This window comes from Ornithinimicrobium sp. INDO-MA30-4, from assembly GCF_021535045.1.
Taxonomy (GTDB): Bacteria; Actinomycetota; Actinomycetes; order Actinomycetales; family Dermatophilaceae; genus Ornithinicoccus.
The window spans coordinates 1847887-1954090 of the sequence record NZ_CP091056.1 but is presented as its reverse complement, the minus strand read 5'-3'; the positions used below and the strand labels follow the sequence as shown (position 1 = coordinate 1954090).

134 protein-coding genes and 26 pseudogenes (2 of these 160 running past the window's edge) are annotated in these 106204 nt (G+C 62.1%); 96 read left to right on the top strand and 64 right to left on the bottom strand.

What is annotated here, in order from left to right; genetic code table 11:
* Window positions 1-291, bottom strand: partial view of a hypothetical protein gene (locus L0A91_RS11730; protein ID WP_235244595.1) — the 5' portion only. It extends 120 nt beyond the left edge of the window; the window shows 291 of its 411 coding nt (coding positions 1-291); its start codon is at window positions 289-291; its stop codon lies beyond the left edge, outside the window.
* Window positions 288-1256 (bottom strand): annotated as a pseudogene (locus L0A91_RS11725) (ABC transporter ATP-binding protein). The gene L0A91_RS11730 and the pseudogene L0A91_RS11725 overlap by 4 nt, the downstream one beginning before the upstream one ends.
* A 277-nt stretch (window positions 1257-1533) precedes the next feature.
* On the opposite strand from L0A91_RS11725, the gene L0A91_RS11720 reads away from it, so the two are divergent.
* The 23 genes and pseudogenes from L0A91_RS11720 to L0A91_RS11615 all read left to right on the top strand — a co-directional run bounded on the left by L0A91_RS11720 (window position 1534) and on the right by L0A91_RS11615 (window position 14881).
* The gene (locus L0A91_RS11720; protein WP_235244594.1) at window positions 1534-1947 is read left to right on the top strand and encodes a glycosyltransferase family 2 protein; all 414 of its coding nucleotides are present in this window, start codon (window positions 1534-1536) and stop codon (window positions 1945-1947) included.
* Between the two features lie 43 nt (window positions 1948-1990).
* Entirely contained in the window at window positions 1991-2230 is a 240-nt protein-coding gene (locus tag L0A91_RS11715) for a glycosyltransferase family 2 protein (protein ID WP_235244593.1), read from the top strand.
* A gap of 129 nt (window positions 2231-2359) precedes the next feature.
* Complete coding sequence (locus L0A91_RS11710) at window positions 2360-3169, top strand: NAD(P)-dependent oxidoreductase (protein WP_235244592.1); 810 nt, start codon at window positions 2360-2362, stop codon at window positions 3167-3169.
* Entirely contained in the window at window positions 3156-3419 is a 264-nt protein-coding gene (locus tag L0A91_RS11705; RefSeq protein ID WP_235244591.1) for a hypothetical protein, read from the top strand. Before L0A91_RS11710 ends, L0A91_RS11705 begins: the two co-directional genes overlap by 14 nt.
* A 53-nt stretch (window positions 3420-3472) precedes the next feature.
* Window positions 3473-3976, top strand: a complete 504-nt coding sequence (locus L0A91_RS11700; protein WP_235244590.1) for a hypothetical protein — start codon at window positions 3473-3475, stop codon at window positions 3974-3976.
* On the top strand, window positions 3973-4425 hold the full coding sequence (locus tag L0A91_RS11695) for a glycosyltransferase (protein WP_235244589.1): 453 nt from the start codon (window positions 3973-3975) through the stop codon (window positions 4423-4425). The genes L0A91_RS11700 and L0A91_RS11695 overlap by 4 nt, the downstream gene beginning before the upstream one ends.
* A 125-nt stretch (window positions 4426-4550) precedes the next feature.
* A complete protein-coding gene (locus L0A91_RS11690; RefSeq protein WP_235244587.1) occupies window positions 4551-5021 on the top strand; it encodes a hypothetical protein in 471 nt (156 codons plus the stop codon).
* Window positions 5021-5665 carry a hypothetical protein gene (locus L0A91_RS11685; protein WP_235244586.1) on the top strand — a complete coding sequence of 215 codons (645 nt, stop codon included), beginning with the start codon at window positions 5021-5023 and terminating at the stop codon, window positions 5663-5665. The genes L0A91_RS11690 and L0A91_RS11685 overlap by 1 nt, the downstream gene beginning before the upstream one ends.
* The gene (locus L0A91_RS11680; protein ID WP_311197800.1) at window positions 5658-6281 is read left to right on the top strand and encodes an acylneuraminate cytidylyltransferase family protein; all 624 of its coding nucleotides are present in this window, start codon (window positions 5658-5660) and stop codon (window positions 6279-6281) included. The genes L0A91_RS11685 and L0A91_RS11680 overlap by 8 nt, the downstream gene beginning before the upstream one ends.
* Window positions 6278-7840: an N-acetylneuraminate synthase family protein gene (locus tag L0A91_RS11675; RefSeq protein WP_235244585.1), complete on the top strand. Its 1563-nt coding sequence runs from the start codon at window positions 6278-6280 to the stop codon at window positions 7838-7840. Before L0A91_RS11680 ends, L0A91_RS11675 begins: the two co-directional genes overlap by 4 nt.
* On the top strand, window positions 7798-8361 hold the full coding sequence (locus tag L0A91_RS11670; RefSeq protein WP_235244584.1) for a TIM barrel protein: 564 nt from the start codon (window positions 7798-7800) through the stop codon (window positions 8359-8361). Before L0A91_RS11675 ends, L0A91_RS11670 begins: the two co-directional genes overlap by 43 nt.
* A complete protein-coding gene (locus L0A91_RS11665) occupies window positions 8336-8524 on the top strand; it encodes a hypothetical protein (protein ID WP_235244583.1) in 189 nt (62 codons plus the stop codon). Before L0A91_RS11670 ends, L0A91_RS11665 begins: the two co-directional genes overlap by 26 nt.
* Complete coding sequence (locus L0A91_RS11660; protein WP_235244582.1) at window positions 8515-8982, top strand: glycosyltransferase family 4 protein; 468 nt, start codon at window positions 8515-8517, stop codon at window positions 8980-8982. Before L0A91_RS11665 ends, L0A91_RS11660 begins: the two co-directional genes overlap by 10 nt.
* 222 nt (window positions 8983-9204) lie before the next feature.
* Window positions 9205-9570: a glycosyltransferase gene (locus tag L0A91_RS11655; RefSeq protein WP_235244581.1), complete on the top strand. Its 366-nt coding sequence runs from the start codon at window positions 9205-9207 to the stop codon at window positions 9568-9570.
* Complete coding sequence (locus L0A91_RS11650) at window positions 9567-10211, top strand: hypothetical protein (protein WP_235244580.1); 645 nt, start codon at window positions 9567-9569, stop codon at window positions 10209-10211. The genes L0A91_RS11655 and L0A91_RS11650 overlap by 4 nt, the downstream gene beginning before the upstream one ends.
* 358 nt (window positions 10212-10569) lie before the next feature.
* Window positions 10570-10773, top strand: coding sequence for a hypothetical protein (locus L0A91_RS11645; RefSeq protein WP_235244579.1), 204 nt, complete (start codon window positions 10570-10572; stop codon window positions 10771-10773).
* Window positions 10751-11131, top strand: coding sequence for a hypothetical protein (locus L0A91_RS11640; RefSeq protein WP_235244578.1), 381 nt, complete (start codon window positions 10751-10753; stop codon window positions 11129-11131). Before L0A91_RS11645 ends, L0A91_RS11640 begins: the two co-directional genes overlap by 23 nt.
* A gap of 43 nt (window positions 11132-11174) precedes the next feature.
* Window positions 11175-11621, top strand: coding sequence for a glycosyltransferase (locus L0A91_RS11635; RefSeq protein ID WP_235244577.1), 447 nt, complete (start codon window positions 11175-11177; stop codon window positions 11619-11621).
* 261 nt (window positions 11622-11882) lie between these two features.
* Window positions 11883-12869: a GDP-mannose 4,6-dehydratase gene (gene gmd / locus L0A91_RS11630; protein WP_235244576.1), complete on the top strand. Its 987-nt coding sequence runs from the start codon at window positions 11883-11885 to the stop codon at window positions 12867-12869.
* Window positions 12866-13156: pseudogene (locus tag L0A91_RS17585) on the top strand (GDP-mannose 4,6-dehydratase); the annotation flags it as partial. The gene gmd and the pseudogene L0A91_RS17585, both read left to right, overlap by 4 nt.
* 50 nt (window positions 13157-13206) lie before the next feature.
* Complete coding sequence (locus L0A91_RS11620; RefSeq protein ID WP_260115205.1) at window positions 13207-13767, top strand: GDP-mannose 4,6-dehydratase; 561 nt, start codon at window positions 13207-13209, stop codon at window positions 13765-13767.
* On the top strand, window positions 13716-13835 hold the full coding sequence (locus tag L0A91_RS17580; RefSeq protein ID WP_260115204.1) for a hypothetical protein: 120 nt from the start codon (window positions 13716-13718) through the stop codon (window positions 13833-13835). Before L0A91_RS11620 ends, L0A91_RS17580 begins: the two co-directional genes overlap by 52 nt.
* 32 nt (window positions 13836-13867) lie before the next feature.
* On the top strand, window positions 13868-14881 hold the full coding sequence (locus L0A91_RS11615) for a glycosyltransferase (RefSeq protein WP_235244575.1): 1014 nt from the start codon (window positions 13868-13870) through the stop codon (window positions 14879-14881).
* 48 nt (window positions 14882-14929) lie between these two features.
* Here L0A91_RS11615 and L0A91_RS11610 read toward each other — a convergent pair whose 3' ends face one another.
* Genes L0A91_RS11610 through L0A91_RS11595 form a run of 4 tightly spaced genes read right to left on the bottom strand, consistent with a single transcriptional unit; the run spans window position 14930 to window position 17233 of the window.
* Window positions 14930-15544 carry a hypothetical protein gene (locus L0A91_RS11610; protein ID WP_235244574.1) on the bottom strand — a complete coding sequence of 205 codons (615 nt, stop codon included), beginning with the start codon at window positions 15542-15544 and terminating at the stop codon, window positions 14930-14932.
* The gene (locus tag L0A91_RS11605) at window positions 15511-15768 is read right to left on the bottom strand and encodes a hypothetical protein (RefSeq protein ID WP_235244573.1); all 258 of its coding nucleotides are present in this window, start codon (window positions 15766-15768) and stop codon (window positions 15511-15513) included. The genes L0A91_RS11610 and L0A91_RS11605 overlap by 34 nt, the downstream gene beginning before the upstream one ends.
* The gene (locus L0A91_RS11600; protein ID WP_235244572.1) at window positions 15765-15980 is read right to left on the bottom strand and encodes a hypothetical protein; all 216 of its coding nucleotides are present in this window, start codon (window positions 15978-15980) and stop codon (window positions 15765-15767) included. Before L0A91_RS11600 ends, L0A91_RS11605 begins: the two co-directional genes overlap by 4 nt.
* Entirely contained in the window at window positions 15977-17233 is a 1257-nt protein-coding gene (locus tag L0A91_RS11595; protein ID WP_235244571.1) for a polysaccharide biosynthesis tyrosine autokinase, read from the bottom strand. The genes L0A91_RS11600 and L0A91_RS11595 overlap by 4 nt, the downstream gene beginning before the upstream one ends.
* A 150-nt stretch (window positions 17234-17383) precedes the next feature.
* Between L0A91_RS11595 and L0A91_RS11590 the strand changes: the two genes are divergently transcribed.
* The gene (locus L0A91_RS11590; RefSeq protein ID WP_235244570.1) at window positions 17384-18136 is read left to right on the top strand and encodes a nucleotidyltransferase family protein; all 753 of its coding nucleotides are present in this window, start codon (window positions 17384-17386) and stop codon (window positions 18134-18136) included.
* A gap of 139 nt (window positions 18137-18275) precedes the next feature.
* Complete coding sequence (locus L0A91_RS11585) at window positions 18276-18554, top strand: PqqD family protein (protein ID WP_235244569.1); 279 nt, start codon at window positions 18276-18278, stop codon at window positions 18552-18554.
* A 17-nt stretch (window positions 18555-18571) separates the two neighbouring features.
* Here the strand turns inward: L0A91_RS11585 and rfbA are convergent.
* Window positions 18572-19431 (bottom strand): annotated as a pseudogene (rfbA, locus tag L0A91_RS11580) (glucose-1-phosphate thymidylyltransferase RfbA).
* 37 nt (window positions 19432-19468) lie between these two features.
* Here rfbA and L0A91_RS11575 point away from each other — a divergent pair.
* The 10 genes and pseudogenes from L0A91_RS11575 (at window position 19469) to L0A91_RS11535 (ending at window position 27026) form a co-directional block, all read left to right on the top strand.
* Window positions 19469-20240 (top strand): annotated as a pseudogene (locus L0A91_RS11575) (dTDP-glucose 4,6-dehydratase).
* A complete protein-coding gene (locus L0A91_RS19960; RefSeq protein ID WP_397333715.1) occupies window positions 20231-20479 on the top strand; it encodes a hypothetical protein in 249 nt (82 codons plus the stop codon). The pseudogene L0A91_RS11575 and the gene L0A91_RS19960 overlap by 10 nt, the downstream one beginning before the upstream one ends.
* Window positions 20479-21882 carry a sugar nucleotide-binding protein gene (locus L0A91_RS11570; protein WP_235244568.1) on the top strand — a complete coding sequence of 468 codons (1404 nt, stop codon included), beginning with the start codon at window positions 20479-20481 and terminating at the stop codon, window positions 21880-21882. The genes L0A91_RS19960 and L0A91_RS11570 overlap by 1 nt, the downstream gene beginning before the upstream one ends.
* A 9-nt stretch (window positions 21883-21891) precedes the next feature.
* Window positions 21892-22398, top strand: coding sequence for a hypothetical protein (locus L0A91_RS11565; RefSeq protein ID WP_235244567.1), 507 nt, complete (start codon window positions 21892-21894; stop codon window positions 22396-22398).
* A gap of 162 nt (window positions 22399-22560) precedes the next feature.
* Window positions 22561-23229, top strand: a complete 669-nt coding sequence (locus L0A91_RS11560) for a hypothetical protein (protein ID WP_235244566.1) — start codon at window positions 22561-22563, stop codon at window positions 23227-23229.
* Between the two features lie 200 nt (window positions 23230-23429).
* Window positions 23430-23984, top strand: a complete 555-nt coding sequence (locus L0A91_RS11555) for a hypothetical protein (protein WP_235244565.1) — start codon at window positions 23430-23432, stop codon at window positions 23982-23984.
* 39 nt (window positions 23985-24023) lie between these two features.
* On the top strand, window positions 24024-24512 hold the full coding sequence (locus L0A91_RS11550; RefSeq protein WP_235244564.1) for a peptidoglycan-binding protein: 489 nt from the start codon (window positions 24024-24026) through the stop codon (window positions 24510-24512).
* Window positions 24513-24656: 144 nt separating this feature from the next.
* Window positions 24657-25760 (top strand): App1 family protein, encoded by a 1104-nt coding sequence (locus tag L0A91_RS11545; protein WP_235244563.1) that lies wholly within the window; start codon window positions 24657-24659, stop codon window positions 25758-25760.
* A 22-nt stretch (window positions 25761-25782) separates the two neighbouring features.
* A pseudogene (locus tag L0A91_RS11540) lies at window positions 25783-26642 on the top strand (Fpg/Nei family DNA glycosylase).
* A gap of 57 nt (window positions 26643-26699) precedes the next feature.
* A complete protein-coding gene (locus L0A91_RS11535; protein WP_220122068.1) occupies window positions 26700-27026 on the top strand; it encodes a rhodanese-like domain-containing protein in 327 nt (108 codons plus the stop codon).
* Between the two features lie 79 nt (window positions 27027-27105).
* On the opposite strand, the gene L0A91_RS11530 is transcribed toward L0A91_RS11535, so the two are convergent.
* Together L0A91_RS11530 and L0A91_RS11525 are read right to left on the bottom strand one after the other, a co-directional pair.
* Window positions 27106-27873, bottom strand: coding sequence for a hypothetical protein (locus tag L0A91_RS11530; protein WP_235244562.1), 768 nt, complete (start codon window positions 27871-27873; stop codon window positions 27106-27108).
* A gap of 108 nt (window positions 27874-27981) precedes the next feature.
* Window positions 27982-28575, bottom strand: coding sequence for a DUF6318 family protein (locus tag L0A91_RS11525; protein WP_235244561.1), 594 nt, complete (start codon window positions 28573-28575; stop codon window positions 27982-27984).
* 491 nt (window positions 28576-29066) lie between these two features.
* Between L0A91_RS11525 and L0A91_RS11520 the strand changes: the two genes are divergently transcribed.
* Together L0A91_RS11520 and L0A91_RS11515 are read left to right on the top strand one after the other, a co-directional pair.
* A complete protein-coding gene (locus L0A91_RS11520) occupies window positions 29067-29645 on the top strand; it encodes a hypothetical protein (protein WP_235244560.1) in 579 nt (192 codons plus the stop codon).
* On the top strand, window positions 29627-30715 hold the full coding sequence (locus L0A91_RS11515) for an HNH endonuclease signature motif containing protein (protein ID WP_235244559.1): 1089 nt from the start codon (window positions 29627-29629) through the stop codon (window positions 30713-30715). Before L0A91_RS11520 ends, L0A91_RS11515 begins: the two co-directional genes overlap by 19 nt.
* 109 nt (window positions 30716-30824) lie before the next feature.
* Here the strand turns inward: L0A91_RS11515 and gndA are convergent.
* From gndA to L0A91_RS11495, 4 genes and pseudogenes are all read right to left on the bottom strand, one after another.
* Window positions 30825-32283, bottom strand: a pseudogene (gene gndA, locus L0A91_RS11510) (NADP-dependent phosphogluconate dehydrogenase).
* Between the two features lie 150 nt (window positions 32284-32433).
* Window positions 32434-32670 carry a hypothetical protein gene (locus L0A91_RS11505; protein WP_235244558.1) on the bottom strand — a complete coding sequence of 79 codons (237 nt, stop codon included), beginning with the start codon at window positions 32668-32670 and terminating at the stop codon, window positions 32434-32436.
* A 171-nt stretch (window positions 32671-32841) separates the two neighbouring features.
* On the bottom strand, window positions 32842-33405 hold the full coding sequence (locus L0A91_RS11500) for a DMT family transporter (RefSeq protein WP_235244557.1): 564 nt from the start codon (window positions 33403-33405) through the stop codon (window positions 32842-32844).
* Window positions 33330-33752, bottom strand: a complete 423-nt coding sequence (locus tag L0A91_RS11495) for an EamA family transporter (protein ID WP_235244556.1) — start codon at window positions 33750-33752, stop codon at window positions 33330-33332. Before L0A91_RS11495 ends, L0A91_RS11500 begins: the two co-directional genes overlap by 76 nt.
* A 146-nt stretch (window positions 33753-33898) precedes the next feature.
* Here L0A91_RS11495 and L0A91_RS11490 point away from each other — a divergent pair.
* Window positions 33899-35101 (top strand): annotated as a pseudogene (locus L0A91_RS11490) (AAA family ATPase).
* Between the two features lie 197 nt (window positions 35102-35298).
* A pseudogene (locus L0A91_RS11485) lies at window positions 35299-35475 on the top strand (YciI family protein); the annotation flags it as partial.
* A gap of 177 nt (window positions 35476-35652) precedes the next feature.
* Here L0A91_RS11485 and L0A91_RS11480 read toward each other — a convergent pair.
* The 3 genes from L0A91_RS11480 to L0A91_RS19075 all read right to left on the bottom strand — a co-directional run bounded on the left by L0A91_RS11480 (window position 35653) and on the right by L0A91_RS19075 (window position 36601).
* Window positions 35653-36117 carry a potassium channel family protein gene (locus L0A91_RS11480; RefSeq protein ID WP_235244555.1) on the bottom strand — a complete coding sequence of 155 codons (465 nt, stop codon included), beginning with the start codon at window positions 36115-36117 and terminating at the stop codon, window positions 35653-35655.
* 125 nt (window positions 36118-36242) lie between these two features.
* Window positions 36243-36500 (bottom strand): YchJ family protein, encoded by a 258-nt coding sequence (locus tag L0A91_RS11475; protein ID WP_235244554.1) that lies wholly within the window; start codon window positions 36498-36500, stop codon window positions 36243-36245.
* Window positions 36500-36601, bottom strand: coding sequence for an SEC-C metal-binding domain-containing protein (locus tag L0A91_RS19075; RefSeq protein WP_235244553.1), 102 nt, complete (start codon window positions 36599-36601; stop codon window positions 36500-36502). The genes L0A91_RS11475 and L0A91_RS19075 overlap by 1 nt, the downstream gene beginning before the upstream one ends.
* A 35-nt stretch (window positions 36602-36636) precedes the next feature.
* Here L0A91_RS19075 and L0A91_RS11465 point away from each other — a divergent pair.
* The 3 genes and pseudogenes from L0A91_RS11465 to L0A91_RS11455 form a co-directional block, all read left to right on the top strand.
* Window positions 36637-37575, top strand: a pseudogene (locus tag L0A91_RS11465) (FAD-dependent oxidoreductase); the annotation flags it as partial.
* A gap of 30 nt (window positions 37576-37605) precedes the next feature.
* On the top strand, window positions 37606-38088 hold the full coding sequence (locus L0A91_RS11460) for a hypothetical protein (protein ID WP_235246610.1): 483 nt from the start codon (window positions 37606-37608) through the stop codon (window positions 38086-38088).
* Between the two features lie 39 nt (window positions 38089-38127).
* Entirely contained in the window at window positions 38128-39108 is a 981-nt protein-coding gene (locus L0A91_RS11455; protein ID WP_235244552.1) for an SDR family oxidoreductase, read from the top strand.
* Here the strand turns inward: L0A91_RS11455 and L0A91_RS11450 are convergent.
* The 3 genes from L0A91_RS11450 to L0A91_RS11445 form a co-directional block, all read right to left on the bottom strand.
* Window positions 39064-39561, bottom strand: a complete 498-nt coding sequence (locus L0A91_RS11450; RefSeq protein ID WP_235244551.1) for a DinB family protein — start codon at window positions 39559-39561, stop codon at window positions 39064-39066. The genes L0A91_RS11455 and L0A91_RS11450 overlap by 45 nt on opposite strands.
* 94 nt (window positions 39562-39655) lie before the next feature.
* Window positions 39656-39817: a hypothetical protein gene (locus L0A91_RS19955; RefSeq protein ID WP_397333714.1), complete on the bottom strand. Its 162-nt coding sequence runs from the start codon at window positions 39815-39817 to the stop codon at window positions 39656-39658.
* Window positions 39796-40203, bottom strand: coding sequence for a dihydrofolate reductase family protein (locus L0A91_RS11445; protein WP_397333713.1), 408 nt, complete (start codon window positions 40201-40203; stop codon window positions 39796-39798). The genes L0A91_RS19955 and L0A91_RS11445 overlap by 22 nt, the downstream gene beginning before the upstream one ends.
* Window positions 40204-40221: 18 nt before the next feature.
* On the opposite strand from L0A91_RS11445, the gene L0A91_RS11440 reads away from it, so the two are divergent.
* Together L0A91_RS11440 and L0A91_RS11435 are read left to right on the top strand one after the other, a co-directional pair.
* Window positions 40222-40518 (top strand): GNAT family N-acetyltransferase, encoded by a 297-nt coding sequence (locus tag L0A91_RS11440; protein ID WP_235244550.1) that lies wholly within the window; start codon window positions 40222-40224, stop codon window positions 40516-40518.
* Complete coding sequence (locus tag L0A91_RS11435; RefSeq protein WP_235246609.1) at window positions 40440-40748, top strand: GNAT family N-acetyltransferase; 309 nt, start codon at window positions 40440-40442, stop codon at window positions 40746-40748. Before L0A91_RS11440 ends, L0A91_RS11435 begins: the two co-directional genes overlap by 79 nt.
* A 40-nt stretch (window positions 40749-40788) precedes the next feature.
* Here the strand turns inward: L0A91_RS11435 and pgi are convergent.
* The 4 genes and pseudogenes from pgi to L0A91_RS11415 all read right to left on the bottom strand — a co-directional run bounded on the left by pgi (window position 40789) and on the right by L0A91_RS11415 (window position 43797).
* Window positions 40789-42470, bottom strand: a pseudogene (gene pgi, locus L0A91_RS11430) (glucose-6-phosphate isomerase).
* 64 nt (window positions 42471-42534) lie between these two features.
* Complete coding sequence (locus L0A91_RS11425) at window positions 42535-43095, bottom strand: siderophore-interacting protein (RefSeq protein ID WP_397333712.1); 561 nt, start codon at window positions 43093-43095, stop codon at window positions 42535-42537.
* Complete coding sequence (locus tag L0A91_RS19950) at window positions 43068-43337, bottom strand: siderophore-interacting protein (protein WP_397333711.1); 270 nt, start codon at window positions 43335-43337, stop codon at window positions 43068-43070. The genes L0A91_RS11425 and L0A91_RS19950 overlap by 28 nt, the downstream gene beginning before the upstream one ends.
* 31 nt (window positions 43338-43368) lie before the next feature.
* The gene (locus L0A91_RS11415) at window positions 43369-43797 is read right to left on the bottom strand and encodes an EVE domain-containing protein (RefSeq protein ID WP_235244549.1); all 429 of its coding nucleotides are present in this window, start codon (window positions 43795-43797) and stop codon (window positions 43369-43371) included.
* A 125-nt stretch (window positions 43798-43922) separates the two neighbouring features.
* Here L0A91_RS11415 and L0A91_RS11410 point away from each other — a divergent pair.
* The 5 genes and pseudogenes from L0A91_RS11410 to L0A91_RS11390 all read left to right on the top strand — a co-directional run bounded on the left by L0A91_RS11410 (window position 43923) and on the right by L0A91_RS11390 (window position 47984).
* Window positions 43923-44884: pseudogene (locus L0A91_RS11410) on the top strand (DUF808 domain-containing protein).
* A gap of 713 nt (window positions 44885-45597) precedes the next feature.
* Window positions 45598-45864, top strand: coding sequence for a hypothetical protein (locus L0A91_RS11405; RefSeq protein WP_235244548.1), 267 nt, complete (start codon window positions 45598-45600; stop codon window positions 45862-45864).
* Window positions 45865-45890: 26 nt separating this feature from the next.
* Window positions 45891-47071 (top strand): annotated as a pseudogene (locus L0A91_RS11400) (alpha-amylase family glycosyl hydrolase).
* Complete coding sequence (locus L0A91_RS11395) at window positions 47050-47562, top strand: hypothetical protein (protein ID WP_235244547.1); 513 nt, start codon at window positions 47050-47052, stop codon at window positions 47560-47562. The pseudogene L0A91_RS11400 and the gene L0A91_RS11395 overlap by 22 nt, the downstream one beginning before the upstream one ends.
* A gap of 26 nt (window positions 47563-47588) precedes the next feature.
* Window positions 47589-47984, top strand: a complete 396-nt coding sequence (locus L0A91_RS11390; RefSeq protein WP_235244546.1) for an SdpI family protein — start codon at window positions 47589-47591, stop codon at window positions 47982-47984.
* Here the strand turns inward: L0A91_RS11390 and L0A91_RS11385 are convergent.
* From L0A91_RS11385 to L0A91_RS11365, 5 genes are all read right to left on the bottom strand, one after another.
* Window positions 47961-48344, bottom strand: coding sequence for a nucleoside deaminase (locus tag L0A91_RS11385; RefSeq protein ID WP_311197799.1), 384 nt, complete (start codon window positions 48342-48344; stop codon window positions 47961-47963). The genes L0A91_RS11390 and L0A91_RS11385 overlap by 24 nt on opposite strands.
* Before the next feature lie 116 nt (window positions 48345-48460).
* Window positions 48461-49369 carry a threonine/serine dehydratase gene (locus L0A91_RS11380; RefSeq protein WP_235244545.1) on the bottom strand — a complete coding sequence of 303 codons (909 nt, stop codon included), beginning with the start codon at window positions 49367-49369 and terminating at the stop codon, window positions 48461-48463.
* Window positions 49344-49613 carry a TVP38/TMEM64 family protein gene (locus L0A91_RS11375; protein ID WP_397333710.1) on the bottom strand — a complete coding sequence of 90 codons (270 nt, stop codon included), beginning with the start codon at window positions 49611-49613 and terminating at the stop codon, window positions 49344-49346. Before L0A91_RS11375 ends, L0A91_RS11380 begins: the two co-directional genes overlap by 26 nt.
* Window positions 49610-49960 carry a TVP38/TMEM64 family protein gene (locus L0A91_RS11370; protein ID WP_235244543.1) on the bottom strand — a complete coding sequence of 117 codons (351 nt, stop codon included), beginning with the start codon at window positions 49958-49960 and terminating at the stop codon, window positions 49610-49612. Before L0A91_RS11370 ends, L0A91_RS11375 begins: the two co-directional genes overlap by 4 nt.
* A gap of 6 nt (window positions 49961-49966) precedes the next feature.
* Window positions 49967-51064: an NAD(P)/FAD-dependent oxidoreductase gene (locus L0A91_RS11365; RefSeq protein WP_260115203.1), complete on the bottom strand. Its 1098-nt coding sequence runs from the start codon at window positions 51062-51064 to the stop codon at window positions 49967-49969.
* 36 nt (window positions 51065-51100) lie between these two features.
* Here L0A91_RS11365 and L0A91_RS11360 point away from each other — a divergent pair, with 36 nt between their 5' ends.
* From L0A91_RS11360 to L0A91_RS11350, 3 genes are all read left to right on the top strand, one after another.
* Window positions 51101-51316 carry an FAD-dependent oxidoreductase gene (locus L0A91_RS11360; RefSeq protein WP_235244541.1) on the top strand — a complete coding sequence of 72 codons (216 nt, stop codon included), beginning with the start codon at window positions 51101-51103 and terminating at the stop codon, window positions 51314-51316.
* 130 nt (window positions 51317-51446) lie between these two features.
* Window positions 51447-52379 carry an FAD-dependent oxidoreductase gene (locus L0A91_RS11355; protein ID WP_311198164.1) on the top strand — a complete coding sequence of 311 codons (933 nt, stop codon included), beginning with the start codon at window positions 51447-51449 and terminating at the stop codon, window positions 52377-52379.
* Window positions 52376-52519: a hypothetical protein gene (locus L0A91_RS11350; protein WP_235244540.1), complete on the top strand. Its 144-nt coding sequence runs from the start codon at window positions 52376-52378 to the stop codon at window positions 52517-52519. Before L0A91_RS11355 ends, L0A91_RS11350 begins: the two co-directional genes overlap by 4 nt.
* A 35-nt stretch (window positions 52520-52554) precedes the next feature.
* On the opposite strand, the gene L0A91_RS11345 is transcribed toward L0A91_RS11350, so the two are convergent.
* Together L0A91_RS11345 and L0A91_RS11340 are read right to left on the bottom strand one after the other, a co-directional pair.
* Window positions 52555-52737 carry a hypothetical protein gene (locus tag L0A91_RS11345; protein ID WP_235244539.1) on the bottom strand — a complete coding sequence of 61 codons (183 nt, stop codon included), beginning with the start codon at window positions 52735-52737 and terminating at the stop codon, window positions 52555-52557.
* A 150-nt stretch (window positions 52738-52887) separates the two neighbouring features.
* Window positions 52888-53193 carry a CDP-alcohol phosphatidyltransferase family protein gene (locus tag L0A91_RS11340; protein ID WP_235244538.1) on the bottom strand — a complete coding sequence of 102 codons (306 nt, stop codon included), beginning with the start codon at window positions 53191-53193 and terminating at the stop codon, window positions 52888-52890.
* 29 nt (window positions 53194-53222) lie between these two features.
* On the opposite strand from L0A91_RS11340, the gene L0A91_RS11335 reads away from it, so the two are divergent.
* The 8 genes from L0A91_RS11335 to L0A91_RS11300 all read left to right on the top strand — a co-directional run bounded on the left by L0A91_RS11335 (window position 53223) and on the right by L0A91_RS11300 (window position 58966).
* On the top strand, window positions 53223-54071 hold the full coding sequence (locus tag L0A91_RS11335; protein ID WP_235244537.1) for an ABC transporter substrate-binding protein: 849 nt from the start codon (window positions 53223-53225) through the stop codon (window positions 54069-54071).
* The gene (locus L0A91_RS11330; RefSeq protein WP_311197798.1) at window positions 54068-54466 is read left to right on the top strand and encodes a hypothetical protein; all 399 of its coding nucleotides are present in this window, start codon (window positions 54068-54070) and stop codon (window positions 54464-54466) included. Before L0A91_RS11335 ends, L0A91_RS11330 begins: the two co-directional genes overlap by 4 nt.
* A 47-nt stretch (window positions 54467-54513) precedes the next feature.
* Window positions 54514-55293, top strand: coding sequence for an ABC transporter permease (locus tag L0A91_RS11325; RefSeq protein WP_235244534.1), 780 nt, complete (start codon window positions 54514-54516; stop codon window positions 55291-55293).
* A 19-nt stretch (window positions 55294-55312) separates the two neighbouring features.
* Window positions 55313-56056, top strand: a complete 744-nt coding sequence (locus L0A91_RS11320) for an ABC transporter permease (RefSeq protein ID WP_235244533.1) — start codon at window positions 55313-55315, stop codon at window positions 56054-56056.
* Between the two features lie 19 nt (window positions 56057-56075).
* The gene (locus L0A91_RS17575) at window positions 56076-56306 is read left to right on the top strand and encodes an ATP-binding cassette domain-containing protein (RefSeq protein WP_260115202.1); all 231 of its coding nucleotides are present in this window, start codon (window positions 56076-56078) and stop codon (window positions 56304-56306) included.
* A 70-nt stretch (window positions 56307-56376) separates the two neighbouring features.
* On the top strand, window positions 56377-57108 hold the full coding sequence (locus L0A91_RS19070) for an ATP-binding cassette domain-containing protein (protein WP_311197797.1): 732 nt from the start codon (window positions 56377-56379) through the stop codon (window positions 57106-57108).
* A gap of 75 nt (window positions 57109-57183) precedes the next feature.
* On the top strand, window positions 57184-58227 hold the full coding sequence (gene mgrA, locus L0A91_RS11305) for an L-glyceraldehyde 3-phosphate reductase (protein WP_235244532.1): 1044 nt from the start codon (window positions 57184-57186) through the stop codon (window positions 58225-58227).
* 118 nt (window positions 58228-58345) lie between these two features.
* Entirely contained in the window at window positions 58346-58966 is a 621-nt protein-coding gene (locus tag L0A91_RS11300) for a TetR/AcrR family transcriptional regulator (RefSeq protein ID WP_235244531.1), read from the top strand.
* Here the strand turns inward: L0A91_RS11300 and L0A91_RS11295 are convergent.
* From L0A91_RS11295 to L0A91_RS11275, 6 genes are all read right to left on the bottom strand, one after another.
* Window positions 58941-59510 (bottom strand): isochorismatase family protein, encoded by a 570-nt coding sequence (locus L0A91_RS11295; protein WP_235244530.1) that lies wholly within the window; start codon window positions 59508-59510, stop codon window positions 58941-58943. The two genes, L0A91_RS11300 and L0A91_RS11295, sit on opposite strands and share 26 nt — an antisense overlap.
* Window positions 59511-59578: 68 nt before the next feature.
* On the bottom strand, window positions 59579-60253 hold the full coding sequence (locus L0A91_RS11290; protein ID WP_397333709.1) for a class I SAM-dependent methyltransferase: 675 nt from the start codon (window positions 60251-60253) through the stop codon (window positions 59579-59581).
* On the bottom strand, window positions 60184-60450 hold the full coding sequence (locus L0A91_RS19945) for a class I SAM-dependent methyltransferase (protein WP_397333875.1): 267 nt from the start codon (window positions 60448-60450) through the stop codon (window positions 60184-60186). Before L0A91_RS19945 ends, L0A91_RS11290 begins: the two co-directional genes overlap by 70 nt.
* Before the next feature lie 47 nt (window positions 60451-60497).
* Window positions 60498-61595 (bottom strand): DUF1365 domain-containing protein, encoded by a 1098-nt coding sequence (locus L0A91_RS11285; protein ID WP_235244529.1) that lies wholly within the window; start codon window positions 61593-61595, stop codon window positions 60498-60500.
* Entirely contained in the window at window positions 61592-62704 is a 1113-nt protein-coding gene (locus tag L0A91_RS11280) for an NAD(P)/FAD-dependent oxidoreductase (protein ID WP_235244528.1), read from the bottom strand. The genes L0A91_RS11285 and L0A91_RS11280 overlap by 4 nt, the downstream gene beginning before the upstream one ends.
* 49 nt (window positions 62705-62753) lie before the next feature.
* Complete coding sequence (locus L0A91_RS11275) at window positions 62754-62888, bottom strand: FAD-dependent oxidoreductase (protein WP_235244527.1); 135 nt, start codon at window positions 62886-62888, stop codon at window positions 62754-62756.
* 199 nt (window positions 62889-63087) lie between these two features.
* Between L0A91_RS11275 and L0A91_RS11270 the strand changes: the two are divergent.
* Together L0A91_RS11270 and L0A91_RS19940 are read left to right on the top strand one after the other, a co-directional pair.
* Window positions 63088-64358: pseudogene (locus L0A91_RS11270) on the top strand (Mur ligase family protein); the annotation flags it as partial.
* Window positions 64359-64606: 248 nt separating this feature from the next.
* Window positions 64607-64936 (top strand): glutamate ligase domain-containing protein, encoded by a 330-nt coding sequence (locus L0A91_RS19940; RefSeq protein ID WP_397333874.1) that lies wholly within the window; start codon window positions 64607-64609, stop codon window positions 64934-64936.
* Window positions 64937-64941: 5 nt separating this feature from the next.
* Here L0A91_RS19940 and L0A91_RS11260 read toward each other — a convergent pair whose 3' ends face one another.
* Window positions 64942-65784, bottom strand: a complete 843-nt coding sequence (locus L0A91_RS11260) for a 3-hydroxyisobutyryl-CoA hydrolase (protein WP_260115201.1) — start codon at window positions 65782-65784, stop codon at window positions 64942-64944.
* Window positions 65691-65987 carry an enoyl-CoA hydratase/isomerase family protein gene (locus L0A91_RS17565; RefSeq protein WP_260115200.1) on the bottom strand — a complete coding sequence of 99 codons (297 nt, stop codon included), beginning with the start codon at window positions 65985-65987 and terminating at the stop codon, window positions 65691-65693. The genes L0A91_RS11260 and L0A91_RS17565 overlap by 94 nt, the downstream gene beginning before the upstream one ends.
* Before the next feature lie 123 nt (window positions 65988-66110).
* Between L0A91_RS17565 and L0A91_RS11255 the strand changes: the two genes are divergently transcribed.
* Both L0A91_RS11255 and L0A91_RS11250 read left to right on the top strand, forming a co-directional pair.
* Window positions 66111-66914 carry a DUF5926 family protein gene (locus tag L0A91_RS11255; protein WP_235244524.1) on the top strand — a complete coding sequence of 268 codons (804 nt, stop codon included), beginning with the start codon at window positions 66111-66113 and terminating at the stop codon, window positions 66912-66914.
* Between the two features lie 20 nt (window positions 66915-66934).
* Entirely contained in the window at window positions 66935-67537 is a 603-nt protein-coding gene (locus L0A91_RS11250; RefSeq protein ID WP_235244523.1) for a glycosyltransferase family 2 protein, read from the top strand.
* Between the two features lie 45 nt (window positions 67538-67582).
* Here the strand turns inward: L0A91_RS11250 and L0A91_RS11245 are convergent, their stop codons facing one another.
* From L0A91_RS11245 to L0A91_RS11220, 6 genes are read right to left on the bottom strand one after another with little or no spacing between them, the layout of a single operon-like run.
* A complete protein-coding gene (locus L0A91_RS11245; RefSeq protein WP_235244522.1) occupies window positions 67583-68008 on the bottom strand; it encodes a hypothetical protein in 426 nt (141 codons plus the stop codon).
* Window positions 68009-68037: 29 nt separating this feature from the next.
* The gene (locus L0A91_RS11240; RefSeq protein ID WP_235244521.1) at window positions 68038-68592 is read right to left on the bottom strand and encodes a hypothetical protein; all 555 of its coding nucleotides are present in this window, start codon (window positions 68590-68592) and stop codon (window positions 68038-68040) included.
* A complete protein-coding gene (locus tag L0A91_RS11235; RefSeq protein WP_235244519.1) occupies window positions 68574-69248 on the bottom strand; it encodes a hypothetical protein in 675 nt (224 codons plus the stop codon). The genes L0A91_RS11240 and L0A91_RS11235 overlap by 19 nt, the downstream gene beginning before the upstream one ends.
* Window positions 69227-69664, bottom strand: a complete 438-nt coding sequence (locus tag L0A91_RS11230; protein WP_235244517.1) for a hypothetical protein — start codon at window positions 69662-69664, stop codon at window positions 69227-69229. The genes L0A91_RS11235 and L0A91_RS11230 overlap by 22 nt, the downstream gene beginning before the upstream one ends.
* Window positions 69661-69981, bottom strand: coding sequence for a diacylglycerol kinase family protein (locus L0A91_RS11225; RefSeq protein ID WP_235244516.1), 321 nt, complete (start codon window positions 69979-69981; stop codon window positions 69661-69663). Before L0A91_RS11225 ends, L0A91_RS11230 begins: the two co-directional genes overlap by 4 nt.
* Before the next feature lie 32 nt (window positions 69982-70013).
* The gene (locus L0A91_RS11220) at window positions 70014-70829 is read right to left on the bottom strand and encodes a diacylglycerol kinase family protein (protein ID WP_235244514.1); all 816 of its coding nucleotides are present in this window, start codon (window positions 70827-70829) and stop codon (window positions 70014-70016) included.
* A gap of 40 nt (window positions 70830-70869) precedes the next feature.
* Here L0A91_RS11220 and serS point away from each other — a divergent pair.
* From serS to L0A91_RS11165, 12 genes and pseudogenes are all read left to right on the top strand, one after another.
* Window positions 70870-72133: pseudogene (gene serS / locus L0A91_RS11215) on the top strand (serine--tRNA ligase).
* 34 nt (window positions 72134-72167) lie between these two features.
* Window positions 72168-72695, top strand: coding sequence for a hypothetical protein (locus tag L0A91_RS11210; RefSeq protein ID WP_235244512.1), 528 nt, complete (start codon window positions 72168-72170; stop codon window positions 72693-72695).
* Window positions 72689-74146, top strand: a complete 1458-nt coding sequence (locus L0A91_RS19065) for a response regulator (RefSeq protein ID WP_311197795.1) — start codon at window positions 72689-72691, stop codon at window positions 74144-74146. The genes L0A91_RS11210 and L0A91_RS19065 overlap by 7 nt, the downstream gene beginning before the upstream one ends.
* Window positions 74147-74249: 103 nt before the next feature.
* Window positions 74250-75016, top strand: a pseudogene (locus L0A91_RS11195) (ABC transporter ATP-binding protein).
* On the top strand, window positions 74958-75131 hold the full coding sequence (locus L0A91_RS19935; RefSeq protein WP_397333708.1) for a DUF4162 domain-containing protein: 174 nt from the start codon (window positions 74958-74960) through the stop codon (window positions 75129-75131). The pseudogene L0A91_RS11195 and the gene L0A91_RS19935 overlap by 59 nt, the downstream one beginning before the upstream one ends.
* Window positions 75128-75598, top strand: a complete 471-nt coding sequence (locus L0A91_RS11190; RefSeq protein WP_235244511.1) for an ABC transporter permease — start codon at window positions 75128-75130, stop codon at window positions 75596-75598. The genes L0A91_RS19935 and L0A91_RS11190 overlap by 4 nt, the downstream gene beginning before the upstream one ends.
* The gene (locus tag L0A91_RS11185; RefSeq protein ID WP_235244509.1) at window positions 75550-76317 is read left to right on the top strand and encodes an ABC transporter permease; all 768 of its coding nucleotides are present in this window, start codon (window positions 75550-75552) and stop codon (window positions 76315-76317) included. The genes L0A91_RS11190 and L0A91_RS11185 overlap by 49 nt, the downstream gene beginning before the upstream one ends.
* A gap of 105 nt (window positions 76318-76422) precedes the next feature.
* The gene (locus L0A91_RS11180; protein ID WP_235244508.1) at window positions 76423-76692 is read left to right on the top strand and encodes an HAD hydrolase family protein; all 270 of its coding nucleotides are present in this window, start codon (window positions 76423-76425) and stop codon (window positions 76690-76692) included.
* The gene (locus L0A91_RS11175; RefSeq protein ID WP_235244507.1) at window positions 76665-77195 is read left to right on the top strand and encodes an HAD family hydrolase; all 531 of its coding nucleotides are present in this window, start codon (window positions 76665-76667) and stop codon (window positions 77193-77195) included. Before L0A91_RS11180 ends, L0A91_RS11175 begins: the two co-directional genes overlap by 28 nt.
* The gene (locus L0A91_RS11170) at window positions 77195-77758 is read left to right on the top strand and encodes a hypothetical protein (RefSeq protein ID WP_311197794.1); all 564 of its coding nucleotides are present in this window, start codon (window positions 77195-77197) and stop codon (window positions 77756-77758) included. The genes L0A91_RS11175 and L0A91_RS11170 overlap by 1 nt, the downstream gene beginning before the upstream one ends.
* A gap of 76 nt (window positions 77759-77834) precedes the next feature.
* Window positions 77835-77999, top strand: a complete 165-nt coding sequence (locus L0A91_RS19060) for a TrmH family RNA methyltransferase (RefSeq protein ID WP_311197793.1) — start codon at window positions 77835-77837, stop codon at window positions 77997-77999.
* A 45-nt stretch (window positions 78000-78044) separates the two neighbouring features.
* A pseudogene (locus L0A91_RS11165) lies at window positions 78045-78502 on the top strand (VOC family protein); the annotation flags it as partial.
* Window positions 78503-78692: 190 nt separating this feature from the next.
* Here L0A91_RS11165 and L0A91_RS19055 read toward each other — a convergent pair.
* The 6 genes and pseudogenes from L0A91_RS19055 to L0A91_RS11140 form a co-directional block, all read right to left on the bottom strand.
* Window positions 78693-80111, bottom strand: a complete 1419-nt coding sequence (locus L0A91_RS19055) for a heavy metal translocating P-type ATPase (RefSeq protein ID WP_311197792.1) — start codon at window positions 80109-80111, stop codon at window positions 78693-78695.
* Between the two features lie 105 nt (window positions 80112-80216).
* On the bottom strand, window positions 80217-80702 hold the full coding sequence (locus L0A91_RS19050; RefSeq protein WP_311197791.1) for a hypothetical protein: 486 nt from the start codon (window positions 80700-80702) through the stop codon (window positions 80217-80219).
* Between the two features lie 50 nt (window positions 80703-80752).
* Window positions 80753-80884: a hypothetical protein gene (locus tag L0A91_RS19045; protein ID WP_311197790.1), complete on the bottom strand. Its 132-nt coding sequence runs from the start codon at window positions 80882-80884 to the stop codon at window positions 80753-80755.
* Window positions 80885-80955: 71 nt separating this feature from the next.
* Window positions 80956-81216, bottom strand: coding sequence for a heavy-metal-associated domain-containing protein (locus L0A91_RS11150; protein ID WP_235244504.1), 261 nt, complete (start codon window positions 81214-81216; stop codon window positions 80956-80958).
* Window positions 81217-81230: 14 nt separating this feature from the next.
* Window positions 81231-81512, bottom strand: a complete 282-nt coding sequence (locus L0A91_RS11145) for a metal-sensitive transcriptional regulator (protein WP_311198163.1) — start codon at window positions 81510-81512, stop codon at window positions 81231-81233.
* A gap of 66 nt (window positions 81513-81578) precedes the next feature.
* Window positions 81579-81754 (bottom strand): annotated as a pseudogene (locus tag L0A91_RS11140) (ribonuclease domain-containing protein).
* 63 nt (window positions 81755-81817) lie between these two features.
* Here L0A91_RS11140 and L0A91_RS11135 point away from each other — a divergent pair.
* On the top strand, window positions 81818-82087 hold the full coding sequence (locus tag L0A91_RS11135; protein ID WP_235244502.1) for a hypothetical protein: 270 nt from the start codon (window positions 81818-81820) through the stop codon (window positions 82085-82087).
* On the opposite strand, the gene L0A91_RS11130 is transcribed toward L0A91_RS11135, so the two are convergent.
* From L0A91_RS11130 to purB, 5 genes and pseudogenes are all read right to left on the bottom strand, one after another.
* On the bottom strand, window positions 82065-82304 hold the full coding sequence (locus tag L0A91_RS11130; protein WP_235244500.1) for a hypothetical protein: 240 nt from the start codon (window positions 82302-82304) through the stop codon (window positions 82065-82067). The genes L0A91_RS11135 and L0A91_RS11130 overlap by 23 nt on opposite strands.
* Before the next feature lie 274 nt (window positions 82305-82578).
* The gene (locus L0A91_RS11125) at window positions 82579-82887 is read right to left on the bottom strand and encodes a hypothetical protein (protein ID WP_235244499.1); all 309 of its coding nucleotides are present in this window, start codon (window positions 82885-82887) and stop codon (window positions 82579-82581) included.
* A gap of 406 nt (window positions 82888-83293) precedes the next feature.
* A complete protein-coding gene (locus L0A91_RS11120) occupies window positions 83294-83854 on the bottom strand; it encodes a hypothetical protein (protein ID WP_235244498.1) in 561 nt (186 codons plus the stop codon).
* Window positions 83854-84465, bottom strand: coding sequence for a hypothetical protein (locus L0A91_RS11115; protein WP_235244497.1), 612 nt, complete (start codon window positions 84463-84465; stop codon window positions 83854-83856). The genes L0A91_RS11120 and L0A91_RS11115 overlap by 1 nt, the downstream gene beginning before the upstream one ends.
* 176 nt (window positions 84466-84641) lie before the next feature.
* Window positions 84642-86049 (bottom strand): annotated as a pseudogene (gene purB / locus L0A91_RS11110) (adenylosuccinate lyase).
* 143 nt (window positions 86050-86192) lie between these two features.
* Between purB and L0A91_RS11105 the strand changes: the two are divergent.
* The gene (locus L0A91_RS11105) at window positions 86193-86465 is read left to right on the top strand and encodes an aromatic acid exporter family protein (protein ID WP_235244496.1); all 273 of its coding nucleotides are present in this window, start codon (window positions 86193-86195) and stop codon (window positions 86463-86465) included.
* Here L0A91_RS11105 and L0A91_RS11100 read toward each other — a convergent pair.
* The gene (locus L0A91_RS11100) at window positions 86425-86775 is read right to left on the bottom strand and encodes a hypothetical protein (protein ID WP_235244495.1); all 351 of its coding nucleotides are present in this window, start codon (window positions 86773-86775) and stop codon (window positions 86425-86427) included. The two genes, L0A91_RS11105 and L0A91_RS11100, sit on opposite strands and share 41 nt — an antisense overlap.
* Window positions 86776-86789: 14 nt before the next feature.
* Here L0A91_RS11100 and L0A91_RS11095 point away from each other — a divergent pair, with 14 nt between their 5' ends.
* Entirely contained in the window at window positions 86790-87269 is a 480-nt protein-coding gene (locus L0A91_RS11095) for a hypothetical protein (protein ID WP_235244494.1), read from the top strand.
* Here the strand turns inward: L0A91_RS11095 and galE are convergent.
* Window positions 87266-88278, bottom strand: a pseudogene (gene galE, locus L0A91_RS11090) (UDP-glucose 4-epimerase GalE). The gene L0A91_RS11095 and the pseudogene galE sit on opposite strands and share 4 nt — an antisense overlap.
* 92 nt (window positions 88279-88370) lie before the next feature.
* Here galE and L0A91_RS11085 point away from each other — a divergent pair.
* A complete protein-coding gene (locus tag L0A91_RS11085; protein ID WP_235244493.1) occupies window positions 88371-88775 on the top strand; it encodes a hypothetical protein in 405 nt (134 codons plus the stop codon).
* Complete coding sequence (locus tag L0A91_RS11080; RefSeq protein WP_235244492.1) at window positions 88775-89161, top strand: NUDIX domain-containing protein; 387 nt, start codon at window positions 88775-88777, stop codon at window positions 89159-89161. Before L0A91_RS11085 ends, L0A91_RS11080 begins: the two co-directional genes overlap by 1 nt.
* A gap of 120 nt (window positions 89162-89281) precedes the next feature.
* On the opposite strand, the gene L0A91_RS11075 is transcribed toward L0A91_RS11080, so the two are convergent.
* Window positions 89282-89596, bottom strand: coding sequence for a hypothetical protein (locus L0A91_RS11075; protein WP_235244491.1), 315 nt, complete (start codon window positions 89594-89596; stop codon window positions 89282-89284).
* 104 nt (window positions 89597-89700) lie between these two features.
* Complete coding sequence (locus L0A91_RS11070) at window positions 89701-89979, bottom strand: hypothetical protein (RefSeq protein WP_235244490.1); 279 nt, start codon at window positions 89977-89979, stop codon at window positions 89701-89703.
* Between the two features lie 367 nt (window positions 89980-90346).
* On the opposite strand from L0A91_RS11070, the gene L0A91_RS11065 reads away from it, so the two are divergent.
* The 3 genes from L0A91_RS11065 to L0A91_RS11055 all read left to right on the top strand — a co-directional run bounded on the left by L0A91_RS11065 (window position 90347) and on the right by L0A91_RS11055 (window position 92074).
* Complete coding sequence (locus tag L0A91_RS11065; protein WP_235244489.1) at window positions 90347-90514, top strand: hypothetical protein; 168 nt, start codon at window positions 90347-90349, stop codon at window positions 90512-90514.
* Window positions 90475-90870, top strand: coding sequence for a cation:proton antiporter regulatory subunit (locus L0A91_RS11060; RefSeq protein ID WP_235244487.1), 396 nt, complete (start codon window positions 90475-90477; stop codon window positions 90868-90870). The genes L0A91_RS11065 and L0A91_RS11060 overlap by 40 nt, the downstream gene beginning before the upstream one ends.
* A gap of 88 nt (window positions 90871-90958) precedes the next feature.
* Window positions 90959-92074 carry a cation:proton antiporter gene (locus L0A91_RS11055; RefSeq protein ID WP_311197789.1) on the top strand — a complete coding sequence of 372 codons (1116 nt, stop codon included), beginning with the start codon at window positions 90959-90961 and terminating at the stop codon, window positions 92072-92074.
* Here the strand turns inward: L0A91_RS11055 and L0A91_RS11050 are convergent.
* Window positions 92025-92401, bottom strand: a pseudogene (locus L0A91_RS11050) (phage holin family protein). The gene L0A91_RS11055 and the pseudogene L0A91_RS11050 sit on opposite strands and share 50 nt — an antisense overlap.
* Window positions 92402-92462: 61 nt before the next feature.
* Between L0A91_RS11050 and hisC the strand changes: the two are divergent.
* The 5 genes and pseudogenes from hisC (at window position 92463) to L0A91_RS11025 (ending at window position 97527) form a co-directional block, all read left to right on the top strand.
* Window positions 92463-93592 (top strand): annotated as a pseudogene (hisC, locus tag L0A91_RS11045) (histidinol-phosphate transaminase).
* Window positions 93589-94751: pseudogene (locus L0A91_RS11040) on the top strand (thiamine pyrophosphate-dependent dehydrogenase E1 component subunit alpha). Before hisC ends, L0A91_RS11040 begins: the two co-directional pseudogenes overlap by 4 nt.
* Window positions 94744-95727: pseudogene (locus L0A91_RS11035) on the top strand (alpha-ketoacid dehydrogenase subunit beta). The pseudogenes L0A91_RS11040 and L0A91_RS11035 overlap by 8 nt, the downstream one beginning before the upstream one ends.
* Window positions 95728-95740: 13 nt before the next feature.
* Window positions 95741-97083: pseudogene (locus L0A91_RS11030) on the top strand (dihydrolipoamide acetyltransferase family protein).
* 156 nt (window positions 97084-97239) lie between these two features.
* Complete coding sequence (locus L0A91_RS11025; protein ID WP_235244486.1) at window positions 97240-97527, top strand: hypothetical protein; 288 nt, start codon at window positions 97240-97242, stop codon at window positions 97525-97527.
* Window positions 97528-97617: 90 nt separating this feature from the next.
* Here the strand turns inward: L0A91_RS11025 and L0A91_RS11020 are convergent, their stop codons facing one another.
* Window positions 97618-98454 (bottom strand): nucleoside hydrolase, encoded by an 837-nt coding sequence (locus L0A91_RS11020; RefSeq protein WP_235246605.1) that lies wholly within the window; start codon window positions 98452-98454, stop codon window positions 97618-97620.
* Between the two features lie 226 nt (window positions 98455-98680).
* Here L0A91_RS11020 and L0A91_RS11015 point away from each other — a divergent pair, with 226 nt between their 5' ends.
* A complete protein-coding gene (locus tag L0A91_RS11015; protein WP_260115198.1) occupies window positions 98681-99391 on the top strand; it encodes a PfkB family carbohydrate kinase in 711 nt (236 codons plus the stop codon).
* Window positions 99295-99516: a PfkB family carbohydrate kinase gene (locus L0A91_RS17560; RefSeq protein ID WP_260115197.1), complete on the top strand. Its 222-nt coding sequence runs from the start codon at window positions 99295-99297 to the stop codon at window positions 99514-99516. The genes L0A91_RS11015 and L0A91_RS17560 overlap by 97 nt, the downstream gene beginning before the upstream one ends.
* Before the next feature lie 22 nt (window positions 99517-99538).
* Here L0A91_RS17560 and L0A91_RS11010 read toward each other — a convergent pair whose 3' ends face one another.
* On the bottom strand, window positions 99539-100429 hold the full coding sequence (locus L0A91_RS11010) for a maleylpyruvate isomerase family mycothiol-dependent enzyme (protein WP_235244485.1): 891 nt from the start codon (window positions 100427-100429) through the stop codon (window positions 99539-99541).
* Between the two features lie 113 nt (window positions 100430-100542).
* Here L0A91_RS11010 and L0A91_RS11005 point away from each other — a divergent pair, with 113 nt between their 5' ends.
* From L0A91_RS11005 to L0A91_RS10980, 5 genes and pseudogenes are all read left to right on the top strand, one after another.
* The gene (locus L0A91_RS11005) at window positions 100543-101751 is read left to right on the top strand and encodes a copper resistance D family protein (protein WP_235244484.1); all 1209 of its coding nucleotides are present in this window, start codon (window positions 100543-100545) and stop codon (window positions 101749-101751) included.
* Window positions 101691-102526 (top strand): annotated as a pseudogene (locus tag L0A91_RS19930) (cytochrome c oxidase assembly protein). The gene L0A91_RS11005 and the pseudogene L0A91_RS19930 overlap by 61 nt, the downstream one beginning before the upstream one ends.
* On the top strand, window positions 102523-103326 hold the full coding sequence (locus L0A91_RS10990) for a carbon-nitrogen family hydrolase (protein WP_235244481.1): 804 nt from the start codon (window positions 102523-102525) through the stop codon (window positions 103324-103326). Before L0A91_RS19930 ends, L0A91_RS10990 begins: the two are co-directional and overlap by 4 nt.
* A gap of 11 nt (window positions 103327-103337) precedes the next feature.
* Entirely contained in the window at window positions 103338-103589 is a 252-nt protein-coding gene (locus L0A91_RS10985; protein ID WP_235244479.1) for a DUF6458 family protein, read from the top strand.
* Window positions 103590-103714: 125 nt separating this feature from the next.
* Window positions 103715-103972 carry a hypothetical protein gene (locus L0A91_RS10980; RefSeq protein WP_235244478.1) on the top strand — a complete coding sequence of 86 codons (258 nt, stop codon included), beginning with the start codon at window positions 103715-103717 and terminating at the stop codon, window positions 103970-103972.
* A gap of 9 nt (window positions 103973-103981) precedes the next feature.
* Here the strand turns inward: L0A91_RS10980 and L0A91_RS10975 are convergent.
* Both L0A91_RS10975 and L0A91_RS10970 read right to left on the bottom strand, forming a co-directional pair.
* Window positions 103982-105836: pseudogene (locus L0A91_RS10975) on the bottom strand (acyl-CoA dehydrogenase).
* A gap of 49 nt (window positions 105837-105885) precedes the next feature.
* A protein-coding gene (locus L0A91_RS10970; RefSeq protein WP_311198162.1) for a response regulator transcription factor crosses the window boundary here: on the bottom strand, window positions 105886-106204 show its 3' portion. Its footprint extends 218 nt past the window's final position; the window shows 319 of its 537 coding nt (coding positions 219-537); the start codon falls outside the window, past its right edge; its stop codon occupies window positions 105886-105888.

The window sequence follows — 106204 nt, the reverse complement described above, 5'->3', positions numbered from 1 at the left end:
CACAAAGCCGCCGTCCCCTAAGGGGGTCAAACCGAGTTGGCGGCCCCAGCCCTGCATCCGCTCAACGGCCGCCATGCCCCCGATGCCTGCTGTAGCCGTGACTGCCCCATAGCCAGCCATCGAAATCATGATGTACATCGCGACATTTCCGTTGCCTGCTGTGAGGTCGGAGTAGTCCTGCGAAGCACCGAAGATGATGTAGAAGAACACCGGTAGTAGAGCCGTGAAGAACATCGTCACCGGGTCGCGCAAGATGCGTAGTAGTTCAATCTTCAGGAATGTGGTGTTCATGCCACTGCCTCACTGTCGTTAGTCGTGCTGTCGTTGGCGGTGTTGTCATCAGAGTCGGCTTGATCCCCGGTGATCGACACAAAGGCCGACTCCAACGATCCGGTGGTGATCTCAAGGTCATGGCCACCGAGGTCGGTCAGCAGTCGACGAGCGACGGCATCGGAATCGGTTGAAGCGACGCTCACTCGCTGACCTTCGGTGCTGACGTTGCTTACTTCGGTCATCGACTCCAGCGTTGCGACGACATCAGGCAACGTCTCAGCGTCAACCGCAGCGGTCACGGTGCGCCCACTCGCGCGAGCTCGGATCTCTTCGGTGCTCCCGTCGGCCACGATTTTCCCGCGCGCCATCAACACAATGCGTTGGGCAAAGGCGTCGGCCTCTTCGAGGTAGTGGGTCGCGAAGATGATGGTGCGCCCAGCGGCGGCCTCGACATGCATAGTCTTCAAAAGTCACGCCGGGCACCGACATCCATGCCTGCTGTTGGCTCATCCAAAATCAGCAGATCGGGGTCGGGAAGCAGGGCTAGCGCAAACCGCAAGCGTTGCTGCTCACCGCCTGAGCACTTCGACACCTTGCGCCTTGCCAGGTCCGTCAGGCCGGCGCGCTCCATGACGTGATCCACCCCGGGTGGTTAACAAATGTCGAGGCGACCATCTGGATCGTTTCGCGCACGGTGAGGTCGCGCAGCAAACCCCGGTCTGCAGCACTGCCGAGACCCTGCCAGCGTGCACGGCTGCGCGAGGGTCTGCCCCATACACGGAAGCCTTGCCGGTGCTTGGGGCGGTCAGCCCCAGGATCATGTCGATCGTCGTCGTTTTGCCAGCGCCGTTAGGCCCCAGCAGAGCAACGATCTGACCGGCTGCAATTTCGAGGTTGAGGTCACGGACTGCGGAGAAATTGCCGTCCTTGGTTTTAAAGGACTTTGTCACTTCGGCGAGGCTGACCGCTGTTGGTTGATTCATAACCGCCACGCTATGGCGATCTCTGCGCAGGCGGTAGGGGCGTAGTTGCATCATCCAGACATGACGAATGTCATGGTGAATCGCTCGGTTTGGCCGGGACTTGCAGACCCGACGGATCGGTGCGATGGCCGGCGAGAATGATTTTGCGAAAGATCGAGTCGCTTTAGCGACGTATCATTCACTCACTATGATTGCCCCTGCGTCCTTGCCAGGCCTTTCGGTCGTGATTCCCCACTACGGGGACCCAAAACCGACCCTCGGCTTGATCGACGCCCTCATGGGACAGGCATACTCGGGCGATTTGCAGATTATTGTTGCGGACGATGCCTCGCCAGTGCCGTTTTGCTACGACGGTGAAAGCTCTTTGGTGCAGGTCGTGACGCGCCCCAGCAATGGTGGATTTGGCTCGGCAGTGAACTCCGGCGCTGCCGTCGCAAATCTTGAGTTGCTGCTAATCCTCAACAGCGATGTTGAGTTTGCTGCTGGGTTCCTTGCCGACTTTGTGACCCAGTCGTCCCCATGGATGCCCGCAGTGGCCAGCCCCGGTGGTGGGTCGTGGCGGCGAGTATCAATGGGTTGGCCGACACTTCCCGACCATTGCGCACCAAAGCGCCGAGTGGCTCACTCCACTGGCCAGGCTGCGATCGACCAAAGCTATGCACAAAGCCGTCGGCCACGACACCGCCACTGACGCCTCGACTGTTACCCCGACAGACTGGGTGGTGGGAGCCTGCATGCTGCTTCCCCGCGATTCCTTTGAGCAGGCCAGCGGCTTTGACGAGGGCTACTTCATGAACTCCGAAGAGATCGATCTACAGCGCCGGCTGCGCGCGGTCGGCATCCCTTCGATCGTGGTCGGTTCGATCACCCTGACCCATCAGGGCGGCGGCTCCTCCGATCCGCTGCGGCGGCGCCAATGGCTCGTGAAGTCGCGCGAACGCTACGCGCAAAATGGGGACACCCGCTGGCCTTGAAGGCAGCCCTGAGCGCTGCAACCGGTGTCAACTTGGCGTGGAACACGACTCGACGATTGCGGGGGTCGATGTTGATCCGTTGGCTGTCGCGCGGACTGAAAAACGACTCATCTGGAGGAAGGATCAATCGTGAAGATCCTGATTACTGGCGGTGTCGGATTCATCGGCCAGCATCTGGCTCGCCTGCTTATCGCCCAAGGTGACGAAGTCATTGCCCTCGACTCCCTGCACAACCAAGTCCACCTCGACCCCGAGGGTGCCAGTGCGGCGTTCCCGGGTGAAGTGTTTGTTGGCGACGTTTCGGAGGCTTCTGCCTGGGTAAACCTGCCAGATGTTGACGCGGTGGTGCACCTGGCTGCGGAGACCGGCACTGGCCAGTCCATGTATGAGCAGGATCGCTATCACCGCGTCAATGTCGAGGGCACCCGGCTAGCAGCCCAATGGGCCGTCGCTCACCAGGCGCCGCTGATGTCAATGAGTTCTCGTGCCGTCTATGGGCACGGAGGGTTTCTGTGCGAGAAGCACGGCATGGGGCACGGGGAGCCGTGCTGCGACCTGGCCCGTCCCGTGGCTTCCACCGAAGGCGACCCGCACCTGCCGGTGTCGGTCTATGGCGAGACCAAGTCATTGGGCGAAACAGTCGCCTTTGACATCGCTCAGGGCCACATCCCGTTGACGGTGATCCGCCCACAAAACGTGATTGGCCCAGGTCAAGCCCTGCACAACCCCTACACGGGCGTGCTCGCTGCTTTCTTGGCGCGGTTGCGCGAAGGGCGACCGATCTCGGTGTACGGCGACGGGTCGCAGACGCGCGACTTCGTCCATGTTCAGGATTTGGCGGCCCTGATTTCCTGGGCTATCCACCAACACGACGATGTTGGGGAGCCGCTAGTGCTGAACAGTGGTACCGGCGAGCGCACCACTTTTGCAATTGGCTGAGTATGCGATGGCTGGCTCCCCTGGAGTGCAGGTGCCGGTTGAGCATGTTGCCGTGACCCGGGCCGGGGACATCGACCATGCGGCCGCTGACCTCGGTAATTCCCGGTCAGCGGGAGCGCCAGCGCCGCAGTGGTCAACCGCAGCAGCGGTGGCTGACTTCATTGGCTGGTCGTGGGATAAGCCAGGGGCACAGTCGACCGTCTGGGATGACGCGTTGACTGAGCTTTCCCAGCGTGGGCTTACCCAGTGACCCAACCCCGTCTCCTCCTGCTCAGCCCGGGCTTCCACGGTTACTGGCGCGGGATGTCCGCGGCTCTGACGCAGCGCGGCTATTCGGTGACGACAGGTATTTATGACCACCTGCCCACCCGGAAGGCCAAAGCGCACCACAAATTGCGTTACGAGTTGGCTGATCGATTTGGCAGCAACGGCACGGCCGCGCGGATCGAACACATCAGCGCCCGAATGCGCGCGTTGGTTTACGAGGTTAAGCCTGACGTTGCGCTCGTGGTGAAGGGCGACCTGCTTGACGCCAGCGTTTGGCAAGCCCTTGACGAGGTTGGCGCCTCGACCACCCTCTGGATGTATGACGAGATCCGACGCACCGAGTGGACACCGGAAAAGCTCAAGGTATGTGGTGCTGTCGCCTCCTACAGCAAGGCCGACACCGCTGCGCTGAATGCTGCGGGTGTTGCTTGCGCGTACGTGCCGCTGGCTTTCGACGCGTCGACGCAGATCACCCAGGCACCCGCCGTGCCGGAGGTTTCCTTTATCGGGGCCCGCTACCCCCAGCGAGAAGCCCTTTGAGTGAGGTTCACCAGTCCGGCGTGCCGGTCCGCGCCTATGGGCGTGACTGGTCCCACGACTGGCGAGACAAGGCCAGGACGTGGAACCGTCAGCGCCCCGATCTGCCCGCGGATCGGGACCTGGACCGCAGCCACGCGTACGGCGTGATGGCGGCCTCGACAGCCACGCTCAACATCCATGGCGACCAGGACGGCTTCACCATGCGCACATTTGAAGCACCTGGCGTTGGGTCCTTGCCGCTGGTTGACCGGGCTGAAGTTAGCGAGTTCTACGACGTGGGGACGGAAGCCCTGGTCTTTTCTGGTGCTGACGAGATCATTGATTACTACCAGCGCGCCTACGTAGAGCCATTGTGGGCTAGCAGTATCCGCCAGGCAGGGCAGCATCGCACTTTGGCTGAACACACGTTCGCGCATCGGATGAACGCACTGGAGGAATTGTGGACCTGACCAGCACGTTGCACAGGGCTGCGGTCTTCGCGACAGAGGCCACTGCATCTCCACTGGGCATCGGGCAAGCCGTGTATCTGCCTGAAATTGATCCCTTCACATGCAAAGCCGATCGGTATCCGACCATGACAGGACTGGTCTATCCGGCTGACCTTCGGGCCTGGCAGGCATGGGCAAAGCCGAGCGGACCCGCCGCAGCAATGCGTCGTTTGAAGCATCGCGTGAAGCCAGACGTGAAACCGAGCACGATGTGGTCGATGGGGCCTCTCGAAGCGCCCGTGGTTATTGTGCTTGACTCGCTGTCCCCAACAGCTCTCCTTGCCCTCGAGCGCCCGCTTCGACACCTTAAGCAAGATTCTGTGCGCCTGGTGATGCCGACTGGGGCGTTACCGCCCCAGTTTGTGGCCGCGGCAGTCCGTGAAATTGCGATCGACCGAGGTTTCGTGGGCAGCAAGGTCGTGGTGTCGACAGGGCACTATGCAGGTTTGGGCTCGGCAGGGTATGCACACGCCAATTCGGCAAGTGTTCCTTATGTCGTCGTGCAACACGGCCTCATCACCCCTACAACCCGCCGCTCGCTTCCGGGGCTCACCTGATGGCCTGGTCACAGGCCGACGCTGACTTCTGGGCGTCGGGCCGCACGGATGTGACTGCCGAGGTCATCGGTTCACAGTTGCTGTGGGAGGCTGCCCGTAACCCTGCTCCTGAGACAGCACTGGCGCATGACGACTTGCCATTGACCTACCTCGGGCAACTGCACGGCGCGGAGCTGCCTCGTCGCGATATGGCCCGCTCGACAGGTGCTTTTTGCCGCGCAACTGGGGCGACGTATCGCCCCCACCCCGCCGAGAGGGACAAGCTTTCCCGAGCCCAGCACGCGATCTGGCGACGCCAAGGCATAACTATCGACGACGGCGCTGTTCCGCTCGCCTCGCTCAACACCCCGGTGGTGAGTGCCTTCTCGACGGGTGTCCTCGAGGCGTCAGCGAAGGGCATACCGGCGTGGGTGCATTACGACAATCCACCTGCCTGGTTGACGGAGTTTTGGCAGCGGTACGGGATGGCGCAGTTCGGTGCCGAGCCCACCCCGCGCCGGTTGTGCCAGCACCTGAGCCAGCGGCGCTGCTGGCCGAGCGCATCACTGCGATGCTGGAAGAGTGAGTATGCGAATTTTGTGTTTAATCCCAGCTCGAGGTGGCTCGAAAGGTATCCCGGGCAAGAATCTGCGTTTAGTGGCTGAGAAGCCGCTCATTGCGTGGACCATTGAGCAGGCACTTGAAGCTGACGTCGAAATGGATGTCGTTGTTTCGACCGACGATGAGGCTATTGCGCAGGTGGCGCTGGCCGCTGGTGCCCAGGTGCCGTTTATTCGACCTCTTGAATTGGCCCAGGATGCAACCGCGACTGAGCCAGTCGTGGAGCATGCCATTGCCTTTCAAACTGAGCGCGGCCAACGGCCAGATGCCGTGCTCCTATTGCAGGCCACGTCACCTGTGCGACTCCGAGGCACGTTAGAGCGGGCGGTTGCGGAGTTTGAGGCTAGTGATTTCAATTCGATGGTGGGAGTTGTCCCACAGGCTCCCTTTATCTGGGAGGCCGGGGATACTCCGTGCGCGCACTATGATGTGACGAGACGCCCGCGCCGCCAGGACCTCACCTCCGTGACGATGAGATACCGCGAGACTGGCTCTCTTTATGTCACGTCCGTTGACATTTATGCGGAGCATCACAATCGCCTCGGTGGCCGGATAGGACTATTCATCATGGATGAAGCCGAAGGTATCGATATCGACACCTTCCATGACCTCGCGGTCGCCGAAGACCGATTGCAGCAACTAAGAAAGAGCGGCGCATGATTATCGAGCGAAACCTGGCGCCATACATCGTGTATGGGGAGGACCCAGTGCTGTCCGCGCTTGAAAAAATCACTGCCAACCAGGCGCACATTGTTTTTGTTGTGTCTGAGCACGGTCATCACTTGGGGGCCCTGTCCGATGGGGACTTCCGCCGCTGGTTGAGCGGCCAGGACAATGTGGATCTCACAGCCCCTTGTCGTGAAGTAGCCAACACCGACTCCCTGACCGTTGCGTCCACTGAGTCGGCGCATGAGATTGAGCGCCTGTTTCGTCCTGGCATCGTGCACATTCCGATGGTGGACGAGCAGCAGCACATCACTGCCATTGCGATTAACCGCAGTGACCAGTTCCGCATCGGTCGCTACACGGTTTCGCCGGATCACCCGGCCGTGCTGATTGCCGAGATTGGCATCAACCACCAGGGGTCGGTGGAGATGGCAAAGCACCTCGTCGACCTGGCTGCCGAAGCCGGCGCCGACGTCGTGAAGTTCCAGCTGCGAGACATGTCTGCGCTTTATCGGCAGTCCGGCACTGCCACCAATTCCGGCGAGGACCTTGGCCCGCAGTACACCCTGGATTTGCTAGCGAAATACAACCTGTCCGCCGAGCAGTTGTTCGAGGTCTTTGACCACCGCAAAGAGCGCGACATCGATGTGATCTGCACGCCGTGGGACGAGCCCAGTGTCACTGCGTTGATGGACTACGGCATCCCTGCCCTCAAGGTTGCCTCCGCAGACATGACGAACCACGCCCTGCTGACCAAGATGGGTTCCTACGGGGTGCCTTTGGTCCTCTCCACCGGTATGTCAACGGAGACGGAGATTAAGCAAACCGTTGACGTGGTGCGTGACACGGGTGCCCCCTTCGCGATGCTGCACTGCCAGTCGACCTACCCGGCGCCCTATAAGGACGTCAACCTCGCCTACATGCAGCGACTTGGCGAGTTGTCCCAGTCCCCAGTGGGGTATTCGGGCCACGAGCGCGGTTTCCACGTGCCGGTTGCCGCTGTCGCGCTCGGTGCCAAGGTCATCGAGAAGCACTTCACCACCGACCGTTCGTTGGAGGGCAACGACCACAAGGTCTCGTTGCTACCCCACGAGTTCGCCGAAATGGTGAAACGGGTCCGCGAGATTGAGGAGGCCATGGGTTCGGGGGCGCCTCGCGTGGTGTCCACCGGCGAGATGATGAACCGGGTCAATCTGGCGAAGTCGCTCGTCGCGAAGGGCCCGATCGAAGCCGGTCAGGTCATCAGCCGTGAGGACATTGACATCAAAAGCCCCGGTCGCGGTCTGCAGCCCAACTCATTGCAGCAGCTAATTGGCCGCACTGCGCAGCGCTCGCTGGCCTCGGGTGACTTCTTCTATGCCAGTGATTTGTCGGACACGGTGGCAACAGGTCGCGACTTCACCTTCAATCGCCCTTGGGGTCTGCCGGTTCGCTATCACGATGTCGAGACGCTGACCGAAAACTCCACTCCAGACTTCTTGAGTTCCACTTCTCCTATAAGGACTTGGAGTTGGACCCGGCTGAGGTTTTTGGCGACCAAAAGTTGCCGATGACCTTCGCGTGCCACAGCCCCGATCTGTTCGCTGGCGACTTCTTGCTTAACTTGGCATCGACGGACGATGAGCACTGGGAGCGCTCCATCGCGGAGTTGCAGCGGGTCATTGACCTCACCAACTCGATGAAGCCCTACTTCACGAGTGACAAAGATCCTGTGGTCATCGCTAGCGTCGGTGGCTTCACCTACGATGCCCACGTCGCGCGCGGCGAACTAGATGCCATGTATGCGCGGGTTGCTGCTGGCCTGGATCGCGTCGACACCACCGGGGTCCGCCTTGGTTGTCAGACCTTGCCTCCTTTCCCGTGGTACATGGGCGGGCAGTTGTTCTGCAACCTGTTCGTTAACCCGGTGGACACGGCCGAGTTCGCCAAGAAGTACAACCGCAAGTTGACCTTGGATATCTCACACGCGGTTGGCCGCGACCTTCCTTGGCATGTCATTCAGCGAGGCCATCGACTTCTTGGCGCCGCACACCGAGCACCTGCACCTCGTGGATGCGACCGGCGTCGACGGTGAGGGCGTGCAGGTCGGCGAGGGAGATGTCGACTGGGCACTCTTGGCGCAGCAGTTGGACGCGATGGCACCTGACGTCAGCTTTATCCCCGAGATTTGGCAGGGCCACGTCAATAACGGCGAGGGCTTCTGGACCGCGCTAGAGCGGCTCGAGCAATGGTTTTAGCGGCACCGCTGGCACTGTGGGTGATCCCCGTCGCAGATTCCGGCGGGGTTGCTCGGCATGTGCGCGACGTGCTGCGTGTGGGCATTCCCGGCTGGCGTGTCGTGGTGGCGTGCCCACCAGGCCCGCTCGCCGACGATCTGCACGCCGCTGGCCACCCTGTGGTGGAGGCGCAGATTGGCCCACACGCCGGATTGCCGGCGTCAGTCCGAGCGGTGCGCCGACTGTGCTCTTCGCTGCGACCCAGCATCGTGCATACCCATTTGTCGTATGCAGATGTCGTTGCGGCCATAGCGGTGCCGCGCGGAATCAAACTGGTCACCACCGAGCATGGCCTCGCTGGCGACGACACCGTCTATCACGGCACCTCGGCCAAGTCGAAGGTGATGGCTGGGGTGCACACCGCCCGCCTGAAGCGCTTCGCGGCAGCGATCGCCGTTTCCGGGCAACCGCGACCGTGATGAAGAGCAAATGGCACGCCAGCACTCCCATCACCGTGATCCCCAACGGCGTTGATCGGCCCGCAGCCATAACGCAGCGAGAGCCGGGGTGCAGTATGGCTCGCTGTCGCGATTGGCACCCGAGAAGCGCATTGGTGATCTCCTGCGCGCTTTTGCTGACGTCATCGACCGTGACCGCGCAGCACACCTCACCGTAGCGGGCGACGGGCCCTGGCCGATCAGTTGGCGAGCGAAGCAGTGCGCCACGGTGTTGACGGACACGTCGACTTCCCAGGCTTTGTTGACCCGATCGAGTTCGCCAAGAAGATTGACGTGGTCGCCCAGCTATCGATCTGGGAGAACTGCTCCTACACCTTGTTGGATGCCATTGTTGCTGGCCAAGGGGTTGTGGCCAGCAACGTTGGCGGCAACCCGGAGATCCTGCCGCGCCACTGCCTGGTTGATCCTGACCAGCCAGCGCAGGTGGCACAAGCGCTCTTGTCGCAAGCCCAACAGCCTGAGTTGCGACCTCAATTGCCGGCCGACTGGCCCTCGGTTAGCGCGATGACTGAGCAAATCGCCGATATCTATGCTGAGGTGACCCAATGAGTGGTTCCCGCGCGAAGGACGCCTGGGGTGATGTGCTGGCGGAGCCAGTTGCTGATCTCCGGAACCAACCGACCCAGCTGCCCACCTTCTTCTTGTTCATCCTCATCCCGGTGGTTACCTCACTGCCTGGCGTTGGAGCCCCAGTTAATGAGCTAGCCGCTGTGCTCATCGTGGGGCTATCCATCTTTCGACCCGCGCGTGATTTAACTATTCCCTTTTGGGCCTATCTCGGGTTGTTTGGTTCTGTCCTCGCCGTCTACTTCGGGACGTTCGCACTTGATGCCTTTGAGGTGCGCCGAATGGGGCACCTCGCAATTTGGGCCGGCCTCGCATTGGCCCTGATCTCAGGCCGCGTGCATATCGCCTCGGCCGCGCGAGGCATGGCGGTCTCGCTCTTTGTCGGTGCGGCATTGGGCATCGTTGGCTTCAACCTCGGAAGTTATGGCGGCCGACTGAACTCCTACTGGGGCGACCCCAACTCCGCTGGGTTATGGATGCTCACCGTCGGGTTGGTGTCAATCCCCTTCATCGCTTCGCGGCCCCGGCGCACCATCTTGATGATCGTCATTGCAGTCGCCCTGGTGATGACGTTCTCCAGAACTACTTTGGTGGCGGCCGCGATCGCCACTATTTGGTTTTGATGGGCCGACGTTTACCGCTTGTCCCCGCCGTGGGGTTGGTGGGTCTGATCACGTATGCCATTAATCAGATACCGGAAGAAGCAGCAATCTATGGCCCTTTCTCAGGCCGGGAAGGCTCAGACACGCTGCGTGCAACCATCGCAGAGCAAGTCGCGTACAAAATCTCCCAGCAGCCATGGTCAGGGGGTGGCGCAGGCAGCGCATCAGTGATCGTTGATGGGGACACCTTCTTTTCCACAATTCGTATGCTGCTGTCGTCTCCGAGGGTGGATATCTGGCTTTAGCCTGCATCCTCATCTTTCTGATCGGCTGTTTTGTGGGCTTGGTGCGGCTGCCTACCCGGTTGCGAAGCGGGTGGATGGAGTCGGCACTGCTGGCGATCGCAGTGGTCGCTGTCAGCCTGGGTGAGGTGTGGTTTGACCTCGCGGGGGCGGTCGTCTTCGGAATCACCGCGTGGTATCTCCTGGACGCGCGACGGCGCCGTGATGAGCGGACCTCTCGAGGGACCAAAGGCATCTTTGAGCGAGGTGAGCCCAGTGGTGGCCGTCACCTTCGCCGCTAATCAGGCCACGGTTGGTGGCGGCGAGGTCATGCTGTTGCGCACCGTGAAGGCGGCTCTATCCGCGGGGTACGACGTGAGCGTGGTTGGCTCGGCAGCCTCAGATGGGGTGGTTGATCAGGCCGCGGCACTCGGGGCCACCCCTGCGGCCTTAAAACTTCCAGCCGCGCTCAGTATGCCCGCGCCTTGCGCGCTTGGGATGCACGCCATCGAACGGGCTTGTTGTGGTGCCACGGATTGCTCCCTGCGGTGGCCACGGCTGGCCGCTCACATCGGGTTGTGCATGTGCATCAGCACCCGCAGAGCAAGTTGCAGTCTGCAGCACTCAGCGTGGCGCGCTACCGCGGGGATGTCGTGGTGAATTCGCACTTCGTCGCTACAGCGGTGCCAAACAGCCGTATTTTGTGGAACTGGACGGACGCGCCGCGATCGCGGGTGCGCAGCAACGGCGCCGTCGCCGTCGTCGGATTTTGGGCCGGTTAAGTTCGGACAAGGGAGTGGTTGACCTGTGTGAATCGGTCGCGGCGTTGCTTTCGCGGGGAGTGCGGATGCGGGTCTTTATCGCTGGGGAAAGCCGCTTTGTCGCACCCGCAGATGCCGACCGGGTCCAGGCAGCCATGAGCGCGCTTGGCGATCGCGTTGAGCATGTGGGCTGGATTGCTCGCGATGACTTCTTTGACGCTGTCGACATCGCAGTGTTCCCGTCGCGTTGGCAGGAGCCTTTCGGCCTTGTCGTCGCCGAAGCAATGGCAGCCAACGTCCCAGTGGTCGTCAGCGACGCTGGGGGTATCCCTGAGGTCGTGGGCGACGGCTATCCGTACATGAGTCGCGCGGAGACGTGCAATCACTGACGCAGACTTTGAGTCGGGCGATTCAAGAATTGTCATCCCCAACTATGGCCCGCGCGGTGCAGGCCAGCCATGATCGCTGGTCAGCCAACTTCAGCCCAGAGCAGGGCGAAGGGCGTTTTCTTGCCGAGTTAGAGCGCGCGACAGCAAACGGGGTCCGCAGATGATGAAGTCTCCTTGGCTGTCGAGTCAGCCTCAATTGCTGGCCAGACCCGCCGCCCCACGCACGATGTCACCGAGAATTGAACGCTAGGAACCTCAACGATGAAACGCGCACTAATCACCGGCATCACCGGACAAGATGGTCTCTACCTCGCTGAACTGCTGCTGAGCAAGGGCTACGAGGTGCATGGGATGGTCCGTGGCCAAAACAACCCCAAGATCGCAATGGTCCAAGAGGCCGTCCCCGATGTCATCCTGCACACCGGCGACCTCACCGATCTCTCTAGCCTGATGCGCACGCTGCGGCAGGCTCAGCCCGATGAGGTCTACAACCTGGGTGCGGTGTCTTTCGTCGCCTACTCATGGGAAAACGCGCATGTCACCACCGATGTGACTGGCACGGGGGTGTTGAACATGCTGGAGGCGGTGCGATTGCACGCCGGTGATAGTCCGGAGTCGATCCGCTTTTATCAGGCCTCAAGCTCTGAGATGTTCGGCAAGGTCCAAGAGGTGCCCCAGAAAGAGTCAACCTTGTTGTGGCCGCGCTCTCCCTATGGTGTGGCCAAAGTCTTCGGCCACTACATGACGATTAACTACCGCGAGTCCTATGGGATGCACGCATCGTCGGGTGTGCTCTTCAACCATGAATCACCGCGCCGCGGCCCAGAGTTTGTGACGCGCAAAGTGAGTCAGGCGGTGGCGCGGATTGCGTTGGGACTACAAGACGACATCACCTTGGGCAATCTTGACGCCAAACGCGACTGGGGCTTCGCTGGCAACTACGTCGAAGCAATGTGGCTCATGCTGCAGCAGGACGAGGCCGATGACTACGTCATTTCAACCGGTGAGAGCCATTCAATTCGGGATCTGCTGGATGTTGCTTTCAAGCACGCCGGTATTGATGACTGGGGCCACCTGGTCAAGCAAGACCCGCGGTTCATGCGGCCTGCTGAGGTTGAGTTGTTGATCGGTGACTCCAGCAAGGCGCGCACGGTGTTGGGTTGGGAGCCCACAGTGAGTTTCACCGAACTGGTGCAGATGATGGTCGACAACGATCTGGCTGAGCAGCGCAAGTTGGCAGGCAAGTGAGTGCTCACGTCGCGCTGATCACGGGTGTCGCCGGCCAGGACGGTTCGTACCTAGCCGAGCTTCTCGTGAGCAAGGGCATCGATGTGCATGGTGTGGTTCGCGCCGAGGACGACCGCACCCATGTGCCAGGCGGGGTTACCGTCCATGTGGCTGACATCAGGGACACCCTACGAATGTCTGAGGTTCTTTCCGATGTCGAGCCAACCGCCGTCTTTCACCTCGCGGGCATCAGTTCGGTAGGGCTCTCTTGGGAGCAACCGCTCTTAGCGGGCCACGTGACGGGCTTAGCCGTTGCCGGCCTGCTCGAGGCGGTCTGGGCACAGCAGACGAGGAGGGGGTGCCAATTCGCTGGGTGCAGGCCTCAAGTGCCGAAATCTTTGGCGAACCGACAACGTCTCCGCAAACTGAAGAGACCCCGTTGGCGCCGGTCAACCCTTATGGGGCGGCCAAGGCATACGGGCATTTACTGACTGGGGTGTATCGGGCTCGAGGGATGCATGCCAGCACGGTGGTGCTCTACAACCATGAGTCGCCGCGGCGGCCTGAGCGGTTTGTCACGCGCAAGATCACCGCTGGTGTAGCGCGAATTGCCGCCGGGCAGCAGAGCGAGTTGGTTCTCGGCAACCTGGATGCGCGACGTGACTGGGGATGGGCACCGGACTATGCCAAGGCGATGTGGCTCGCTAGCGAGCGTGAAGCCGCTGGCGACTACGTGATCGCGACGGGGCAAGCGCACTCGGTTCGTGATTTTGTGGGGGCCGCTTTGCCGCGGTGGGTATCGCCGACTGGGAGCACCTGGTGCGCATCGATCCTCAATTCTTCCGGCCCGTGGATGCCCACGAGCTGGTGGGAGATGCCAGCAAGGCCGCTCGTGAGCTGGGTTGGCGACCGTCGGTGACTTTCGCAGAGATGGTGGCCCAGATGGTGGCTGCCGATATTTCGGAAATCCACCAAGGACAACAGTGAGCAGGCCCCGTGTCGCGATCGCCCATGATTATGTGACGCAGCGAGGTGGCGCCGAACGGGTTGTCTTGGCGATCTTGCGTGCTTTTCCGGGGGCAGAGGTGCACACCACGTTTTACAACCCGCAGACCACCTACCCGGAGTTTGGCGACTACAAGGTGCATGTTTCGTCAGCCAATCGCGTTGCTCTGTTGCGTACGGACCCCCGTCGCGCATTGCCGATCTTGGCGGGTCTCTCGAGTCGGATGAAGATCGACGCGGACGTCGTCATCGCTTCTTCCTCCGGGTGGGCTCACGCGTTTCCAACCACGGGTGCGCGCATTGTGTATTGCCACTCACCTGCTCGATGGTTGTATGAATCAGCGGATTATCTCGGCGACGCCCCGCGCCTTTCGCCCAAGCGGGTGGCTCTCAAGGCATTGAAGAAGCCACTGCTGTCCTGGGACCGCAAAGCAGCGGTCGGAGCGGACACCTACTTTGCCAATGCGCGGGTGATCCAAGAGCGTATCCACCGCGCCTATGGCCGTGAGTCCGAGTTGTTGGGTCCGCCCACGACCTTTCCCACGGAAGGCTCCATCGAGCCGGTCAACGCGCTGAGCGACTGGGGGGCGGGTGGTTTCACCCTCTTGGTCTCCCGATTGATGGCCTATAAGAATGTTGACAAGGCCATTGAAGCGGTGCGCGGCACGAATCGCCGACTCGTGGTTGTCGGGTTTGGACCAGAACGGGAGCGATTGCGGGCGCTGTTGCCCAACAATGCGCGGATTGTTTCTGACCTCAGCGAGGCCCAACTGCGCTGGTGCTATCGGCATGCCACGTTGCTTTTGGCTCCGAGTCGCGAAGACTTTGGCCTTACACCGTTAGAGGCGAATCGGTTCGGTATCCCCACGGTCGCCCTTCGCGCAGGTGGGTATCTCGATACCGTTCAAGAGGGAGTCTCTGGGGAGTACTTTGACGACGTCTTCCCAGATCAAATTCGCGCGGCCCTCGACCGTGCGGATGAGCGTGTGGCAGCGCAGTGCGGTGGAGGCCAACGCTGCGCGGTTTAGCGAAACTGCGTTTGCCCAGCGCTTGCGGGCTGAGGTTGACCGCTTGGCTTAACCGTCCAGCGGGTTGGTCCATTCGAGGCCGTCATCGCTGATCAGGAGATCGTTGCCCGCTTGCACATACATCGTGTCGTCTTCATCAATGGCCAGGCCAGTTGCGGCAGTCCTAAAGCCTATGCAGCTCAACTCAGACCATTGCTCTTCCTCGGAGTCGCCGACCTCTGCCGTGCCGTATTCGAGCACTCTCGAGGAGCAACTCTCGGTGCTGACGATGGCATAGAACGTCTCGTCTTGGGTCTGCGCTACGCCCGTGATCTCAGGCAATCCCGTAATGCCGTTGACTTCCCCCTCGCTGGTGATGCGCGAGATTGAGCCGCCGTCACCGCAGAGAGCTAGTGCCTCATCGGCGCCATCGTGAACCGACGCTATGGCACACGTGTTTGAGTCGCTCGGGATCGAGTCGTCCTCCTCGGTCGTCCATGATTGGCCGCCATCGTCAGAGGTCGCCTTAGTCGCGGTGCAGTCTTCGTCGGCGCCAATCAGGGTGAGGTCATCACCATCAATGTTTGCCGATTGGATCTTGCTCAGCGGCACAGCCGAGGTCTCGACGAAAGCCTCGCTGGCTCCATCGGTCACCCACAAGTCGGCTCGGACGCGCTGGTGCAACTGCCCAACTGAGCGCGAATCAATGAACCATTGCTGCTGACATCTAGCACGAGTGGCCCAAATATCTCGTCGGTTGCTCCGACGCTCGCGGTGGACGTAGAGGGGTCCAGATCAGCAGCGGTTGAAGGCGCAGAGGAGGCGCCGCGACTGGCCCACCAGGCTGCCGCGAGAATGGCGACCATTGTTAAGGCCAGCGCGACAATCAGGGCGCGAGAGCGGGTCATTGCTGATCAGCTCCGACGTGAGCGACGGCTTTCAGCGCTGAGGTCGCGCTCACCGGTCGTCGAGGTTTCGTCGATCGGGCCAGCTTTGCAGCGGCCTTCTTCTCCGCCTTGGCTTTTCGGCGTGACGCCTTGCCGTAAACAGAGGTGTAATAACTGTCCTGTTTGCTGGTCTTGTAGCCGTAGCCGTAAACGACGGAGCCCATGCCCTTCATGGGTGCCTTGTTGAGCACCACCCGAGCAACTTGCTGTTGACGCGGCTAAGAATCTTGGCGCTCTGCTGGATGTTTTCCTTAAAGGTCGACCCGACCGTGACGACCAAGAGCGTGCCGTCAACGGCCGCGCTGAGCAGGCCCCCATCGGTGACCGGCAGCAGTGGCGGGGCGTCAAAGATCACGAAGTAGTCACCGCTTAACTCGCGGACCAACTGTTCCATCCGCAGGGAGCCCAGCAATTCACTCGGGTTCGGCGGGACCCGACCAGCAGTCAAGATGCTCAAGTGGGGGATGTCTGAATCCTGGATGGTGTCTGCAACGTCCACATCGCCTGCCAGCACCTGGGTCAGGCCAACGGCTGAGTCGGCGCCCATTCGCTTGGCCACCGTCGGACGCCGCAAATCAGCGTCAACGAGCAGTGTGCGCTGACCAGCACTGGCCAACATGATCGCCAAGTTAGAGGCGACTGTCGACTTGCCCTCTTGAGCATTGGAACTGGTAACGATGATGGAGCGCGGGGGGCGGTCAACATCGGCGAAGCGCAGGTTGGTACGCAGCTGACGCAAGGCTTCAGACGCTGGACCCTGGTCTTCTAGGCTGCCGTCGACGGGAGCGGTTCGCAGGTCCTTGGTGTCAGGCAGGATGCCCAAAACTGGGACGTCGATGGTCTCTTCGACGTCACTCACCGAGCGGATCTTGCGGTCCAGACGGGTGCGGATAAACGCGATGGCGTAGCCGGCGCCCAAGCCAATCAACGCACCGATAGCCAAGTTGAAGGGGTAGTCAGGCGACGAAGGCGATGTTGGCAGCAGTGCTTCCTCGACCGGCACCACCTGGATAATCGAGTTGGCCTGCTCGCCTTCAGCGCGGTCCTGGTTTTCAATCTCGAATGCCTCGGCAGCCGTGGCTGCGATCACCGCGTTAGCCACTGCCTGGGCCTGCTCTGGGCTACTCGACGTGGCTTGAATCTGCATCAAGTTGGAGTCAGGAGCAACAGAGGCGGAGATCGATGCCGCGAGGCCCGACGGGTCTGCGTCGATGCCCAACTCTTCGATAACGCGTTCAGCAACGGGACGGCTGCTGACCAGCGGCACGTAGGCGGCGGCTCGTTCCTTAGCCAAACTGGCACCCGAGAAAGCATCGCCGACGGTGGACGAATTGCCAGCCACCACGTACCCCGAGGCGTTAGCGACGTACAGAACGGGCTGGCGCAATGTGTAAGCAAAAGACAGCGCAAGGCCAAGGGTAATCATCAGCAGAATCCACACGGCGTTAATGCGGGTGATTCTGACGAAATCTTGAGTGTCACGGGCCTCACGGGTTTCTGTGGTGTATCACGGGCGTCGTCCACTCTAACGTGGTCGGCGGGTAATGGCGTGCCCAGAGACTTAGGATAAGAAGCGATGAATCAGCAGAAGGAAGTGCCAATCTCGGTACGCGTCCGATTCGCGCATGCCGTGATGGCCCATCTTGCTGAGGCACATGACTTCGACGTACTGCATGTGAAAGGCCCAGCCGTGGCTCCAGGGCTGCGTCGAGAGCACGCCTCGAGTCAGGACGCCGACATTCTGGTGCGGCCCTCCCACCTGCAAGAATTCCTCGATGCGATCGGCCAGCACGGATGGTTTCGGCTCACGGGCTTCACCACTGGCTCTGCTTTTGAGCATGCCGCCGTGTACCACCACGACAGTTGGGCCAGCGTTGATGTCCATCGCCGTTGGCCCGGTTTTGATATGTCGCCAGAGGCTGCTTTTGACCAGATCTGGCAAGAACGTGATTTTGCTCAAATTGCTGGGATTTCATGCCCGGTGCCGTCGAGGGCCGCTCAAAGCCTGATTTTGATTCTGCATGCAGCTCGGGCGCCCTATGAACATGTGCGTGAACGAGCCATCGACTTTGCCTGGGACACTCAACCCGCAGAGTTCCAGGCTGAAGTGCGCGGGCTAGTCAAGCGACTCAACGCAGACGTGGGCTTTGCCTTCGGTCTGGGTCAAGGGAGACCGTGGCTCATCGGCCTGGCGCTCGGTTATGGAGCACCGCGTCAGACGACACCTCGCGACTCATCCAGTGGCAAGCACGGATCGCCGAGGCGCCAACCAAGCGGGATGCGCTGCGGATCACGATGCAGAGTTTGCTGGTCAGCCGTGACCACCTGAGATTCGAATTAGGGCGCGTCCCCACAAACGCAGACGTCGTCCGTGAGTTTGGCCATCGCACCCGCAAGGGCCTCAGCGAAGTAGTCCGAGTTGCGGGTGTCGGGTTGGTCACGCTGCGGAACCGGGCCAGGAGGCACGAGTGAGTTTCGTGCACAAGGGCGACAATGTGGTGGAGATTGAACGCCAAGGAGCGCGCGGTGAGCTGCTGTTCTATGTTGCAGTGCTCCCCGATGGCCCATTAGTGGTGCTGGAAGATGCCAGCGCGATGATCTGGCTGCGCCTGAGCGAGGCTCCTAGCGAGGACGACTTGGTTGCCGCCATCGCGGAAGATTTTGAGCTCGCCCCGGAAGATGTGGCTGAGGGCGTGCACGCCGCCTTGGCGTCCTTCTCCGAGATCGGCTTAATCCAGCTCGATTAGGTCGCCCACGCGCTGGTTTAGCGCAGTAACCCCAGTAAGTAGTCCCCGTAGCCCGACTTGCGCAAGGGCTCGGCGCGCTCGGCAAGTTCGGCGTCGCTCAAATATCCCATCCGCCAGGCAACTTCCTCGGGGCGCCGATCTTCAAACCCTGCCGGCCCTCAAGAGTTCGCACATAATTGGCGGCATCGTTCAGTGAGTCAACAGTTCCAGTGTCGAGCCACGCGGTACCCCGTGGTAGGACCTGCACCTGCAGGTTTCCTTCTTCCAGGTAGAGCCGGTTGAGGTCGGTGATCTCGAGTTCGCCACGAGCAGATGGCTGCAGGCCACGCGCCCTTTCCACCGCCGTGTCGTCGTAGAAGTACAGGCCGGGCACCGCATACCGGCTGCGTGGGTTTTCTGGTTTCTCTTGCAGTGACAGCGCGGTCCCGCTGTCATCAAAGTCGACGACGCCATATTCTCTGGGGTTGCTGACCTCATAGCCATAGATAGCTGCGCCATCGAGGGTCGAGAACCGGCGCAACTGGTTGCCTAGGCCTGGTCCGTAAAAGATGTTGTCGCCGAGCACCAGGCCCAGTCTGTCGTTGCCGATGTGCTCGGCCCCAATGTGAAAGGCCTGGGCGATTCCATCTGGGCTCGGCTGCTCGGCATAGCTCAAGGAGACTCCGAACTGCGACCCATCGCCCAGCAACCGCCGAAACTGCGGGGCGTCATGCGGTGTAGTGATGATCAAGATATCGGTGATCCCGGCCAGCATCAGTGTCGATAGGGGGTAATAGACCATCGGCTTGTCATAGACAGGCATCAATTGCTTGCTAATCCCCAGGGTGATCGGGTGCAAACGAGAGCCAGTGCCACCAGCCAGCAAGATTCCACGCATGAGCCGACGGTAGCCGAGACTCACCTATTCTTGGCATATGCAACAACTGTTAGTGACCGGTGGAGCCGGCTTTATTGGGTCCAACTTTGTGCACTACGTGGTGGCAAACACTGATGCGCGAGTGATCGTCCTGGACAAACTCACGTATGCGGGAAGCCGGGAGTCGCTGGCAGGTTTGCCCGCAGAGCGAGTCGAGTTAGTGGTAGGCGACGTGGCGGATGCAGCCCTGGTTGATGACCTGGTTAGTCGACTCAGCGGGCCCGAAGATGCCGTCGTGCACTACGCGGCCGAGTCGCACAACGACAATTCGCTGAACGACCCAAGCCCGTTTATCCAAACCAACATCGTGGGCACTTTCACCTTGCTGGAGGCTGTGCGCAAGCACGATGTGCGGTTGCACCACATCTCCACCGATGAGGTTTATGGCGACCTGGAGTTGGACGACCCACAGAGGTTCACCGAGGCCACGGCATACCGACCGAGCAGTCCGTATTCGGCCTCCAAAGCCGGGGCTGACCATCTGGTGCGCGCCTGGGCTCGCTCTTTCGGCGTGCGAGCCACCCTGAGCAATTGCTCGAACAACTATGGCCCCTGGCAGCACATTGAAAAGTTCATCCCGCGCCAGATCACCAACCTTTTGCAGGGCGGCCGCGCCAAGGCTGTATGGCACCGGCGACCACGTGCGCGACTGGATCCACGCCGATGACCACTCCAGCGCCGTCTGGACAATCTTGTCTCGGGGGAGGTCGGCGAGACCTACCTCATCGGCGCTGACGGCGAAAAGTCCAACCGTGAAGTGGTGGGCCTGATCCTGGAGTCGCTGGGCCTGGCTGCCGACGACTTTGACCACGTCAATGACCGCGCTGGCCACGACCTTCGCTACGCCATTGACTCATCGAAGTTGCGTGACGAGCTGGGCTGGACGCCCGAGTATGCGGACTTCAGTGAGGGACTGCGCCGGACCATCGAGTGGTACCGCGAGCGCCAGGACTGGTGGGCGCCAACGAAGAATGACGTTGAAAACCGCTACGCGGCAGGGGGCCAGTGATGGCTGGGTCGCAGTTGCTCGTTGAAAAGACTGCCATTCCAGGTCTTTTTGTCCTCGATTTGCCCGTGCATGGGGACAATCGCGGCTGGTTCAAAGAGAATTGGCAGCGCGAAAAGATGGTGGCCTTAGGCCTGCCTGATTTTGCGCCCGTGCAGCACAGCGTTGCCTACAACGAAGCCGCCGGTGTCACCCGTGGCATCCACGCCGAGCCATGGGACAAGTTGGTGTCCATCGCTCACGGCCAGGCCTTTTGTGCCTGGGTGGACCTGCGACCTGGCCCATCTCAGGGCGTCGTGCACACCGAAATGCTGGACCCGGGCAAGGCTGTCTTCGTGCCGCGCGGAGTGGGCAACTCCTATCAAACTCAGGTGCCCGGCACCGTGTACTCCTACCTGGTGAACCAGCACTGGAGCCCCGATGTCGCCTACACCTTGCTCAACTTGGCCGATGAGACGGTAGCCATCGACTGGCCCATCCCGTTGAGCGAGGCTGAGATTTCGACCAAAGATGAGAACCATCCACGGCTGGCTGACATCAAACCCATCCCACCTCTGCGCACTCTGATCATCGGCGCTCGCGGCCAGGTCGGCCAGGCGCTGCAGGCCGAGTTGCCCCACGCGGACGCGGTGGCACGCGATGAATTGGACCTGGCTGACGCCGCTGCCGTCCAGGCGTTCGACTTCTCTGGCTATGACGTAGTGATCAACGCCGCCGCCTTCACCCAGGTCGATGGAGCAGAGACTGAGACGGGCCGGCGCGCAGCCTGGGCCGCCAACGCCGTTGGTGTTGCCGCGTTGGCTCGTGCGGCAGCTGGGGCCAGCGCGCGGTTGGTGCACTTCTCAACCGACTATGTCTTTGACGGCGCTGCCGATGAGCCGTGGGCCACAACCGATGATTTTGCTCCGCTCAGCGTCTATGGCCAGTCCAAAGCCGCTGGTGACCTGGCTGTCTCCGTGCACCCACAGCACTACATCCTGCGCACCTCGTGGGTGATCGGGTCTGGCAATAACTTCATCTCCACAATGCAGCGACTAGCTGCCAATGGGGTCAGCCCCAGCGTGGTCAACGACCAGGTCGGCCGGTTGAGTTTCGCGCAAGACTTGGCGCGTGCCGCTCGACACCTCATCGACGTGTCGGCACCATATGGCACCTATAACGTCACGAGCGCGGGTGAGCCAATGACGTGGGCGCAGATTGCTGAGGCTGCGTTTGTGGCCAGCGGCCGGGAAGCAACGGATGTCACCGGTATCTCGACTGCCGACTATTTCGCTGGGGCCACCGAGCCAGTTGCCCCTCGGCCAAAGTGGTCGGTCTTGGATCTGTCAGCGATCGAAGCCACCGGATTCGAGACAACAGATCAGCGTGCAAGCTTGGCCCGCTATCTGCGTGGGTCAGTCGGATAAGTTGATCTTGTGTCTAAGCCACTGACTCTGATGTTTGTCTGCACCGCCAATATTTGTCGGTCGACGTTTGCCCACGCGCTGGCTGAGAACGTGGCCGGGCCGGATCGGTTGCGGGTGATCAGCGCTGGCACCCACGCCAAACCTGGCTTGGTTATGGACCCGCTGATGGTGGCGGAGTTGAGCGATCGCGGAGTCCGCTCGCCCCAGATCGCCAGCGAGCGGACGGTCGCGGCGAACCTTCGCGAAGCGGACCTGGTGCTGACCATGACAGTTGAGCACCGGACATACCTGCTGGAAGATTTTCCGCAGTTTGTTGGCAAGCTCTACACGCTGGGTCAGTTCGCGAAGGCGATGGAGCAGGTGCCTGAGTCGGTGACGGGTGCCGAGTTGCTGAAGGCGGTCAAGAAGCATCGTGGCCGGGCTAGCAAGGCTGATGACATCGCCGACCCGTACGGCAAGGGTATGAGCCAACGCATGCCGCGGCCGAGCAGATCGATGAACTGGTGCGGGGTGTAGTGGCCAGGTTGGCGGCCTAGCGGGCTAGGCTGTTCCCTGACGTGCTTGAAGGCGCGACTCAGAATGTGCTGGACCTGAATGTGCACCACCCTGAATGTGCACCACCCCGAATTGGCAGTACCCCGAATTGGCAGTACCCCGAATTGCTCAAGGAGTTTGACCATGCGCCGCACTGTGACCACTTTGTCGATGGCTGCCCTGGCTGTGGCCGGGCTTTCCGCTTGTGGCGACTCGGGTGACGAAGACCTGACGCAGGCGCAGACCGCTGAGGCGCTGCTGACCCAGGAAGACTTCCCGCTGGAGGGTTACACCCGCGGGTCTGTGACGGAGCGCGCGGCTGATGCTGGCACGCAGACCGCTGACCCGGACGACTCGCTGGCCGCTTTGATGGAGGACGCCGACGTCCCCGAAGAGTGCCTCACCGCGCTTGAGGCGACTGACTTTGGCGGCAGCGCCACCACGGCTGAGTCTTCCGTGCCTTTCATCAGCGAGACCGAAGGCGCTTTGATCACTCCAGAGATGGAGGTCGTCGTCGGCACTGCTGCCGGTGACTCCCCGCTTGACCTGCTCAACGAGGTCAACGATGCCTGTGCTGACGTCGAGGTGACTGATGCCAACATGGGCTTCACGATGACCTTCTCGTCGTTGGACAACCTGGATGGCACCAAGATCACGGTCGCAATCGCCGATCAGACCGTAGAGATGACGATGGCTGGCAAGACTGAGGGCAACACCATCGTTGCTGTGCTTGGTCAAGGCGTGACGCAAGAGGATGTTGAGACAGTTGTTAACGCTCAGGTCGACAAGGTGAATGCGCTCGCCGAAGGCTAGGAGCGAATCGATGGGAATCTTCAACCGTTTGGTCTAGCGCGTCGCCCCTGACCGCCCTACTCTGAAGTAGTAGGGCCGCCACAAACCGTGAATGTGGCCAGAGTAGAGGGTGTGTTGTGGGCACAAAGTCGAGTCCAAAACACCGCCGGCAGACTCGAAGGATTCGTCCTGGGGTGTGGCGAGCTGTGGTCGGTGCGTCCATGCTGCCCGCCGTGGCTGTGGTGGCTCCAGCCAGTGCCGATAACAACGACGATTCCGATAACTCCTCTGGCCGCTCCTATGGAGGGCGCTCAACTGGCCCGACGACGCTGCAGACCTTGCCGGCCGACAGCAACTTCCCGACGCCCGGCGGCCCGAAGCGCGACGATCTTCCAGATGACGTTGACTTGCCCGGGGCTTTCCAGTCCAACGTCTTTTGTGACCCGCAGGACCGTCCTGGCCTGCAAGCTTTTGGTGCCCTGCTAGGCGATCAGTGGGACCGGCCCGGCTACACCACATCGCGCACGTGCCTAAACATGAAGTCGGATCACTACGACGGGCGCGCGATCGACTGGCAACTGAACGCCTTTGACCCCCAAGACCGGCGCATCGGTGACGAGGTCGTTGCTTGGTTGAGCGCCAACGACGGCGAGATGGCCAAGCGCTTCGGTATGCAGTCGATCATCTGGAACAACCAGATCTTCCGTCCCGATGGCTCGGGGTGGCCGGGGTATGTCGGCCAGTCGCCACACAGACCACGTGCACTTCTCGTTTAGCTGGGACGGCGCCATGATGCGCACGTCGTGGTGGACCGGGTGCCCGTCGAACTTCCCGACCTGGGGCCATGCGAAGTCGATGCGTCTGGGTTGGCTGTCATCACCTTGCAGGCCCGTGCCGATGCAACGTGCGCGAATGAAGGCCCGACCTACCTCGAGTCGGCCTACACGCCATACCGAGGTGAAGTGATCGCCGAAGGCGCCGAGGGTCCAGCGGTGCAGGTGTTGCAACAGGGGCTTGGTGTTGAAGACGACGGCATCTTTGGGCCCGCCACCAAGGCTGCGCTGCTGGAGTTCACCGAAGACCACCCGTGGCTGGAGACTCGAGATGAGACATCGGCGACGTTGTGGCACGTCTTGGAGTTGCAGGACTATCCGACGATGCCGTATCGATCGATGCAGACAGAAGAGGGAGATCGGGGCTATCAGGTCTCGGTGTTGCAGACCCAACTTGATGTCGAAGTCGATGGGATCTTTGGCCCACTGACAGCCGAAGCGGTGCGGTCCGCGCAAAAGAGTCTGGTCTGACTCCCACGGGCATCGTGGACGGGCTTACCTGGGCAGAGTTGGACGCTGGGATCGCAGGCGCAGCAATGCCAGTGCCGTTAAGTGTTCACGGCGGCAACGTTGCGAGTTGGACGCAAAACGACTGATTTCCTTTAGGCTGGGAACATGTCCCGTCCGCATATTGCCTCGCTGATAGAGGACGCCTTTTTTGGCAGCATCGAATCGGTTCTGCGCGCTCGCGGTTGGCGCGAACGCATTATTGGTTACACCGGTTATGGGACGGCCGATCGAGTGCGCGTGCTTGGCCGGGTGCTTCTCAGCCGAGAGGGTGAGTCGTCGGACCCGTCATCGGCGGCCACTGCGACCAGGCAAGAGATCGAAGAGGCGGATGTCTTTGAGCGCGGCTGGAAAGCGTTCTTGACGGCTCCTGCTGCCAATACGCCGGTCCGAGTGCAGGTGGGGGTGGCTAGTGGAGTAGTACGCACCGACCGTGGGGGCTACCTTGACGCGACGGTCTCCGGACATGGACTGGAGCCGGGGTGGCATCGGGTCAAGTTGAGCGTGCTGAGTGGCGACAAGATCGAGGCAGACGTCAATATCGTCAGCCCAGACGCTGCGATTGGCCTAGTCAGCGACATCGATGACACGGTGATGGTCACTCTCCTGCCGCGCCCACTGATCGCCGCGTGGAACACTTTCGTGCGCAGTGAAGAGGTGCGCGAAGAGGTGCCGGGGATGGCCGCGATGTATCGCTCGCTGATGGCTGAGAACCAAGGCGCTCCCATCTTCTATGTGTCGACTGGAGCCTGGAACACGGCGCCTACGCTGACACGCTTTATGCGCAGGCATGATTACCCCAATGGGCCGATGCTGTTGACCGACTGGGGGCCGACGAACACAGGTTGGTTCCGCAGTGGCCAGGCACACAAGCGAGGGCAATTGGCGCGGTTGGCCAAAGAATTTCCGGACCTCAATTGGGTCTTGGTTGGTGATGACGGGCAGCATGATCCGGCGATCTACAGCGACTTCGCGGACGATCACCCGAAGCGGGTCGAAGCGATCGCCATTCGACAGCTGAGCCCAGCGCAGCAGTTCTTGAGCCACGGGTTGCCGATCGCCACCGATGAGTTGCTGGGGCGTTTGCGGGGCGGCATCCCGATTGTGCGTGCGCCCGATGGCTTCACGCTGCATACTCTGATTCAGAGCGCACGGCGGCGCAGAGGCCGCCTGGCTGAGTCGTCGTGGGTGCCTCAGGCTGACCAAAGCTAGCGCGGCAAAGAGCGGAGCTGGTATGCCGGAGTTGCCTGAAGTGCAGGCATTGACTGACTTTTGGGTGATCGCGCGGTCGGCCAAGTCATCACCGATGTCGAGTTGGGCTCGATCGCCGTGCTGAAAACCTATAGCCCGCAGCCGTCTTCACTAGTCGGGCGCCCCATTGATGGCGTGAGTCGACACGGCAAGTTTATTGACGTGGATGTTGATGGCACGCATTTGATCTTTCACCTGGCCCGGGCGGGATGGCTGCGTTGGTCAGAGAAGATTCCAAAAACCCGAGTGCGCCCTGGCAAATCGCCTATCGCGTTGCGAGTGCGGTTGTCCGATGAGTCAGGTTTTGACCTGACCGAGGCTGGCACGCGCAAGGGCTTGGCGGCATACGTGGTGGAAAACGCAAACGAGGTCCCCGGCGTGGCACGGTTGGGTCCGGACCCGTTGGATGATGACTTCACTGAAGACGCGTTCGCGTCGATCTTGAGTGAGCACAACAAGCAGATCAAGGGTCTGCTGCGCGATCAGAGCGTGATCGCGGGGGTGGGCAACGCATACTCGGATGAGATTTTGCATGTCGCCAAGACGTCCCCGTTTGCCATGGCGCCTAAATTGTCAGCCGAGCAAGTGCATACCGTTTATCTGGCGCTGCGCGAGACGCTGTTGGGTGCGGTTGCGGTCGCTCATGGCAAACCTGCGGCGGAGCTCAAAGATGCCAAGCGCAGTGGTATGCGGGTGCATGGGCGCACGGGAGAAGACTGCCCGGTGTGTGGTGATGTGGTGCGAGAGGTCAGTTTTGCCGACACATCGCTGCAATATTGTGCGACCTGTCAGACCGGCGGCAAGCCGTTGGCTGATCGACGGATGTCCAAACTGTTGAAGTGACCTTGACGCGTCGCGCTATTCGTTTGCGTCAGAGGTCATGCCTGGCATTATGGCGGCATGACCGATGTAAAGAATGTCGACGTAAGCAGCCTCGCCGACGATGCTGTCGTGATTGATGTCCGCAGCAGGGAGGAGTGGGATCAGGGGCACGCACCGAATGCGGTGTTTACTCCGATTGAAGACTTGCCGACGGCTCTCGGTAACGTGCCGGTCGGGCAGACCGTGCCGGTAATTTGCCGCAGCGGTGGCCGTTCGACGCGTGCCGTTGAGTGGTTGAACCAGCAGGGCTTGGAGACCGTCAATGTTGATGGCGGGATGCAGGCCTGGGACGCCGCAGGCAAGGCGATGGTCTCTGAAAATGGGGAGGACCCGCGAGTTGGCTAATGGCTGACCGTCGGCTCAGCGGCTTTTGCCGTGAGCTCACCTCTTGAAAAGCGCTCCGGCCTGGTGGCCGGGGCGTTTTTCAGTCTTGGTAGAGCCGGTTCGTCGATGTGAGGATTTGAAGATCTTCGGCTGTGCCGGTGATCGACACTGTTGCGGGGATCGGCTGCCAGGCTCCGCCATCGACGCTGACTTCGCCGGTGTAGGTGGCTTCGATATGTGGGTTCACTGCACCGGATGACGTGTAGGTATGGGTGATGTCGCCGGTCGGGTAGGGGCCACCGAGGGAGGTTGTCGGTCCGCTCGTTGAGCCGTCCCCGAAGAAGTAGGTCGCTGAGTCGAGTCGCGGGCGAATGTCGACTTGGTGGCCGACGAGGGTCGTGCTGTCGATCTCGCCAGGGGCAAATCCGGCTTCTGGCCAGGCGAGTTGGTAGTAGACGGGCAAGTTGATGAGCGTGCGGTTGCCGGGTGGTTGCATCGTCGTGGTTGGCAGGGCGAACTCGGTGCGGTGGAATTGCTCGATGATCATCGCTTCGGTCAGGCCCGGCGCTGCGCCGGATTGGGCTGGAGTTTCGTCGGTGAAGCAGGTGTTGCCGATGTACTCCCAGGTGCCGATTGACCCGTCGGCGTCTGCATGGCGTCGAAAGACTCGGCTGTAGGGGCCAGAGCTATTGGGCATCGCCGTTTGGCAATAGGTGACGGCGCGGGCGCAGAGGGCGCTGGTCGGGTTGGCCGTCGTGTTGCCCCGGCAGTCAAAGACGTTGAGGTATTCGTACCACTCAGTCGGTTGCTCCGCGCTGAAACCGGGTGGGTAGACGGCTGACAAGGCTGTGGTTTCAGCGCTGGACATGCCGACGTAGACACCAGCATCATCAAAAGTGCAGCCCAACGCACCGCAGGATGGAATTTGTACTTGTAGCGGAGCGAGCGTCATTGCGAGAAGAGTCAACATTTTCGCCTAGACACTGGCCGAAGCGAAAGAATCAACGACCCAACCGGTTGTATCCCAGCGGAGGTTTAACTGCACTAGAAGCCCTTGGGCTCCTTCGACCGACCTCACGACTGTGCCGTTGCTGTCTACTAAATCGTATGCGTCTTGGTTTGCGTCGAACTGCGCAACGTAGGTGCTGCCCGTCATTTCGATGCGTGGTTCCGAATACGAAATCACTGTGTCGGGTCCTGAGAGGCCGTCTGCTTGCAGGTCGCTCACGCTGTTCTCCAGGTTCAAGCAACCTTCACAACTGGGCGAGGCGAACTCCGTGAAAAGGCCCGTGCGCGGGTCGGAAACGGTTGCGTTGATGAGGCTCATGTAGTAGGTGGCAAACGCCTCCGCCCCTTCAACGCTCTCCTCCATTTCAGAAGTCGGCATCGCAGTCGGCTCGGCAGCCTTGCTGGGCGCCTCAGTCGTAGCAACAACTTGGTCGTCTGACGGCACTGCTGTCGTGCTTCGGGCGCCATCACCAGACGGAGGCATACTCGGCTCTCCGGCGTCTGAGCAGGCGCTCAGGGCCAGGCCCAGCGCTAGAGCGGATGCAACAAAGTAGCGACGCATCGCGTTGGTCCCCCATCGTTTTCGCTGCGTGCCCCACGGCCGCAACTTTCCCTGCGCCTAAGTCTGCCTGATTGATGCCCATTTGTGCAGTCCTGATCCACAGGCTCGGCCACATCGTCCGTTAGGTGCCGCGGCCAAATAAGGGGCAGGAAGCGAGTCAGGCCTCTAGCCAACATCGAACATATGTACTAATATGGACCTATTGAACCGACTGGGGAGTCGAAAATGGGGACTGAGAATCTTGGGGCAGGGCGCGGAGATCCGAGCGATGTGGTGCCGTCGGCGAAGAGTTCTGAGGGCCGGGGAAGTCGCGCATCGGTGACTGAGGAAACGCGGAAGCTATTGATCGAGTGTGGTTATCAGCCAGCTATCGCCGCGCACATCGTGCGTCTCGCGCCCAATGGGCCGCATGCGGATTCTGGCCAGCCCTCAGATTCCGGTCATTGTGCAGCGCTGGGGGATCGCGCTGAGGCCTCTGTTGCTCTTGGGCGATGGTGCGAAGCGGAGCTATTCGAGACGGCGCGCATGATGACGATTTCCGCGGAGAGCAGTTGCTGCCGGGCCTCGGGGTGACGAGTCCCGCAGACCTGACGCCAGCCCAGGCGAGGCGCTGGCGGGCGTGCGCAAAGTCAGCGGTTGCAGCTGAGCTCAACGCGCTCGCAGGTTGGGGCATCCAAAACTGTCATGACCGGGTGAGTCTCTCCTTGGCTCCTCGCTCAATTGCTAGCCAAGCTCTATGCGGATTGCGCGAAGGGTGGAACGATTCCCGGGCTGTGCTGGACTTCTGGCGACGGGTCCGGGGCCTCAGCGTTGAATCCGCGGAGAAGATAGCGGGGGCGGCTCTCGGACCGCATGTCGATGGAGACGGGCAGCCTGTCCGACCGTCACAGGCTCAGTTCGCTGAGCGCCTCGGCCGTGCCGTCATCTCGGTGGAGGGCTCGCAGGCGACGGCGCGAGATCGACGCGAAAGTCGGCTTCGAGACCGAGACGCATTCGCTGACATTGATGACGATGGAGTTGGGGTTCTCTCGTTAACAGGGGTGCGGCCTCGGTGGCTGCGGCTGCCTTGAGGGTTGACGTCATCGCTCGCAAAGCCCGAGCCGCTGGAGATCCTCGAACGATTGGGCAGATTCGGTCAGATCTTGCTCTGGCGCTCATCATCCACGGGTCGATCCCAGAAAGCGCGGCAGATTCGGGTCAGGGTGCAGCAGCAGCAGCAGCGTCGGAGGTCGGATCGGGCCACCTTGGGATCGCTGACGTCGGGCCCCTCGTCAGGGCGGCCCTCGATAGGCATCCGGCCCCAATCAAACTTGAAGTCGTCGTGCCATTGAACGCTCTTGTGGACGGAGCATCTGTAGAGACCGGGAGCATTAGCGGCATCGGCGCAATCTCCGCCGAACACGGGCGCGAGTTGGCCCTCACCCCCGGCACGACAATCCACCGCATCCTCACAGACCCGGCCGATGGCCGTTGCCTCGAGCGATCCGTGGCCACCTATCTGCCAGACGCCGAGATGTTAAAGCAGATTAGGGCCGCTGATCGGACCTGTCGTGGGCCTGGCTGTGTGCGAGATGCAAGGAGTTGCCAACCCGATCACGAACGTCCGTACGCCGACGGCGGCGAGACAAGTGAGACCAACCTGGCGTTGAAGCACTCTTTCCATCACAACAACAAGACAATGAAGTTGTGGGAGAGCGAGCTGCACCCCGATCGTCGAGTCTCGTGGTCAACGCTATTTGGCCGCTCGTATGTGACTCGTCCATACGACTACAGGTCGTTGATGGCTCTAGCCGCTGAGGGGTCAGCGGTTCCGATGGGGAGTCCGAGCCAGGGACAGACCGAACCCAGCGCGGATAGCGCGGTCTATCTCGCTTTAGCCGAGCACTGGCGCAGCGGATCTCTGACTCCGATGTCTGACGATGGCGATAGCTCTGAGATGGCAGCTCTGCTTTCGCTGCAGCACCACACTCCTGGCGGGATGGTGCGACCGGGGCCATCGCCGGTAGCGCTGGCGGCCATCTACGGCGCTGAAGGCCTCATCGACCGAGACCCGAGTGGGCTCCCAGCGGCCAAGGATCATGATGGGCCCTCAGTTAGAGGGGCCGCGATTGATGCAGAAAATGACCCACCGCCATTCTAGGTCGACACGCAGTGGGCGCAGTTTGGCCCCAGGCAAACTGGTTGCCTGGGGCCAAACGCAAAACATGTTCTGCGGCTCTATCGGTCTAACGCGGCTAGTCCTTCAACCTTCAGTGCGTCGACGGCTCCGTCTCGATCTCGGAGCGATCGCCCGACCAAAGCGTGTGGAACACGCCTTCCTTGTCGACTCGCTTGTAGGTGTGAGCGCCAAAGAAGTCACGCTGACCCTGCACCAGGGAAGCCGGGAGCCGTTCTGATGCTAGAGCGTCGTAGTAGCTCAGGGCCGACGAGAAGCCGGGCACCGGGATGCCCGACAGCGCTGCCTTAGCGACGATGCGACGCCAGGCTGCCTCGCCCTCGGCTACAGCCTTGGCGAAGTATGGGTCCTCAAGCAAGGTCGAAATCGAGGAGTCGTTTTCGTACGCATCAACAATGCGGTTCAAGAACTGCGCACGGATGATGCAACCGCCGCGCCAAATCTTGGCCACCGCGCCCTTGTCGATGTTCCAGCCATACTCTTCGGCGCCAGCAATGATGGCGTCGAAGCCCTGGGCATAGGCCACCATCTTGGACGCATAGAGAGCCTTCTGGACATCGTCGGCGAAGTTCTCGCCAGCCTCTTGAATCTCGGGCCGAGTCTCAATCGTCTTCTGCATCGCGGCACGCTGGGCCGGCTTCGACGACACTGCGCGAGCGAATACGGCCTCGGCGATGCCACCAACGGGCACGCCCAGGCCAGTCGCGGTCTGCACGGTCCACACGCCAGTGCCCTTGGATCCAGCCTGGTCAAGGATCACGTCAACCAGCGGTTTGCCGGTTTCGGCGTCCTTCTGCTTCAGCACCTCTGCCGTGATTTCAATCAGGTATGACTCAAGCTCGCCGCTGTTCCATTCCTCAAACACGCCAGCAATCTCGGCTGGCTCAAGCCCACCAACGCGACGCAGCAGGTCATACGACTCTGCTATCAGCTGCATGTCGGCATACTCGATGCCGTTGTGGATCATCTTGACGAAGTGACCGGCCCCGTCGGTCCCCACGTGTCACGCACGGCTCGCCCTCAGCGACGGCCGCAATCGTTTCGAGGATCGGCCCAAGCGTCTCGTAGGCCTCAGCCGAGCCGCCGGGCATGATCGAAGGACCCTTCAGCGCACCTTCCTCGCCGCCAGAGATGCCAGCGCCGACGAAGTTGAAGCCCTTGTCGCTCAGGTCTGCTTCGCGGGCAATCGTGTCGTTGAAGTTAGCGTTTCCGCCGTCGACGATGATGTCGCCCTCTTCAAAAACGTCGGTCAACTGCTCGATGACCGCGTCTGTCCCCTTGCCAGCCTGCACCATGATGATTGCGGTACGCGGCTTGCTGAGCGAGTTCGCAAACTCCTCAATGCTCTTGGCCGGGATAAAGCCAGCCTCGGGATGCTCTTCGGTCAGCAGGTCTGTGCGCTCAGGGGAGCGGTTGTAGACCGCCACCGTGTTGCCCTCGCGGCTGGCGAGGTTGCGCGCCAGGTTTGACCCCATCACCGCCAATCCAATGACGCCAATGTTTGCCTTGCCCTGGGTGTCGCTGTCAGTCATGAAGTCTCCATCCCGCGTCTGGTCTCCCTGAGGAGTCGTTTCAGGGACAAGCCTAGTGGTGGGGATCAGCACATGTCATGGGTGTGCCAAGTGTTGCTTTGCCATGGCGCCTCACCTTGGTGCCCGCCGAGATGCTCAGAGGAGTGCGGGCTAGTTAGGTTTGCGTCGAGGGGCACGCCGCTCCGGGGCGGGAGGCACCGGCTTGCTCAAAATGACGTCAGCGAGCAACAGGTCAACCGGACCGGTTTTGGTTTCCACTGTCACCCATTCTTCGGTCAGGGCGACCAGATGGCCGAGAGTGTCAGTGGCGCGCTGGCCGCCCTCGATATAGCTGCGCACCACGACGCGGGTGCCCAGCGGCGTACTCCGTAGCCGTTCTGCCGTCATATTAGAATCTCTACCTCTATTCGTAGATAACTATAGAGTGCGATCAAGAGTCTTAATCCGGCGATCAGGCTAGGTCAGCGGCTCATGGACACGATATAAGCGACAAGTGCGCCGACGGCTACGCCTACGAGGACGAGCAGGACTGTCCGGAGATTTGCGCGCTTCATGCCGTCAGCCTACGGGTGTGGTCTTGGGTGGCCGGTATTGCGAGACCGCAACGCCCAGCAGCACGACCATCGCGCCCACCGGTTCGTTCCAGGTCAGGTGCTCACCCAGGAAGGCAATGCCGACGATCGCCGCCACGATCGGCGTGAGGTACGTGACGCTGCTTGCGGTGGTCGCGCCAGCACGCGCAATGACCTGGAAGTACATGATGAAGGCAACCCCGGAGCCCAGGGCCCCGAGCGCAACCATCGCCACGACGACCTCAAACGTGACGGGCGCGGCCGGTGAAAGCCCAGATATGAGCAGCACCGGCACCAGCAGCAGGCTCGCCATCGACACCTGACTAGTCGCCAGACCGATCGGCGTGGCGCCCGAGTTGCTGAGATAGCGCTTCGAGTAGGGGATGCCGATGCCGTAGCAAGCGATCGCGGCCAGGCAGGCCAGGATGCCGCCAATCTCGCCCTCGGGCATGGACCGCCAGACACCCAGCACGATCAAGATGCCCGCGAAGCCAAGCACCAAACCCAGGCCACGAGCCCAGTTGGGCTTCTCTTCTGGGAATGCGACCAAGACGGCAAGCAGCGTCGCCAAGGGGTAGCCGCGTTGATGATGGCGGCCAAAATCGACGACACATTCTGCTGCCCAATCGCGAAGAGCGTGAAGGGCAGGGCGTTCAGCAGTGCCGCGACGACCACGACGTGACCCCATGTCTTGAGCCCGCGAGGCAACCGAGTTCGGGTTGCCAGAGCAATCAAGATCAACGTCACTGCGCCGAGCGAAAGACGCCCAAACGAAACCTGAATTGACGTCAGCGACTCCAAGCCGATCTCGATGAAGGCAAACGAGCAGCCCCACAGCACAGCTAAAAGGAAGAACTGGGGGAGCCAGCGAGAGTCGGTCGCCCGAGATTGAGTCACTGGGGAACCATAACCTTGACTGCTTCCGCATTTTTTCACATGGGTAAGACGAGTGGGCGCCGCCAAACGTGAGGTCAGTCTGAGACACGCTTGCGGAGTATGTCGAAATCTCGGGTATTGACTAGAGAAGACCATACGATCTAATCGTGGATCCGATTAGTAACCCATATGCGCCTGGCGCTGGTCAGCGACCCCCTGAGCTTGCTGGGCGAGATGAGCAGGTCAAAAGCTTCACCGTTGTGCTGGAGCGCATTGCCCGAGGCCGACCAGAACGATCGATGATCCTCACCGGTTTGCGAGGCGTCGGCAAGACCGTCTTGCTCAACACCCTTCGCTCCACGGCCGTTCGCGCTCGCTGGGGCACCGGCAAGCTTGAGGCCCGTCCCGATCAGCCGCTGCGCCGCCCGATGGCCGCTGCCCTTCACATGGCTGTGCGCGAGTTGGGTCACCCCCGAGGCGATGACCTCGACCATGTGCTCGGTGATTAAGGCGTTCGCGCAGCGTGAGCCCGCTGGCTCCAAACTCCGCGACCGCTGGAACCCCGGCATCGACGTGCCAGCCGTGACTGGCCGAGCAGACTCCGGTGACATTGAGATCGACCTGGTCGAGTTGCTGACCGATGTCGGTGGCCTGGCTGCAGATGTCGGCAAGGGCGTCGGCATCTTCATCGACGAAATGCAGGACCTCGGCCCCGAAGACATCTCGGCTCTCTGCGCTGCCTGCCACGAGTTGAGCCAATCGGCCCTGCCGGTGATTGTCGTCGGTGCAGGTCTGCCGCACCTGCCGGCCGTGCTTTCGGCGAGCAAGTCCTACTCCGAACGGCTGTTTCGCTACTCGCGCATTGATCGACTGGACCGGGAACAGGCCGCCCGCGCCCTGCGTACTCCAGCCCAAGACGAAAGCGCTGACTTCACACCCGAAGCGCTTGAAGCGATGTATGCGGCGACCGGTGGCTACCCATACTTCATCCAGGCCTATGGCAAGTCGGTGTGGGATGTTGCCCCGGAACCCCCATCACCGATGTCGACGTCAAGGTTGGATCGCCGGAGGCCGAAGCAGAGTTGGCCGTCGGCTTCTTTGGCTCCCGCTATGAGCGTGCCACCCCAGGCGAGCGTGAATACCTGCAGGCCATGGCCGATTTGGGCGCCCAGCCCGTCGAAGACCAGGCCGACGACGCCATCGAATCAGTGGCAACATCCGACGTGGCAATCCACCTCAACCGCAAGGCTCAGTCGTTGTCGCCAGCCCGTGATGCCCTGTTGAAAAAGGGCCTGATCTATTCGGGTGAGCGGGGCCGCATTGCCTTCACGGTGCCGCACTTTGGGCGATATCTGCGGGCGAACACGTAGCAGGAGTGTCAGCGGCGGCAGGCTTGCCACGGGATCGAAAAAAGTTGAAGACAGCTGTCGGTTTGAGGTGGATGAGTTCGTGGAGCAGTTTGAGGGCACTCAAAGAGTGGCCCACGACCGCCAGGAGATGACAAAAAATGCCTTAATACCTAATCTCAGTGCTGGATGACACCACCGGCTCGGGTACCCGGGAGGAAATGGCAGCGATCGACGAGTTCAACGAACACTTGCAGGATCAGGGTCACTGGGTGTTCGCCGGTGGCCTGGCAGCGCCGGCAGCCGCCACCGTTATCGACGCACGCTCCTCCGGCACCGAGCTCACCGACGGCCCGTTCATCGAGTCGAAGGAGTATATGGCTGGCTTATGGATAGTAGAGGCCGACGACGCCGAGGCCGCTTTACGCCTCGCCTCCTTGGGTCCGAAAATGCAATCGCAGAGTCGAATTACGCCCGTTCATGTGACGGCGCGGACACCTGGTGGTCGACGTTGCAACTCAGACTCGGTCACCGCTGACAAGGAGCTTTCAGCGGAGGGCGATGTTGAGACTGATCTATCCGCCTTCGCCAGTCGTGTCCTCAGTGTCCGGCCCCACGGCTCGCCTCAGCCGAGCAACGATGGTCGAGGCCAGCGCGGCGACAAAGACCACGCTGAAGCTGACGGTGAGGACCATCACTGCGCGACTGATTTGGCCGGTCGGGTGAATGTCGCCGTAGCCGACGGTCGCCATGGTGATCACGGTGAAGTAGAGCGCGTCGGTACGGGTCTCCAGGCCCTCAAACTGCCCTTGCACCGTGATGGCAAGCATGAAAAAGACGATCGACAGTGTCATCACTGCACCGATCAGGACCAGAATCAGCCGTCCGACTGGATCGCTGGCGCGCTTGAGTTGCCGCACGATCAGCACGGCAAGGAGGGCGAGGACGGCACACAGCAGGCCGACGCGGACCCACAGTGATCGGTCGTCTTCGAGCGGGACGATGTAGTAGGCCAGCGTCATCAAGACGGTGCCGGCCACGTCCACGCGGGGTGGTCAAGCAGCGGGGTGGACTGGCTGCTCTGCCTGGTTTTAGACACGCTCGCATGCTCCCAGCAGGCGGCGCTCAGCGGCAACCAGACACTAGTGATGGGCCTGCGCCAGTCTCAACCGATCGGCTCGACGTAGACCCAGCGCCCGGCCCGCTGAGCAAAGCGGCTGACCTCGTGCATCACGTCTCCACCGACGGAGGTCCGAAAATGCGCCTTGAACTCCACCGTTGTCCCCTCAGCCGCCACAATCTCCAGCCGCGTCCACGTCAGGTCCGGGCTCGTCGTGACGTCGCTGGGCCGAGTCTTGGGGTGCCACGTCCGAAAGATGTAGTCGAACTCGCCCCGCGCATACGCACAGTAGCGCGATCGCATCAGTTGTTCTGGCGTTCTGCCGCGGCTTCGCCGAGGTGAAGTGGCTGGCAGCAGTCGCTGTAGGCGTCTTTGCTGCCACAAGGGCAAGGTGAAGAGAACACCCAATGAGTATGCCGTGGGCTGGGGCACAGGGATAATGGCCGCCATGACTCAACACGCGTCGACTGATACAAGCGCCGAGCCCACCGTGCAGACCTTTGACCTCATCGTGATTGGCGGTGGACGCGCTGGGGCGCTCGCCATGGCCGCCGCCAACGCCGGCCAGCGGGTGGCGCTCATCGAGCGAGACAAGCTTGGCGGCACCTGCCCCAACCGTGGCTGCATCCCCTCGAAGATGCTGATCGGTTTTGCCGAGACCGGCTGGCACGTGCAGCACGCAGCCCAGCACTTCATCGACGCCGAGTTCAACGGCGCCAACCTCGACGAGATCTTTGACAGCGTCAACACCTCCGTCGCAGCCGTCGACCCTGGCACCGAGAAGCGTGTTGAGGCCTCGGCCGCGCACCTGTTCCGCGGCGAGGCACGCTTCGGCGACACAAAGACGTTGCAGGTCAATGGCCTGTAACTGACCGCCGACAAGATCGTGATTGGCACTGGCTCTAGCCCCGTCACTCCGGGCTATGAAGACCTGCCGATCTGGACCAGCGCCCACCTGTTCCCGATGGGCAGCACGCCACCCAAGAGCGTGATGATCATTGGTGGCGGCTTCATCGGCGGCGAAATTGGCTCATTCTTTGCTGGCGTCGGCGTCCAGACCTCCCTCTTTGTTCGCGGCGATGGTCTGTTGGCGCGCGAAGACGCCGATATCGAAGAGGTGTTTACGGCCGAGTTCACCAAGAACATCGAGACGCACTTCAACTCAGAGTTGGCCGACCTCACCCACGACGGCAGCGAATTCACCGCGACATTCACGGTCGACGGTGAACCCCAGAGTTTCACCGCAGAGCGCGTTGTCTTTGCGATTGGCCGCAAGCCCAACACGGCAGATCTCGACCTTGAGCAGACTGGCCTAGCGGCCAACGCCCGTGGCTTCCTCCCCGTCGACGAGAACCTAGAGACGGCAGTCGAAGGCATTTACGCCCTGGGCGACGTCAATGGCCGATACATGCTGCAGCACGCCGCCACCTATGAGGCTAGCTATCTGCAGAAACGCCTGATCGACGGAGCGCAGGGCCCGATCGATGACCTGAAGATCCCACACGCGGTCTTTTCCCGACCCGAGATTGCGGGTGTTGGTGCCACCGAGCAGGAGCTCAAGGACGCGGGCACCCCATACGTCGCCGTATTCGGGAACTGGGCCGCCAGCGCGCGGGCACGGTCGGCCCGTGTCGACTACCAGCGCACCAAGTTGTTGGTCTCCTCGGCCGACTACTCGATCCTGGGCTGCCACTTCATTGGCCCCGAGGCTTCGACGATGCTGCACCAGATCTTGATGCTCATTCACCTCAACAACGACGTCCGCGAGTTGACGACCACGGTCTACATTCACCCCGCGCTCAACGAGGTTGTCCTCGCTGCCGCGAGGTTGTCCTCGCTGCCGCGAGGTTGTCCTCGCTGCCGCGAGGTCGGCCGTGGCGAAGGTTGCTGAACACAACGCAGGCGAAGACAACAACAAGGAGAGCTAAGCATGAGTGGTGTCCTAGTCCTCGGCGGCACGCAGTTTGTCGGAAAGCACCTGGTCGAGCACCTGCTCGCGCTCGACCTGGAGGTCACGCTGTGCAACCGGGGCAAGTCCGACCCCGGTGCCTACCCTCAGTTGCCCAGGTTGGTGGGCGACCGAGACGGCGACATGTCCGCCATCGCCGGGGACTGGGACACCGTTTATGACGTTTCGGGCTACACCCCGGCTCAACTGGAAAACTCTGCTCAGCACCTCAACCCCGAGGTCCACTACGTATTCGTTTCCACCGTCAGCGTCTACTCCGACTTGTCGGTCGGTGGGGTCAACGAAGAGTCGCCCGTGCATCAGACGCCGCTGGGTGAGATCTCCGAAGACCCTGTCACCGCCTACGGCGAGTTGAAGTCCCTGGGTGAAGACGTGATCCGGCAGCGGTTCGCGAACCACACGATCATCCGCCCAGGCATCATTGCTGGGGCAGACGACCCCACGGATCGGGTGACTTATTGGGCATCGCGGTTCGCTGAGCGCGGCGCGCACGTGATCCCGAGCGAGGCCGACAACAGCGCGATTCAGTTCACCGATGTCCGTGACCTGGGTGCTTTCATGGCGGCCGTGCATGGAGTTCCGCTGCGTCGAGCGCTCAACATCGTCGGTCTGCCGACAACCCTCGGCGCCTTCGTTGATGAGGTCGTCGCAACATCCGGCAGTGGGGCTACGCGCGCCGAGTTCACCCCCGCTCAGCTAGCCGAGCTTGAGGTGAAGCCGTGGAAGGACCTGCCGATGTGGCTGCCGATTGACGAGCCAGACCGTGCAGGCTTGTTCGCCGTGGATGGGTCCGCGGCACGCAGCCTCGGCCTGGTCAACCGGCCATTCGCTGAGACGATCCAGGCGATCAACGAGTGGGTGGACCGCGAGCGGATGCTGTTTGACCCCAAAGTCGGCCTAACTGCCGTCCGCGAGCAGGAGTTGCTGGCTAAGCCTCTCTAGCCGTTCGCTCCAAAGTCGAGCGGTAGGCCTCCCACCACTCCTGGCTCTTACCCGGCATGTTGGGGCTCGACTCCCAACTCCCGTTTGGCCGTCGATCATTTCGCGGATGATGTCCGCGTGCCCAGCGTGCCGATGAGTTTCAGTGGCCACATGGACCAAGAGCCGTTCAAGAGTGACGTCGCCGTTGTCCCACCAGGGGACATGGCCCATGGTGTCCAAGTCCATCGACTCGATCGCGTCATCCACGAGTGACCACACCTTGCGATAGAGGTCGACGATCTCCTCGGTGGTCTCCCCGGGTGCGGCCCACATGTCCTCGTTGACCTCACCCTCTTCTTTCATCCAATCGGGGCGGTCATCAAACGGTCGGTCGAAGCAGCCGAGGAAATATTCACCCTCGATGCCTGCCATGTGTTTGACCAGGCCGATCAGGTTAGTGCCGGTTGCTGTCATGGGGCGACGTATTCGGACAGACCCTCAAGCTTCCACATCAGGGCATCGCGCCCCATTTGCAGATACTTGACCAGAGTGGCCTTGTGCTCCGCGCTCATGCGTCAGCCTTCAATGCATACGTCAGCAGCGCATTGCCCTTTTCGGTGACCAAGTGATCGATCAGCGTCAGCCGGGTGACTGGGGTGATCTCCTCGGTGAGCCGTTTGCCCTCGCCCACGAGCACCGGGTGGATCATCAACGTGATCTTGGCGAGCACCCCGGCCAACAAGAGTTGGCGAACCACCGAGAGGCTGCCGGCCACGTTGATTTCGCCCCTTCTTGTTGCTTCAACTCACGGACAAACTCCACGAGGTCACCCTCGATCAACTCGGAGTTTTTCCACTCCAGCGGGGCGCTCAGCGATGTCGACGCGACGTACTTCTTGATCGGGTTGATGTAGTCCTTGAAGTCATCTTCGGCGCTCGGCCAATAGGCGGACCACTCGTCATACATCTGGCGGCCCAAGATGACGGTGTCGCTCTTCGGCAACTCGGTCATCATCAACTCGCCCAGTCCGTCATCGAACTGGTCGAACTGCCAACCACCTGGGTTTTCCAGGACGCCATCGACGGAAGCAAATAAAGAAGCAGAAACGGTGCGCATTCCAGCACAATAGACCCGATGACCGACAAGCCAGCCGCCAAACTCACCATCAGAGATGCCACGAGCGACGATGCGCAGGCCTGTGCCCAGATCTACCGGCCTTATGTGCTCGACACGACGATCACCTTTGAACTAGTGCCTCCATCGCCGCCCGAGTTTGCCGAGCGCATCGCAAATGCCCAGGTCAAGCACCTGTGGTTGGTGGCTGAGGCAAACGAAGGGCCGCAGGCGGGGAGATCGTTGGCTATGCCTACGCCGGCACCTATCGACCCCGTGCGGCGTACGGCTTCACCTGTGAGACCAGCGTCTATTTAGACATAATTGCAGGTGGGCGAGGCTACGGGCGAGAGTTGTATGCCGAACTGCTCAGCTGCCTCGGCGCGATGGGCTACCGCCAGGCCGTTGCGGGGATGACGATGCCTAATGACGCCAGCCAACGCCTGCATACCTCGTTGGGGTTTGAACCCATCGAGGTCTTCCGCAAGGTGGGCTACAAATTTGATGACTGGCGAGACGTAGCTTGGGCCCAGTGCGAGTTGCACTGAGCCCAAGCGTTGATCGACGGCGGTGCCGACTAGTTGCTACCTACCGGCGGTTGGCCTGGTAGTACTCAATGAGCGCCTTGGTCGAAGCGTCCTGGTTGGCCAGTGCTTCAGCGTCACCCTCGATCGCCGGAGCGATCTGCAGGGCCAACTGCTTGCCCAACTCCACGCCCCACTGGTCAAAGGAGTTGATGCCCCAGATGACGCCCTGGACAAAGGTGATGTGCTCGTATAAGCCCACCAACTGACCCAGGACGCGTGGGGTCAGCGAGTCGGCAAAGATCGACGTGGTGGGTCGGTTGCCCTCAAAGGTGCGAGCAGCAACGAGTGCGCCCTCGGTGCCTTCGGCCTCTACCTCTTCGGCCGTCTTGCCGAACGCCAGCGCCTTGGTCTGTGCCAAGAAGTTGGCCAAGAACAGGCCGTGCACGTCGCGGCCATCGTCTTGGCTTGGGTAGGCCGGGTTCACAAAGGCGATGAAGTCAGCCGGGATTAATTGCGTGCCCTGGTGAATCAACTGGTAGAACGCGTGCTGGCCATTGGTGCCGGGCTCGCCCCAGAAGACTTCGCCAGTCCCCGTGGTGACCGGGCTGCCGTCCCAGCGCACTGACTTGCCGTTCGACTCCATCGTCAACTGCTGCAGGTAGGCAGCAAAGCGGTGCAACTGCTGCGCATACGGCAACACTGCGTGTGACTGAGCGTCGAGGAAGTTGGTGTACCAAACGTTCAAGACGCCCATCAGCACGGGCACGTTCTGCGCCAGTGGGGTCTCACCCATGTGGACGTCCACGTCGTGGAAACCAGCCAGCAACTCGCGGAAATTGTCCGGCCCAAGCGTGATCTCCAGCGACAGCCCGATGGCGGAGTCGACGGAGTAACGGCCACCAACCCAGTCCCAGAAGCCGAACGCGTTGTCCGGGTTGATGCCGAAGGCTTCGACCTTGTCCAGCGCAGTCGACACGGCGACGAAGTGCTTGGAGACGGCCTCGGTGCGGGAGGCCTCATCGCTGGTGTCGGTGGCGCCGACCGCGGCCAGGCCCTCCCACAGCCAGTCGCGGGCAAGGCGTGCGTTGGTCAGCGTCTCCAACGTCGTGAACGTCTTGGACGCGACGATAAACATGGTGGTCTCGGGGTCGAGATCCTCGGTCTTTTGCGCCATGTCGGTCGGGTCGATGTTGGAGACAAACGAGCCTCGATGCCAGCGTCGGCATACGGCTTGAGTGCTTCATAAATCGTGACGGGACCCAGGTCAGAGCCGCCGATGCCGATGTTGACGACGTGGGTGACCTTCTTGCCGGTGACGCCGACCCACTCGCCCGAGCGGACACCGTCAGCGAATTTGCCCATGTCATCGAGGACCGACTGCACGTCTTCGTCGATCTTCTGGCCTTCGACAACCAACTCCGGCGTTGCCCCTGCCGGACGGCGCAGAGCAGTGTGCAAAACCGCGCGGTCCTCGGTGGTGTTGATGTGCTCACCGGCCAACATTGCGGCGTACCGCTCGGCAACGCCAGTCTGCTCGGCGACCTTAACCAACGAGGCCAGGATTTCGTCGGTGACCAGGCTCTTTGACAGGTCAACGTGCAAGTCGGCCAGAGTGAAGGTGAACTTCTCCACGCGATCGGGATCGTTAGCGAACCATCCCCGTAAATCGGGCGTGAACGACGACTTCTGGGCGGTCAGTTCGGCCCAGGCTTCGGTAGTGGTGACATCAACTGGTGAGCTCATGAGTGCAACCCTAGCGGTGAGGACCGACACGGGGAATGGTGCTGCGGGGCTGGGGAGTCGAAGTTCAGTCTTCGTCGCCGTGGTGGTCGAAGTTGCTGACGTTGAGTCGCCAATAGCCATCAACATCCCAGTTGGCGCGGTCCAGTCCAGCCTCATCGGCCAAATAGTGGCGGATCGGTTTGATCGAGCCGGCCTCGCCAGCGGCCCATACGTAGCCGTCCAGATTTGGCATCTCATGGCCGCGCACGGCCTCCGCCAACTTTGTCGTCGTGCCGGCTGCAGCGCCATCGCGGTGCAGCCAGGTCACCGTGAGGTCGGCCGCGGAATGCAGCGTGATCTCTGCGTCAGCATTCGCCACCTCGATGTATGCGTGGGCAGAGGTCTCAGGCCGCAACTCACCTACCCAGCGCCCGAGGGCTGGCAGCGAGGTCTCATCGGCTGCGAAGACATACCAATCGAAGACGTCCTTGACCACCATGGATCCACGCGGGCCAAGGCAACCGAGTTGGTCACCGCGCTTGGCCGTTTGGGCCCAGCGACCGGCGATCCCGTGATCGTGCAGCACAAAGTCGATATCGAGGAATGGCTCGACTCGGTTTAACTCGCGGATCGTGTAGTCGCGCACCGCCAGGTCTTGAATGCCCGTGCCGGGAGTCGGCAACTTGGGGTGCCATCCGCATTCCAGTCAAAAAGGAGCTTGACGTGGTCCTTTGCTGAGGCGGTGGGCAGATCCCGCAGGTCATCGCCACCGAATCGGATCCGGACCATCTGGTCTGCCAGGGGTATGACGGACTCAACGGTGATGGCCCTGGGGCGAATCTCGTGCCCAATACGGGCCGACTTCGCGTCTTCGGCAACGATCTGCATGCACACTCCATTTAGAACAGGTGGATCTTATCTAAATAGAAACGCTATCACCAGAGACGCCCATAGCCGTCGCCAGCGTGGATACGTCACGGTCACTTAGCTGCACTAAGCCCAGCCGCAGTTGGTATCCCCAGTTGCGCGCCGCAGTGAGATCGAGGTGATCCTTGACCTCAGCGAGCGGCGTCGGGGTGACGCTGGCGTATTTAATGCGCCGACGATATGGCTGGAGTGAGAGCTCATCGGCTTGCCATATCTCATCGTCAGAGACCGTACCAAAGGCCGTGAACTGCTGCAGTTTTGCCTTTCCAGCGCGCTCCTGGGTCGGGCAGTAGTAGATCAAGGTGTCGCCGGCCTTCAATCGCGCCAGTGGTCCACGTTTGCCATGGCCAATCTGGCCAATCCCCATTTTGACGCCCCGTTGCGCGTGATCTGCCGAAATAATCCCAAGCCATCCCGTCATGAGTTGGGTATGTCTAGGGGGTCTGACAGGCCTGTTCGCTCCCGGTGTTTGCCCAGCATTTCGTGGGTATGTCAGTGCGCTCGTTAGTCTGTGGGTATGGACTTGTGTGAGATGGAGATTGGTCGATGAGCGGCGGACTTGTCGCCCTGCTCGATGACGTTGCGGCGATCGCCAAGATTGCGGCTGCTTCAATCGACGATGTGGGTGCGGCAGCGGGCCGGGCTAGCTCGAAGGCGATCGGTGTTGTTGTTGACGATGCAGCGGTGACGCCGCGCTATGTCGACGGCTTCGCGGCCAAGCGCGAGCTGCCGATGATCAAAAAGATCGCGATCGGCTCCATCCGCAACAAATTGCTGATCATCCTGCCGATCATCATGCTGCTGAGTCAGTTTGCGCCGTGGGCGTTGACTCCGATCCTCATGCTGGGTGGCACGTTCCTCTGCTATGAGGGCGCTGAAAAGCTTTGGGAAAAATTCGGCCCTGGCCACCACGGCACCGAAGAAGTGAAGACGCCGGTCATCGAGAAGGGCCCCGAGCACGAAGACAAGATGGTCTCGGGTGCCATCCGCACTGACCTCATCTTGTCGGCAGAGATCATGGTGATTTCGCTCAACGAAGTTGCCGACGAGCCGTTCTTTTCGCGATTGGCCATCATGGTCTTGGTTGCGCTGGGCATCACTGCGTTGGTTTATGGCGCAGTGGGCTTGATCGTCAAGATGGACGACATCGGCCTCGCGCTCAGCCAGCGCTCCTCTGAGTTTTCCCAAAGGTCGGCCGCGGCCTGGTCAAGGCAATGCCTGCGGTGATGAAGGGGCTCTCAACGATTGGCGTCGCAGCCATGTTGTGGGTGGGTGGCCACATCGTGCTTGTTGGCATTGATGAGTTGGGGTGGCACGTTCTCTACGACGCAGTGCACCACCTAGAAGAAATGGTGCACGCAGCCACCGGTGCGCTTGGCGGCTTCTTGGGTTGGCTGACCAACACGGTCGCCTCGGCCATCCTCGGACTCATTGTCGGTGCGGTCGTCGTGGCAGTCATGCACCTGATCCCGCGCAAGGACAAGGCTGAAGCCAAGCACGACGCGTAACTGAAGACGTCACAAGGCCCCGCCGCGGGGTGGCTTGGGTGGCTTGCCGCCCTTACGGACCTTGTCCATGTTCGCTCCATGGGCAAATTCGGGTGTCGGATCCGAAGCGGTCCACCTTCGCGATTCCGGGCGCCTTGCCCGTTGAACTGTGAGCCGCTGAGGTCGGCGAAGTCAGCGCAACGAAGGTTGTTGACCTCTAGGCCTTCGTCCACGGTGATCGCGGTGGCGACCAATGGCCCGATGCATTCGACATCAATAATGTCGAGAGGCACCCTGCCTCCACGTCATACCCCTGGCGACGACTGGCCGCCAGCGCGTCATCTATGACAGCGGCACAGGCATCCACGCCGATCAGTGCCACCTCGGGGTCAGGGTGGCGGGTCAGCTCCGCGGCCTCAGTGGCTTGGGCGCAGTTCCGCGCGGCGAAGATCCTGAATGCCGATGGGTGCGACCGGATCATCTGCCGCTATCTATGTGAATCTAGTTTCAGACAATAGGTGCAAATATGGCTATAGCGCTCAGGGATTCGTAGTGTCAGGCATGGCCCCTAGACTTATGGCGCAAACCAAAGAGAGAGGGGCCCGCGAATGCTGGAACACGAAGATGGCTACAACAGGCGTCGACGCTTCATCGCCATTGTGCTGATCGTTGCCCTCACGCTGCCCGTTCCCGCGATCATTTACGCCCTGTATTTCAACTGAAGCTAAGGAACCATGGCAGACCCAAACCTTTCCATGAACCTTCCTGCAGATGTTCCCAGCCCGCAGGCCGAAGCAATTCGTGAGTTGCTCGGCACCCTCCCCGAACACCGGCAGACCACGTTCGTGCTCCGCGCTCGGCGCTGGTGGCCCACATTGGTGTCGGGGCTGTCGATTTACCCCGACCCGGAGGCTGCGGCCGGCCGGGCGTTGGAGCTAGCAGCCGGGCCTTTGCGGAGCGCAGCGACGATCTGCATGCGCTGGATGAGCGCCGACTCTTAGAGCCTGACTGGTTCCGGCAGGAGACGATGGTTGGGTACGCGGCGTACACCGAGCGGTATGCCGAACCTGGCACTGGTCTCGCCGGAGTGGCCGAAAAGGTTGATCACCTCCGCGGGTTGGGCGTCACGTACCTGCACCTGATGCCGCTCCTCAAGCCTCGGCCAGCGCCAAACGACGGCGGTTATGCGGTGGCGGACTACCGCGCGGTGCGCGAGGACCTGGGGGATATCCAGGACCTGGCCAATCTGACGGGCACATTGCGCGCTAGCGACATCAGTTTGTGCCTTGACCTGGTGCTCAACCACGTAGCCAAAGAGCACGAGTGGGCGCTGAAAGCCAAGCTGGCGACGCGGCCTACCGGGAGTACTTCCATGTCTACGCAGACCGCGAAGAGCCCGACGCATACGAAGCGACCCTGCCTGAGGTCTTCCCCGACTTCGCCCCCGGCAACTTTACCTGGGACGACGAGTTGGAAGGCTGGGTCTGGACGACGTTCAACGACTATCAGTGGGATCTGAACTGGAGCAATCCAGCCGTATTCTGCGAGATGGCCGACGTGATTTTGAACCTGGCCAACCTTGGGGTGGAGGTCCTACGGCTAGACGCGATTGCCTTCATGTGGAAGCGCAAGGGCACTAACTGTCAGAACCAGCCTGAAGTCCACCAAATAACCCAGGCACTGCGAGCCGTCGCCCGGATTGCTGCCCCAGCCGTGGCGTTCAAGGCTGAAGCCATCGTGGGCCCAGGGGACTTGGTGCACTACTTGGGTCGCGGTCAGCACTACGGCAAGGTCAGCGACCTGGCCTATCACAACAGCCTCATGGTCCAGATCTGGTCCATGCTCGCCAGCCGGGACGTCACGCTGGCCGCGCACGCCCTGGCGCAGATCCCCGATATCCCCGGCTCAACGGCGTGGGTCACCTACGCGCGGTGCCACGACGACATTGGCTGGGCGATTGATGACGGCGACGCGGCCGCGGTCCAACTTAACGGGTTTGAGCACCGAGGCTTCTTGTCGGAGTTCTATACCGGCAATTTTGATGGCTCTTTGCTGACGGTTTGGTCTTCCAGCACAACCCGGCAACCGGCGACAAGCGCGTTAGTGGCACCACGGCCAGCCTCTGTGGTGTGGGCCTCGCGGCCGAGGCAGGCGAAGATGGTCGACTCAACGACGCAGTCGGGCGAGTGTTGGTCGCCCACGCACTGATGTTTGGCTGGGGCGGGCTGCCGGTCATCTGGTCTGGTGACGAGATTGGCACGTTGAATGACCCCAACTGGGACAACCTGCCCGAATTTGCCGAAGACAATCGGTGGGCGCATCGCCCAGCGCTCGATTGGGCCGCGGTGCGCGCGCTCGGCGATTACCCCGAATCTCCGGCGGATCGCATCTATCAAGGCATCAGCGCGATGGTGGAGAAGCGGGGCCAGTTGCCACACCTGCACGCGGATGTCCCGGCTCATGCCGTTCCGACGACTGACCGCGGCGTCCTGGGCGTCGTGCGACGACACCCTCTTGGCACCATGGTTGGGCTTTACAACATGACCGAGCACGAGGCATACGTCCCGACCTGGTGGGTTGATGCCCAGGGGGTTGAGCCGCACGCCATGACCGACCATCTCGCTGGCAATGTGCCCGAGGTGACCGAGTTTGAGGACATTAAATTGGCGCCGTATCAGGCGATGTGGCTCACTGCCTGATCAGGTCAAGGAGACAACGTTGGCGATTGAAAGGCACAACCTCGTATGACGTGGGATCTCGTCCGCACCCTGACCTCGCATTGGTGGCTATCGGCGCGTTGATGCTGGTCATCCGGCACAAGGCGCTGCAGAACACGCTGCCACGCAATGGATTTGCTGGTCTGCGCACCAAGGCCTCCAAGCACTGCGAAGCTTGTTGGCAGGCGATGCATCGCACGGCTGCCCCGTGGTTGCTGGCAGGTGCCGTGCAGGCCCTTGTCGGCGCAGCGACGACCGGGATGCTCTATCTGGTGGCCGCAGACCGGGCTGAATACGCGGCTGGGGTCATCGCCTCGGTCGCCTTTGTTGTCTCCGGCATCTTGCTGCTCATCGGCGGCTTCTTAGGCAACCGGGCCGCTTCAGCGGTGAGCGAGCACGTGTAGGGCCCGGATTTCGTCGGCGAACTCCGCCACCGGTCCTTCTGTTGGCACGCCGGGGGCAACCACGCTGATTGGCAGAGGTGCGACGCGCCCGGCTGGCAAGCCAAGATCGCTGAGCCACTGGGTCAATTGAGGCGTGGATGACGCAAAAACAATGCGGCCCAGCCCGACCCACCCATGGGCGGCTGCGCACATCGGGCAATGCTCGCCTGAGGTGTAGACCGTTGCCTCAGCGCGGTCAGCGGGAGCCATATTCGCCCCCGCCCACTGGGCAATCGCCAACTCAGGATGCCGCGTGTGGTCGCCGTCTTTGACCCGGTTTCGGTCTTCAAAGAGCACGAGGCCATCCTTGTCGACGAGCACCGAGCCAGGGGTTCGTCGCCATCCGCGACTGCCTCAGCCGCAAGGTCAACGCAGCGCCGCAGGTGCTGTCGGTCTGTCTCGGTGAATGCCATGCAGTGAGTATGCCTTGGGCTCGATCAGCCGTTGCCGCCGCACACGATGACGGTGATCTCTTCACCCTCTGCAGGCCGGTATGCACCACTCATCAAGGCAGCCAACGCGACTGCTCCACCAGGCTCAGCAGCGATCCGGACCTCATCCCAGAGCCAGGTTTGGGCGGCCCGAATGGCGTCTTCCTCAATGAGCACCGAGATAACCTCAGCGGCCTGAGCCGCGGCAAAGCCCACTTCGCCGATGACGCTGGCACCAAGCGAGTCAGCCGCGAGGCCGCTTGGGTTGACCGGCACGGGCCACCCTGCGGCCAGCGCAGTGTGCATCGTGGGACACCCGTGCGGCTCAACGGCAACGATCTTGCGTTGACCGACAAACCACGAGGACACTCCACCGATCAGTCCACCGCCGCCAACTGCCACCAAGACCGTGCCAGGCCGCGTTTGCTCTTCGATCTCGAGGCCGGTGCTGCCTTGGCCGGTGACAGTGGCCATCGTGTCGTAGGCGTGGATGGCCAACGCGCCGGCCTCCCCAGCCGCAGCCTTGCTGGCTTCCAGTGCCTCCGCATACCGGGTCCCGATTTGATTGACCTGCGCCCCGAGTCGGCCGAGGCGCTCAACCTTGACGGCCGGAGCAGTCGTCGGGACGAATATTCGCGCGGGTATGCCCAGCTCCTGCCCTACGTACGCCACAGCCAAACCATGATTGCCCCCAGATGCCGCCACCAGACTGGTTGGGCGCTCGCTGGCGCTCAGGGCATTGAAGAACGCTCCACGAGGCTTGAATGAGCTCGTGTGCTGTAGCAACTCCAGTTTGAGGGTCACGCCTTGCCCGCTAGGCAGGGTCACGTTGATGACCGGAGTGCGGCGAATGTAGCCCTCGATCAGCGAATGGGCAGCGGTGATCTGCTCACGGGTTGGGAAGTTTGCGGGCATACCGGCGACCATAGAACGCGCCACCGACAACCATCAACACCAGTGCGGTTGTTGCACCGCCGACAATCCATAGGTTGGTCGAGGCGTAGGCGCCGACCGCGACGTAGGCGATGCTGCCGGGGATCATGCCGAGCGCGCTGCCAAAGAAGTAGTCGCGGAAGCGGACACTGGACAGGCCAGCGCCGTAGTTTATCGCGGTGAACGGCACGATCGGGATCAGCCGGAGTGTCAGGATGGCCGTCATCCCATTGCCTTCGAGCACCTTGAGGGCTTTATCGAGCCGGCCAGCACTGAGTTTTCGACGGCCTCGGCACCCAGGCTGCGAGCCAGATAGAACGAAGCGCATGCCCCCACCATGGCGGCGCCCCATGACAAGAGCAGCCCGCCGACCATGCCAAACAGAGTGCCGCCCAAGATGCTGAGCACGGCTTTGGGGACGGGCAACAGGGCGAGCGTCGAATACAGGCCAAAGAACACCAGCGGACCCCATGCCCCTGAGTCGTCCACGTGCTCTTGGATTTCGCCGCTACCTAGGCCGAATGCTTCGACCGCCCACCAGAGGCCCCCGAAGATCACGAGCAGCAGAATCACCTTGAGTCACTGGGTAGAGCGAGGGTCTGACGGCACGCCTCTACTCTCCACCCGGGCCAGCCACCGGGCGTCAATCCTGCGTTTGAGGTGCAGCGGTGCACGGCCAAGCCACCACCACCGGCCGCGCACCGCTAAACCTAGAGTCGCACCCAAATCGATAACTTGCAGCGCGGAACGCTGTGGCTCAAAGGGTTCGTGCGGCTCGCCCACTGCCCGGGCAACTAAGTTGCGCAACAAAACTGGCCCCTGCCTCACCCCATAGACACCAAGCTTGGGCAGCGCGCCAGGCAGGAAGTCGGCAACGTCACCGCACGCATAAATGTCATCGTCATCGCGGTGCTGCAACGTCCCCCGCACCGGTATGCCGTGAGGTCCGCCAAGACCTGCTGGTGCGGGGGACGCGGTGAGGCCGGTGGCGAGAACAGCCAGATCATGGAGGTAAGTCGACCCATCAGTGGTTGTGACCTGATCCGCGTCTAAGGCGGCGACGTGAGAGTTGAGGATGACCTCTACGCCTCGTTTGGCCAGCAGTTTGGCAATGGCGGCGCTGGCCTTGGGTGGCAACGCTGAGGCCAACCTGGGCCCCGCTTCGACCACCCGAACCGTGCGCCCGGTGCTCGCGCTGAGGTTGCCAGCCAATTCCATGGCGGTCGGGCCGCCGCCAACGATGGTGATCATGCGTGCCCGGTCGAGGCGGTTGGTGAGTGTGGCTAACTCATCGAGCGGCTTGATCCGCGTCACCTCTGGCGCGACGTCGATGCTCTCGCTGCTGGCTTGGCTCCCGAGGTTAAGCGACAGGATGTCGTAGGGGATCCGTTGGCTCTCCGCCGTGATGACGACCCGGGCATCTCTATCCACATCCACCATGCGCTCGGCGATGTGATCCACAGCGTGGTTTCTGGCCAAGGCGCTGACATCGATCAGGCCATAGTTTTCAGGCAGGGCCCCGGTCGAGGTGGAAACTGCAACTCCGCTGTAGCGGAAGGAGGTGGGAGCCACGAGCTTGATTAAAAATCCAGCTGCCCGAAGGTCATCGGCGTGCCGCAAGAGGTGGAGGTGTGTGCCCCGCGCCGACCAAGACAAGGCGTTGGGGCGTTGGGTCATCAGGCTGAACAGCAGACATGCTGCGACACTAAGCGCATGGATAACCAGCCCTGGGACCTCGTCGTCGTTGGTGGCGGCACAGCCGGACTCGTCGGAGCAAAGACTGCCGCGAGTCTGGGCGCGCGCGTACTGATGATTGAACGGGAAAACCCTGGCGGTGACTGCCTGTGGACCGGGTGCGTACCCTCCAAGCTCTCCTCGCTGCTGGCGCTGCGGCGGCCACTGCTCGCGACTCGGCCGCGTTTGGCGTGACGACAAGCGACGTCAGGGTCGACTTCCCGGCTGTGATGAGTCACGTGCACGAGTCCATCGCCCACATCGCCCCGGTCGACTCTTTTGAAGCGACCGAAGACGCGGGAGTGAACGTCATCCAGGGGAGGCGATCTTTACCTCGCCGACCACGCTCGAGGTCAACGGCGAAACCATCACCTTCAGCCAGGCGCTGCTGGCGATGGGGGCCACGCCAGCCATGCCGCCGATTCCTGGCCTGGCCGAAGCCGACTACTTGACCAGCGAAACCCTCTGGGACCTGACCGAGTTACCGGATGACCTGGTCATCTTGGGCGGCGGCAGCATTGGTTCCGAGTTGGGCCAGGCCTTTGCCCGGCTAGGTGCCAAGGTCACGATCGTCGAAGGCGCGCCCCGGATCATGCCGCGTGAAGATGAGGACGCTGGAGCCCTCGTCGCTGCTGCGCTCGAGGCCGACGGCGTCACGCTGATGACGGGTCAGAATGTGTCCGCTGTCGAAGGGCGCGAGCTAGTGCTCGAAGGTGGCGCGCGCGTGCCGTTTGGCACCCTCCTCGTCGCTGTCGGGCGCTCCCCGCGCACAACGGGCTTTGGCCTGGACAAGTTGGGCGTTGAGATCGTCAAGGGCGGGTTCTTCGATGTTGACGAGCACCTACGCAGCAAGTCCAACCCCAAGGTCTGGGCGGCGGGCGACCTCAGCGGCTACCCCCAGTTCACCCACACCGCAAGCAGCCACGGCAGCCTGGCGGCCAGCAACGCCATCCTGGGTTTGCCGCGCAAGGTTGACACTTCGGCCATCCCGCGAGTCACCTTCACTCATCCCGAGGTTGCTGCCGTCGGGGTAGCGACCAACCCTGCTCCAGACGGCATCCAGATCAGCACCGTGCAGCACAGCCACACTGACCGCGCCACGGCTGAGGGTCAGCCCGATGGCTTCGCCCGATTGGCAATGGACTCCTCGGGCAAGATCGTTGGCGCCACAATCGTCGGCCCGCGAGCAGGCGAAAGTCTCGGAGAAATTACGCTGGCCGTGGCCAAGGGGCTTAAGACTCGCGACCTGGCCGGGTGATCCACCCGTATCCGACGTACAACGACGCGCCATGGAATGCCGCTGTTGCTGATGCGCGTAAGACGCTGGACAAGCCGATCGTGAAGAAGGCAACGAACATCGTCACAGATCTGCGCCGACGCTGGGTTAACCGCGACTGAGGTGGGGTAAACCGCGGCGGAGATCGAGTTAATCGCTAGAGCAAACTGCGATAGCCCGCGATGATTCGTTGGGTAGCGCTAATGGCCACCACGGCTGCCCAGGCCCAGGCAATCCCCGCCGCATACGCCGGGAAGATCAGCCAAAGCGAGTGGGCTATAACGGTTTCTGTGCCCTCAGCTAGACCACCCAAGAAACTCAAAGAGCGGCCATCCTCCATCGTCCGACCAGTGCGTTCGGCGATGGAGGAAAACCAAAAACACTGCACCGTTGATGTAATAGGCAAAGAGCACCAGCACAAACGGCAGCCAGGACGAGTCATAGCCGGCAACCACGCCATACCCGACTCCTACAACGGCAGCGCCGTAAACTACGAAGTCGGCAGAGATGTCAGGAATCCGCCAGCCTCGGAGTTGTGGCTGCGCCCGCCCGCCGTTGTGCCACCTGCTTTGCGCCGCCTGGCTAACGGTCCATCTAGACCATCGACGAGTCGGTTCAGCAGCCACAAAACCAGCGCCAAACCCCACCACTGCAGGGCCGCCGACCCGGCGCTCGCAAGCCCGATAACTAGGCCCGCCACCGAGAGCCGATCGGGGCTGATCCACGGTCGGTCGAGCGCCTTGGCCGAAGCCTTCATGACGGGATCGAGGACTTGGCGCACGCTGTGATCAAGCATGGTGCAGCATTACACGATTAACTGGTGTCATGACCTCTTTGCGCCGCAGCGCGGCAGGCCTTGGCTTAGCCATGGCCGCATCACTTATTGTGGTCGCTTGTTCAGCCCCTGCCAACGAAGCTGTTCAGGACGATTTGGCTGACCAACCGTGGGAAGACGTGGTTGAGCAGGCGAAGGGGCAAGAGGTTTCTCTGTGGATGTGGGGTGGAGACCCTCAGGGCAATGCCTACGTTGACGACGTCCTGATCCCCGCAGCAGCGCAGGAGGGCGTGACCCTGCGACGGGTCCCAGTGGCCTCCACACAAGATGCGTTGACCCGGGTTTTATCTGAGCGCCAAGCCGGGACAGAGGACGGCGATGTTGATTTGGTGTGGGTCAACGGCGACAACTTCTCGGCAGGGCAACAGGCCGGAGCCTGGCTATGCGGTTGGACCGATCAACTGCCCAACATGGCCTTCACCGACCCTGACGACGAGTTGCTCACTAACGACTTCGGCAATGTTGTCGATGGCTGTGAGGCCCCATGGCACAAGGCTCAGTTCGCTTTTGTCTATGACGAGGAGCGAGTGCCCAACCCGCCGACCAGCCTTGAGGGCATCCTGGAGTGGGCGAGCGAAAACCCCGGACGTTTCACCTACCCTGCGCCGCCGGACTTCACCGGCTCGGTTTTCCTGCGTCAGGCTCTCTATTCAAGCGCTGGTGGTGCCGAAGAGGTTCCTTGGAGTTTGACCAGGACAGCTACGACAAACTCTCACCAGCGCTATTCGAGCGGCTTCAAGAAGTTGAACCTGACCTGTGGCGCGAGGGCGAAACCTACCCACGGGACTCAGTCGCCCTCGATCAATTGTTCATCGACGGCGAGGTCGACTTCACGATGACCTATGGTCCGGCAACGTTGACCCAACTTGTCGAGAACGGCACATTCCCCGAGACCACGCGTGTGCTGCAACTTGATGAGGGCACCGTAGGCAATGCCAGTTTCTTGGCGATGCCTTCCTCTTCGGGGCAACAGGCCGGGGCCAAGGTCGTCGCCAACCTTGCTCTGTCGCCCGAGCAGCAAGCACTCAAGGCAGACCCAGGGGTCTGGGGTCAGTTCACTGTGCTGGACGCTGACCTCTTGGATGACGAAGGGTCCGCGCTTTTCGATGCCATCCCAGATTCCCCGGTGGTGCCGTCATACGCAGAGTTGAGCGAGGGGGCCGACCCGGAGTTGTCGGTAGAGTGGGTGCCCGCCCTTGACGAGGGTTGGCGCACCAACGTGCTCGTCGAGTGATGGGATCGAGACGACTGCTCGCGCCGGCAGCCCTTGTGGTTGGCATCGTGTCGGCAATCTCGATCGTCTCCATCGCGCTCACCGCCTTTGGCCTCATGCCCCTGGTGGGTCAACCGCGATTGAGCACCGATGCTTTTGGCGCACTGTCGAGCGACCTCTGGCTTGGCCTACGGGAGTCGTTCGTGATCGCCACGAGCTCGACCATTCTGGCCCTGATTTTCGGTGTCCCGGCTGGCCTGGCGTTGGTGAGCGTCTCGCGGATCCGGGCTGTGCTCGCCGCCCTGACCAGTGTCATTCTCCCGGTGCCGCACCTGATCGGAGCCGCCTCAGTTGGTCTGCTGCTCTCCGGCGGAGGAGTGCTCCCTCGGTGGTTGGGAGTAGCCCCGAGCGACTGGCCGGCCCTGGTTGCTGGGAGTTTTCCGACGGCCATTGTGATCGAGTTCGCCTGGAAAGAATCGGCCTTTGTTGCCTTCATCATTGCAGCAGCTTTGAGCTCTCGCCTGACGGAGTTGTCGGAGGCTGCCGCTGTCTTAGGGGCAGGCCCGTGGCAGCGTCTTCGTAGGGTAACCCTGCCGATGGCGGCGCCGTCCGCGCTGGCTGGAGCGATCATCATCTATCTCTACACGCTGGGCTCCTACGAGGTGATCTGGCTGCTGGGCCGGTCATATCCCGAGGCGTTGCCAGTGTTGGCCTACCGACTGTTCACGTCCATTGACCTGGCGGCCCGCCCACAAGCAGCAGCGGCAGCTTTGATGGCGATCCTGAGCGCTCTGGCGATTGCTGGTGTCGGCATCGCCGCGTTGCGCCGGGTGGGTGTGCTCCGATGAAGCTTAATGGGGTGCCTTGATGAGCAGGTTTTCGCCGCTGTGGCGATGGGGTGGCGGTGCTCTCTTGTTGTTCTGGTTTGTCTTGCCCCTGTTGCCGATAGTGCTCTGGTCACTCGCCGATCGATGGCCCACTGGCGACCTGCTCCCCACCTGGGGTTTGGTTGGCTGGCGGGAGGCTTATGGGGACCACATGGTGCCCGCCTTGGTGCGCTCCGCTGCGTTGGGGCTCATCGTGGCCGCGATTGCGGTGCCCATCGGTGCCTTAGCTGGCCGCGCGCTCGGCTGGCAGATCGGTGGACGCCACCCTTGGTCGGCCGCTTTGCTCCTGGCGCCGATCGCGTTGCCGCCGTTTGCCCTAGCAATGGGCCTCGATGTGCTGCTCTTGCGGTTGCATATTCCACAACCGGTTGCCGTCGTGGTCCTGCTGGCTGTTTTCGCGGTCCCCTACACGACCTATATCGTGCGCTCGGCATACGCTGGGCTCGATAGTCAGATCGAAGATCAAGCCCGCATGCTGGGTGCCAGTGCCACTCAAGCCACCCGAAAGGTCACCTTGCCCGCTATCGCCCCGGCGCTTTGGGCTGCTGCTGCGATGGCCTTCCTCGTGGGCTGGAGCGACTATGTGATCACCCTCATCATTGGCGGTGGGCGCCTGGTGACTGCTCCGATCTTGGTGGCAGCAAGCGCATCAGGCACCGGCAATGAGCCGCTGACCTCGGCGCTCGCGGTCGCTATCGCTTTGCCCTGGTCGCCGCCTTGCTGATCGGCAGGTTGGTCCGCCGATGATGCGTGTCGAAGGATTGCGGTTTAGCCATCCGGGAGCCGAGAAAGCCACCCTCGACGGCGTCTCACCTGAAGTCTCCGAAGGCTCGATGACAGCGATCGTCGGTGCCTCCGGATCGGGCAAAAGCACCTTGTTGCGGGTGATTTCGGGCCTCAACAGGCCCGAAGCAGGGCATGTGTATGTCGATAGGGTCGTGTGGATGACCTGCCGCCGGAAAAGCGTGGCTTGACGATGATGTTCCAAAACCTCACCTGTTTGATCACCTCAGCGTCCTGGACAACGTCGCCTTCGCGGCGGATGTGGCTGGCGTCAATCGCAGCCATGCCCGGGCAGAGGCCCAACGGTGTTTGGAAATGGTGCGATTGCCCGATATGGGCTGGCGCCGTCCCCGGCAACTGTCGGGTGGCCAAGAGCAACGGGTCGCCCTGGCGCGAGCCCTGGCTGCCAAGCCGCAGGTGCTCCTGCTCGATGAGCCGTTTAGTGCGCTCGACACCGAGTTGCGTCACGACATGCACACTCTCTTAGGCCAAGTCCGGGCCGAGCTGAAGCCGACGATTGTGATGGTCACCCACGACATGGCCGAGGCCGGGTTGGCCGACGACGTCGCTGTGCTGCATGCCTCCAAGATCGCTCAACACGCCCCGCTGGCCGTTTTGTTCGCCGAACCCGCGAGCGTGCAAGTAGCTAGGGTCATGGGTGGGTTTAGCGAAGTGATCGGGGCCCGCGCCGAAGCACACCACACCAGCGCGCTCGGCACCTGGGAAATTCGCTGCGCCGACTCTGGAGCAGGCGTAAATCCATCAGCCATGCTGGTCCGTCGCGAGCAGGTCCAGATCAGCACAGACGGCACGGAAGGTCCCATCGCTGGCCACGTACGGAGTTTGACCTGGGCTGGGTCCAGGCAGATCGCGCGGATAGCAGTCGGCGACGCACTCGAGGTGGCTGGTGAGGTGTCGCTGGGCAACACCGTCTTCGTCGGTCAAAACGTGACGGCGAGCATCGTTGGCCAACCCTGGTGCGTCGACGTTTAAGCGTGTTCCCTCGCATCGAGTAGTTCGGGGCCAGGCAAAGGTGCGCATTCGGGGTGAGGCCGACATGATGGTGCCATGACTGCGCACAGCGATGACTACCAGGCCAACCGCTCCCGTTACGAGGAGATGAACTACCGAAGGGTGGGGAAAAGCGGTCTGGTGTTGCCCGCGGTCTCCCTGGGCTTGTGGCATAACTTCGGGGATGACTTCTCCCTGGATAGCCAGCGGGCAACGCTGCGGGCGGCCTTCGATCTCGGCGTGACGCACTTCGATTTGGCCAACAACTACGGACCGCCGTACGGCTCTGCCGAGCGCAATTTTGGCACCATCTTCGCTCAAGACTTCAAGCGCTACCGCGACGAAATGATCATCAGCTCCAAGGCTGGGTATGACATGTGGCCCGGCCCGTACGGCCAGGGCGGCGGAAGCCGGAAGTACCTCACCGCGTCACTCGACCAGTCGCTGCAACGGATGGGCCTGGACTACGTCGATATCTTCTACAGCCACCGCTTCGACGACGAGACACCGCTCGAAGAAACCATGGGCGCCCTGGACAGCGCCGTTCGCGCGGGCAAGGCGCTCTATGTCGGCATCTCGTCGTATTCGGGACAGCGCACTCGTGAAGCGGTTCAGATCTTGAACGAGATGGGCACCCCGCTGCTGATTCACCAGCCTTCCTACTCCATGCTCAACCGCTGGATTGAAGAAGACTTGCTGGATGCGCTCGGCGACACCGGCACCGGCTGTATTGCCTTCTCGCCGCTGGCTCAGGGGATGCTGACCAATAAATACCTCAATGGCATTCCCGAGGGATCGCGGGCCGCCCAGGGAAAGTCGTTGGACCCATCATTGCTGACGCAAACTTCACTTGCCCATGTCCGCGCACTGAGCGCAATTGCAGAATCACGCGGACAAAGCCTGGCGCAAATGGCCCTTGCGTGGGCCCTGCGCGATGACCGAGTGACATCAGTCTTGGTCGGCGCGAGCAGCGCTGCGCAGCTGGAGAACAGCCTTGGTTCGCTCAACAATTTGGTCTTTAGCCAAAGCGAATTGGAGGCCATTGATGGGCATGCCGTAGAGGCTGGAATAAACTTGTGGAAGACAAGCTCAGATAAGTAAATTTGGTTGTCAAATGTGCTGTGGCGAAAGGCTTCTGGCCGAGAGAGGCTGCCTGCTGGCAACCGGAATTGGCTCCGGAGATTAACCTAGAACGTATAACCCTCTCCAAGGAGCCCCGATGATTACCCCTGAAGAATCGGCGTCCCTGTTGTCAAAACCCCGCCGAGAACGTGCGGATGCTACCCGCAACCGGATTGCCATTTTGGCCGCTACCAACGCTCTCATTGAAGAAGGCATCGATCACGTCACGATGCAGGCTGTCGCTGATAAAGCAAGCGTTGGTGTCGGAACGCTTTACCGACGCTTCGGCGATCGTCGAGGACTGCTTTTGGCCGTCCTCAGCGAAGCCGAAGAGAAGTTTCAAACGAAGTTCCTGCAAGGTCCTGCTCCACTAGGTCCCGGCGAAGACGGCGCGGCTGGCTACGGCCCGCAGTCTCGTATCGAGGCCTTCATGCACGCTTTGCTCGACCACACGATTGTCGACCTGGATCTGCGGATCGCAGTCGACAAGGCAGCGGGCCGAACAGCCGACCCGTATCTCACCTGGCGCCATCACGTCTTAGTGCTGGTCCAGGAGTTGGGCGAAGAAATCGCACCTACCCCCGACTATTGGGCTGACTATCTGCTCGCTGGCCTGTCCCCAGGCTTGGTGCGAGATCAGTTGGCTCGTGGTGAAACCTCCCAAGACCTGCACGGAGGGCTGCAAAGCGTCCTTAATCGGCTGCTGAAGCAGACGTAAACACCTCAGCAGCAGGTGTGACCAAGCACGTGCGCCCCGGAGCATTCGTGAACTGCCAATACATGTTGGTGTAGGCGATCGACTGCTCCGGGCTCAACGGTGCGCCCCACTCGCGCATGTCCTCCGTCGTGTGGGCATCAGAAACCAGCGTGATGTCATAGCCCCGGGCTAAACCGCCATGCAGCGTCGAGCGAATGCACGCGTCTGTTTGCGCGCCCACCAGGATCAAGCGACCCGCCTTGGCCTGGGCCAACTGCTCCGCCAAGTCAGTCGCCTCAAACGCATCGCCGTATTGCTTGTGCACGATCGGCTCATCGGCCCCCGGCATCAACTCAGCAGTGATGCGCCAGTCGTCGGTATCGCGGACAAGGCTGGCATCGCTGTGCTGAACCCAGATCACTGGCACGCTCTGAGCGCGTGCCTCACCAACAAGAGTGGCGATTTTTGCCACGACAGCCCCGGCATTAACGCTAGGAGCCAAGACCCCATTTTGGGCGTCAATCACCAGTAGTGCGGCCTGCGGTCGATCCTCAAAGGTGCTCATGGATCGAGGCTAGCGGCGACCTCTGACAGACCCCTGATGCGCATCAATACCTAGTGGCGCACCAATGCCTAGTCGCGCACCAACTGCAACTGGTGCACGTTGATGTGCTGGGCACGGAAGCCCGCCTCGCAGTAGGCCAAATAAAAGACCCACATGCGGCGGAAACGCTCATCAAAGCCGTGCTGGGCGATGTCGTCCCAGTTGGCCAGGAACGTCTCGCGCCAGCGCAACAAGGTCGCGGCGTAGTGGCGGCCAAAGCTAAGGTCACGGCCGATGTGCAGCGCTGTGTGCTCGCGCAGCACGTCGCTGACTCCGCGGATCGAGGGCAATGTGCCACCGGGGAAGACATACTTCGTGATCCACGACTGCGACTTGCGCGTGGCCACCAAATCTTCGTGGCCAATGATGATCGACTGAATCGCTGCGCGGCCACCAGGTGCCAGAAGCGAGTCGATGGCTGCAAAGTAGGTCGGCCAAAACTCTTCGCCGACCGCCTCAATCATTTCGATGCTGATGATGGCGTCGAATTCGCCGGTGACATCGCGGTAGTCCTGGATGCGCAGGTCCACGCGCTCGCTCAGGCCCGCGGCGTTGACTCGCTCTTGGGCTAAGGCTCGCTGCTCATGCGACAACGTCACGCTGGTCACATGGGCGCCGCGCTGAGCGGCGCGCATCAGGGCAGAGCCCCAGCCCGAGCCGATCTCAAGCACCCGACTGCCTTCGCGGACACCCGCCATATCCATGATCGAATCGATCTTGCGCTGCTGAGCCGCCTCAAAGTCCCCATTGAAGGAGGCTCGTCGGTGTCAAACAGCGCAGAAGAGTACGTCATCGAGGGGTCCAGGAAGCGAGTGAACAGCTCGTTGGAAAGGTCGTAGTGAGCCTCAATGTTGTTTTTGGACCCTTCGCGGGTGTTGCGCGAGTTTTGCGGGGCAGACAAATCGGTGAGGGCGCGCAAAGGCTGCAGGGCGGAAGGAACTAGCTCGCCTAGCTTGGCGGCCCAAGGCTCCAGCAGGTCGGCCAAGTCGTGCCCAGGGCTTCGCGCCAATCGCCTGCCATGTAGGCCTCGCCAAAACCAATTTTGAGGTCGCGAGCAATCCGAGCGAAGAACTGGTCGGTATTGAGCAACTGCATAACGGGAGTCTCGGGGCCGCCGCCGCCAGTGATGCTGCCATCGGGCCACAGCACTCGAGCTCGCACCTTGTCGGCCGCCGAGATAAAGAGCCGCTTGGCGATAGCGCCACGGATCGGGGTGGCGGGGGCAAGTGGCATGACCGGCTGGTCAGACGCAGAGGAAGTGGCTGCGATGTCGGACTGCGTCATCTCAACCCCTTTCGGAGGCTCGTGGTGTGGACGTTCTATTAAGGGCAACTTCTTAGCCCACAGATATATGCCGTGAGCCTTAATTAATGCGCTGACTCGCTGCGACATTAGCGGGTAGCGCACGGTGGTGCGCAGCACTGAGCCGCGGGTTGCTCGCCTCGGTCTCCCGGTGAACGTGGCAGTGAAGTCAGGCTTGGTCTGTACATCGCCGCCACGATGCAAGGTGATCGCGACCGCTACTCGGTCTGGCGATAGCCGAAAGGTCAGTCGGTATCGACCAGTAACGTCGTAGAAGGGTGACACAAAGAATTGTTTATGTGTAACTGCGCTGCCACGGTCGTTGGGCTGCAACAGGTATGCATGCCGCTCGCCATAGGTGTTGTGCACCTCGGCGATGACGCACAAGATCTCGCCGGTGCTCCGGTCCAGGCACCAGTGCACGCTCAGCGGGTCAAACACGTAGCCCAGCACTCGCGCATTCGCGAGCATGACGATCTGCACATCGCGCGGCAGGTCGAAGCCGTTTAGTCGGGCAAATTCAATGACGTTCGCTTTGATGCTCCTGCTGGGATCGCCCAGGTGGTCTTCGGCTGAAAACTGGGACACGCTCGACAACGGGCCGCCAAACTCTGGCAGGTCATCGAGGTCAACGAGCCACTGGTAGACCTCGTGCTTGAGGCCGTGATCGATCGGTCCATGCCGCTGGTGAGCCACCGTGCCAGACACGAGAGCTGGGAGGGTAGGGAGGTCGATCGTCGTCATGCACGCGCCTCCAGGCGAGTGCGCGATTTAGTCCAGAGCGCTGCTGCGTGCCCGGACCGGCAACCATCTTCATGGAATCCCCACCCGTGATACGCACCGGCATACGACGTGCTCGTCGTGTTGAGTGACTCAAGGCGGCGCTGGGCGGCCACTGACTCAGGCGTGTACTCCGGATGCATGTAGTCCATCTCGGCGATGACCTGGGACGGGTCAATCTGGTCGCTCGCGTTAAGCGTGACCAGGTATTGCTGCGAGGAGGCGTGCCCCTGGAGACGGTTCATCCAATAGGTCACCCGGGCGCCATCGGCGACGTCCGCGCAGCCGGTCATGGAGTAGTTCCACGACGCTCGTGCTTGGGCCGCCTTCGGCAACAGCGCCTCATCGGTATGCAGCAGTGTGTGGTTTGGCGAGTAGCCAAAGGCGCCCAGCACGTCGACTTCATCGGTGGTGGGGTCATCAAGCATGGCCAGGGCCTCATCGGCGTGGGTCGCGATCACGACCTGGTCAACGAGTTGCTCGGCGCCGGACTCGGTGACGACTAGGACCTGGTCTGCGTTCGGGCCCATGTCACGGGTCACCTGCACGACCGGATCGCCGGTGCGAATGTCGGTGAGTCGTTGGGCGATGGCCTCGACATACGTTTTGGAGCCGCCAACCACGGTGAACCACCGAGGGCTGTCGGTCAGGCTCAGCAGGCCGTGGTGGTCGAGAAACTGAAACAGGTAGCGCGCTGGGTAGCGCAACGCCAACTCGTTGCCGGAGCTCCAGACGCAGGAAACAACGGGCACCGCGTAGTGCTGGGTGAAGTAGTCATCGAAGCCTGACGCGGCCAACCAATCACCGAGTGGAGTGAGGTCGTCTCTGTCGCCGGCGGCGAGAAACTCTTTCGCGGCCGCGTTGAAGCGGCGCACCGAGAGCAACAATGATCGGAAGCGCTTGTCAGCGAGCTGCTTGGGGTTGGCAAGAATGCCCTTGAGCCCACGTCCGCCAGCGAATTCCAGCCCGCAGCCCTGGCACGAGATGCTCATGCTCATCTCGGTGGGGAAAACCTCGATGCTCAATTCTTTAAAGAGTTGGCGCAGAAGGGGGTATGTTCGATCATTGTGCACGATGAAGCCGGAATCGACTGGGTAATTGCGCCCGTCTGGGTCCGCAACGTCATGCGTGGGGGTGCCCGCCCAACCGGGACTCCACCTCATACACGCTCACGCGGTGGGTTTCTCGAAGTTCGTAAGCTGCGGTCAGGCCGGAAATGCCAGAACCAATCACGGCAACGCTGGGCTGCTGGGTCACGAGAACTCCATATCGGTCGTACGGTAGGGGATAACAATCCTTCGACAATCTAAAGGCTACTAGGCAGTTGACTTCTCAACCTCGCGGGGTATTCGGAGCCGAGGGCCCAACTGGACGGGTCACCGGCTCTGACGTCGCGCACGCCATCCGCAGATTGTCGCTGCGGTCTCAGGATTACACCGAAGCGGTAGGCCACCACATGCAGGTGCACCGCACTGATCTTGCTGCCCTGAACGTCATTTCACTGGCGGAAGGGCGGGGTGAATCGATGACTCCGAGCAAGTTGGCGCGCTCACTCTTGATGTCCGCAGCAGCAATGACCGCCCTGGTGGATCGACTCGTCAAGGCCGGCCACCTCGAGCGCCACCCTGACCCGAATGATCGGCGGCGCACCCATCTGCGGGTGACCCGCACCGCGAGTGTCGCGGGTCGTGTCATGTTCGGGCCGATGGCCGAGCAGATTCGCCAGGCTGCCGAGGCCTATTCACCCGAAGAACTCGCCCTGGTGGTCAAGGTTTGGCCGACATTGAGGCGGCGATCAATCACGATGGCGTGGCCGATGTCCCGCTTGAGCCTAGAGTTAGTGACCATGAACCTGGCTGACCTGATTGCGGCACTGCCCGGCGCCACCACCATCACGGCGCACCCCGACACCCCCAGCGGTGTCGAAGTCACCGGCGTGACGCATCAGGCTGACTGGGTGAAGCCCGGCGAGGCCTTTGTCGCGATCAAGGGGGCCAGATTCGACGGGCACACCTTTATCGAAAAGGCCGTCGAGAGTGGCGCGGTCGCCGTCATTGGTGAGGGGCTACCGCCAGACCTGCCCTGCCCCGTTCCGTATGTGCAGGTGCCGGTTGCTCGCGAAGCGCTCGCCGACGCTGCAGCCGCGGTGATGGGCTATCCCAGTCGGGCCATGCAGATTGTCGGGATTACCGGCACCGACGGCAAGACCACGACGTCAGCGATCGCCCGCCACGTCTTGCGCGCCGGGGGACTGGCGACCGGCCTGCTGAGCACGGTTGGTTACGAGTTGCCCGACGGCATTCTGCGTCAGCCTCCGCAGCACTTCACCACCCCGAAGCGCCACAAGTGCAGGCCATCCTGGCCGAGATGGCTGACGCGCGGGCCCAGGCCGCCGTCGTCGAGACCTCCAGCCACGCACTGTCGATGGACCGGGTCCGCGCGGTCGAATACGACATCGCCGTCTGGACCAACCTGACTAGCGAACACCTCGACTTCCACAAGACGATGGAGGGCTACTTTAGCGCCAAGGCTGCGCTGGTCCAGCGCGCCGACAAGGCCGTCCTGAATGCCGACGACGAGTGGATTGACCGCCTGGTCGAGTTGAGCGACGACTATGTGACCTACAGCGTTGAGGGGCGCGAGGCAGACTGGCAGGCCAGCGACATCGTCGAAGGCCCCAACGACCTGCGCTTCACGGTCACCTCACCGGCTGGCAAAGCTCAAGCAGTGTTGCCGATGATCGGTCGGTTTAACGTGGCCAACGCGCTAGCTGCCCTGGCCGCTGCTGACCAGGTGGGCCTCAAACTCGATCACTCGATTGCCGGTTTAGCAAACTTCCCCGGCGTCGCTGGCCGAATGGAAATGGTCTATCGCACCTCGGGGCAGCCGCGAGTGATTGTCGACTTCGCGCATACCCCGCCGAGTCTGGAGAAGGCGCTCGACACGGTGCGCGTCACCACCAAGGTGACCTGTGGGTGGTGCTGGGCTCTGCTGGTGGACCGCGAGACCCGAGCAAGCGAGCCCCACTTGGCGAGGCGGCAACCCGTAAGGCCGATCACGCCGTCTTCACCGAAGAAGATCACCGCGACACGCCCCTGGTCGACATTCTCGAAGAGATGGAGCGAGGAGCGCGCGAAGTCGGGCGCGACAACTTCACCTCGATCGGCGATCGCGTCGAAGCAATCCGGTATGCGGTGGCCAACGCCAAACCCGAGGACACCGTGTTGTTGGCGGGCAAGGGCCAGAAGCCACGCTCGAGCGTGACACCGAAACGATCGAGTGGGACGAGATGGGTCAGGCCGTGAGCGCTCTAGCCGAACGCGGCTAGAACGTCTGCGCGGCTGACCTCGGCAACGCTGGCCGCTGCCCAGGTGGGATTGCGGTCTTTGTCGATGACCTGGGCGCGCACGCCTTCGAGGAAGTCAGGGTGACGGATAAACGCCGCACCCAGCACCTTGTCTTGGTCAAGCACCTGGCGCACCGTCATTGACTCGGCGCGGCGGAAGGCCTCCAGCGTGATGGCGATCGAATGCGGTGAGCGGGTCGCCAAGAGGGCTCCGGTTTCTTGGGCACTGGGGTTCTCATGGGCCTTCAGCGCCTCGATGATGGCCGCTGCATCATCCCCGCGGTAGCACTCATCGATCCAGTCTTGGTGCTCAGCCAAGCTGGGCGTCACGTCGACGCTGGGCAGAGCATCGAGATCCCAGCGCCGGTTGCCATCCGCGTCGTCGTTGAGGGCGCGGGTCAGGCTGGCTTTGATCTCGTCCTTTGAGTCGCTGGGCACAATGCGGTCGGCGATTCCGAGCAAGACTGCGTCGCCAGCGTTAACCGGCAAGCCGGTCAGTGCCATGTGAAGGCCGAGTTGGCCCGGCGCGTTGGCCAGGAACCACAGACCGCCAACATCGGGGAAGAAGCCGATGATCGTCTCTGGCATCGCCAGCGAGGTCCGTTCGGTCACCAAACGATGCGCGCCGTGGGCCGAGACGCCAACGCCGCCGCCCATGACGATCCCGTCCATCCAGGCCACGTATGGCTTGGGGTAGGTGGCGATCGCATAGTTCAGGGCGTATTCGTGAGCCCAAAGCTCATCGCCAATGGCACGTTGTCTGCCAGTACCGCGTCGCGGAGGGCGCGAACATCGCCACCAGCGCACAGGCCCCGCTCGCCCGCGCCCTCAATCCACACCCCACGCACCTCGGGCTGATCGCGCCAGGCGTTGACCGCGGTGAGCGCGATGCTGACCATCTCGTCATTCAACGCATTGATCGCACGTGGCCGGTTCAGGGTGATGACCCCGAGGCTGTCCTCGACAGTGCGCAGGACGAGGGCGTCTTCGGCTTCGGTGGGTTGGCTCATGCCCCGAGGCTAGGCGCGATTGTCGGTAGCCGCACGTAGACTCGCCACTATGGGAAAGGCATCACGACGTAAGCGCCAAGCTGAGGGCGCCAAGAATGACCCGGCAAGCCGTAAGGCTCCTTTGTGGCTCGCCCCTTTGCGGGTCTAGCCAACGAAGGTGACTGGGTGGCCATGCGGGAGATCGTGCCATCGGCCACCGCGCCGATCACGGTCAAGCTGCCCGAGCAGGGCGAAGTGCAGGTCACGCTGGCCACGGTGCTGCCGGGCGCGATGCCTGGTCTGCACCGCGAAGACGGTGAAATGTTGGTCGCGTTGCAGTCACGCACCTCCAGCGGCGACGCTAGCCGTGACATCGCAGCAGCCATCATTGCGGTGGCTGGCACCGAGCCGGGCACCCCTCACGTCAGTCCCCGCCGCGACGGAGGCCACCCCTCGCCTCCAGGATCTGCTGGTCAAGGAAGCGATCTGGAGCCGACCGTGCACGAAGACTTCGCCTTCTGGGTGGGCGACGCCGAAGCCACGCCCGAGGTTGCATCAGCGTTGGAAGCCACCAATGACGCAGCGGCCCCAACGGCCAAGATCGACTCAGTGGAGTCGGCCTACTGGACCAAGATGGGCGAGCGCACCTACATCCGATGGATCTTGAGCGACAACGAAGATCTGGCTACTAAGGCCCTAGCCCGCTTGCAGGCCGCTGGCGAGCACACACTGGGCGGCGACTCGGTCTTGCTCGGTGCCTTCCGGGCTGCCGGTTTGTTGGCTCCGGTCCTCGAGGTTCCCGCCGACACCGAGGCCGCAGAGCACGGTGAGGCACTCGCCGCGTTGGCCAAGCGCTACGAAAAGGCACTCAAGGTTGACACTGCGTTGACCCCCGATGAGCGTCGGGCGCGTGAAGGCCTGGTCAGTCGCCAGGTCACCCTGCGCTGATCGACTGAGCCCGACACCTCATGACCTCGGTCGTGGCCATCGTCCCGGCCAAAGACGAAGCAACGCGGATCGTGGCGACCCTGCATGGAGTCGCCACGATCCCCGGTGTCGTGGCCATTGTGGTGGTCGACGACGGCAGCGGTGATCAGACCTACGAGAGGGCTCTCGCTCAGCGAGACACCACACCTCTGCCCATCGCGGTGGCGCGTCATCCCGGCAATCGTGGCAAGGCTGCTGCCATGGCGACGGGGGCTAAGATCGCCGCTGCCCGCTACCCCGACGCGGCATTGCTCTTTGTTGATGCTGACTTAGAGGGCAGCGCCGCCGAGTTAGCAGTGTTGTGCGAGCCAGTGTTGGCTGGTGAAGCAGACATGACGATTGCGGTTTTGCCACCGCAGCAGCGTGCGGGCGGGGGCTTCGGCTTCGTCATGCGATTGGCCCGCGAGGGCATTATGGAGCGCACCGGCTGGGAGGCCAGCGCACCACTGAGTGGTCAGCGATGTTTGTCCAGGGCTGCTTTGACGCAGCATCACCGTTGGCTCGTGGGTGGGGCGTCGAAGTGGGCCTCACCATTGACGTCTTGCGAGCTGGCCAGAGGGTGTTGGAAGTGCCGGCTCAGCTAGCGCACCGGGTGACCGGCAAAGACTGGCGCTCGCAGGTGCACCGGGCTAAGCAATATCGCGACGTGTGGTTTGCGCTGCGCGCTCGCTAAACCCTGTTGCGCTTAAGACCAGCCCAGCACCGATAGCCACGGTCAGACCCAGAGCGGCCACCGCGATCCCGGAGTCATTGAGCACCCAGCCCAAGAACCAGCAGGCCAAGAGCGCCATAGCGCCAGCTCGCATCATCGGGGTCTGCCAGACCTTGGAGGTCGGCCGAGCAACGACCCAGGCCACCAGAAGCAGCACGACCACCGCAATCCACGACGCGGGATAGGCAATCAGGATGCCTACGCTCTGATCGAGTTTGCGGGTGACGATCTGCCAGGCTTCACCGTCAATCACGGCTTGGACGAACTCACCCAAGTGCGTGCGTGAGCCAGCCGGGCGCAGGAAGTCAATGATCATCAGCGAGCCAGCGACACCCAGCGCCACGAGCGCGATCAGCCCGGCGCGAGCCCAGGTCAGCCGTTGACCAGCGGCAAAAGTGCTAGCACGCCAGTCGACACCACCATCGCGGGGACGCCGCCGAAGTCCGCGCCCCAGGCCGGCACGCCATCGATGGCGGTGGCCAACAGGCCGATGAGGATCACCGATCCGGCCGCCAATCGGGGCCGGGAGCGCCACCATGAAGCAACACAGGCTGCCAGGATCAATGCTGCCGCTGACAGGATCCCGAAGGCCACATTGCCGACACCGTAGAACCGGCCAGCCGTGATTGGGTTAACGCCAAGCGGCGAGATCAGGCCCAATGGGCCACCGAGCACGACATCGACGGACAGCAGTGTCAGCGTGATGGCTGCGATGATCGCCATTGGCCCACGGGCATCACGGCGCCACGGCCCAGCCCACGCGATGGCGACAACAACGAGATCGAGCAGCACTGTGACGATCACCGCGAGCGCAGCAGAAAGGCCCATATTGGTCATCGGCCAACTGCCCTGGGTTGGGGCCCACCAAGGCAGGAGTGAACTGGCATAGGCAGCGGCAGGGGCAGCCATCACGGCCGAGCCAGCCACCGCCCGCCAGCGGCTTTGCGGCTGATCAGGGCGACCACGAGGCCGAGGCCAAAGATGGCGACCAAACCCAGGACATACGGCGCTTGCGTGAGGCTGACAAGCGTGGCCGCTGTGGCGGTGGAGGCCAACGCGTCAAGATCGTTGTCTCTCCCACCGGAATCGGGGAGGCCGTCGGTGTCGGGCAGGTAGCGAACAGGCAGGCCAGCGACTTCCTCAGGGATGTCATAGCCCAGAGACGTCAAGATGGTGGCGCTGAGGTCGGTTGTTTGTGCCAAACCAGGCTGGCGGGTTGAGGTCGAGGTGATCAACGTCGGCGGCGACATTGAGCTCGTGTGCGCCATCACGACCGGGTGGACGGCCGGCGCAGCGAGATCGCCGCGATCGGCGAGCCCGGCCACGATGAGCAGGGTGTTATCGGGCAGCGACTCCCGCGCCGAGGCGAGGGACGTGTCGATCTGAGCTGGCGACATACCCACGGTGTCGATGAGGTCGAGGCGGCAGTCGCCTACGCCGGGCCAATCGGCCAGGTTGCCATCCCGCGCGTTGGCCACGTCACCTGAGCGGTCAGCGGCGCCGAGAGCAGCCAAAGGGCCGGTGGCTTGGACGCAGTCGCTGCCAGCGATCACCGTTTGGCCTAACGTCCCCAACTCCGCCACCAGCGATTGGTCGTCGGCGTAGTCCTGCCAGGCCGACCAGCTCGCCTGCGGATTGACCGGGATTGCGCACGGTGTGACGGAAGCAGTGTTGATGCTGGCGGCCCGTTGGCCAGCCCCAGGGTCAACCACCCGTCGCTGGCACAGGTATGCAGGTTCGTGCCTCGGACAATCAGGTTGCCTGCAACATTGGTCTGGGCCATCTGCCGGGTGGCGGGCATATCGTCCAGGTCGGCCCAGCCCCAGTCATCAATGCCGACGACCACGACATGTTCGGTGGCTTCGCGAGATAGCAAAACGTTGCCCCGATCAGCAGGCCCGATGACGGCGGCCACGAAAATGCTGAGCAACGTGAGCGAGAGCAATACGAAGGGCAGTAGGCCGCCTTCGACGGCTTTCACCCCACGCTGGGTGGTCATGCCGGCAGCCTCACGACCAAGCTTGCTGGGTTGACCTTGACGTCCAGCTCGATGGCTTCACCGAGGGTGTCGCCGTCGATCTGAACTTGCACCGGCTCGGCGGTCTTGACTCGGAAGCGCTCGGAATTGAAGCGCTCCACGCGATCGTGGCCATATTTGTGGCGGGTGGCGATTTGCGTCGCGACGGTCGCCCATCCGGAGACGCCCTTGGGAGCCAACACGATGGCATCGAGGCGCCCGTTGTCGGAGGCGGCTTCAGGCAGCAAGACGACGCCGCCCTGCAGTTTACCGACGTTGCCGATGATGATGGTGCGCATTTTGCGGTGCACTTTGGTGCCGTCTTCGGAGGTTAAGTCTGCGCTGAAGGAAGCCCCTTGAGGTTCTTGGCGCCGGAGACGACATAAGCGAGCCAGCCCACCTTGTCCTTGAGGTCTTCTTCGACACCAGCCATCACTTCAGCGTCGAAGCCCATCCCGGCCATCACGAAGAAGATATGTTCGGTGGTCTTTAGCTCCCCCTGAGGCTCAGCCGTTGCCTCATCACTGTCCGTCTCCACCTCTTCAGCCGGTCGGGTGATGGTGGCGGTGACGCTGTCAATGCGTTGGTTGCGCCCGCTGAGCACGATTTTCATGGCCTTGGCGATGTCTTCCGCCGGCAGGTCCAGGTTGCGAGCCAACAAGTTTCCGGTGCCACCGGGCAACAATCCCATCGGCACCCCGGTGCCCACTAACTCGGCGCCAACGGTGCGCACCGTTCCGTCGCCACCCAGCGCGCACACCACGTCGACCCCAGCCTCAATGGCCTCCCGCGTTTGCCCCGTTCCGGGATCTTCTGCGGTGGTCTCCAACCACAAAGGGGCGCTCCAACCCATGCGTTCGCAGATCTGTGTCAGCGTGTCTTTGACTCGTTCAGGCGAGGTGAACTTCGTCGGGTTAACGATGATCGCGGCTCGTTGTTTGGGTGGCTCCTGGCCATCGCCAAACTGAGAGCGCGGTGCACGACCGCCTTTGGCCCCGGAGCCTGCCGAGTCAGACTCTGAATTGGCCCACCCACGACTGGTAACGGCAGTGGGCTCAGTCATCACGAGCCACCACAGCAGCCCAATCAACGCCAGCTGCGCTAGAACGGCACCGCCTAGCAGCCCCCAGCTCGCATCACCAGTCATATCGCCACCGTACTGGTATGTCGCGCATAGAGTGTTCCCCATGATCGATATCCGCGACCTTCGTGAGCACCCCGAGACCGTTCGCGCCAGCCAGCGCGCCCGCGGAGAAGACGATTCTCTGGTCGATGTCGTGTTGGAAGCCGACGCAGCCCACCGCAGCCAACTGGCTGAGTTTGAGTCATTGCGCGGTCAGCAGAAGAGCTTTGGCAAGCAGGTGGCAGCAGCCCAGGGCGAAGAAAAGCAGGCCCTGTTGGCTCAGACCAAAGAGATGGCCGCCAAGGTCAAAGAGTTGGACCGCTCGGCGGCTCAGGCGGCGACCGACCGCGATGTTGCCCTGCGCAAGATTGGCAACGTCATCTTGGATGGCGTCCCCGTCGGTGGCGAGGATGACTATGTCGTGCTCGAAGAACACGGCACCCCGCGTGACTTCACGGCCGAGGGCTTTGAGGCCCAGGACCACCTGGAGTTGAGCGATCGCCTCGGCCTGTTGGATATGAAGCGTGGGGCCAAGGTCTCCGGGTCGCGTTTCTACTTCCTCAAGGGTGCGGGGGCTCGCCTCGAATCGGGCCTGATGCGCTTTGCCATGGACACCGCCTTTAAGCATGGCTTTGAGCAACTCAATGTGCCTAACCTGGTCAGCGAGTCGACGATGGTGGGCGCCGGATTCTTGGACGCGCACGCCGACGAGGTCTATCACCTGCCCGCTGACGATCTGTATTTGACGGGCACCTCCGAGGTCGCGCTGGCCGGCTTCCACAGCGACGAAATCCTTGACCTGTCCGAGGGGCCAAGCGCTACACCGCGCTGTCGACCTGTTATCGACGTGAAGCAGGCAGCCACGGCAAGGACACCCGAGGCATCATCCGGGTGCACCAGTTCCAAAAGTCGAAATGTTCGCCTACACCCGGGTTGAAGACGCGATGGCTGAGCACGACCGGATGCTGGGCATTGAGCGCGAAATGCTGGACGCCATGGAGATGCCTTATCGAGTGATCGACACCGCTGCTGGCGACCTCGGTGGCCCCGCCGCCCGCAAGTTTGACTGTGAAGCCTGGGTCCCCACCCAGGGTAGGCACCGTGAGTTGACCTCTACCTCGAACTGCACGACATACCAGGCGCGGCGGTTGAACACGCGTGAGCGCAACACCGAGGGAAGTGGCACTCGGATGGTGGCGACGCTGAACGGCACGCTGGCCACAACACGGTGGATGGTGGCTCTTCTGGAGAACCACCAGCAGGCAGATGGCACCATCAATGTGCCGGATGCACTGCGCCCGTATGTGGGCGTCGACAAGTTGAGCTGAGCTGCGAAGGGCAGAGCTTCCGAAAGGCAAACGAATGCAGAACTGGGCGAGTTGGTGGGGGGCTGACGTCGATTGGCGTCGGCCCGGCCCCACGCGTCAACAGCGACTGCACGATGTCTGGATCGCGATGGGCTTCTTTGGGGCAGCAGCCTTCTTTATGGAAGCGATCCGCTCGCTGGATTCCTACACCGAGCCGGGCGGTCCGTGGGCGTTGTATGCCTCAGTCGCTTCCGCGGCGTTGTTGTTGGCCTTTCGTCGTTCGCACCCGATGTTGGTGGCCTGGGGGCTGACCCTGCATCTGACGATCGTGGCCACAGTGGTGCCGTTTGGTGGCACCTTGGCGATGCAGGTCTTGTATTTCTTTGGGATCTATTCGGGCTTCGCTTGGGCATCGGACCGCAAACTTGTGCCCTACAACGCGCTCGGCATTGCGTTGGCCTTCTTTTTGTGGATCACCTGGTTTTTGGCGTTGGGCTCCGGCATCGACGGGATACTCAGCAACTCCTCAGATGTGCCCGACGACGGTCTGTTTAGCCCGACGGTGGCGGCGATCTTTTGCTGATCGCTAACAACGTGGCCTTCTTTGCCGGGGCGATGCTGCTGGGGCAAGTCGCCTGGAATGGCGCCTATCGCACCGCCCAGGTCATCCAGCAAAACGAGACAATCGCTCGGCAGGCTGGGGAACTCACGGACCAAGCGGTGGTTAATGAACGGATCCGGATCGCGCGTGAATTGCATGACGTGGTGGCCCACCACGTGTCGGTGATGGGCGTGCAAGCCGCCGCCGCACGTCGCTTGATGGCTAAAAATCCGGACGCTGCTGCGGAGGCGCTGGGCGCGGTGGAGTCATCGTCGCGGGAAGCGGTGGGCCAAATGCGGGATCTGCTCGGCACGCTGCGCACTGGCGATGAGACTGAAGGTGATCGAGCGCCACAGCCCGGTTTGGCCGACCTAGCCGCGTTGGCTGAATCAGCCCACACCGACACCAACGAGGTCACTTTTTCGCTGGTCGAAGCCAACCCGGGTGAGGCTTCGATCGTGCCTGCTCCGGTGCAACTGTGTGCCTATCGGATCGTGCAAGAGGCGCTGTCGAATGTGCGCAAGCACTCAACGAGTCGGCGCACGACGGCTGTGGTGCGGGTGGACGCCAGCACTGGATTGCTAGAGGTTGACGTCACCAACGACGGGCAGCCACGGGTCGGTACATCGGGGACCGGATGGGGGCAACAAGGTATGCGCGAGCGAGTTGAGCACTGGGGGGCGTGGTTGAGGTCGGGCCACGAGCAACCGGTGGCTATCGAGTGCGTGCCCAGATGCCGTTGTCGGGCGTGCGGGGATGACGGAGGTCCAGCCATGATCAAGGTCCTGCTCGTCGATGACCAGCCGTTGTTGCGCTCAGGCTTCGCGATGATCTTGTCCACCGAAGACGATATTGAGGTCGCGGCCCAGGCCGGCAATGGGCAAGAGGCCATTGCCGCGTGCGCCACGCATACCCCCGATGTGGTGTTGATGGATGTCCAGATGCCGGTGCTGGACGGCGTTGCCGCGACTGCGCAGATCACTGCTGTGGGCGAGGCCAAGGTCATCATGTTGACCACATTTGACCGCGACGACTACCTGTTTGACGCGCTGCAGGCTGGGGCGAGCGGCTTTTTGCTCAAAAATGCCGACCCCGACGATCTGATCGACGGCATCAGGGCGGTTGCGGCCGGTCACTCGTTGCTAGCACCCGAGGTGACGGCCCGCGTGATCGCCCAAATGACCGGGCCAAAACCCGAGGTGGCCGCCAGTTTGCCGTCCGGAGCGCAGGATCTGACGACGCGGGAGCACGAGATCTGGGTGCTGATGGCCCGGGGCCTGAGCAACTCTGAAATCGCTGCTGAGACGTTTGTCAGCGAGGCCACGGTGAAGACCCATGTGTCCAAGGTCTTGGCCAAACTCGAGGTGCGCGATCGCGTCCAGGCCGTCATTGCTGCGTATGAGGCGGGCGTGCTCACTCATCCTTCTGGATGAGAGAAGCGGTCAATCTGCGGCGCCAAGATCACCCCTGAGGTTGATGCCCTGGGTTGGGCCACTTTTCTAGGCTGGGATCACCCAAGAGAAAGGTGTGATCCCCATGTTGGATGTCAACGGAATCACCCGCACGTATGGCGAGCACCGGGCCGTCGATAGCGTCACCTTTGACGTGCCTGAAGGCCACATGGTCGGCTTCGTCGGCGCCAACGGTGCGGGCAAGACCACCACAATGCGGATGATCATGGGGGTCCTTGCTCCCGATGAGGGCCAAGTGTCGTGGAAGGGTGAGCCGATCACCCCGGCCGCTCGGGCACGTTTTGGCTACATGCCCGAAGAGCGCGGGCTGTATCCCAAGCAGCCGGTATTGGATCAGTTGGTCTTTTGGCTCGCCTGCACGGGGTGGACGCAGGAGCGGCCAAGGCGCGGGCGACGGAGTTACTGGAGCGGTTTGGCCTCGGCGAGCGCACCGGTGAGAAGGTCGAAAAGCTGTCCTTGGGTAACCAGCAGCGAGCCCAGATCATCGCCTCAGTGCTGGGTGACCCGTTGGCGCTGATCTTGGACGAGCCCTTCTCCGGGCTGGACCCGGCGGCGGTTGACCAGATGTCGGAGTTGCTGCGCGAGCACACAGCGCGCGGTGTGCCGGTGTTGTTTAGCAGTCACCAACTCGACTTGGTTGATCGGCTGTGTGACTCGATTGTGGTGCTGCACCAAGGCAAGGTCGTCGCGCGCGGCACCTCGCGTGAGCTGCGCCAGGCCGGCCCTTGCGCTATCGCGTGGTGCTCGGCGGAGACGCCGGTTGGGTCCGGGGGTGACCGACGTAGAGGTCATCGACCTGGACGGCAACACCGCGATCTTCCAGCCCGGTGACGAGCAGGCCGCTCAGCGGGTGCTCGCCGAGGCAGTTCAGCGAGGCACCGTCAGCGACTTCAGCCCCGTTATCCCCACCCTGAGCGAGATCTACCGAGAGGTGTCAGCATCATGAGTGCAGCCCCAGCAACCCAGAAGATTCGCCCGTGGGCCGTCGTCGCCGGGCGAGAGATCAAGGTCAAGCTGACCGACAAGAACTTCATCATGTCGACGGTGTTCACTCTCGTGCTGATTGCCGTGATCTTTGCCGTGCAGGCATTCTTTGCCTCGCAAGCATCCGAGTCAAAGGTTGCCGTTGTCGATGATGACGGAGCGGCGATTGTGGCCTCTGCCCAAGCGCTCGTCGAAACCGATGATGCAGACGCAGTGTTGGAGTCGGTCAGCGTGGACAGCGTTGAAGCCGGCAAGGCTGCAGTCACCGAGGGCGATGCCGACGCGGTGCTCTTCAAGAAGATGGCGTGTGGACGCTGGGGGCCGACGGCTTCCCGGGGTCAGACGTCCTGGGTCCGATTGAAGCGACCATCCAATCCCAGGTGCTGTCCACCAATGCCGCGGAGGCTGGCACGACGCTTGACGCGTTGAGCGCTGGGTCAGAGGTGGTCACTGAAGATGTCTCCGGTGCTGACTCTGACGAACAGTTGGTGGTATTTATCGCCGGACTGGCCTTTGCCGTGCTCTTTTACATCGCGTCGCTGATGTTTGGGATGAGCATCGCCACCAGCGTGATCGAGGAAAAGCAGTCGCGCATTGTCGAGATCATCACCGCGGCCATCCCCACGTCACAACTGCTGGCGGGCAAGGTACTGGGCAACACGGTGTTGGCGTTTGCACAGATGGTGTTGCTGGTAGGGGTTTCGCTGATCGGCCTGACCTTCAGCGACTACGACACCTACCTGCCGATGGTGACCGAGCCGCTGCTCTGGTACCTGCCGTTCTTTATCGTTGGCTTCATCGCGTTGGCCTGCATCTGGGCTGCCGCTGGAGCGATGGGTTCACGGACTGAAGATCTGCAAACCACCACGATGCCGCTGACCTTGACCCTGGTGGGATTGTTCTTGTTGGCACTGAACCTCGATGGAGCCGCTGCTGCGATTGCGTCCTACTTCCCCGTGATGTCGACGTTCATGATGCCGCTGCGCATCTTGGAGGGTGATGTGACGTGGTGGCAGCCGCTCTTGGCCCTGGCCATCACGCTGGGGTTCTCCTGGTTGACCATCCGATTGGGCGCTCGCATCTATCGCCGGGGCCTGTTGCAGACCCAGGGCAAGCTTGGCTTCAAGGAGGCATTGTCGGGTTCGTAACTCGGGCAACTACGCTGATGGAGTGAACGTTGCACCCTGTCCTTCACCGACAGCCCCCTGATTGCCCTCGACATCGACGGCACGATCCTGCATCACGACGGCTATTTGGCCGAGCGGGTCGTGTCGTCGATTCGCGCGGTCGCCGCCGCCAACGCCCACGTGATGATCGCTACTGGCCGATCGATCCGAGACACCCTGCCGATCATTGAGGCAGTTGGCCTGTCCAGAGATGGCGCGTATGCGGTGTGCTGTAACGGCGCGATCACCATCCAACTCGACTCCTCGGCGCCCGATGGCTATCGGCTGCATCGAGTCACCACCTTGATGCCCGGCCAAGTGTTGAGATCTTGCAGCGCGAGTTGCCTGACCTGTTGATCGCCGTTGAGACGCCGAACGACGGGGTAAAGGTCAACGCACACTTCCCGGAGCCAGAGTTTGCTGCGTCGCAGCGAGTGGTTTCGCCGCAGGAGTTGCTGGAGGGGGAGGCAGTGCGCGTCACCGTGCGCGACCTTGGCTCAGAGCCAGAGGACTTTGCTCAGGTCATCGCGGCCGCAGGGCTGCACGGCACGAACTATTCGATTGGGTTCAGCGCTTGGCTCGACCTGGCACCCGAGGGCGTGTCGAAGGCCTACGGGCTGGAAGAAGTCCGGCAGTTGTTGGGCGTAGACCCACTGAACACCGTGGCCATCGGCGATCAGCGCAATGACCTGGAGATGTTGGCGTGGGCCGAGTTGGGTGTCGCAATGGGGCAGGCGCCCCAGGAGGTCATCGCCGCCGCCAATCGCACGACTGGCGCGGTCGTCGATGACGGTCTTGCCGACATACTGGATGAGTTGTTGCCGTTAATCCCGGATGCAGGTCAAGGCGGTGCCAGCTAATGAGCGACTTGGTCATTACGTCGCCGGCAAACCCACGGTTGAAGGCGCTCTCGGCATTGCGGCGGCGACGCGTGCGCGAGGCACAAGGGGTCACGCTGGTGGAGGGCTTTGAAGAGTTGGAGTTGGCGCTCGATTCCGGTGTGGCTCCCCAGACTTTGTTTGTCTGCCCGGCGTTGATGGCTGACGCGGACGCCCAAAGTTGGGTGATCGAGCGCTCGCGCGAGGTTGGCGCCGAGGTCATTGAGGTGGGTCGGGCCGCCTTTGAGCGGGCCGCCTATCGCGAAGGCCCGGATGGCTTCTTGGCCATTGTGGGCAGCCTTTCGCAAGAGTTAGCGAACTTTGAGGTGCCGGATGACGCCTTGCTGTTGATTTGTGAGGGTGTGGAAAAGCCAGGCAACTTGGGTGCCATGCTGCGCACCGCCGATGCGGCAGGGTGGGCGCAGTTATCGCCGCTGACCCGGTCACCGACTGGGGCAACCCAAACCTGGTGCGTGCTTCCAAGGGGACTGTTTTTTCGGTTCCGGTCGCGAGTGACTCGTCTCAGACCACGCTGGACTGGCTAAAGGCTCGTGGCATCCCCTGGTCGCCGCGACGCCGGACACCGATGTTGAGCACACAGACATTTCGTATATCGGCCCAGTGGCGATTGCGGTTGGCGCCGAGAAGGAGGGGCTGACCAGCGAAGTTCTCGCGGCAGCCACGCACCGAGTGCGAATCCCCATGGTGGGCAAAGCTAATTCGCTGAACGTTGCGACCTCGGCGGCCATCATTGTTTATGAGGCCGTGCGACAACGTCGTGCCTAGCGCACCTGTGTCAAAGCACTACGTGATCTGTGCCACGATGGGGTTATGCGAATCGATCATGTTTGCTACGCAGCCGGGCCAGAAGGATTGCAGGCCACCGCACGTCGTCTAGCCGATGCGCTAGGCGTGTACGCACATGAAGGCGGGGTTCACCCGCGGTTTGGCACCCGCAACATGGTGCTTCCGCTGGCCGATGGGCGCTACATCGAGGTCGTCGAGGTGTTGGACCACCCGGCCTCGGACAAGGCGCCGTTGGCCAAGCCACGCGCGCTGCCTCTGAGCGTGGTGGCGGCTGGTTTGCCTGGGTGGTCTCAGTTGATGACCTGCGCGAGATTGAGACGCGACTGGGCCGTGAAGCGGTCACCGGCAACCGGCATACCCCTGAAGGGGTGGAGTTGACCTGGAAGCAGATCGGGATCAAGGGCCTGATGGCTGACCCGCAACTGCCGTTCTTCCTCAAGTGGGACTCCACTGAAAACCACCCATCGTTGCTTGATGACTCGCACGCGCAGTTGTCGGGATTGCGCATCGCGGGTGACCCGCATCGGGTACGCGAGTGGCTGGGCTTGAGCATCGAGGGCACGTTTGAGACGGGCATTGAGTTTGAGTTCATGGAAGACGACGAGGCTGCGCTGGAGACAGTGACCTTTGCGACGGCTTCTGGGCCAGTCACCATCTGAGTTTGTCTCGGCGCTACTTGCCGAAGCCGCGCAGTCGCAGGCTGTTGAGGACCACGATGACGCTCGATGCAGCCATCGCAGCGCCAGCAATCATCGGGTTAAGCAGGCCAAAGGCGGCTAGCGGGATGGCCGCTGTGTTGTAGCCAAAGGCCCAGGCCAGGTTTTGCTTGATGATCTTGAGCGTCTCGCGGGACAGCCCGATCGAGTCGACGACGGTCTCTAGGTCGGGGCGGATGAGCACGATGTCGGCCGACTCCATCGCGATATCAGTGCCCGAGCCCATCGCTAGGCCGAGGTCTGCCTGAGCAAGTGCTGCAGCATCGTTGACTCCATCGCCGACCATCGCGACGATCTTGCCGTCGGCCTGCAGTTTGGCGATCTGCTCATGCTTGTCTTGGGGCAAAACACTGGCGCGCACGTGGGCCGGGTCGATGCCTACCTCCGTTGCGATGGCCTCAGCGGTGAGTTGATTGTCGCCAGTGAGCAGGTAGGGCGTGAGGCCCATGTCTTTAAGGGCACTCAGCGCCGACTTGCTGGTCGGGCGGGCTTGGTCAGCGACAGCCAAGGCAGCGCGCGCTTGACCATCCCAGCCCACGAATACCGTGGTGGCATCGCTCTTGGCAGCCTCGCTCAGCACCAACGGAACGTTGGCGAACAACTCTGCCTTGCCGACAGTGACTGTCATGTTTTTGATGGTGGCTCGTGCGCCCCGGCCCGGCAGGTTGCTGAACCGCGTCGTTCGGGGGATGTCGAGGCCACGCTCGGTGGCTGCGTTAACGATGGCTCGAGCGATGGGGTGTTCGGAGCCGGCTTCGATGGCAGCGGCCGCTCGCAAGGCTTGGTCCTCGTCGAGGTTCCCGTCAGCGACGATGGTGCGCAGTTCCGGCTTGCCTTCGGTGACGGTGCCAGTCTTGTCGAGCACGATGGTGTCGACGGCGCGGGTGGACTCCAGGATCTGTGGACCCTTGATCAAGATGCCCAACTGGGCGCCGCGGCCAGTGCCGGTGAGCAGGGCAGTGGGGGTAGCCAGGCCCAGCGCGCAGGGGCAGGCGATGATTAAGACCGCGACCATCGGCTCGAGTGCTTCGGTGATGCTGTGCCCGGTGACGAGCCACAGGACGAAGGTCAGCGCGGCAATGACAAGCACGATTGGCACGAAGACGGCGGACACTCGATCGGCGAGGCGTTGGATCGGGGCTTTGCCGGTTTGAGCCTGCTCGACCAGTCGAGTGATGCGAGACAGGACGGTCTGACTGCCTACTGCGGTGGCTTCGACAACGAGGCGGCCATCTTGGTTGATCGTCGCACCAATGACTTCGTCGCCGGTGGAGACGTCGACTGGGACTGACTCACCGGTGACCACCGAGGTGTCGATAGTGCTTTCGCCCTCGACGATCTTGCCGTCGGTGGCGACCTTTTCACCGGGGCGCACGACGAACTGCATTCCGGGGTGAGCTGATCGATGCTGGTCGGAACCTCGGTGAAGGCGCCAGTTTTGTCGTCGTGGTGAGGACGTTGGCCTCTTTGGCGCCTAGTTCTAGGAGGAAGATAGCGCCGAGCGGCCGGACGACTTGGCTCGGGCTTCGATGTAGCGGCCGATCAGCAGGAACGACGTCACGATGGCAGCGGTCTCGAAGTAGAGATGGTCAGTGAAGCCGGTGAACAGGGCTACGACCGACCAGCCATAGGCGGCCGTGATGCCGATCGAGACCAGGGTGTCCATCGTTGAGGCGCCATGGCGGGCGTTGATCACGGCGGCGCGGTGGAATGGCCAGGCGGCCCACGCATACACCGGGGTGGTGAGCAGGAACTGTAGCCAAGGGCCGGCGTTGCCTGCGGCATCGCGGATGGGAGGGACCATGGCCAGCAACACGACGATGAAAGCGAGAGCCGTCGCGACGATGGCGCGAATCTGCAGTGGGCGGCCCGTGATGACGTCGTGGTTCATGTGGTCTTGCGGGTCCATGCCCTTGGGCTCGATGGGGCTGGCCGAATAGCCTGTGGCGGCGACCGTGGAGAGCACATCGTCGAGGGTGATCGGTGCGGCGTAAGCGACCTGGGCCTTCTCGGTGGCTAGGTTGACGCTGGCTTCGACGCCGTCGAGTTTGTTGAGTTGCGCTCAATGCGTGCCGAGCAAGACGCGCACGTCATGCCAGTGATGGCGAGATTGACGGTTTCGGTGGCTACCTGGTCGGTGTTGGTCATGGCGCGATGCCCTTTGAAGCGAAATGCTATTGCTTGGTGAAACGTGGTTGAGCTGGGACGAACTGGGCTGGTCAGTCTGGGGCGTCGGTGCTGACCACGTCTGCGTCGTCCGCCTCCGGCTCAACCACCTCGTAGCCGGCCTCGTCGATGGCGCCAGCGATCTGCTCCGCGTCGACGGGCTGGCGCGTGTCGATGTGGACAATGCTCTTGCCGTCAGTGACGAGATCAACGGCGACTGACTCGACGCCGTCAAGGGCGGTGAGCTCTTCGGTGACCGCGTTGATGCAGTGCTGGCACGTCATGCCGGAAACTTTGATGTCGATTGTGCGCATGGGGACTCCTTGAGTTAACTGCGGACGAGGCGAGCGATAGCCGCGGTGGCCTCTTGGACCTTTTGTGCGGCGGCTTCATCGGATGTTTGGGCAGCGTCGACGACACAGTGGCTGATGTGATCTTCGAGCAATCCGAGGCTCACGGCCTGGAGGGCCTTGGTCGCTGCGCTGACTTGGGTCAAAATGTCGATGCAGTAGGTGTCGTTTTCGACCATGCGGGCAATCCCGCGCACTTGGCCCTCGATGCGGGCCAGCCGCTTGAGGTAGGCCTCTTTGTCGCCGCTGTATCCATTCACGCTCATGACAACAGGGTACCCCCATAGGGTATTCCTGCGAGGCTATTGGCAGGCGTGGCTAAATCATCAGAGCGACGCAGTGAAGTCGCAGAAGCTCTCGTAGTGGTCTTGGGTGAAAAACCAGTAATCGGGGTCTTGCGAGACGTCGCCGCCGGTCACGATCCGTCGGGCGCCGCGGTGGTCGAGTCCGGGGTCTCCACGGTGTATTCGCGGTAGTAGCCATTGGACTCGCTCGGCAGCAACCCCTCGTAGTTGCCAAAGTGCCGTCATCGTTGCGTGGGTAGTCGAATGGTCCGCCGGCCTCGATGTCATCGATCACCGGCAAGGCAGTGGCTGGGAGGTCGTTGATGTCGCAGGAAGGCAGGCCCGATGATGGCTGTTGCTCGCCCGCGGCTGCGGCGTCGTTCCCCGCTGAATCGTCGGCAGAAGTGCTGGACCCAGCATTCGTGGTCGAACTGGGCTCGGCGTCACCGGTCAAGCTGACGAACGCGAAGCCAATGACTGCGCAGGCAATGAGCACGATGATGGCGAGGCCTTGTGGCTTGGTGAGTTTCATGCTGTGGTGCCATTCGTGAGGAGGATGGTCTCGAGCTGGAATCCATCAAGGCGGAGCAAGCGCTCGCTGCGATCAGACAGGACGCGAAGTAGCCCGGCGTTGTCCAACTCGTCGATTGTCACGATCAGCGCCAACGCCCGGCAGCCTGGCCAAGACTCCGGCAAGTCAAGCAATTGGTCAGCTAGCGCGTCTAGGTTGCGCTCGGCAGGCTCGCGGAGCCCAAGCGCATCGGCCACTTCGGCTTGAGCGATGCGCGGGGGGTTCGTGGCGCGGGGAGAGCGATGGCGACTTGCCAGCCATGCGCCTGGACCGCCTTGACCGAAGTAGCGGCCGCCGAAGCTGCAGGGCTCGATGCCGGGAGCGACGACGCGGTCCAGATGTGGGCGAGGCCCGGGTGGGCAACGATCTGAGGTAGCGCGTGGTCGATCCGGGTGCTTGCCATGTGTTCATCCTACTTTTGCCAGGTGCTGAGCTGGGTGACGTGGCGATCCTGGGGCGGTGGCGGTGGTGCTAGAACGGCGGCGGATCATCAGATTCCAGTGAGGTGGCCACGACGTGTGGCTGCGCTTCCCGGATGGCTGACTCGGCCTCTTGGACGTGTCGCGGGTGAGGGCCACGCCTGAGTTGGCCGCCCGGTGTGCGGTGGCGCAGCGCGATGAGGCTGGTGAGCTCGGCTGCATCTGCGCTGTCGCTCTCGTCGGCCAGCTGGTTGTGACCCACGCCGGGGTGGACACGGTGACCATGGTCGCCAGAGAGCCACGACTGGGTGAGGAGTTGATAGGCGAGATCGTTGTCGTCGCGCCCAGGGCTATCGCACACGGGCCCATCGCGCCCAGGGCTATCGTGCCCCGGTGGTCTGGTTGGTGCTTGGCCAAGCGGCTGCAGCGAGCGGTAGTCGTGCGGCCCGGTCGAGAACTTTGGCCAAACAGCGTCGTCCAGGTGACGTTTCGGTCAGCGTGTAACTCTGACTCCCACAACTGCAATGTCTTGTTGTTGTGGTGATAGCCATGCTTCAGCGCCAGGTTCGACTCGGCTGTTGGGCCACCCGCGTCATGCGGGACTTCGTGATCAGGCTGACAACGGCTGGCCTCAACAGTGCACCCAGGGCCTCGGCAACTTCGGTCGAGAGCCTTGAGTTGATCCAGCATGGCCTTGTCTGGACGATAGGCCTGCGTTGAGCGCTCGATGCACCGACCATCGGCCGGATCAGTGAGGATCCGATGGATCACCGTGCCGGGTGTTTGGGCGATCGTGCGGACTTGAGCGCCGGTGAGAGCTCAAAACCAGGAAGGTGGCCGACGCTGCGACTCGTGTCGGTGACCAATGCATCGATGGGCACGATCACTTCAAGAGCGATGGGTGCACTGTGCCGGCCCAACGCGGCGCGCAACAGCGGCCCAGGCTCGGCAATGAGTGCGGTGCCGCTGGCTAGAGTGTCGTGCTCATCAGTCGCCGCAGCGTCTGCGTCAGGCAAGACGCCATGGGTCAACAAGGCCAGAGACAGGTCTGCGCGCAGTTGCGCCAACGAGCGAGAGTCGCCAGTCGAGCGGGTCTTGCGGGCAATCGTGTCTATGCGCATTGCCGCAGCAGCGACTTTCGTTAGTGGTCCGGTCGTGATGATTGTCCCGGTGCCATCGTCATCGATGGAACTAAAGCAGTCGCGATCCTCAAGAGCCCGTTGGCGTTGTTGATCATCATCTGGGTGCGCAACTGCTGCGAGGGCGGTGGTGAGGCGTTGCCCAAACTCGGCTTGCGAGGCCCGCTGACAGACTCCGTCACCATCCACTACGGGCCCAAGGCTGCCGCGGCCACGCAAGCCGCATCATCTAAGTCGAGGTGGCGCGCCTTGCGCCAGAAATCTTGCACGGCGCGGCTGTCGTTCCAGCCCTCTTTGAGCGACGACTCGATGTGGCCAGAGAGCGCTGGCGGAGTGAGCGCGATGCCGACGCGGTCGTGGCAACTCTGGATGCCCCAACCCGAAAGAGCCTGCAACTCGGTAGCAACGGCTGACTTTGTCGTCGCGCGCCAGCGGTGAGCCTTCGTCGGTGACAGCTCGCTGGCATCCAAGCCCCATTGTTGCAGGACCATGTCTCCGGCGCTCAGGGCCATCGAGCGGCAGATCGATAGCAGCATGCCATCACACCAACGTGCGAGATCAACGCAGGCGCTAGCAGCGGTGACCAGCTCTTCGTTGGCTGCAGATGGCTCTGTCTGCCGCCGTGTCAGGCTCTCGGAGTCCGTTGATGCGGCCTGGGAGATGACAGCGAGTTGCCCCAGAGCGTCCAGGGCTTCCGCATTGTTGCTCAGAGCATCTGTGCTCAGCCCCGCGCTGCGCAGTGCCTCGACGAGTTGCTCCGTCGAAACGGCACCGCCTGTGCCAATCGTCTGTGTCCCCATCGCCTTGCCCCTTAGCTTCCGATACCCTCACATCAGTACATATGTTCGATAAACGGAAGGGTGTGCGAGAGGAGAAATGAGGCGGTTTGGCACCGGGCACCGGACGCCCGGCGTAGGGGCGCAGGGGCGCGGGAAGGGCTTGGCGCAGTGACGCGCGGGCGAAGCAGCCAGTGCTCCTACTTCAGATGATCAACCAACCTCGGCGCAATGCCGATGTAGTTCTCCGGGGTCATCGCGAGCAGGCGCTCTTCGGCTTCAGGGTCAGGCCCAGGCCGCTGACGAACGTGCGCAAGTCTTCGCCATTGATCCGGCGACCTCGGGTGAGTTCCTTCAAGCGCTCATACGGGTTTGCCATGCCCTCGACGCCTTGGGCAGCCAGCGCTCGCATCACCGACTGGATCGGCTCGGCGAGCACCTCCCAATTGGCCTGCAGGTCAGCAGCCATCGCGGATGGCACGACATCGAGACCAGCCAAGCCGCGGCCGGCATTGTCCAAGGCCAACATGGAGTGGCCAAGGGCCGTTCCGATGTTGCGCTGCATCGAGGAGTCCGTCAGGTCACGCTGCAACCGCGAGTTGACCAGGGTCGAAGCCAGCACGTCGAGCAGAGCATTCGAGACCTCGAGGTTGGCCTCGGCATTCTCGAACCGAATCGGGTTGACCTTGTGCGGCATCGTCGAGGAGCCAACCGTGCCCTGACCGCGCACCTGCGCGAAATAGCCCATGGAGATGTAGGTCCACACGTCAGTGCAGAGGTTGTGCAGGATCCGATTGAACCGCGCGATGTCCGCATACACCTCCGCTTGCCAGTCGTGGCTCTCAATCTGAGTGGTCAGCGGGTTCCAGGTCAGGCCCAAGCTCTCGACGAACTCCTGGCTGATGGCTTCCCAGTCGGCACCTGGCACAGCGGCGAGGTGCGCGCCATACGTGCCGGTTGCGCCGTTGAATTGCCCTAAGTATTCGGCGCTCTCGATCCGGCGCAGTTGCCGGCTGAGGCGCCAGGCGAGCACGGCCAACTCCTTGCCCATGGTGGTGGGCGTCGCGGGCTGTCCGTGGGTATGCGCGAGCAGCGGCACATCGGCAGCGTCACGGGCCATGTCACTGATCTGGGCAACAAGGGCCGAAGCCTTGGGCAACCAAACCTGTTCGATCCCGCCCTGGACCATCAGCGCATACGACAAGTTGTTGATGTCTTCGCTGGTGCAGGCGAAGTGCACGAGCTCGCCAAGGCCGTCGCTCGCCTCGCGTCCGAGGGTGTCGACAAGGCGTCGACGCAGGAAGTATTCGATGGCCTTCACGTCGTGGACGGTCTCGGCTTCGATCTGGGCCAACTCGGTGATGGTGGCGCCATCGAAGCTGTCAATTAGGCCGCGGAGTTTGCCCTGCTCATCCTCGGTGAGGGGGCGATGCCCGGGACCACTTCGTTGCTGGTCTGATAGATCAGCCACTCGATCTCGACATGCAACCGCTGGCGGTTGAGCGCAGCCTCGGAGAGGTGATCGACCAGCGGCGCCACAGCGGGGCGGTAGCGGCCATCGAGGGATCCCAGGGCAAGCGGAGGTGTCAGATCAGCAAGAGAAGCCATGGGTATATTCTCGCAGAAAGCGCAGGCTACTCCCGCGAAAGTGCGTGAGGTAGAAGCCGATGGCTGATAGTGCGCGGTCGCCTGGGTTGGAGGGCCCTTGCGGCGTTGATGCGATGCAGGGCGATCTGAGTTTCACTAGACGGGTGTCCACCATCGATATCAAGCAACTGCGCGCAACATTAGGCAGCCACGTGCACCTGCCTGGTCTCACGACCGATGCGCTGCAGATCCTCAAAGCGGTGGTTGCGGCGGTCGTCGCATGGGTTATCGCGCATCACCTTCTTGGCCTTGAAGCAGCATTCCTTGCCCCATGGACAGCGCTGCTTACCGTGCACGCCACGGTGCACCGCACGGTATGGCGTGGTGGGCAGACCGTCATCGCCACCGTTGCGGGCATCTTCTTGGCGGCAGGGTGACCTTCGTTTTGGAGTATCGCCGTGGAGCCTCGGTCTGTCGTTGTTGCTCGGGATGTTGCTTGCCCGGATCAGCGTGTTGCGCGAGGAAGGCCTCACGGTCGCCACCACCGCCCTGTTTCTGATCACCGCGAGTTACGGCGTAGGCCAAGATCCGGCTTTGCTGGACCGGCTGGCCGATACGGCCATCGGGGTCGTGGTAGCTCTGATCGTGAATGTGGTGGTTATCCCACCGCTGAACACCCGAAGCGCCCGGCAGCAAGTGGATAACGTCAACCGGTCGCTCGGGAGCTTGCTCAATGACATGTCCCACCAGATGCGGGTGCCTTGGGATCCCAGGACACCGAAGACTGGATCGAGCGCAGCCGCAACATCGACCGAGACCTGCAACAGGCCTGGTCGTTGGTTAAACTCAGTAGCGAGAGTGGTATGTGGAACTTCCGCACGCGCCGCCAGCCCACTGGCGGGGACGACCTGGCTGAGATCCTTAAACGGCTCGAAGAGGGTGTGGCCCAGACGCGCAGCATCAGCCGTCAAGTCCGCGAATCGTCCCGGCAGGCCCAACAGTGGGATTCAATATTTTCGGACCGATTCGTCGACCTGCTGGCTCGACTGGGCGAGGCTATTGCCGACCCCGATGCCAACGTGAAGGCTCTGCGAAGTGACGTCAACAGCCTGGCCGACGACCTCTCGCGTGAAGACCTGCCGGGCATGATGTGGCCCCTATACGGATCGCTGATCGCCAGCATGCGCATCATCATCGACGTCGTGGATGACGTCGCCACCGCGAACCCAGTGCGGGCTTAGGGATAGCCCTGCGGGTTGGCCTGCTGCCAGCGCCAGGTGTCGGCACACATGTCGTCCACGGTCTTTTCGGTCTGCCAACCGAGTTCGCGGTGAGCCAGTGACGGATCGGCCACTGAAGCAGCGATGTCACCGTCCCGGCGAGGCGCGATCTCATAGGGGATCTTGACTCCACTGGCCTTCTCGAAGGCGTTCACGAGTTGCAGCACGCTGGTGCCTACACCGGAGCCAAGGTTCCAGGTTGAGATCGTCCGGTCGTGCTCGGCGATCCAGTGCAACGCGGCGACGTGACCAGCAGCCAGGTCCTCGACGTGGATGTAGTCGCGCACGCCAGTGCCGTCGACCGTGTCGTAGTCGTCGCCAAACACAGATAGCTTGTCGCGCCGGCCCACGGCCACCTGGGCCACGAACGGCATCAAGTTGTTTGGCACGGCTGAGGGGTCCTCGCCGATCTGTCCCGAGGGTGCGCGCCCACCGGGTTGAAGTAGCGCAGCAGGGCGATGCGGTTGTCCGGCTGCGCAACGGCAAGATCGCGCAGCACCTGCTCGATCATCACCTTGGTCCAGCCGTATGGGTTGGTCGCCGAAGTGGGCAGCCCTTCGGTCATCGGCACGATGGGGTCAGCGCCATAGACCGTTGCGGAAGAGGAGAAGACAAGGTGGCGAACTTCGTGCCGGTCCATCGCCTGAAGCAGCGAAATCGTGGCGCCAATGTTGTTGCCGTAGTAATCGAGAGGGTTTGCGACCGATTCGCCCACGGCCTTGTATCCGGCAAAGTGGACGACGGCGTCGAAGTCTTCTGCGTCAAACAAGTCGTTGAGTTTATCCAGGTCAGCAACGTCAAACGAGTGGATCGGAATGCTCGTGCCGCTCAGTTCTTCTAGGCGCCCGGCCACCGAGGCCTTGGCGTTGGAGAAATCATCAACCACGACAACCTGGTGCCCTGCCGCTATCAACTGCAGCACGGTATGGGACCCGATATAGCCAGCGCCGCCGGTCACGAGAATCTTCATGTGTTTAATTCTGTCATAATATGTTGGTTTCTGTCGATATGTTGTGAGGGGCTGTCTCCGCGGTTGTCAGTCCGCTGTGACAGGCTAAACCCGTGGCGATGTGGCGGATCGACGAAGCAGACGCGGGTGTGGGGCAATTGAGTTGGCCAGACGCCCCCGACGAATGGTGGGTGCCCTATCAGGCAGCCCAGCAACTCGAGGCTTTCTTGGATGCAGCCTTTGCCGAGGGTTGGCGGCGGATCGAGACTGAGGCGCGCAGCGATAAACCCATGTTGCGCCGCACCCTGTATCGCGCCGGCCTGCGCCCCGAAGGCAAAGCGCGAGGTCGGTGGACCGATGCTGAGGGCAACGCCGTCGACGCAATGCGCCTGGCCCGTCTCGCTGATGACCCCGCGCCGAAGACCCGCGAGGGCTTCCTCTCGATGCTTAATGCCACCCTGCCGACCAAGCGGGTGATTGCCCAGGGGCTCATCACGAACGGCCAGGGCAAGTTTTGATGTGCCAACTGACCTATAAGACCGGTTGGGACTTGCCCGGTGGCGTCGTCGACCGACTCGAATCGCCAGCCAGCGCAGTGGTCCGTGAAGTGCGCGAAGAGCTAGCCGTGCAGGTGCGCAACGAGGGCCTGATCACCGTCGACTGGTTGCCGCCGTACCGCCAGTGGGACGACGCGCTGCTGTGCCTGTACTCGCTCGGCCAGCACCCCGACATACTCGAAGAAGCCGTTTTTGAGACGGCGGAGATTGTTGCCGCGCATTGGTGCGATCTAGAGATGGCGCGCGAACACGCAGCCCCCTATGTCGTCCGGTTACTTGAGCAGGCCACGGGCCAAGACCCGATTCCGGACTATCTAGAGGACGGCGTGCCGCCTGATCTGGTTTAGGTGGGTCACACGTCGCGGCGAGCGAAAACGTAGCCCGCGAGGGTGATGGAGCCCATGCCCCAGGCCGCGAGACCAACTGGCCCAGCAACACTTTGGCGATCCCGTCGTCCGGCACCACGGTCAGTGCCACCACCCCTGTCGAGACTGCGGTGACGATGGCTGCCCAAGCCGTGAAAGCCACCGCACGACCGGTGTGCAGTCGCCGGGGGTTCGAGCCATAGCTAGCCACATTGCTAGTTGGCCAGAGGCATCGCGACCAGCGGCAAAGATGATGGCGACCAACGCTGCGAACGCGGTCAGGAAGCCGGCTACCTCTCCAGAGGGCGTGAACAGCGTGTGCTCATTCGTTTGCTCAACGCTATTGAAGAACAGAACGGCACCCGATGCTGCCCAAGGTGCCCAAGGCGACGGCGACCGTGAGGCCGACCGGTACACCGGCTCGTCAACCGAGACAACGTAACTCGGTCACGGCGATCTTGGCAGTGCTTTGTGCGGAGGGTGCGGTGCGCTGTGGGCGCTGCGTTGTTGTCAAGACTGGCTCATTTCTGGTGTGGTGCTGACAAGGTCAAGGTAGGTTTTTCGAGGGGCCGAGAGAGCGTGGACAGATGCGCGATGCCCGCGCCAGACGTGACGCCGATGTGGCCAACATCCTGGGCAGAAGCGCTCTGGACGGCGAGGCCGTCGCCATGCGCGTAGACGGCGAACCCCTTGTCTTCGAGGGCGGTTTGGGCCAACTGAGGGTCAGGTGACTCGAGGTAGATCCGGACACCGTGGTCGGCGGCGATGACTTCACCGACAGTGCCCGGGCGACGATGCATCTGGAATTGATCACGACGACGTAGTCAGCGACCATCGCCAACTCCGCCATGAGGTGGGAGGACAACAGGATTGTTGTCCCGGACGCAGCCGCGGGGTCTGGGCCGTTGGCTGGTTGCCGTGACCGCGCCTCGCGGCTCCGTCACCGACACGTTGTCCACGGCGCCTTTATCGCCGTAAGCCGTGGAAAGACCTTCGATCGCCATCATGGCTAAGCCCCTGTCTTGAATGCGGATGTGTTGTCTTGGGCTTTGTGTCCCAGGGCTTGAGAGCGCATCACAACCAAAGGATGAAAGGGGCTTATTAGCGGATGATTTGCAGGGCTACGATCAGCGCTAGGCCCAATGCTCGCCAGATGAGGACGATCCCGTGAACAGCACGTCGACACCGCAGGTTGTTGAAACGATCCTTCCCGGGGTCGGGGTGAAGTATGAGTTGAGCACCCGTTCGGGGACGCCGCTGTCGCTGGTGGTGAACCGTGAAGGCGGATCGGTTTGGTGGCCTATGACGCCGAGGATCCTGACCGGGCCTCGCTGACGGTGCCGCTCGATGACGACGAAAGCGAAGCGCTCGCGGGACTGCTCAATGGTGCGTCGATGGTGCACCGGGTCGGTGAAGCATCGGAGTTGCCAGGCATCTCCACCCAGCGACTGCGGATTGATCCGCATGCACCCTTCGATGGGCTGACTCTGGCGGACACCCGGGCACGCACAGAGACTGGCGCCTCGATCGTGGCTATCGTCCGTGGCGTTGAGGTCATCACCTCGCCGGAGCCCAGCCAAGGCATCCGCGGCGGTGACGTGCTGGTCGTCGTCGGGACCGAGCGCGGCATCGACAAACTGCGCGAAATTCTCTGGCACGGCCCCAAGCGGGCAAACCCAGCGGCTGACTAGGCTGAGGTATGGACCATCTGGCCATCCTCTTTTTGGAGCTAGGTGCCCTGTTTGCCGGGCTTGCCTTCCTCGGAGTGCTGGCCAAACAATGGGGGCTCTCAGCTATCCCGTTTTATCTGCTCGCTGGTCTCGCCTTTGGCGATGGGGGCCTTTGCCGCTGGCGGCCGCGGAGCCCTTCGTGGACGTGGCCGCTGAGATCGGCGTCATCCTGTTGTTGTTGACGCTGGGCCTGGAGTTCACCGCGTCAGAGTTGATGGCCAGTCTGAACCGACATCGCTATTCAGGGGTGTTCGACTTCGTCCTCAACGCGACTCCCGGCGCTGTGGCGGGCATGCTGCTCGGTTTGCCGATTGGCGGAGTGATGGCGTTGGCTGGGGTCACCTGGATCTCCTCCTCCGGCATTGTCGCCAGGGTGTTGTCAGACCTGGGGCGGCTGGCCAACCGAGAGACGCCGTCTGTGCTCTCGCTGCTCGTCTTGGAAGACGTCGCGATGGCGCTCTATCTGCCGATCCTGGTCGTGGTGCTTTCAGGAGGTGGCCCGTGGCAGGCGCTCGGCGGTGTGGCCCTGGCGCTCGGGGCGGTGCTGTTTATTTTGTTGGTGGCCTATCACGGGGGTGACCGGCTAGAGCGACTGCTCGATCACCCCGACGACGAGCAAGTGTTGCTGCGGATGTTGGGTCTGACTTTGCTGGTCGCCGGAGTCGCTCAAGGGGTTGGTGCCTCGGCCGCAGTTGGCGCCTTTTTGGTCGGGATCGCGGTGCCGCACCAGTTGGCTGAACGGGCCCGAGGTCTGCTCAGCCCGCTGCGAGACCTGTTTGCCTCGGTGTTCTTTGTGGCGTTCGGCTTGGCCACCGTGCCAGCCGACATGATCCCGATGTTGCTGCCCGCGCTGGCGCTCGCGGTGATCGGGATTGGCACCAAGCTGGCGACCGGTTGGTTTGCCGCGGCCAGGGATGGCGTCGGTCGGCCAGGTCGAGTGCGTGCAGGTATGGCGTTGGGCTCGCGCGGCGAATTTTCGATCGTGATCGCCGGGTTGGCGGTCAGCGCCGGGGTGAGCAGCCTCGGGCCGCTCGCCACCGCATACGTGATGATGTTGGCGGTTGCTGGGCCGGTTTTGACCCGGTTTGCCGACCCGATCGCCGCCAAACTCGTGCCTAGTCGTCCACCAGAAGCAGGGACAGGATCGTCGACACGATCGAGATGATCAGCGAGCCGAAGATGCCGGCCCAGAAAATGCCGTCGACGTCGAAGCCGAGGCCTAGTTGACCGGAGACCCACGAGGTCATCACCAGCATGAACGCGTTCAAGATGAAGGTGAAGAGACCGAGGGTCAGGAGCAACAGAGGCAGGGACAAAAGAACAAAATCGGTCGGATCACGGCGTTCAGCACACCGAAAATCGCACCGACGATCAGGATCGTGATGATCTGCGTGGTCGCGCTGTCTGTCTGGGCAAAGCTGATGCCCGGGACGAAGAACGCAGCAACCCAGACGGCAACTGCAGCAATCACGAGGCGGAGAATGAAGTTCATGCCACCAGGTTTACATGAGTGCCTGTGCGCAGACCGTATGACTCGGCGTTAGCCTGCGTGTATGAACGAGGACCCGCAGCAACAGCCAGCCACCGTGCGACTCCGAGGCACTTTGGCCGCGGTCCCTGCTTACAAACCGGGCAAGCCAGCCAGTGGGCCTGCTGGTGGGCCTTCCTACAAGATCAGTTCTAACGAGAATCCCTACCCGCCGCTGCCCTCGGTGCTCGAGGCGATCACCACGGCGGCCCAGCAGGTCAACCGCTACCCGGACATGGCCGTCACGGCACTCACCGAGGCGATCGCGCAACGGTTTAACGTCGCGTCTGAGCGGGTGGCCACCGGCACCGGCAGCGTCGGCGTGCTGGGGCAACTGATGATGATCACCTGCGAGCCAGGCGATGAGGTGGTCTACGCGTGGCGCTCGTTTGAGGCATACCCGATCATTGCGGCGCTGGCCGGCGCGACCAGCGTGGCGGTGCCGCTCACCGACGCGGCTGAGCACGACTTGGAGGCGATGGCGGCCGCGATCAGTGCCCGCACCCGACTGGTGCTGATCTGCACGCCCAACAACCCGACCGGCCCCTCGATCTCCGGCGCTGCGCTGCGCGACCTTAGCTGAGGTGCCCAGCGAGACGCTGGTGGTGATTGATGAGGCCTACCTGGAGTTCAACACCGACCCTGAGGCTCCGGACGCGCTCGCTCTGGCCGCTGACTATCCCAACGTGGCCGTGCTGCGGACCTTCTCCAAGGCTTACGGGCTCGCTGGCCTGCGGATTGGGTATGCGGTGGCGCCGGTGGAAGTTGCCACGGCACTGCGCAAGGCAGCCACCCCGTTCGGGGTTAGCGACCTGGCGCAACAGGCCGCGATCGCCAGCCTGGATGCATTCGACGAATTGCAAGAGCGCGTTGACTCGCTCGTCGTCGAGCGCGACCGGGTGCGAGCGGCGCTGTTGGAGCAGGGCTGGACGATTCCCGCGACCCAAGCCAACTTCGTTTGGTTCCCGCTCGGCGATGCCGCCCTCGACTGCTGCTGCCGCAGCAGAAAAGGGGTTGACCGTTCGACCGTTTGCCGGGGAGGGCGTGCGCGCCACGATTGGCGAGCCGGAGGCCAACGACCTCCTCATCCACGTGGCGTCAGACTTCCGCGATAGCGTGAGCAGGGTTCAACGAGACAAAGGAGTTCAATCGTGAGCGACAACGACGTCGCAGCGCATGAGCCCCCAGTGCGAGATGTCACTGATGGCGGCCCAGACATGGTGCAGTTCCTGGATGCCGAGGGCAACCGGGTTCCGATCACGGACACCAACAAGGTGTACGCGGAGTATGCCGATGCGCTGACTGATGATGAGCTGCGGGGACTGCTGCGAGACCTGATCCTGGTGCGCCGGGTCGACTCCGAAGGCTTTGCTTTGCAACGCCAAGGTGAGTTGGGTTGTGGCCTTCACTGCTGGGCCAAGAGGCAGCCCAAGTCGGTGCCGGTCGGGCGATGCGGACTCAGGACTATGCCTTCCCCGGCTATCGCGAGCACGGCGTGGCCTGGTGCAAGGGCGTTGACCCGATCAACTTGTTGGGCATGTATCGCGGCGTCAACCACGGTGGCTGGGACTCGAACGAGAACAACTTCCACCTCTACACGATCGTCATCGGCAACCAGATGCTGCATGCCACGGGGTATGCAATGGGCATCCAGCGCGACGGCGATGTTGGCACTGGTGACCCGGACCGCGACACGGCCGCGATGGCCTTCACCGGCGACGGCGGCACCGCGCAGGGCGACTACAACGAAGCCCTCGTTTTTGCGGCGGTCACCCAAGCACCTGTCGTTTTCTATGTGCAAAACAACCACTGGGCTATCTCTGAGCCCAATGACCGGCAGTTCACCATCCCGCCCTATCGCAGGGCTGATGGCTTCGGCTTGCCGGGCGTGCGCGTCGATGGCAATGACGTCATCGCATGTCTGGCCGTCAGCAAGGCGGCGCTGGATCGTGCTCGCGGCGGAGATGGACCGACGTTGATTGAGGCCTTCACCTATCGGATGGGGGCCCACACCAGCTCGGATGACCCGACGAAATATCGCATCAACGAAGAAGTCGACCTCTGGCGCGCCAAGGACCCGATCGACCGGATGCGCAAGCACCTGCTTGAGCGCGGGGTGATTGATGATGAGTGGATCGCCGGGATCGACGCGGAAGCATCGGACCTGGCCGCGAAGTTGCGGCGCAGTTGCCAGCAGATGCCCAACCCACCACACGAAGAGATGTTCGCGCACGCCTACGCCGAGCCGCACCCGCTCATTGAGCGCGAAGCAGCCGAGTTCGCGGCCTACCAAGCGGGGTTTGACGATGACTGAACAGAAGATGACGATCGCCAAGGCCCTGACCGCTGGCATGCGCGCAGCCATGGAAGCAGACCCCAAGGTGCTGCTGATGGGCGAAGACGTCGGCAAACTCGGTGGTGTTTTCCGGATCACCGAGGGTCTGCAAAGGACTTCGGTGAGGACCGAGTTGTCGACACGCCGCTGGCTGAAGCGGGCATCCTCGGCACGGCTGTTGGCTTGGCCCTGCGCGGCTATCGGCCGGTTGTCGAGATCCAGTTTGATGGCTTTGTCTATCCAGCGTTTGACCAGATCGTCAGCCAAGTCGCCAAGATGCACAACCGCTCACTCGGCAAGTTGCGAGTGCCGTTGGTTATCCGCATCCCGTATGGCGGCGGCATCGGTGCGGTCGAACACCACAGCGAGTCCAACGAGGCCTACTTTGCGCATACCGCTGGGTTGCGGGTTGTCACCTGCTCAACGCCAGAAGACGCCTACTGGATGATGCAGCAGGCGATTGCCAGTGATGACCCGGTGATCTTTTATGAGCCCAAGCGCCGCTATCACGAGCGCGGATTCATCGAGATGGGCGAAGAAGCGCCCTATGACCTGCATGAAGCTGTGGTTCGGGCGCCCGGCCACGACGTGACCGTGCTGACCTATGGGCCGATGACCAAGGTGGCGCTCGCGGCCGCTCAGGCCAGCGCTCAGGACGGCGGGCCGTCGATGGAGGTCGTTGATCTGCGGTCCTTGTCGCCGCTGGATGTGGACACCATCGTGGCCTCGGTGAACAAGACCGGTCGCTGCATGGTGGCCAATGAGGCACAGACGTTTGTCGGGATGAGCGCCGAGTTGGCGGCCCTCGTGCAGCAGGAGTGCTTTACAACCTAGAAGCCCCGGTGCTGCGCGTCGGCGGATACAACATCCCTACCCGCCCAGCCGTCACGAAGAGCAATTCTTGCCCGACCTTGACCGTATTTTGCACGGGGTCGACACCCTGATGGCCCACTGAGACTGGAGTTATCGTGCCGCAATTTAAACTCCCCGACCCCGGCGAAGGCCTGGTCGAAGCAGAGATCGTCACCTGGAAGGTCAAAGAAGGCGACCAGGTCACCACCAACGACATCGTGGTTGAAGTAGAGACCGCCAAGTCGCTGGTTGAACTGCCGATCCCGTATGACGGGACGGTGCGGGCGCTGCTCGTCGCTGAGGGCGACACCATTGAAGTTGGCACCCCCATCATCGACATTGACGATGGGTCTGATGGGCCCAGTGCGCCGGACGAGCCGGTTGCCAAGGGCGAAGCCCCCAAGCGTGAGGCCATCCTGGTCGGCTATGGCGCGTCGGAGGGCTCCACGGCTCGCCGTCGTCGCAAGAGCACGGCACTGCCAGCCGAAGCCGAGCCTGAGCCAGAGCCCGTCGTGGTGAAGTCGAAGGCCAAGCCGCCGGTGCGCAAGTATGCCAAGCAGCAGGGCGTCGACATCAACGAGGTCACTGCGACCCGCGAAGATGGCGTCATCATGCGCAGCGATGTTGATGCGTTCTTGGCTGGCGGCGCAAAGGCTGGAGCAGACGAGGTTCAGGCGAACGAGGCTCAGGCGAACGAGGCCCCGTCTCGTCCCTCGGCACCAGCCATCGCGCGCTCGGACGGTCAGCGCGAGACGCGTACCCCGGTTAAGGGCGTGCGCAAGATGACGGCCAACGCGATGGTGGCTTCGGCCTTCACCGCGCCGCACGTCACCGAATTCATCACCATTGATGCCACCGCCACGATGGAATTGGTGGAGCGGCTAAAGGGTGATCGCGAGTTCCGCGACATCAAGGTCAGCCCATTGCTGGTGCTGGCCAAGGCGATGACGGTGGCGTTGAAGCGAAACCCGGGCGTCAATGCTGTCTGGGATGAGCAGGCGCAAGAGATCGTGCAGCGCCACTACGTGAACCTTGGGATCGCTGCGGCTACCCTCGTGGTCTGATCGTGCCCAACATCAAGGACGCAGACCAGATGAACCTGCGCGAGATGGCGGATGCGCTGGGTGAACTGATCTCGACGGCGAAGTCAGGGCGCACCCAGCCCGCCGACATGTCTGGCGGCACCATCACGATCACCAACGTTGGTGTCTTTGGCATCGACACGGGCACGCCGATCATCAACCCCGGTGAGTCGGCCATCGTCTGCTTTGGCGCGATTCGCAAGCAACCGTGGGTGGTCACTAACGCTGCTGGCGAGGACGAGATTGTGCCGCGCTGGATCACTCAGTTGTCGATGTCGTTTGACCACCGACTGATTGATGGTGAGTTGGGATCGAAGTTCTTGGCTGACCTGGCTGCCCTGATGTCAGACCCGAGCCGTGCGTTGGTGTGGGGCTGAGCGATGGCTGACAATACTCCGGCCCAGCCCAAGGCCGCGGCGAAGCCCAGCCGCGCCGCAAGATGCCACTGAAGCACCGCATCTTTATCGCGCTCTGCTTCGCGGCCGCCGTCGTGGTGCTGGTGTTTGGGCTATCCCGGGCAACCCCAAGGAGCCTTGATTAGCGCTGGGGTGCTGATTGGGTATGCGCTGCTGCAGGACGTCTCGATGCGTCTGACGCCGACGGCTCGCTTGGTGTCTGGCCAAGAGGCCGACGGCGCCGAGCGGATGGTGCACTACACCGCAACCAAGCAGGCTGGACAGGCGGCGATGGTTGTCGCTGGTGTTGGTGCGGTTGGCCTGTTGGTGCTGGATTGGGCGCCGGGCTTGTGGCTGGTGGTTGCTTCGGGAGCCATCGTGCTGACCTTCGTTGTTTCTCTGCTGATTCACGACAGAGCGCGGTAAAGGCAAAGATCGGATTACAGCAAAGAGCGCGGTCGGGCCAACTTGGCCCGACCGCGCTCGCTGTTTGCAGTGTTCGCGACTGCGGGTGGACTACTTGTTGAGGAGCAACCGCTCCATCATGTGACCAGCCAAGGGGCGGTCGGTTTCGAGGACCACCCGGGTGCGAGCGCCGTCCTGGTCCACCGGGCCAAGACGCTGGCCACGCAGGTCACAAATGGTCTGTCCGCGGCCTGGGCCGTGGGTGGCATCAACGACGGTGTGCACGGCCGGAGCCAACGTGGCCTTGATCGTGCCCAAAGCCAGCGCCACGGCCAGCGGGTCGTGCAAGGCGCTGCTGGGACGGCCATACTCAGCGACATAGAAGCTGTAGTAGTGCTCCATGATCTTGCCCAGCGCCTGGTTGAGCTCCGAGGGCGACTGCAGCAACGCGATGCGGTCGGACTCCTCGACGACGTGCTCAAGAGTGATGTCGAGCGGGACCAAAACAACGTCCCAGTCAGCGTCCACGACGGCCGCTGCGGCCTCGGGGTCGTTGTAAATGTTGGCTTCGCCGACAGGGGAAAGGTTGCCGGGGACCTTGGCTGCGCCGCCCATCACGACAACTTCCTTGACCCGGCTGGGCAGCGTGGGGTCTTGCTCCAGCGCGACGCCAAGGTTGGTCAGCGGGCCGACTGCGATGATGACCAATTCGCCGGAACGCTCGTGTGAGAGGCGGATCATCATCTCGGCGGCGGTTTCTTCCACCGCGGACAAACCTGCATCCGGGATCTCGATGTCGCCGATCCCGTTGTTGCCGTGCACGTGTGGTGCGCCGCCGTTGTAGGACCCAGCAATCGGATCGTGAGCGCCAATCGCCACCGGAATCTCTGTGCGGCTAGCCAAACCCAGCAAGTTCATGGTGTTGACGGCTGCCTGCTCAGCGTCGATGTTGCCGCTGACCGTGCCGATGCCCAGAATGTCGGCTTCGGGGAGGCCAGCAGATAAGCCAGGGCAAGGGCGTCGTCAACACCGGTGTCGATGTCGAAGTAGACGGGAAGGCGATCGGGGAAGTCATCGTTGAGTCTCCGTTGATAAAGGGCATGTTCTCACCCAGCAGGCTAGCGCTAGGCTGGGCCACTAATCGACACCCCCAACGAAGTGGAGAGCAACGCCGATGAGCCAGCCCCAGACCCGGTTGACCGTTGTTGGCAGCATCAACGCCGACATCACTGCCGTGACCGAGCGATTGCCTGGACCCGGCGAGACGATTGGCGGCGGCACGTTGCGTCGTGAGCCTGGCGGCAAGGGGGCCAACCAGGCTGCTGCGGCGGCTCGCCTTGGCGGTCAGGTCCGGATGATTGGCGCGGTTGGCGACGATGACACGGGCACCTGGATGAAGGAAGCGCTCAGCGAGGCTGGGGTCGATATTTCTGGGATCACGACGAGCTCAGAGGCCACCGGCACCGCCTTGATCGTGGTGGACGCCGAGAGCGAAAACCAGATCGCAGTCTGCCCGGGGGCCAACGCGGACGCAACGCTCGAAGGGATCGAGTTTGCTGAGGACGAGGCCGTGCTCACCCAACTCGAGACCTCGATGGAGTTGGCCGTTGAGTTGGCAGCTAAGGCCAAGGGGTTCTATGCCATCAACGCCGCCCCTGCGGTCGAGTTGGCTCAGGAGGTGTTTGACCGCGCAGACTTGGTGATTGTCAACGAGACCGAATATGAGTTGATCCCGGCGCTGAAGGACCACCCGTTGGTCTGTGTCACCTATGGCTCCAAGGGGCAACCATGGTCGTCAACGGCGAAGTCACCGCTGAGGTGCCTGCCGTTAAGGCCAAGGCCGTCAACTCTGTTGGTGCTGGCGACTCGTTCTGCGCGGCGCTAACGCTGGCGCTGCTGCAGGGACAGTCACACGAAGACGCGCTCAAGGTGGCCGCTTCGGTTGGTGCTGCAGCCGTGGCCGACGAAGCCTCTCAACCCAAGTTCGAAAGCCTGGCCAGCTACAGCTGAGGCCGGCAGGGTGGCTGGGCGCTCAGCGAATGATCGTCAGAGCGCTCAGCACCCGCTCAGCGATGTCCTCATCGCCCACGACTCGGTAGGCAGTGTCTGCTGTGGAACGGCGGCCCGCAGCGCGTCGGGTGAGGGCATCTGTCGACATACTGATCGTGACGGTGCGGACTTCCTGGTCAGGGTGGGTGCCCTGGTCAGCCAAGTCAGTCGCAGCTGTCACGCCATCGCCGGTAAAGAGCGGGTGGGCCACGACATTTTCGTCCTCGTCGTGGGCCATCCGCACACCGACCCGACCAGTCACCGGGCCGGTGCTCTCGACAATGACAGAGACGCCGGCGGGCAGGTCGAGCCGCTTGGGCACAACGATGGGGAACGCATCGACGATGCGGTGCATGAAATGAGCGGCAGCGGGGCTGTCGAGGTTGCCGATGCGGCCGATCGCTTCCCGGATGTCTTGCTCATGGACAAACAGGTCAACGAGGCGGCGGCCCAGCAGGTCACCCAGGGTGATCTCCCGGCCGCCCGGGCCGCGGACCATCGATTCCAGCGTGAGGTCCGGGTTAGTCAGCGTGGATATCCGGTTGTGAAGGAGCGTTTCTAACTCCGCCAGCACCTCGCTGGTGGGGGTAGCGCGCCGGGCCTGCACGCCATACTCGACGAAGCGGGCGAAGTCTGAGTTCACGTGCTCTGTATTCGGCAACTCGACCTCGGGGTATTCACCGCCGTCAAAGTAGTCCTCCAACGAGGCGATGTGCGAGATCTGATCGTGCACGGTCCACCCAGGGCAGCAGGTTTGCTCAAGATAGCCGTCAGCAGACACCCCATGCCCCACATCGAGAAATGAGCGCAACGCCAGCCGGTAGGCCTCGACGAGATCAACAAGCTCGGTGGGTGGGGACGGGTTAATCGTCATGATGGGCAGCCTATCCAGGTGTGGCAGTTATGGGCGTATTTTGAGTGGGTTGTGTCAATTGGTGCCCTGGACGCAGTGATAACTGATTCAGATTCGGTCTCTACGATGAAGGTGTGGCCACACTGACTCAACAGCCGAACTCGGCTGAGACCTCCAACCCGCCAGGTATGCGGTGGTTGCCGGTCGCAGTCCTCGTCGCGTCTGCACTGACGTTAGCCCTGCCGCTCGCCGCGTGGAGTGGTGCGACCGCTGAGTTGCTGCTCGGCGATGTTGGCCCCTTGGTCCGCTGGGGGATGATTGTGGTTGGAGTGTTGCACGATGCTGCGGCAGCCGTCACGGTTGGCTTGCTGGTTGTTGGTGGCTTCCTGGTGCCAGAGGGTCGGCACTCACATCGCCGCGAGTCAGCGGCCCGTGCAGCAGCTTTGACCGCCATTGTTTGGGCGCTCGCCGCCGCCGTGAAGTTGGTCTTCTCGTTCGCTGAAGGCTCTGGCCAGGCGCTGAGCACGCCAGGTTTCATCGACAACTTCTTTGTCAACGTGCTGGCAATCGACCTCTTTCGCTACCAGTTGATTGAGGTCATCCTGGTCATCGGCGTGGTGCTGATGGCCGGCAGCGTTCGCACTCGCAACGGACTGGCCTGGGCGGGCGCTTTGGCCGTCGGAGCGTTGATGCCGGTCGCCTACACCGGTCACTCTGGCGATGCCGAGGGCCACGAAACGGCAGTCACTGCCCTTGGCTTGCACCTGCTGGGCGTGACCCTGTGGGCCGGTGGCCTGATCGCCCTGCTGATGCTGCGCCCCCAACTGGGCAAGGCGCTCAAGGTCACGGTGGAGCGCTATTCAACGATGGCGCTGTGGTGCTTCATCGCCGTGGGCTTCTCTGGTGTGCTGTTTGCCCTGCAGTCTGCGGACGATTGGTCCGACCTCGGCAGCTCCTATTGGTTGCTGATCTTTGCCAAGACAGCGCTGATGGCCGTCCTGGGCTGGTTTGGCTGGACCCAGCGTCGCCGCATCATTGATCGCGGCGTCGACAAGCCGGGCGCGTTTGCCCGTCTGGCCACCTCAGAGATTGTGGTGATGGGTGCCGCGATTGGTGTGGCCGTCACGCTGAGCCGCACGCCTCCACCACTGCTCGATGAGTCTGGGCTCAGCGATCCGGCCTTTGCGCTGACTGGCTTCCGATCACCCCCACCACTTGAGGCTTCGTCGTGGCTGACCGTGTGGGAGTTGAACTGGCTCTTCTTGCTGACCGCGCTTTTGCCATGGGCCTCTATCTGGCTGGCGTCATCAAGATGCGCCGCCGCGGGGATCGTTGGTCCATGAGCGCGACCATCCTGTGGATGATCGGCTGGCTGATCTTCATCTACATCACCAACGGCGCTCCTGGGGTCTATGGCCGAGTGCTGTTTTCGATGCACATGGTGATGCACATGGCGTTGATGATGGCCGTGCCCATTTTCCTGGTCCTTGGCACCCCCATCACCTTGGCGCTGCGCACGCTGCCCAAGCGCAAAGACAGAACACTGGGCGCCCGCGAAGTGTTGCTGGCGGTCGTGCACTCCCGCTATGCAGCCTTCATCGCCAACCCAGTGGTCGCTGGTGTGCTGTTCTTTGGCAGCCTCGTCGGCTTCTATTGAGCGGCGCGCTGGAGTTGGCGCTGCGCACGCATACCGGCCACATTCTGATGACCTTCCACTTCTTGCTAGTGGGCTACACCTTTGTCTGGTCGCTGATCGGCACCGATCCCGGCCCCGCCAAATGGCCCGCGCCGCTGCGCCTCATCGTCTTGCTGGCCACGCTGGCCGCCCACGCCTTCTTTGGCTTGGCGCTGATGCAGGGCACCTGGCTGCTAGCCCCAGAGTTCTTCAAAACCATCGACATTGCCTGGGTTGATGACTTGCTCGTCGACCAGCAACTGGGCGGCACTATCGCCTGGGGCATCGGCGAGTTGCCCACCATGGTGCTTGCGCTCTTGGTGACCAAAGACTGGCTCGCCTCCGACGAGCGCGAAGCCAAGCGGACCGACCGTCAGGCTGATCGCGACGACGATGCCGAGTTGGCCGCATACAACGAACAACTGAAGAGGATGTCGCCATGAGAATCTGCGTGATCCAACTGGGGTATGGCGATGACGAGTCGGTCGCTCAGCGCACCGAGCGGGTGGCTGGGTTGGTGCGAGCGAACGCCGATCACGACCTTGTTGTCCTGCCAGAGCTATGGAGTGCCGGCGGCTTCGACTACCGATCGTGGGGTGAGCGCGAGCAGCAGGTCGATGGCGAAGTCACCCAAGCGCTAGCCGAGGTGGCCCGCGACACCGGCGTCGTCCTGCATACCGGATCGGTGGTGGAACATCACCCCACTGAGACTGGCGTTGAAGGTCGAGGCATCTGGAACACCAGCGTCGTGCTGGGACCAGACGGGGAGATCGAAGCGACATACCGCAAGATCCACCGTTTTGGTTTTGGCGAGGGTGAACCGGCACTGATGGAGGCTGGTGCGGACGTCGTCGTCACCGACTTGCCTGCGCCAATGGACGAACTGACCGTCGGTTTGTCGACCTGCTATGACCTGCGTTTCCCCGAGTTATACCGGGTGCAGGTCGACCTCGGAGCCCAGATGTTTGTCATCCCGGCAGCCTGGCCGCTCGCTCGCGTCGAAGCCTGGCGCACGCTGCTACGAGCCCGCGCCATCGAGAATCAAGCGTTTGTGGTGGCGTGTAACACCGCTGGCACTCATGCTGGAACAACAATGGGCGGACACAGCGCGATCATTGATCCTCAGGGCGAGGTCTTGGCCGAAGCTGGCACCGACGAAGAAGTGCTGTCGGTGCAGATCGACCCAGATGATGTTGATGCATGGCGCGAGCGATTCCCTGTCTTAACCGACAGACAACTCTGAAAGGACACGAAATGGGTATCGGATTCGGCATCTTTTTGTTCGTAGTGGGCGCTATCTTGGGCCTGGCTCTGGAGGTCAACGTCGCTTGGATTGATTTGACCGTCGTTGGCAATATCTTGATGATCGCGGGCGCCATGTATCTGGTGGCCTCGTTGATCATGAACGCCCAAAACCGCAAAACCACGGTTCGTCAGGTGTATGACGACGGGCAGCCGAAGTATGACCCGAGGTATGACGAAATGCCTCGCAATCCCCGTATTTAACAGGCGTAGGCTGGCCTGACTACATTCCACGGAAGGATTTCCATGGGAATCGGAATCGGTATTTTCATGTTCGTGGCTGGCGCCATTTTGCGTTTCGCCTTGAACGTGGACGTTCCTGGATCAACTTGTACGTCGTCGGCAACATTCTGATGGTCGCCGGTGTTTTGGCGATGATTGGCTCGTTGATCATGAATGGCCAGAGCCGCAAGACGACGGTGCGGCAGGTCTATGACAACCGCGCGCAGCCACAATATGACCCTCGCTATGACCAGCAGGGTGGCCAGGCGCCGACCAACTATGGCGGTTATGACCAGTCCCAAGGCGGCTATCAGCAGCCCCGGCCGGGCAACGATCAGACTCGCTACGACGACCAGGGCTACTGAGCTAGCAGGCTAGAAGGCGGCCTCTGGCAACTCCATCAGCGAGTTGTCGGCGGCCATCATCACGGCCCGGTCTGAGCTAAGCCGAGGCAGGACGTTGTGCGCAAAGAACTTAGCCGCGGCGACCTTGCCGGCATAGAAGTTTGCGTCCTTGCCGTCTGGGTCGGCATCCAAGGCGGCCTGAGCAACCTCGGCCTGACGCAGCAACAGCCATCCGATAAGCAGGTCTCCGGTGGCGAGCAACAACCGCGTGGTGTGCTGGCCGACCAGATAGATCGCCTTCGGATTTTCCCGACTGGCCATCGCCTGGGCGCTCAAATATTCGACCATCGCCTGGACGTGGCCCAGCGAGCTGGCCAAGTAGCCCCGCTCGCCAGTTAAACCATCGCCGGGGGAACCACCCTGGCAGGTCGCCGCGATCTGCTTCGCTAGATGACCCAAGGCCACACCCTTGTCCCGCAAAATCTTGCGGTTAAAGAAGTCCAACCCCTGGATGGCGGTCGTGCCTTCATAGAGGCTGTCGATCTTGGCATCCCGGACGTATTGCTCAATCGGGTAGTCCTGCAAAAGCCAGAGCCACCAAAGGTCTGCAGTGACTCGGTCCCCAACAGCACCCAGGCGCGTTCGGAGCCGCAACCCTTAACCAGGGGCAACAGGAAATCGTTGACCCTGGCGGCCAACTCGGCTTCCTTATCGCCTCCCAAGTCCTCGTGCCCGGTCGCGCTTTGAGCCGCATTCACCGAGTCTTGGAAGGTCGCAGTGAAGAGCATCAACGCCCGCAATCCCTCGGCATACGACTTCTGCAGCATGAGTGAGCGGCGCACATCGGGGTGATGGGTGATCGTGACCCGTGGTGCGCTCTTGTTGGTCGACTCGGTGAGGTCGGCGCCTTGGACTCGGATCTTGGCGTAGTCGAGGGCGTTCAAATAACCGGTCGATAGGGTTGCGATGGCCTTCGTCCCGACCAGCATGCGTGCGTATTCGATGATCCGGAACATCTGGTTAATGCCGTCATGGACCTCACCGACCAGGGTGCCAACGGCGGGGATTTCCTCGCCGAATCGCAACTCGCAGGTGGTGGAAATCTTGAGACCCATTTTGTGCTCAATGTTGCTGACCTGGACCCCGTTCTCAGCACCCAACTCGCCGGTCTCGGGGTCATAGGTGTGCTGCGGGATGATGAAGAGCGAAAGGCCTTTGGTGCCCGCACCAGCGCCCTCGGGGCGTGCCAGGACAAAGTGGATGACGTTCTCATAGAACGGGGCAACACCAGAGGTGATGAAGCGCTTGACGCCGGTGATGTGCCAGGAGCCGTCTTCAGCCTGCACGGCTTTGGCCCGGCCAGCGCCCACATCGGAGCCAGCATCCGGCTCGGTGAGCACCATCGTGGCGCCCCAACCGCGCTCGACCATCAACTCCGACAGGTGCTTTTGCTCATCGGTCCCGAGGCGGTGCAGCACCTCGGCGAAGGTGTAGCCAGCGGAGAACATTTTGATTGCCGGGTTGGCACCCAAGATCATCTCGGCGGTGGCCCAACTCAGTGACGGCGGGGCAGCCGTGCCACCGAGTGAGGGGGACAACTCCAGGCGCCACCACTCAGAGTCCACATAGGACTGGTAGGAGTCGATGAATGACGCAGGCATCGTGACGGTGCCGTTGTCTGGGTCAAAGACGGGGGAGTGCGGTCGGACTCCAGCAGGCTCGAACCGACTTCGTTCTCGGCAAGCCGTGCCACTTGAGACAGGATGTCGCGCGCGGTTTCTTCGTCAATGTCGTCATACGGGGCTTGGCCCATGACTTGGCCGCGACCAAAAACCTCAAACAGGTTGAACTCAATGTCTCGCACGTTGCTCTTGTAGTGGCTCATATGCACCTCATTGTGAATCGCCAACAGATCAGTTACTGACTGGTACTAATCACATCGTAAGCCCGGCGTCATGGACCAGCAGCGCGACCTGGGTCCTGTTGTCTACGTGCAACTTCGTCAGGACTCGTGACACGTGGGTTTTGACGGTCGGGACGCTCATAAAGAGAGCTTTAGCGATCTCCGCGTTGCTATCCCCGCGCCCCATCGCAATCGCCACCTCACGCTCGCGTTCGGTGAGCCCAGCTAGCCGCTTTTCGGCTGCGGACTGCGCGGGATTGGGGGCCGGGTCAGGCTCACTGACCCGGCTCATCAGCAAGGCGGTGACCGAGGGGGACAAGACAGGCTCGCCCGCGGCAACACCGCGAATG

What these genes read in the sequence shown, in the direction of transcription:
- L0A91_RS19045 (WP_311197790.1), bottom strand. Translation starts at nt 80,884, where the DNA reads ATGACCAACACCGACCAGGTAGCCACCGAAACCGTCAATCTCGCCATC.
- L0A91_RS11520 (WP_235244560.1), top strand. Translation starts at nt 29,067, where the DNA reads ATGGTGCGAAGCGGAGCTATTCGAGACGGCGCGCATGATGACGATTTC.
- L0A91_RS11210 (WP_235244512.1), top strand. Translation starts at nt 72,168, where the DNA reads ATGCAGAACTGGGCGAGTTGGTGGGGGGCTGACGTCGATTGGCGTCGG.
- L0A91_RS11525 (WP_235244561.1), bottom strand. Translation starts at nt 28,575, where the DNA reads ATGCGTCGCTACTTTGTTGCATCCGCTCTAGCGCTGGGCCTGGCCCTG.
- L0A91_RS11405 (WP_235244548.1), top strand. Translation starts at nt 45,598, where the DNA reads ATGGCAGACCCAAACCTTTCCATGAACCTTCCTGCAGATGTTCCCAGC.
- L0A91_RS17560 (WP_260115197.1), top strand. Translation starts at nt 99,295, where the DNA reads ATGGTCGTCAACGGCGAAGTCACCGCTGAGGTGCCTGCCGTTAAGGCC.
- L0A91_RS11595 (WP_235244571.1), bottom strand. Translation starts at nt 17,233, where the DNA reads ATGATTACCCTTGGCCTTGCGCTGTCTTTTGCTTACACATTGCGCCAG.
- L0A91_RS11715 (WP_235244593.1), top strand. Translation starts at nt 1,991, where the DNA reads ATGCTGCTTCCCCGCGATTCCTTTGAGCAGGCCAGCGGCTTTGACGAG.
- L0A91_RS11230 (WP_235244517.1), bottom strand. Translation starts at nt 69,664, where the DNA reads ATGACCACCCAGCGTGGGGTGAAAGCCGTCGAAGGCGGCCTACTGCCC.
- L0A91_RS11445 (WP_397333713.1), bottom strand. Translation starts at nt 40,203, where the DNA reads ATGCGCACCGTTTCTGCTTCTTTATTTGCTTCCGTCGATGGCGTCCTG.
- L0A91_RS11700 (WP_235244590.1), top strand. Translation starts at nt 3,473, where the DNA reads ATGTCCGCGGCTCTGACGCAGCGCGGCTATTCGGTGACGACAGGTATT.
- L0A91_RS11345 (WP_235244539.1), bottom strand. Translation starts at nt 52,737, where the DNA reads ATGGAGGATGGCCGCTCTTTGAGTTTCTTGGGTGGTCTAGCTGAGGGC.
- L0A91_RS11190 (WP_235244511.1), top strand. Translation starts at nt 75,128, where the DNA reads ATGAGTGCAGCCCCAGCAACCCAGAAGATTCGCCCGTGGGCCGTCGTC.
- L0A91_RS11645 (WP_235244579.1), top strand. Translation starts at nt 10,570, where the DNA reads ATGGAGTCGGCACTGCTGGCGATCGCAGTGGTCGCTGTCAGCCTGGGT.
- L0A91_RS11415 (WP_235244549.1), bottom strand. Translation starts at nt 43,797, where the DNA reads ATGACGGGATGGCTTGGGATTATTTCGGCAGATCACGCGCAACGGGGC.
- L0A91_RS11530 (WP_235244562.1), bottom strand. Translation starts at nt 27,873, where the DNA reads ATGTCCAGCGCTGAAACCACAGCCTTGTCAGCCGTCTACCCACCCGGT.
- L0A91_RS11720 (WP_235244594.1), top strand. Translation starts at nt 1,534, where the DNA reads ATGGGACAGGCATACTCGGGCGATTTGCAGATTATTGTTGCGGACGAT.
- L0A91_RS11440 (WP_235244550.1), top strand. Translation starts at nt 40,222, where the DNA reads ATGACCGACAAGCCAGCCGCCAAACTCACCATCAGAGATGCCACGAGC.
- L0A91_RS11675 (WP_235244585.1), top strand. Translation starts at nt 6,278, where the DNA reads ATGATTATCGAGCGAAACCTGGCGCCATACATCGTGTATGGGGAGGAC.
- L0A91_RS11010 (WP_235244485.1), bottom strand. Translation starts at nt 100,429, where the DNA reads ATGACGATTAACCCGTCCCCACCCACCGAGCTTGTTGATCTCGTCGAG.
- gmd (WP_235244576.1), top strand. Translation starts at nt 11,883, where the DNA reads ATGAAACGCGCACTAATCACCGGCATCACCGGACAAGATGGTCTCTAC.
- L0A91_RS11365 (WP_260115203.1), bottom strand. Translation starts at nt 51,064, where the DNA reads ATGACCCAACGCCCCAACGCCTTGTCTTGGTCGGCGCGGGGCACACAC.
- L0A91_RS11690 (WP_235244587.1), top strand. Translation starts at nt 4,551, where the DNA reads ATGACAGGACTGGTCTATCCGGCTGACCTTCGGGCCTGGCAGGCATGG.
- L0A91_RS11605 (WP_235244573.1), bottom strand. Translation starts at nt 15,768, where the DNA reads ATGACCCGCTCTCGCGCCCTGATTGTCGCGCTGGCCTTAACAATGGTC.
- mgrA (WP_235244532.1), top strand. Translation starts at nt 57,184, where the DNA reads ATGACTGCGCACAGCGATGACTACCAGGCCAACCGCTCCCGTTACGAG.
- L0A91_RS17565 (WP_260115200.1), bottom strand. Translation starts at nt 65,987, where the DNA reads ATGAGCCAACCCACCGAAGCCGAAGACGCCCTCGTCCTGCGCACTGTC.
- L0A91_RS11290 (WP_397333709.1), bottom strand. Translation starts at nt 60,253, where the DNA reads ATGGATATGGCGGGTGTCCGCGAAGGCAGTCGGGTGCTTGAGATCGGC.
- L0A91_RS11660 (WP_235244582.1), top strand. Translation starts at nt 8,515, where the DNA reads ATGGTTTTAGCGGCACCGCTGGCACTGTGGGTGATCCCCGTCGCAGAT.
- L0A91_RS11330 (WP_311197798.1), top strand. Translation starts at nt 54,068, where the DNA reads ATGACCTATGGTCCGGCAACGTTGACCCAACTTGTCGAGAACGGCACA.
- L0A91_RS11055 (WP_311197789.1), top strand. Translation starts at nt 90,959, where the DNA reads ATGGGGGCTCTCAGCTATCCCGTTTTATCTGCTCGCTGGTCTCGCCTT.
- L0A91_RS11450 (WP_235244551.1), bottom strand. Translation starts at nt 39,561, where the DNA reads ATGACAGCAACCGGCACTAACCTGATCGGCCTGGTCAAACACATGGCA.
- L0A91_RS11360 (WP_235244541.1), top strand. Translation starts at nt 51,101, where the DNA reads ATGGATAACCAGCCCTGGGACCTCGTCGTCGTTGGTGGCGGCACAGCC.
- L0A91_RS11545 (WP_235244563.1), top strand. Translation starts at nt 24,657, where the DNA reads ATGTCCCGTCCGCATATTGCCTCGCTGATAGAGGACGCCTTTTTTGGC.
- L0A91_RS11460 (WP_235246610.1), top strand. Translation starts at nt 37,606, where the DNA reads ATGCTGCAGCACGCCGCCACCTATGAGGCTAGCTATCTGCAGAAACGC.
- L0A91_RS11555 (WP_235244565.1), top strand. Translation starts at nt 23,430, where the DNA reads ATGCTGCCCGCCGTGGCTGTGGTGGCTCCAGCCAGTGCCGATAACAAC.
- L0A91_RS11015 (WP_260115198.1), top strand. Translation starts at nt 98,681, where the DNA reads ATGAGCCAGCCCCAGACCCGGTTGACCGTTGTTGGCAGCATCAACGCC.
- L0A91_RS11455 (WP_235244552.1), top strand. Translation starts at nt 38,128, where the DNA reads ATGAGTGGTGTCCTAGTCCTCGGCGGCACGCAGTTTGTCGGAAAGCAC.
- L0A91_RS10985 (WP_235244479.1), top strand. Translation starts at nt 103,338, where the DNA reads ATGGGTATCGGATTCGGCATCTTTTTGTTCGTAGTGGGCGCTATCTTG.
- L0A91_RS11505 (WP_235244558.1), bottom strand. Translation starts at nt 32,670, where the DNA reads ATGACGGCAGAACGGCTACGGAGTACGCCGCTGGGCACCCGCGTCGTG.
- L0A91_RS19950 (WP_397333711.1), bottom strand. Translation starts at nt 43,337, where the DNA reads ATGCAGATCGTTGCCGAAGACGCGAAGTCGGCCCGTATTGGGCACGAG.
- L0A91_RS11080 (WP_235244492.1), top strand. Translation starts at nt 88,775, where the DNA reads ATGTGCCAACTGACCTATAAGACCGGTTGGGACTTGCCCGGTGGCGTC.
- L0A91_RS11170 (WP_311197794.1), top strand. Translation starts at nt 77,195, where the DNA reads ATGAGCGACTTGGTCATTACGTCGCCGGCAAACCCACGGTTGAAGGCG.
- L0A91_RS11650 (WP_235244580.1), top strand. Translation starts at nt 9,567, where the DNA reads ATGAGTGGTTCCCGCGCGAAGGACGCCTGGGGTGATGTGCTGGCGGAG.
- L0A91_RS10990 (WP_235244481.1), top strand. Translation starts at nt 102,523, where the DNA reads ATGAGAATCTGCGTGATCCAACTGGGGTATGGCGATGACGAGTCGGTC.
- L0A91_RS11250 (WP_235244523.1), top strand. Translation starts at nt 66,935, where the DNA reads ATGACCTCGGTCGTGGCCATCGTCCCGGCCAAAGACGAAGCAACGCGG.
- L0A91_RS11535 (WP_220122068.1), top strand. Translation starts at nt 26,700, where the DNA reads ATGACCGATGTAAAGAATGTCGACGTAAGCAGCCTCGCCGACGATGCT.
- L0A91_RS11300 (WP_235244531.1), top strand. Translation starts at nt 58,346, where the DNA reads ATGATTACCCCTGAAGAATCGGCGTCCCTGTTGTCAAAACCCCGCCGA.
- L0A91_RS11135 (WP_235244502.1), top strand. Translation starts at nt 81,818, where the DNA reads ATGTCATCGATCACCGGCAAGGCAGTGGCTGGGAGGTCGTTGATGTCG.
- L0A91_RS11685 (WP_235244586.1), top strand. Translation starts at nt 5,021, where the DNA reads ATGGCCTGGTCACAGGCCGACGCTGACTTCTGGGCGTCGGGCCGCACG.
- L0A91_RS11335 (WP_235244537.1), top strand. Translation starts at nt 53,223, where the DNA reads ATGACCTCTTTGCGCCGCAGCGCGGCAGGCCTTGGCTTAGCCATGGCC.
- L0A91_RS11475 (WP_235244554.1), bottom strand. Translation starts at nt 36,500, where the DNA reads ATGCGATCGCGCTACTGTGCGTATGCGCGGGGCGAGTTCGACTACATC.
- L0A91_RS11220 (WP_235244514.1), bottom strand. Translation starts at nt 70,829, where the DNA reads ATGACTGGTGATGCGAGCTGGGGGCTGCTAGGCGGTGCCGTTCTAGCG.
- L0A91_RS11115 (WP_235244497.1), bottom strand. Translation starts at nt 84,465, where the DNA reads ATGGGGACACAGACGATTGGCACAGGCGGTGCCGTTTCGACGGAGCAA.
- L0A91_RS11570 (WP_235244568.1), top strand. Translation starts at nt 20,479, where the DNA reads ATGGCTGGGTCGCAGTTGCTCGTTGAAAAGACTGCCATTCCAGGTCTT.
- L0A91_RS11285 (WP_235244529.1), bottom strand. Translation starts at nt 61,595, where the DNA reads ATGACGACGATCGACCTCCCTACCCTCCCAGCTCTCGTGTCTGGCACG.
- L0A91_RS11225 (WP_235244516.1), bottom strand. Translation starts at nt 69,981, where the DNA reads ATGCGCACCATCATCATCGGCAACGTCGGTAAACTGCAGGGCGGCGTC.
- L0A91_RS11340 (WP_235244538.1), bottom strand. Translation starts at nt 53,193, where the DNA reads ATGCTTGATCACAGCGTGCGCCAAGTCCTCGATCCCGTCATGAAGGCT.
- L0A91_RS11590 (WP_235244570.1), top strand. Translation starts at nt 17,384, where the DNA reads ATGAATCAGCAGAAGGAAGTGCCAATCTCGGTACGCGTCCGATTCGCG.
- L0A91_RS11320 (WP_235244533.1), top strand. Translation starts at nt 55,313, where the DNA reads ATGAGCAGGTTTTCGCCGCTGTGGCGATGGGGTGGCGGTGCTCTCTTG.
- L0A91_RS11560 (WP_235244566.1), top strand. Translation starts at nt 22,561, where the DNA reads ATGCGCCGCACTGTGACCACTTTGTCGATGGCTGCCCTGGCTGTGGCC.
- L0A91_RS11070 (WP_235244490.1), bottom strand. Translation starts at nt 89,979, where the DNA reads ATGCATCGTCGCCCGGGCACTGTCGGTGAAGTCATCGCCGCCGACCAC.
- L0A91_RS17575 (WP_260115202.1), top strand. Translation starts at nt 56,076, where the DNA reads ATGATGCGTGTCGAAGGATTGCGGTTTAGCCATCCGGGAGCCGAGAAA.
- L0A91_RS11150 (WP_235244504.1), bottom strand. Translation starts at nt 81,216, where the DNA reads ATGCGCACAATCGACATCAAAGTTTCCGGCATGACGTGCCAGCACTGC.
- L0A91_RS11295 (WP_235244530.1), bottom strand. Translation starts at nt 59,510, where the DNA reads ATGAGCACCTTTGAGGATCGACCGCAGGCCGCACTACTGGTGATTGAC.
- L0A91_RS11375 (WP_397333710.1), bottom strand. Translation starts at nt 49,613, where the DNA reads ATGACGGCCATCCTGACACTCCGGCTGATCCCGATCGTGCCGTTCACC.
- L0A91_RS11600 (WP_235244572.1), bottom strand. Translation starts at nt 15,980, where the DNA reads ATGAAGGGCATGGGCTCCGTCGTTTACGGCTACGGCTACAAGACCAGC.
- L0A91_RS11380 (WP_235244545.1), bottom strand. Translation starts at nt 49,369, where the DNA reads ATGCCCGCAAACTTCCCAACCCGTGAGCAGATCACCGCTGCCCATTCG.